Source organism: Serratia odorifera, from assembly GCF_041448735.1.
Lineage (GTDB): Bacteria > Pseudomonadota > Gammaproteobacteria > Enterobacterales > Enterobacteriaceae > Serratia_F > Serratia_F odorifera.
In genome coordinates, this window is the sequence record NZ_JBGMUT010000004.1 from 190,403 (window position 1) to 305,745 (window position 115,343).

Below are 115,343 nucleotides of genomic sequence, written 5' to 3' on the forward strand. Positions count from 1 at the left end.
GCCCGCGTTTACCCCGGTCAGGTACTTGATGTACGCTCCCGGGGTGCGCTTGGTTGCCGCCGGGAGGCAACGCCAACGAGTTAGGGTATAGCCGGGCGAGATACGGTTAGAAATCCGCCTCAACGCGGAAATGCATCGGCGTTTGGTATGCCGGGTGGGTGATGCGCAGTTCCTGTGCGTGCAGTTGCAGCCGCGCTGCCATGGCTTTGGCCTGTGGGTGTGCGTAGAAGCCGTCGCCAAGGATCGGGTGGCCCAACGCCAGCATATGCACGCGCAACTGATGCGAACGCCCGGTTATCGGCGTCAGCTTGACCCGCGTGCTGCCATCGGCGTCGCGCGATAACACCTGGTATTCCGTCTGCGCCGATTTACCGGTTTCAAAGCACACTTTCTGCAACGGTCGATTTGGCCAGTCGCAAATCAGCGGCAAATCCACCATCCCCTCGTCATGTTCCAGATGGCCCCAGACCCGGGCAATGTAGGATTTTTTGGGTTCACGTTCGCGAAACTGACGCTTTAGTTCACGCTCGGCGGCCTTGTTCAAGGCCACCACAATCACCCCGCTGGTGGCCATATCCAGCCGATGCACCGATTCGGCCGCTGGAAAGTCAACCTGAATGCGTGTCATCAGGCTGTCCTTGTTCTCCGGTGCGCGGCCGGGTACCGACAGCAAACCACTGGGTTTATTCACCACAATGATATGTTCATCCTGATACAGAATGTGCATCGCACCGGTAGGGGGATTGTAGGGTTGCATGACAGCTCCGCTAGAGGGCCTGACGGGGAGCCTCAGCCCCCCGTTGCGGCGAGTTACTGGTGAGTGACCACCACCAGGCGAATAGCGTCCAGACGCCATCCTGCTTCGTTCAGGTTTGCCAGTACCTGCCTGCGGTTGAACTCCAGCGCTTCGACTTCGTCGTCGCGGATGTTCGGGTTGACCGCTTTCAAGGCTTCCAGACGCGCCAGCTCGGTGCTTAGCCGATCGTCGGCTTCCTGTTTCGCCTGTTCAATCAGCGTGCGCGCTTCGGCTTCCACCAGCCCTTCAGCCTGTTGCAGCATGGCGTGCACGTCCTGCTGTACCGCGTTCACCAACTTGCTCGAGGTGTGGCGGTTAACCGCGTTCAATTGGCGGTTGAAGCTTTCAAACTCCACCTGCGCCGCCAGATTAGTGCCTTTGCGATCCATCAACATACGAATCGGCGTCGGTGGCAGGAAGCGGGTCAGCTGTAGGTGTTTCGGCGCCTGCGCCTCAACCACGTACACCAGTTCAACCAGCAGCGTGCCGACCGGCAGCGCTTTGTTCTTCAGCAGTGAAACCGCGCAGCTGCCGGTGTCGCCGGACAAAATCAGGTCGAGCCCGTTACGGATGATCGGGTGTTCCCAACTGACGAACTGGGCGTCCTCACGCGACAGTGCGCGATCGCGATCGAACGTCACGGTGCAGCCATCCTGCGGCAAGCCAGGGAAGTCCGGCACCAGCATGTGATCGGACGGGGTCAGCACGATCAGGTTATCGCTACGATCTTCCTGATTGATACCGACGATGTCGAACAGGTTAAGCGCGAAGCCCACCAGATTAACGTCGTTGTCCTGCTCGGCAATCGCATCGGCCAGCGCCTGCGCCTTGTCGCCGCCGTTGGAATGCATCTCCAGCAGGCGGTCGCGACCCTGCTCCAGCTGAATTTTCAACTGGTCATGCTGCTGACGGCAGGCGTGGATAAACTCATCCAGCCCCTCCTGTTCGGTCGGCGCTGCCAGATAACCGATCAGGCGTTCGTAGCTACTGTCATAAATGGTACGACCGGTTGGGCAGGTGTGTTCAAAGGCGTCCAGACCTTCGTGGAACCAGCGACCCAGCACCGCCTGCGCGGTGTTTTCCAGGTATGGCACCATGATCTGAATGTCGTGCAACTGACCGATGCGATCGAGACGGCCGATGCGCTGTTCCAGCAGATCGGGGTTGAACGGCAGGTCGAACATCACCAGGTGGCTGGCAAACTGGAAGTTGCGGCCTTCGGAGCCGATTTCGGAGCACAGCAGCACCTGCGCACCGTCCTCTTCCGAGGCGAAGTAGGCAGCGGCGCGGTCACGTTCGATAATTGACAGTCCTTCATGGAATACCGCAGCGCGGATCGCTTCACGTTCGCGCAAGACCTGTTCCAGTTGCAGCGCGGTGGCAGCCTTGGCGCAGATCACCAGCACTTTTTCGTGGCGATTGGCCAGCAGATAGTTCAGCAGCCATTCGACGCGTGGGTCAAAGTTCCACCAGGTGGCGTTCTCGCCTTCAAACTCCTGATAGATCTGCTCCGGGTACAGCATATCGCGTGCCCGTGCCTCAACGCTCTTTTTGGCGCCCATAATGCCAGACACCTTGATGGCGGTCTGATATTGGGTCGGCAGCGGCAGCTTGATCTGATGCAGGTGACGATGCGGGAAGCCTTTCACGCCGTTACGGGTATTACGGAACAGCACCCGGCTGGTACCGTGGCGATCCATCAGCATGGTGACCAGTTCCTGACGCGCCGACTCGGCTTGCTCACCATTGCCGTTGGCCGCTTTCAGCAGCGGTTCGATGTCTTGTTCGTCGATAAGCTCTCCCAGCAGGTTAAGCTTGTCGTCGGCCAGCCGTTCGCCGCTCAGCAGCAGAGTGACCGCATCGGCGACCGGGCGGTATTTCTGCTGTTCGGTGACAAATTCCTGATAGTCGTGGAAGCGGCTCGGATCGAGCAGGCGCAAACGGGCAAAGTGACTCTGCTGACCCAACTGCTCCGGCGTCGCGGTCAGCAGCAGCACGCCGGGAATATGCTCGGCCAGTTGTTCGATAACCTGATACTCACGGCTTGGTGCTTCTTCGCTCCAGGCCAGGTGGTGTGCTTCATCGACCACCAGCAAGTCCCACTGTGCGTCTGCCAGCTCTTCCAGGCGCTGCTTGTTGCGGCGCACAAAGTCCAGCGAGCAGATCACCAACTGTTCGGTTTCGAACGGGTTGCTGCTGTCGAGCTTGGCTTCGGCATAGCGGCTGTCGTCGAACAGCGAGAAGTACAGGTTGAAGCGGCGCATCATTTCGACCAGCCACTGGTGCTGCAAGGTTTCCGGCACCACGATCAGCACGCGTTCGGCGCGCCCGGCCAGCAGTTGCTGGTGAATAATCATGCCGGCCTCGATGGTTTTGCCCAGCCCGACTTCATCGGCCAGCAACACGCGCGGCGCATGACGCTGGCCGACTTCGTAGGCGATGTGCAGCTGGTGTGGGATCAGGCTGGCACGCATACCGCGCAGGCCGGCAAACGGCAGGCGATATTGCTCGCTCTGATATTTGCGGGCGCGAAAACGCAGCGCAAAACGGTCCATGCGATCGATCTGGCCGGCGAACAGACGGTCTTGTGGCTTGCTGAAGGTCAGTTTGCTGTCCAGCAGCACTTCGCGCATTGCCACGCCGCTTTCCTGGCTGTCCAGGCGCGTCCCGATGTAGGTCAGCAGTCCATTGTCTTCTTTTACTTCCTCAACCAGCAGTTGCCAACCTTCGTGGTTGCTGATGGTGTCTCCCGGGTTGAACATCACGCGGGTGATCGGCGAGTCATTTCTGGCATAGAGGCGGTTTTCGCCGGTGGCGGGGAAAAGCAGAGTAATCATGCGCGCGTCCAGCGCTACGACGGTTCCCAGACCTAACTCGCTTTCCGTATCGCTGATCCAGCGTTGACCAAGTGTAAAAGGCATATATTGTCGGCTCGATTCTTTAAGTAAGTCCTGTCGCTACGGTGCAGCGACCTGTATTAAACCCGATTTATTGTGATTTGGCGGGCAATAGCTATAGCTCCCATGTATACGTTCTACAACGCCACGGGTAATGATTCAGAATTTGGGAAGGGCGCTATGGTAATGGAAGGCAGCGCGTTCGTCACCTGCAAAACTTGAGGATTTTTTACTTCCCGCATTCGATGGCAATTCGGCAAAAAAAGTACGAATTTACTTGACCCACTGCCGTTTAGAACAAACCTATCTGCCCGGTGACCAGCGTGGCGAAATCATCGTGCAGGAAAGGAAGTATAGCGTCTGCCACCGGTTGCAGCTGGCGCTCAAGGTAATGATCGTAGTCGATGGCGGACCGTTGTGTTTCTAGCGGTTCCGGGCCGGCGACCGTCATGACATAGCTGATCCAGCCGCCGCTCTGGTATTGCAGCGGTCGTCCCTGCTGACGGTTATAGTCATCGGCGATGCGCGCGGCGCGTACGTGCGGCGGTACGTTGCGCTGGTACTCGTCCAGTCGTCGCCGCAGGCGCTTGCGGTATATCAAGCGATCGTCGAAGGTGCCATCAAGGGTTTTGGCCACGTAATCGAGCACGAACGTCCGATAGGGCTGACGCTTGAAAATCAGCTGGTACAGCTGTTGTTGAAACTGCTGCGCCAGCGGCGTCCAGTCGGTACGTACCGTTTCCAGCCCCTTGTAGATCATTTGTTCGCTGCCGTCGGGGTGGGCGATTAGCCCGGCATAGCGTTTTTTGCTGCCCTGTTCCGCGCCGCGAATGGTCGGCATCAGAAAACGGCAGTAATGGGTTTCAAACTCCAGTTCCAGCGCGCTGTCCAGGCGGTACTGCTGCTGTAAATGTTGTTGCCACCAGTTGTTGATGTATTCCACCAGTTGGCGACCGATCTGCGCCGCCTGCGCTTCACTGTGAGGCGTCTTCAGCCACACGAAGGTAGAATCGGTATCACCGTAGATGACCTGATAGCCGCGAGCTTCGATAAGCTCTCGGGTTTGTCGCATGATCTCATGGCCGCGCAACGTAATCGAGGAAGCCAGGCGCGGATCGAAGAACCGACAACCGCTGGCACCCAGTACGCCGTAGAAGGCATTCATGATGATTTTCAGCGCCTGTGACAACGGTTTGTTGTGCTGTTTTTTGGCGGTTTCGCGCCCTTGCCAGATCTGACTGACGATCGCCGGCAGGCAATGTTTGCTGCGTGAGAAGCGCGCATTGCGAAAGCCGGCAACCGAGTCGGCATCGCTTGGATGCTGCCCGCCTTCCACCAGCCCGACCGGATCGATCAGGAAAGTGCGGATGATCGACGGGTACAGGCTTTTGTAATCCAGCACCAGTACCGAGTCGTACAGGCCGGGCTGCGAGTCCATGACAAACCCGCCGGGGCTGTGCTCTTCCGGTAGCTCCCCCAGATTGGGCGCAACGTAACCCTGGCGATGCATGCGCGGCAGGTACAGATGGCTGAAAGCGGCCACGGAACCCCCGCTGCGGTCGGCCGCCAGTCCGGTGACGGTGGCGCGTTCCAGTAAAAAGGTCAGCAGCTCGGTTTTGGCGAAGATGCGCGTCACCAGCTCACAGTCCTTTAGGTTATAGCGGGCCAGCGCGGGTTTGTCTTCGGCAAAGCGACGGTCGATCTCGGCCATGCGCTGATACGGGTTATCGATCGACTTGCCTTCGCCCAACAGCGTTTGTGACACCGACTCCAGACTGAACGACGGGAAATTCCAGGTGGCGGATTTCAACGCCTCAATGCCATCGATAATCAGCCGACCGGCGGCGGAGCAGAAGAAGTGATTTTGCTTGAAACCGTGTTCGCGCCACTCCAGCAGGTTGCCGCCACGGCCAAAACGCAGCGGGATCTGATAGCGGTCGGCGTGTTTTTGCAGTACCCGCAGATCAAACTGGATCAGGTTCCAGCCGATGATAGCGTCGGGATCGTGCTGTTCCAGCCACTGATTCAGCCGTTCCAGCAACAGAGGGCGGCTGGCGCAGTAGTGCAGATCGAAATCCAGTGGCTGATTGCCGCCGTTGGGCGGACCCAGCATGTACACCTGCCGTTGGCCACAGCCTTCCAGCGCGATGGAATACAGCTCGCCATGGGCGGTGGTTTCAATGTCCAGCGACACCATTTTCAGCCGTGGGCGATATTGCGGCGCGGGTTTCAACTGCGCGTTCAGCAGCGGGCCGTTGCCATTAGGCTGGCCGCTGAACCAGACCGGCGCGGTGATGAAGCGTTCCATCAGATAGCGTTCCGGCGGGCGGATATCGGCCTCGTAGACGTTGACGCCGCCTTCTTTCAACAGTTTTTCCAACTTGATCAGCTGACGATGCTGACGGCAGTACAGACCCAGCACCGGCCGGGCGTGAAAGTCCTTCAACGGCAGCGTTTTCAGCTCGATCTGCCGTTCGCCGCGCAGCAGCAGTTCGGCGCGCTGACGCTGTTCGACGGGGATGAACGCCACCGAGGTTTGCGGCGGCAAGCGCAGCTGCTGCGGGCCGCTGTCGGTGGCCAGCCAGAACTCGATTTCGCTGCCGGCGGGGGTGTCGCGCCAGTGGCGGGTAAGCAGGAATCCCTGCATGGGGGAGGTGACGGTATTGTTCAACGGCTAGGCTTATCCGATGGAGACAGAGTTAATAGTATGGTTTTTTATACAGTGATTGTCCATCTTCTGGTGCGACTGCCAAAAACGCATACAATTCAGCGGTTGACTCATTGATACACTGACCGGACAATCCCCGACCCGGCGATGTTCAATTCACTAGAGGTTCAATGGAAGCCTATTTGCAGCATCTGATTACTCAGTCACTGGCCTTCACCCTGATGGTGATTGCGCTGGTGGCGTTCCTGGAGTCGTTGGCGCTGGTCGGGCTACTGCTGCCAGGCACGGTGATGATGGCCAGCATCGGTGCGCTGATTGGCAGCGGACAGATTGATTTTTATCTGGCGTGGGCGGCGGGTATGGTTGGCTGCCTGCTGGGAGACTGGATTTCCTATTTTATTGGCCGGGCGTTCAAGGGGCCGCTACACCGCTGGTCCTTCCTGAAAAAGCACAAGGCGATGCTCGACCGCACTGAACATGCGCTACACCAGCACAGCATTTTTACCGTGTTGCTGGGCCGGTTTGTCGGGCCGACGCGCCCGCTGGTGCCGATGGTGGCCGGCATGCTCGATCTGCCGCCGTACAAGTTTGCTCTGCCGAACATTATCGGCTGCCTGACCTGGCCGCCGGTCTACTTCTTCCCCGGTATCCTGGCCGGGGTGGCGCTGGATATTCCCGCTGGCAGCCACAGCGCACTGTTCAAATGGCTGCTGTTTGGCGTAGTGGTGCTGGTGTGGCTGGCGGCCTGGCTGAGCTGGCGCTGGTGGCGCGAAGGCAAGCGCGGCAATGACCGGTTAAGCGCCTGGCTGACGCCGCTACGCTTGCGCCTGGCCTGCGTGCTGGCCTGGTTGGCCGCCGTCGCCTGTTTTTACCTGATGCACCAACAGCCGCTGATGCCGGTTTACCGCCACCTGCTGTGGCAGGTGCTGGCGGGGTGAAGGGCGGGGCCGGATGACGGCCCCGCTGCGGCAGTTTACTGAAAGAAAGTGGCCAATTGCTCAAACACCCGTACGTCTTCGTTGTGGCGTTTTACCTGTAGTACATCCTCGAGTTTTTCTACCTGACTGATCATCTGCACCAGGCGCTGATCGTCGGCCACCAACAGCCAGATGCGGCTCTGCTGGCCATCTTTTAGCGGCATACACAAAATGCCTTCGACGTTGAACGCGCGGCGGGCAAACAGGCCGCAGACGTGCGACATCACGCCTGGATGGTTACGCACCGCCAATTCCAGAATCACCTGCGGGTTTTTTTGTACTGGTTGCATGTTCATTCTCCAATCATGTCGATGTTGGCGGCACCCGGCGGCACCATCGGGAATACTTTTTCATTGGTGTCGATCAGGGCGTGGATCAGGCACGGGCCAGGGCGTTGGATGGCATCCGCCAGCGCTGCCTGCGGATCGGCGGCGGCGTTTAAATCACAGGTGTCCAGGCCGAAACCGGCGGCGATTTTCAGGAAATCGGTACGCTTAGGATAGGCGGCGGCAAAAATGCGCTGCTGGTAAAACAGGGTTTGCTGCTGATGCACCAGCCCCAGCGCCTGATTGTTCATCAGGATAATTTTCACGTCCAGATCGTGTTCTACCGCGGTCGCCATTTCCTGAATGTTCATCATCAGGCTGCCGTCACCGGAAAAACATAAAACCTTGCGCCGTGGTTCGGCCAGCGCTGCACCGATCGCCGCCGGCAGGCCGAACCCCATGGTGCCGAGCCCGCCGGAGGTCAGCCACTGGCGCGGACGACGCAACGGGTAGGCCTGCGCCACCCACATCTGATGCTGGCCGACGTCGGTGGTAATAATTGCATCGTCGTCGACGCAGCGTGCCGCCGCCAGTACCAGCCCATAGTGACTCAGTGGATCGTCGGCGTTCGGCATGCTGAACGGGAATTCGCGCTTCAGGTCGTTGACGGTGTTCAGCCATGCGCTGCGTGGCTGTGCGTCGATCTGTGGCAACAGCTGTTGCAGCACCTGGCCGACGTCGCCGTGAATCGCCACCTGCGGCTGTTTTACCTTGCCCAGCTCGGCGCGGTCGATATCTACGTGAATGATTTGGGCATTGGGGCAAAACTGCTCGGTTTTACCGATGGCGCGATCGTCAAAGCGCGCGCCCAGCACGATCAGCAAGTCGGCTTCCTGCAAAATAAAGTTGGTGCTGCGCGCGGCGTGCATGCCCAGCATGCCCAGCGACAGCGGATGGTCGACCGGCATGGCGCCCAGCGCCATCAGCGTCATGGTGGTTGGCAGGTTGGCGCGCTCTGCCAGATCCAGTGCCGCCCGGTGCGCCTCGGCGCAGATGATGCCGCCGCCGAGATAGAGGATCGGCCGTTTGGCCTGGTTGATCATCACTGCCGCCTGGCTGACCTCGGCGGCGGCAAATGCCGGTGCTGCATCGGGTTCGGCGATCGGCGGCAACCGATCCAGGTCGATTTCGGCGGTTTGCACGTCTTTCGGGATATCGATCCACACCGGACCGGGGCGGCCGGATTCGGCAATGCGGAACGCATCGTAAATTACCTGCGGCAGTTCGCGGATGTCGCGTACCAGATGGTTATGCTTGGTGATCGGGATGGAAATACCGTAGGTATCGACCTCCTGAAATGCGTCGGTACCAATCATTGACGACGGCACCTGGCCGGTGATGCACACCAGTGGGATAGAGTCGAGTTTGGCATCGGCAATGGCGGTCACCAGGTTGGTGGCGCCGGGGCCACTGGAGGCGATGCACACCGCCGCTTTACCGTTGGTGCGCGCCATGCCCTGCGCCATAAAGCCCGCGCCCTGCTCATGGCGGGCCAGCACGTGCTGGATGGTGCGGCTCTGGCTCAGCGCGTCGTACAGCGGCAAGGCGGCTCCGCCGGGGATGCCGGCGACGGTAGTGATGCCCTGGCGTTCCAGCAGATGCACGATCAACTGCGCGCCGGTAAAGCGTTGCTTGGGATGAGGCGTGCCCGAAATTGCCATGTTTCTATCCTTTTCTCAGAGCCGGTGTGCTTCGCTGAGCAGGGTGTAGAAACAAGAAACCCCGCCCGGTTTGCGCCGGCGGGGTTTGGGAATCGATGCGTTGATTCGGACCCTACGGCGCACTGCCGACGACCACCACCACACGCACGACGACCACCGCGGCTGGTAGCGCGGTAACTAGTAGGGTCGAAGTCAGCGAGGATGCGATCATGGGGACCTTATCATCAATAATGAAAAACAGAATTTTATAAAACCACAGGCGTAAAATTCGCACAACAGGTTTATTGGCGCAGCATAAAAAACGCGCGTCAGATCACGATTTTGCCGAAATTCCCACCACCTGCGCTTCCGGCGCGCTGCCGTCGAGCAGCGCCTGCGTTGAACCGTCGTAATAAATCCGTCCGTCCACCACCAGCAGCGTTCGTGCGGCGATACGTGCGGCGTCATCCAGATTGTGCGACACCATCAGCAGCGTCAGATTGCGCTGGTGGCACACCGTGTCCAGCAGTTGCAGCATGTCGCTACGCAGTGCCGGATCGAGCGCTGAAAACGGTTCGTCGAGCAGTAAAATCGGCTGCTGGCGTATCAGGCAGCGGGCCAGTGCCGCGCGTTGCCGCTGGCCGCCAGACAGTTGCGCCGGCAAGCGGGACAGATGCTCCGCCAGTCCGACCTGCTCGGCGATCTGCGTCAGACGCTGCTGGCGATCGGCGTTGAGACGCAGGCCGGGATCCAGCCCCAGACCGATGTTCTGCCGTACCGTCAGATGGGCAAACAGGTTGTTTTCCTGAAACAGCATCGACACCGGCCGCTGCGCCGGCGGCGTGTGGGTATGATCGTGGCCGTCAAGCCGCAGCCTGCCGCTGGCGGCCGGCAGAAAACCGGCAACCAGGCTGAGCAGGGTGCTTTTGCCGGCACCGCTCGGGCCAAGCACCGCCACGCGTTCACCCGCCTGAAGATGCAGATCAAAGCGCATCGGCAGGTGTTCGTACAGATAGGTCAGGTTATCAAGCTCTAGCATAGATCCTTCATCTTTCACATTGCCGCACCGTTGGCTGGCGTCAGGTATTCCCGTCTCTTCAGCAAGCGGCTGCCGGGAGCGCACTTGGTTGCCGCCGTTGACGGCGTGACATCTAGCGGGTCGTACGGCCCGGTAAGCGTTCAATCAGGGTAAACAGCAGGAAGCACAGCAGCAGCAGTAACAGCGCGCTAACCGCGCCGTCGTTGCTGCGATAAGCGCCAATCTGCTGGTAAAGGTAGAAGGGCAGAGTACGGAACTGCTCATTGCCGAACAACGCCACCACGCCGAAATCGCCGATCGACAGTACGCAGGCGAAGGCCAGCGCCTGCGCCAGCGGTCGCCGCAGCGCGTGCAGTTCAACCCAGCGCAACCGTTGCCAGCCCTGCATGCCCAGCGACAGGCACAGGGGATTATAACGCTCCGCCAGATCGCGCATCGGCGTTTCCAGCACCTTCAGGGCGTACGGCACCGCCATCAGCGCATTGGTCAGGATCACCAGTGCATACGGTGACTGCGGCAGCCCGACGGTATCGCTCAGCAGCAGGAAGAAACCGGTAGCCAGCACGATACCCGGCATCGCCAGGATCACCATGCCGCTCAGTTCCAGCGTTTCCCCCCAGCGCATACGCTGTTGCAGTTTCAGCTCGCGGCTGCTCCACACCAGCATCATGGTCAGCAACACGCACAGTAGACCGGCGCCGACGGCGATGCGCAGTGAGGTCAGCAGTGCCTGCCACAGCACCGGTTGGCGTAGTACGCTGACCATTGCCTGATTGGCGCCATCGACGATCACCGCCAGCAGCGGCGGCAACAGCAACAGCAGGGCGGCGGCGATCAGCATAAAATCGGTTATGCGTTGCCGGTGGCTGTCCTGCGGATTACGCCAGTGCGCACCCTGGGTATGGCCGACCGGCAGCGCCTGGCCCAGCCGTTGGCTGAGCACCACCAGCCCCAGACAGCAGGCCAGCTGGATCAGCGCCAGCAGCGCCGCGCGACCAAGATCGTAGTCATAGCTCAGCGCCTGGTAGATGGCCAATTCGATGGTGGTCGCCTGCGGGCCGCCGCCTAGTGACAGCACGGTGGCAAAGCTGGCGAAGCACAGCATGAATATCAGCGCGCCGCTCGGCAATATTTGACGACGTAATGCCGGCCATTCGACAAAGCGAAACTGCTGCCAGCCGTTCATGCCCAACTGGGCAGCCAGTTGGCGTTGTTCCACCGGGACGTTTTCCAATGCCTGCAACAATAATCGCGTCGCCAACGGCAAGTTGAAGAACATGTGTGCCAGCAGAATGCCCTGCAGCCCATATGGCGAAAACTGGTAGTCGATCCCCAGCCAGCCGCACAGTGTCGCCAGCCATCCCTGCCGTCCGTAGACGCTGAGCAGCCCGAATACCGCCACCAGCACTGGCAGCACCAGCGTCATGGCGCACAGCCGCAGCAACAGCGCGCGGCCGGGAAAGCGCCGGCGATATAACGCCCGCGCCAGCGCAATGGCCGGCAGCACGGAAATCAGCGCGGACAATAGCGCTTGCCAGAAGGTGAAGCGCACCACGTGCCATAAATAGGCGTCATGCCAGACGCCCGTCCAGTCACTTTGCGGCGCGTGTCGCCATAGCGAACCAAACGCCAGCGCGGCGACCAGCAGGATCAGACCCGCGGCGATCAGTCCCGGCCACAGCCAGGCGGGGATCAGCGGCTGACGGCGGTTTGCCATGTACGGATCCAGTTGCTGCGCTGTTTGGCTACCTCTTGCGCGCTGTATTGTAACGCGGTCTGCGGTACCGGCATCGAATCAAAGCCCGCCGGCAGCGTGGTCTTGATTACCGGATACATCCAGTTGCCGGTAGGAATGGTGTTCTGGAATGCCGGCGTCAGCATAAATTGCATAAACCGCTCGGCCAGTTGCGGGTGCTTGCCGGCTTTCAGTCTGGCGGCCACTTCGATCTGTAAGTAGTGTCCTTCGCTGAAGTTGGCGGCGGCATACATGTCTTGCTTTTCTTCGATCAGATGATAGGCCGGCGAGGTGGTGTAGCTCAGCACCAGATCGCCTTCACCCTTAAGGAACAGGCCGTAGGCTTCACTCCAGCCCTTGGTCACGGTGACGGTTTTCTTTGCCAGCTGTTGCCACGCCTGCGGCGCGCGATCGCCATACACCTTCTGCATCCACAGCAGCAGGCCCAGACCAGGAGTGCTGGTACGCGGATCCTGATAAATGACTTTCCACGGCCGATCGCTGCTGACCAGTTCCTGTAGGCTCTTCGGCGGGTTTTTCAACTTCTGCTTGTTGTAGACGAAAGCAAAGTAGCCGTAATCGTAGGGTACGAAAGTACGGTCTTGCCAACCGCCCGGAACCGTCAGGCTGGCGGTGTCGACGCCGCTTGGCGCGAACAGCCCGGTTTGCTCGGCGGCCTGCAGCAGGTTGTTGTCCAGTCCCAGTACGACGTCGGCCGGGCTGTTTTTGCCCTCCATCCGCAGTCGGTTAAGCAGGGAAACACCATCCTCCAGCGCGACGAACTTCAGTTCGCAGTCGCAGTCGGCCTCGAAGGTTTTTTTGATCGCCGGGCCGGGGCCCCAATCGGCGGCAAAGGAGTCGTAGGTGTAAACCGTCAGCGTTTCTTTGGCCAGCGCCGGTGCGGCCAGCAGCATTAACAGACAGGGCAGGTATTTTTTGATCACGTTGCACTCCTGGAATAAGGGGGCAAGGTCTCTGAGAAAGCAAGCGGGTTATCCGTTGGCGATGCTCAAATCCCTCCGCCGGTATTAGCCGGTTCAGGTTCGACGGGTTTGCTCTCAGCGGAAACTGTCTTCCGCACCCCGTTGAGACGGCGCTATTGTAAAGAGTCTGCGTCTTCGGCGAAAGACGATTATGCCTCCGGCGGTGCGAACCAGGCGGATTTGAAATCGAACCAGCCGAGGGTATTCATGCGCACCCCGCGCATGCTGCGCTGGCCATGCAATTGCAGCCAGTGGTGAAACAGCGGGTGCAGGTGATGACGGCTGACCAGGCGTTGGCAAAACTCTGCCAGCGGCAGGGTATTGTCGCGCCATTGCGTCGCGTCCTGATTCAGGTCTTCGCTCATGCAGTGCTGCATCAGCGGTAATTCATACAGCGTAGCAAACAGCGAAAACTCCAGCGGCAAGTAGAAATTGGCGCTGCCGAGCCAGATATCGCTGTGCGCTGCGCCCTGATGCCAGCGATCGTAATCGACGATTTGTACCTTCAGCCTGATGCCGTGCTGTGCCAGCAGCGGCTCAATGGCTTCGCTGATGGCATAAAATTCGGAGTGCTCGCTGTAGTAGGTGAGCGTCAGTTCGGTCAGACCTGGCGGCTTGCTTTGTTGTGCCAATTGGCGGTTGTGGTGCCAGCGCGGCAAAATGCCGTAGGCGGGGGACCAGTAGCGCTGATATACCGGCCCGGCATTACTTAGCAACGCAATCGGGTTGATCAGCTCACACAGCCAGCTGCGGATTGTCGGGTCGGCGGCCAACGCCGAACGCTGGTCGAACAGCAAAAAATAACAGCCTTCTTCCAGCCGGCTCTCCAGTTCGTTTTTGCCGGTGTCATCGGCTTGCAGCTGTACGCCGGAGTGTACCAACTCTTCGGTGACCTCCGGCAGCACCCAGATATTGACCTCGTCAATCAGTGCGCGAAAACCGAAATAATCGTCAAAGGCATGAATTTTCAATTGATTCTGATGATTGCGCACCACGCTGTAGGGGCCGGTGCCAATCGGATGGCGGGCGAAGTCTGGCAAGCTACGCCATTCGCGCGGCACAATCATCGCATGGACGCTGCCCAGCAGCCATGGCAGCCAGTAGTCCGGGCTGTGCAGATGAAGGTCGATAACATACGGCGTTGGCGAGGTGACGCGATCGAGGTGGGAAAACAGCGGCAGCGGCATCAGGCGCGTCAGCGACTGGATCACGTCCTCCATATCCAGTTCGCGGCCATGGTGAAAGTGAATCGCCGGTCGTAGATAAAAACGCCAGTGCAACGGAGTTAACGCCTGCCAATGGTGGGCAAGATCGGATTCCAGTTCCCCGTTTTCCTCATTTATGCGCGTCAACCCGCTGAAAATTTGCCGTGCCAGATGGGTTTCCGAGCGGCGTAGCGCCGATCCGGGCAACAGGTTGGACAATTGGCGGTAATACAGCACGCGCAGTATGTGCTTGCCCTGGCGGAAGCTGCGCCCCAGTTGGGAAAGCAGCATCTGGCGTACCACGTTTTTGTCGCCGACCAGCTGCACCAACTGGTCGATGCGATCCTGCTCCAGTAACTCCTCCGCCCGTTGCTGCTGTAGCGCCAGGCCGGTGTAGTGGAAGGTCAGCTGCGAACGTTTGCCGCGCCCAGCCTCCGCATGCCAGGTCAGCCAACCGGCCTGCTGCATCGCGCCCAGCAATGAGCGCACGTGGCGACGAGAGCAGCTGAGCACCTCCGCCAGTTCCTGCAAGGTGGTTTCGGTGGTTTCGCCATGGCAGCGTTGCCAGAGGCGGATGAATTGTTGCTGCAGGCGTGAGGTGGACATAAAAGAGGAACACTCCGCGGTTAACTCGTCAATTTATCTTTCCCTATATTACGCCGATAATTTTGTCAGATGAAAGCGCGGAGGTGCGGCTTATGAACCTTTTATTGACCAGACAGTTTTATCAGCGCTATTTCGCCGCCGTTGGCCGCCAAAAAGCCGATTGGCTGACGCTGGTACCGCCGCAGGCGCGTATGGAGATGCTGGCTCATCTCACCCAGTGGGATCTGCCGACACTGTCGGACAAGGAATACCGTCAGCGCCTCTAGGGCTGGAATAACCGAATTTCTGAGTAATGGTGCACTTCACCAGCCAGTGGGGCGACCCACTGGTTTTTTTATCTTTCGCTGCCGCTTTCTTCTGCGAATTTCCTTCTGTAGCATAATGTTTTTACCTCTGGTCAGGGATGCAGGTATGAATTCCAAACGCTGGTTGCCACGCCGTTTTAACCCGATTTTCACCGCTTTCCTGATTGTTGCCTTTCTTGCCGGCATCGCCGGCGCGTTGCAGGCGCCGACGCTGAGTCTGTTTTTAACCACCGAAGTCAAAGTGCGGCCGTTGTGGGTCGGGCTGTTTTATACCGTTAATGCCGTGGCCGGCATTATTGTCAGTTTTTTGCTGGCCAAGCGTTCGGACACTCGCGGCGATCGGCGTAAGCTGATTTTACTGTGCTGTCTGATGGCGGTGGGGAACTGCGTACTGTTTGCCTTCAATCGTGACTATATGACACTGATTACCGCCGGGGTGTTGCTGGCGGCGATTGCCAATACCGCCATGCCGCAAATCTTTGCCCTGGCGCGTGAATATGCCGACAGTTCGGCACGCGAAGTGGTGATGTTCAGTTCGGTGATGCGCGCCCAACTGTCTCTGGCGTGGGTTATTGGCCCTCCGCTGTCGTTTACGCTGGCGCTGAATTACGGTTTTACCGTGATGTTTCTGATTGCCGCCGGTATTTTCGTGCTCTGCGCAATACTGGTGTGGTTTTGCCTGCCGTCGGTACCGCGCGCAGCGCAGACCGGTAGCCTCGACGCCTCGCCGATTGCGCCGCCGAGCGCCTGGCGCGACCGCGATGTGCGGCGGCTGTTTGTTGCATCGATGCTGATGTGGACCTGCAATACCATGTATATCATTGACATGCCACTGTATATTACCAGCGATCTCGGACTGCCGGAACGGCTGGCGGGGCTGTTGATGGGCACCGCCGCCGCGCTGGAGATCCCGGCGATGTTGTTGGCAGGTTATGTGGTCAAACACTTCGGCAAGCGCAGCATGATGCTGTTTGCCATCGTGGCCGGCATCGTATTCTACGCCGGTCTGGTGCTGTTCCAGTTCAAACTGGCGCTGATGGTGCTGCAACTGTTCAATGCGATTTTTATCGGTATCATCGCTGGCATTGGCATGCTGTACTTCCAGGATTTGATGCCGGGTCGGCCCGGTGCGGCCACCACCATGTTTACCAACAGCATATCGACCGGCGTCATCCTGGCGGGTATCCTGCAGGGCGCGCTGGTGGAGAACCTTGGCCATTACGCGGTGTACTGGCTGGCGACGGCGTTGGCCGCCCTGTCGCTATGGCTATGCAGCCGGGTACGCGAAGCATAACCGTGATCCTCCTTATCATTGACGTATGTCATTGAGAAACTTACGTCATACCCCCAAGCTGAACGGACTTCCCGCGCGTTGATTGCAGCGCGCCCAGCCATCTTGTTTGAGATGCCGATCCGTTGAAAAAGTGGGTATGTTATGGACAAACTGACACCGCTCAAGCCCGTTCCTACGTTGATTGCCGTCGCCGCTGCGCTGCTTATCTGGTTCGTTATTCCGGCCCCCGAGGGCGTTGAACCCAATGCCTGGCAGCTGCTGGCGCTGTTCATCGGTACTATCATTGCCATCATCGGCAAAGCGATGCCAATAGGCGCGGTATCGGTTATTGCCATTGCGCTGGTGGCGCTCACCGAAGTTACCCATCCTGGCCAGCCCGGGGCGGCGTTGAGTGATGCGCTGAGCGGATTTTCCAACCCCCTGATCTGGCTGATCGGCTTTTCGATCATGATCTCCCTCAGCCTGAACAAAACCGGCCTCGGTGGGCGCATCGGTTATTACTTTATCTCGCTGTTTGGCAAAAGAACGCTGGGTATCGCCTATGCGCTGACGATGGCGGAAACCACGTTGGCGCCGGTAACGCCAAGCAACACCGCACGCGGTGGCGGGATCATCCACCCGATCATGAAGTCGATTGCCGACAGCTTTGGCTCTAAAGCTGAACTGAACACCGCGGGAAAAATTGGCCGCTATCTGGCATTGGTAAATTACAACATCAATCCGGTGACCTCGGCGATGTTTATTACCGCCACCGCCCCTAACCCGCTGGTGGTCAGCCTGATAGCCAAAGGCACCCACGACAGCGTGGAGCTGACCTGGGGCATGTGGGCGCTGGCGGCGCTGGTACCAGGGGTCTGTTCACTGTTGGTGATGCCGTTGGTTATTTATCTTCTCTATCCGCCGGAAATCAAAAGCACGCCGAATGCACCGCATTTTGCTCAGGAAAAGCTACGCGAGCTGGGGCCGGTAACGCTGCCGGAGAAAATCACTCTGGCGGTGTTCGCGCTGTTGTTGGTGTTGTGGGCCGGCATCCCGGCGATGATATTCGGTCCGGCGCTGGCGGTGAACCCAACCACCGCGGCCCTGGTTGGTCTGGCGGTGCTATTGGCCAGCGGGGTGCTGAGCTGGGATGACATACTGAAACACAAGGGCGCCTGGGATACCGTGGTGTGGTTCTCGGCGCTGGTGATGATGGCGACCTATCTGGGCAAGCTCGGGTTGATTACCTGGCTGTCGCAGAGTGTAGGAGCCGCCATCGCCCATATGGGGATGAGCTGGGTGGGAGGCACGCTGTTACTGACGCTGGTTTATCTCTATTCCCATTACTTCTTTGCCAGCACCACCGCGCACGTCACCGCGATGTTTGCCGCCTTCTTCGCCGCCGGTATTGCTCTTGGTGCGCCGCCGGTACTGCTTGGCCTGATCCTGGCGTTTTCCTCTTCGCTGATGATGTCGCTAACCCACTATGCAACCGGCACCGCGCCGATCATCTTCGGTTCGGGTTATGTCACGCTGGGTGAATGGTGGAAAACCGGTCTGGTAATGAGTGTCGTCAACCTGGCGATCTGGCTGATAATTGGCAGTTTATGGTGGAAGTGGCTGGGATTCTGGTAATCCTCGCGATGGTTGACGCCGCCGGGCGGCGGCGTCAATGATTGCAGCTATTGACTGACGATCAGTTCAAAAATGCCGGCTGCTGCGCTTCGTAACGCGTGATATCCGTTTCGTGCTGTAGCGTCAGACCGATGCTGTCCAGGCCATTGATCATGCAGTGGCGGCGGAAGCTGTCGATGTCAAACGGGTAGCTGCGCCCGCCGGCGTTGACCGTCTGGTTTTCCAGATCGACGGTAAACTCGATACCTTCGGTGTCAGCAACCAGCCGGAACAGGGTATCGACATCCTGCTCGCTGAGCGTCACCGGCAACAGCTGGTTGTTGAACGAGTTACCGTAGAAAATGTCGGCAAAGCTCGGCGCAATCACCACCTTGAAACCGTAATCGGTCAGTGCCCAGGGCGCGTGTTCGCGCGAAGAGCCACAGCCGAAGTTTTCACGCGCCAGCAGTATGCTGGCCCCCTGGTAGCGCGGCTTGTTCAGCACGAATTCGGGGTTCGGCTGCTGGCCGGCGTCGTCGAGGAAACGCCAGTCATTGAACAGGTGCTGGCCGAAGCCGGTACGCGTCACCTTTTGCAAAAACTGTTTTGGAATAATGGCGTCGGTATCGACGTTGGCGGCATCCAAAGGCACGACGATGCCCGTATGTTGAGTAAATTTAGCCACGGTCGTGCTCCTTAGTGCAATTCACGGATATCGGCGAAATGGCCGCTGACGGCGGCTGCGGCCGCCATCGCCGGGCTGACCAGATGGGTGCGTCCGCCACGCCCCTGACGCCCTTCGAAGTTACGGTTGCTGGTGGATGCGCAGCGTTCGCCCGGATTCAGACGGTCGTTGTTCATCGCCAGACACATTGAACAGCCTGGCAGGCGCCATTCAAAACCGGCGTCGATAAAGATCTTGTCCAGGCCTTCCGCCTCCGCCTGAGCTTTGACCGGCCCGGAACCGGGCACCACGATCGCCTGTACGCCGTTGGCCACTTTACGCCCTTTGGCAATGGCTGCCGCTGCACGCAGGTCTTCGATGCGCGAATTGGTGCAAGAGCCGATAAATACTTTGTCGATCGGCACTTCGGTCAGTTTGATACCCGGCTTCAAATCCATATAGGCCAGGGCTTTTTCCGCTGAGGCGCGTTCAACCGGATCGCTGAACGACTCCGGCGCCGGGATCGCCTGATTGACCGCGATCACCTGGCCGGGGTTGGTACCCCAGGTTACCTGTGGCGCGATATCTTCCGCACGCAGCGTTACCACGCTGTCAAAGCGGGCGTCATCGTCGGACTTCAGCGTACGCCAGTAGGCGACTGCCTGCTGCCAGTTGTCGCCGGTTGGGGCGAACTGGCGGCCCTTCAGGTAATCGAAGGTAACGTCATCCGGTGCCACCAGGCCGGCTTTGGCGCCCATTTCGATCGCCATATTGCACAGCGTCATGCGGCCTTCCATGCTCAGTGCTTCAATGGCCTTGCCGCAGAATTCCACGACGTGGCCAGTACCGCCGGCGCTACCGGTCTTGCCAATCACCGCCAGCACGATGTCCTTGGCGGTGATGCCGTCGGCAGCGTCGCCGGTCACTTCGATTTTCATGGTCTTGGCGCGGCCCTGCTTCAGGGTCTGGGTGGCCAGCACGTGTTCCACTTCGGAGGTGCCGATACCGAACGCCAGCGAACCAAAGGCGCCATGGGTAGCGGTGTGCGAGTCGCCGCAGACGATGGTCATGCCCGGCAGTGTCATACCCTGTTCCGGACCGATCACGTGTACGATGCCCTGGAACGGGTGGTTCAGGTCATACAGCGATACGCCGAACTCAGCGCAGTTCTTGATCAGTTCCTGCATCTGGATGCGTGCCATTTCGCCGCTGGCATTGATGTCTTTGGTCTGGGTGGAGACGTTGTGATCCATGGTGGCAAAGGTTTTTCCCGGTTGGCGAACCTTGCGACCCATGGCACGCAGGCCGTCAAACGCCTGCGGAGAAGTGACTTCGTGCACCAGATGGCGATCGATGTACAGCAACGGTGTTTCGTTCGGCGCTTCGTACACCACGTGGGCATCATACAATTTTTGATATAACGTTTTGGCCATGTTAAGCCCCCTGTGCCACAAAGCGAGCGATGATGTCGCCCATTTCATCGGTGCTGATTGCCTTGCCGTCACCGGCCAGATCGGCAGTGCGGTACCCCTGTTCCAACGCCTGGTTGATGGCACGTTCGATCGCGTCGGCGGCCTCGTCGGCTCCCAGGCTGTAACGCAGCATCAGGGTGGCGGACAGGATCTGGGCGATCGGGTTGGCAATGCCCTTACCGGCGATGTCCGGCGCAGAACCGCCTGCCGGCTCATACAGGCCGAAACCGTCCTCGTTCAGGCTGGCAGAAGGCAGCATGCCCATCGAGCCGGTAATCATCGCGCACTCGTCAGACAGAATGTCGCCGAACAGGTTGGAGCACAGCAGTACGTCGAACTGCGACGGATCCTTGATCAACTGCATGGTGGCGTTGTCGATGTACATGTGCGACAGCGACACGTCCGGGTAATCCTTGGCAATGCCGTTCACCACTTCGCGCCACAGGATCGAGCTCTGCAACACGTTGGCCTTATCGATAGAGGTCACCTTGCCGCGACGCTTGCGGGCGGATTCAAAGGCGATGCGTGCGATACGTTCGATCTCGAAGCGATGATAAACCTCGGTGTCGAATGCACGTTCCTGCATGCCCTGGCCTTCGCGGCCTTTCGGCTGGCCGAAATAGATACCGCCGGTCAGCTCGCGTACGCACAGGATGTCAAAGCCGTTGGCGGCGATATCCGCGCGCAGCGGGCAGAAATCCTCCAGTCCCTGATACAGACGGGCAGGGCGCAGGTTGCTGAACAGCTTGAAATGCTTGCGCAGCGGCAGCAACGCGCCGCGCTCGGGTTGTTCCGCCGCAGGCAGATGCTCCCATTTGGGCCCGCCTACTGAACCGAACAGGATCGCATCCGCCTGTTCGCAGCCGGCAACGGTTGCCGCCGGCAGCGGACTGCCGTGGCGATCGATGGCGATGCCGCCAACGTCATATTCCGCTGCGCTAATGCGAATATCAAAGCGTTGGCGCACCGCGTCCAACACTTTGCGTGCCTGGGCCATTACTTCCGGGCCGATGCCATCTCCGGGCAAGATGGCAATGTGGTAGCTCTTCGTCATGTTCACACCGTTTCCTGATTATTTTGATGTTTATTTTGTTGCAGACGCTGTTTTTCTTTTTCTACCTGCTGGGAGCGCCAAATATTGTTCAATACGTGAATCATCGCCTTGGCGGAGGATTCGACAATGTCTGTTGCCAGTCCGACGCCATGGAAGCGGCGGCCGTTATAGGAAACCACGATATCGACCTGGCCCAGCGCATCTCGGCCCTGGCCCTTGGCGGTCAGTTGATACTTCACCAGTTCGATCGGGTAATCGGTAATACGGTTGATGGCCTGATAAACGGCATCAACCGGGCCATTGCCGGTCGCGGCTTCGGCTTTTTCTTCGCCGCCGCAGATCAGTTTGACCGATGCGGTTGCCATAATGCTGCTGCCTGACTGGACGCTGAAGTAGCCCAGGCTGTAATGCTCCGGCTCTTCCTGCTGCTTGTTAATGAACGCCAGCGCTTCCAGATCGTAGTCGAACACCTGACCCTTTTTGTCTGCCAGCTTCAGGAAGGCGCTGTACAGGTCATCCAGGTTGTAGTCCTGCTCCTTGTAACCCATCTCTTCCATGCGGTGCTTCACTGCCGCGCGACCGGAACGTGAGGTCAGGTTCAACTGCACGTCCTTCAGGCCGATGGTCTGCGGCGACATGATTTCGTAGTTTTCGCGGTTTTTCAGCACGCCGTCCTGATGGATGCCGGAGGAGTGGGCGAAGGCGTTGGAGCCGACGATGGCCTTGTTGGCCGGGATGGGCATATTGCACAACTGGCTGACCAACTGGCTGGTACGATAGATTTCCTGGTGGTTGATATTGGTGTGCACATTCATGATGTCCTGGCGCACCTTGATCGCCATAATCACCTCTTCCAGCGAGGTGTTGCCGGCACGTTCGCCAATGCCGTTCAGGGTGCCTTCGACCTGACGTGCCCCAGCCTGAACTGCGGCAATCGAGTTGCCGACCGCCATGCCCAGATCGTCGTGGCAGTGTACCGAGATAATGGCCTTATCGATGTTCGGCACGCGGTCGTACAGGGTGGTGATGATGCCGCCAAACTGGTTCGGCGTGGTGTAGCCGACGGTATCTGGAATATTAATGGTGGTGGCGCCGGCGTTGATCGCGGCTTCCACCACGCGACACAGGTTGTCGATCGGCGTGCGGCCGGCATCCTCGCAGGAAAACTCGACATCATCGGTATAGTTGCGCGCGCGCTTCACCGAGCGTACCGCCATTTCCAGCACTTCGTCGAAGGAACGTTTTAATTTTGATTCGATGTGCAGCGTCGAGGTGGCCAGAAACACGTGGATACGGAACGCGTCGGCGACGCGCAGCGCTTCGGCGGCGACGTCGATATCGTTGTCGACGCAGCGAGCCAGACCGCATACCCGGCTGTTTTTGATCTGACGAGCGATGGTTTGCACCGATTCAAAATCACCCGGCGAAGAGACCGGGAAGCCGACTTCCATTACGTCAACGCCCATGCGTTCCAGCGCCATGGCGATCTGGATCTTTTCTTTTACGCTCAGACTGGCTTGCAGCGCCTGTTCGCCATCACGCAGCGTGGTATCGAAAATAATGACTTGTTGGCTCATCTGATTGTTCCTTATCGTGTCTGTTTCACGCTAAGCGGGCAAAAAAAAACCCGCGCAGTAGCGCGGGTTTCTTATGGGTGAGTGGCTGAATCAGCCCCGAACTCTGCCCACTGGCATACCGCGCAAAGAAGATGCGTTAAGTAGTAGGCCTAGTAGTTGAGTAATTCGGATCATGTGATTCAACGTCTCTAAATGTGTGCGTTGTTTAATTTGATACGTTATTGGCCAGCCGATGTCAACTGCTGATTGAAAATGGCGCGAATCGGTCTCGCGATTATCGACAGAGAACATCGAACAGAAGATAGTTCTGTAAAAAACGGCAGTTTCAGTTAAACGAAAAATTCGGAATTGCGAGCCGCTTGGCATAAATCAGCTGAATAAAGTGATAACGCGTTGCTTATCCGTCTCGCTGGGTTAAAATTGCGACCTGACATGACAAGCAAATTGGTTGCAGCCAAGGATGATTGGCACTGCTCTAATTATTCTTTGCAATTAATGGTTTTTGATAGGTGCATATAAATTAATTCTACTTTTATATTCTGTTAACAATAATGCAATGCTTTGCTTTATTGGCGGCGCATCTGTATGTATTGTTGGCTGTCTATATCATGATTTTATTCACCGTGCAGCGATGCGGGCTGAAGATTGCCTGCGGATGATGTTTATCACTTTGCTGTTAACCGTCCAATAAATGCGCGATTTTCAGTCGGTGTAAACGCGTCTGGAGGCGATATCCCATCGGATCGCGCTCGATTGTCATGCCAGCCAGGTAGTAGTCGCGATAACGCATTTCGCTTAATGAACATACAACAGTGTGACGGCGATAATTCGCACTGTTCCGTGCATAGGTGATATTAATGACATAGGACGGAGTGGGGTTAGATATGTCTGAATATAATTCAGGAAATGTCTTAGAAAAGGACCATGCAGATATTCACTTACGTGGTGTTGATCTTAATTTACTCACCGTATTTGATGCGGTAATGCAAATGCAGAATATTACGCGTGCGGCAAACGTATTGGGCATGTCGCAGCCGGCAGTGAGCAATGCGGTGGCCCGGTTGAAAATCATGTTCAATGACGAACTGTTCGTGCGTTTTGGGCGTGGTATTCAACCAACCCTACGGGCTCGGCAGCTGTTCGGGCCGGTACGGCAGGCACTGCAATTGGTCAGAAACGAGCTGCCTGGCACCGGGTTCGACAGCCAGACCAGCGATCGGCTATTTTCGATTGCCATTTGCAGTCCGCTGGATTTGCGTTTGACGGCCAAAGTGCTGAACAATGTAAAATGCATGGCACCGCATATCCGCTTGCGGGTCAGTGGCTGCTTTAATGATTATATCGAGCACCAGTTACGTTTCCAGGAAGTGGGATTCGTCATCGGCTATAGCCCATTTACCCATCACGAGTTTCAAAACCAACCGCTATTTTCCGATCCATTAGTGCTGGTGGTGTCGCAGACGCACCCGCGCATCCACGACAGCATCACTCATGAGCAGCTATTGGCGGAACAACATGCCGTGGTGGCATTGGATAATTATTGTTCTTTCAGCAAGCCTTACTATCTGCAGGAAATCATGTTGCGCACGGTGATGCAGCAATGCACCGATCTTTATAGCGCGCTGCATATTGTGTCGCATACGGATAGGGTAGCAATGGTGCCGCGCTGGTTCGCCGAGCAATATGCCGACGCGCTGAATCTCAGGGTGCTGGCGTTACCCTCGGAGCAAAACCAGGCCACCTGTTACCTAACCTGGCATGAATCTGCCGAGCGGGACAAAGGGCATCAATGGATAAAATCTGTATTGAGTCAGGTAGATCTGTTGCGTTAAGTCAGCGTTTATTCTTCCGGGAGCCGGTAGCGGCTCCGGGTTAATAGGTTTTTGTGTTTTATAAATAAGAAAATACTTATTTATCTGGCAGTATTTTCTTATTTAATAATCTAATGTGTAGTTAGTAATTTATATTTTTATGTTGGTTGAGAAACGAATTTTTTATTAATATTAAACACCACTAATTTTTTGTATAACAGAGTTTTATTCTGCTGCGTTGGCTGGCTTTTGCTTTGGCACCGTGCCGGTAAATTCCCTGTCCGTTAAGCGGCTGTGCTGAGTCCGTCACTCGATGCTGGCGGTGTTTGGCGCACAGTCCTACGCTGAAAATCCTTTCCCCGTGGCGAGAGTGTAGGTAGACTGCGCGAAAAAAATAAACACCTGTAAGCTGAGATGCCGGGCTGTGGCCCTGGTAAAGGCTGACTTTTTGATTTATTTCAGGCTCGAGCTTTTATGATCAAAGACTTGCAACAATACCACCAGGTTAACCGGATACAGCACCAGATTTCCCAACGTGCCGATTGCGTGGCTTTCCGCCAATGGACGCCTGCGGGAGAGAGCCAACTGAGCTGGCAACAGGTTGGCACGCATATCAATCATATTGCCAGCGCGCTGCTGTCTATGAACGTCGAGGTTCAGGAGCGCGTGGCAATTTTCGCCAATAACAGCATGGCATGGTCGCTGGCCGACCTGGCGATTTTGCATCTCCGGGCGATCAGCGTGCCGCTGTATGCTACCCACACGCCAGCGCAGGCGGCATTTATCGTCAATGATGCCGATGTGCGCATTTTATTCGTTGGCGAGCAGGCGCAAATGGATGCGGCGCTTGCGCTGCGCGGCGTTTGTCCACGGTTGGCGCATATTGTGGTATTTGACGATGCCGTCGATTTGCGTGGTTGCGATATTGCCCGCTATCTGAGTCATATTGAGCGCGAAGCCGACGTTGAGCAGCACCACGCCTGCCTGACGGAGCGCATTGCTGGTCGGGATTTGCAGGATTTATTTACCCTGATCTACACCTCCGGCACCACCGGTGAGCCCAAGGGCGTGATGCTCGACTACCGCAATATGGCGGCGCAGCTGTATCTGCATGACCAGCGCCTGACCGTCGATGCCGACGACGTTTCACTCAGCTTCCTGCCGTTGTCGCACGTTTTCGAGCGCGCCTGGAGTTTCTTTATCATGCATTCCGGCGCGCAGAACGTCTTTTTGCCGAATACCGATTGGGTGCGTGACGCGATGGCGGCGGTGCGGCCGAGTGTGATGTGTGCGGTACCGCGCTTTTATGAAAAGATCTACAGTGCGGTTCACGAAAAGGTCGCGCGTGCGCCGTGGTGGCGCAGAAAGCTGTTCCATTGGGCGATCGGCTGTGGCGAACGAAAGTTCTTGCAGGAACGTGCCGCCAGACCGATAGGTAAAACGCTGGCGCTGGCGCACCGTTGGGCAGATAAACTGGTACTGAGCAAGCTGCGCGGCATTTTAGGCGGCCGGGTGCGCTTTTTGCCGGCGGCAGGCGCCAAACTGGATGACAACGTGATTTTGTTTTTCCAGGCGATGGGCGTGAACATTAAATACGGTTATGGCATGACGGAAACCTGCGCCACCGTATCGTGCTGGGAAGAGCAGGATTTCCGTTTCGGCTCGATCGGCAAACCGTTGCCGACGCTCGAGGTGCGTATCGCGGAAGAAAACGAAATCCAGGTTCGTGGGCCAATCGTCATGCGTGGCTATTTCAACAAGCCACTGGAAACCGCCGATGCCTTTACCGCCGACGGCTGGTTGAAAACCGGCGACGCCGGTACGGTGGACCCCCAGGGTAACCTGTTCATTACCGAGCGTCTGAAAGACCTGATGAAAACTTCTGGCGGCAAGTATATCGCTCCGCAAATGCTGGAGGGCAGGTTGGCACAGGATCGTTTCATTGAGCAGGTGGCGATCGTCGCCGATACGCGCAAGTTTGTCTCCGCGCTGATTGTGCCGTGTTTTGAGTCGCTGGAACTGTACGCCAAATCGATCAACCTGAAGTATCACGATCGCCTGGAACTGCTGCGCAACGGCCACATTATCGAGATGTTCGAGGCGCGTCTGCGTGAGATGCAAAACGAACTGGCGCGCTTTGAACAGGTGAAAAAGTTCACCCTGCTGCCGGCGGCATTCTCGATGGAACTGGGCGAGCTGACGCCGACGCTCAAGCTGCGCCGCAAAGTCATTCTTCAGCGTTATCAGCATGAAATTGAGGCCATGTACCAGTAACGGCTATTTTGGACTTTTTTTGAACGGATGTTGCCGAAAAAATCGACGCACCATTCACCCGATATAGTTCTGTAATTACCGTCCTTGCCAAAACAATGCCTAGCCGAACGGCCTACTGGCTAGTGCATTGTTTTAAGTCGTCGTCTGACGCCAGCCTGTTGCCCTTTCTGTGCGATTATTGCGCCATTTTGCCGTTTGCCTGCCTCATACTCTGACGTTATGTTAAGAGGTTATAAACAGACCATAAAAAACGTTGGGGCATTCCCCACTGTAGGCGCCACGTTCCGGTGCCAGACAAGAATAAGCAAGCCTGGAGGCAAACCCATGGAGATGTTATCAGGAGCCGAGATGGTCGTCCGATCGTTGATCGATCAGGGCGTAAAACATGTATTCGGCTACCCGGGCGGGGCGGTGCTCGATATTTATGATGCCCTGCACACGGTTGGCGGCATTGATCACGTGCTGGTTCGTCACGAGCAGGGCGCGGTGCACATGGCCGACGGCTACGCGCGCGCCACTGGCGAAGTCGGGGTGGTGCTGGTGACATCCGGCCCCGGTGCGACCAATGCCATTACCGGCATTGCTACCGCCTATATGGATTCGATTCCGATGGTGGTACTGTCGGGCCAGGTCCCTAGCTCGCTGATTGGCTACGATGCCTTCCAGGAATGCGATATGGTGGGTATTTCCCGTCCGGTGGTAAAGCACAGTTTCCTGGTGAAACGCACCGAAGACATCCCTTCCATTCTGAAAAAAGCCTTCTATCTGGCGGCCAGCGGTCGCCCTGGCCCGGTGGTCATCGACTTGCCAAAGGACATTGTCGGGCCGGCGGTAAGAATGCCTTATGCTTACCCGCAGGACGTCAGCATGCGCTCTTACAATCCGACGGTGCAGGGGCATCGTGGGCAAATAAAGCGGGCGTTGCAAACCGTATTGGCGGCCAAAAAGCCGGTGATGTATGTCGGCGGCGGCGCCATCAATGCCGCCTGCCATCAGGAACTGCGAGAACTGGCAGAAAAACTCAACCTGCCGGTAACCTGCACGCTGATGGGGTTGGGCGCATTCCCTGGTACGCATCGTCAGAGCGTAGGCATGCTGGGCATGCACGGGACCTATGAAGCCAACAAAACCATGCATCATTCCGATGTCATTTTTGCTGTTGGCGTGCGATTTGACGATCGCACCACCAACAATCTGGCCAAGTACTGCCCGGATGCCACGGTGCTGCACATCGATATCGATCCCACCTCGATTTCGAAAACGGTGGATGCCGATATCCCGATTGTCGGCGACGCCAAACAGGTGCTGACGCAGATGCTCGAACTGCTGGGACAAGGGGAAAAGCAGCAGGATCACGATGCGTTGCGCGACTGGTGGCAGGCGATCGAACAATGGCGCGCGCGCGATTGCCTGGGCTATGACAAAACCGGTCCGACCATCAAACCGCAGGCGGTAATCGAAACCCTGCACCGCCTGACCAAAGGCGATGCCTACGTCACCTCGGACGTCGGGCAGCACCAAATGTTCGCCGCGCTGTATTATCCGTTTGACCAGCCACGCCGCTGGATCAACTCCGGCGGGCTCGGCACCATGGGCTTTGGGCTGCCGGCGGCGCTGGGCGTGAAGCTGGCGCTACCCGATGAAACCGTGGTGTGCGTCACCGGCGACGGCAGCATTCAAATGAACATCCAGGAGTTGTCCACCGCGCTGCAATACAATCTGCCGGTGGTGGTGGTCAATCTCAATAACCGTTATCTGGGGATGGTGAAGCAGTGGCAGGACATGATCTACTCTGGCCGCCATTCTCAGTCCTATATGGAGTCTCTGCCCGACTTCGTCAAGCTGGCTGAAGCCTATGGCCATGTCGGTATTGCCATTCGCACGCCGGACGAGCTGGAAAGCAAGCTGGCGCAGGCGTTGGCAGAAAAGAACCGGCTGGTGTTTGTCGATGTGACCGTCGATGAAACCGAACATGTGTATCCAATGCAGATCCGCGGTGGAAGCATGGACGAAATGTGGTTAAGCAAAACGGAGAGGACCTGATCATGCGCCGTATCTTATCTGTACTGCTGGAAAACGAATCCGGCGCCCTGTCGCGGGTGGTTGGGCTGTTTTCGCAGCGTGGCTACAATATTGAAAGTCTGACGGTGGCGCCAACCGACGATCCGACCCTTTCGCGCATGACCATTCAGACCGTCGGTGACGAAAAGGTGCTCGAGCAGATCGAAAAGCAGCTGCACAAGCTGGTGGACGTGCTGCGCGTCAGCGAGCTGGCGCAGGGTGCACATGTTGAACGTGAAATCATGCTGGTGAAACTGCAAGCCAGCGGCTACGGACGTGAAGAGGTCAAACGCTGCGCGGATATCTTCCGTGGCCAGATCGTTGACGTCACGGCGACGCTGTATACCGTGCAACTGGCCGGCACCAGCGACAAGCTTGATGCGTTTATCAACGCGGTACGTGAAGTGGCGGAAATCGTTGAGGTGGCGCGTTCTGGCGTGGTTGGCGTGTCGCGCGGCGACAAAATCATGCGCTGAAAGATAAAACATGCTGATTATGTGGAGGGCGGCACGGCGCGCCCTTTGTTTTTGGTCAATATTTCCAGCAGAAATTGTCTGATTACCAACCGCTTTCGGCAAAAGCGGTTGCCCGATGGCGTTTTCTGCTGTTAGATCGCTGGGCCGGACGAGGGGAAGCCAGATCCGCCGACAGCCGTCACACTCTACATATCAGCTTCAGTAAGGGGTTAACGTGAAACTGGATGAAATCGCGCGTCTCGCAGGCGTTTCGCGCACCACGGCCAGTTATGTCATCAATGGAAAGGCGAAGCAGTATCGCGTTAGCGATAAAACCGTCGAGAAAGTGATGGCCGTGGTCAGGGAGCATAATTATCATCCGAACGCCGTCGCGGCCGGGCTGCGTGCCGGTCGGACCCGTTCTATCGGCCTGGTGATTCCCGATCTGGAAAACACCAGTTATACCCGCATTGCCAACTATCTCGAACGTCAGGCGCGTCAGCGTGGTTACCAACTGTTGATCGCCTGTTCGGAAGACCAGCCAGATAACGAAATGCGCTGCATCGAACATCTGTTGCAGCGTCAGGTGGACGCCATTATCGTCTCCACCGCCTTGCCGCCGGAGCACCCGTTCTATCAGCGTTGGGCCAACGATCCGCTGCCGATTATCGCGCTGGATCGCGCCTTGGATCGCGAACATTTCATTAGCGTGGTCGGCGCCGATCAGGAAGACGCCTTCGCCCTGGCGCAGGAATTGCGCACCTTCCCGGCAAAATCGGTGCTGTATCTTGGCGCATTGCCCGAACTGTCGGTCAGTTTCCTGCGTGAACAGGGATTCAGACAGGCCTGGCAGGACGACGAGCGGCACGTCGATTATCTCTATGCCAACAGCTATGAGCGTGAAGCCGCCGGTACGCTGTTTGCCAACTGGCTGAAAACCAACCCGATGCCGCAGGCATTATTCACCACCTCGTTTTCGTTGTTGCAGGGCGTGATGGATGTGACGCTCAAGCAACAGGGCCGTTTGCCGACCGATCTGGCCATTGCCACCTTTGGTGACAACGAGCTGTTGGACTTCCTTGAATGCCCGGTACTGGCGGTGGCGCAGCGGCACCGCGACGTCGCCGAGCGTGTGCTGGAGCTGGTGCTGGCCAGCCTGGACGAACCGCGCAAACCGAAACCGGGTTTGACGCGTATCCGTCGCAATCTGTTTCGGCGTGGCAGTCTGAGCCGCAAATAGCATTGGCTGACAGGGATTCGAGCGTTGAATCCCTGTTTAATGCTAACGGGGGCGGCAGCGCGTCGCGACCAAGGCGCAAAATCGGATTTTTTAATAAATTTATATAAAACAATGAGTTGAATTTTTTGGCTGTTTTTTCCGAATTAAAATGCAAAAATCGATAGGAATAAACATGTAAGAAAATGAAACTCCCTTCGTCATCGGTTATTTTGGGAATAATCTTAGCCGAATGATTTAAATCGAAATTTACCCACCTCGTAATATCCGAGCTATTTATTTTTTTCTCCCGCTCTGTATTGCTCGAATAATTGAAGTAATATAGCGACCTCGTTGTGGCGTTGCCGCGGCTGCGCGTTATTAACGCCGGCATCAGCGGTTGGCACCGCAGCGGGCAAACTCCCGGCGAGGCCTTATCGGCTGCGGCGGTGAGCGGGCTACAGGGCTGTGATTACCGAAGTGAAAAATGAGACCTCGATTGCAGAAGAAAGTATTGAGCCAATTAATAACCAAATTGTCAGGTTTTTAACCGCACGCTTTCCGTTATGAAAATTCTCCTCGTTTATCATGATGTTAATTTTTAATCGTCGAATAAAAACAGTTCCTTTCGCGAGCCAGCTCCCAAAATACCCAGAGAAATATTGCCAAAGCACTGCCGCTCTGGCTTGACAAGGTTTTCATACCCTCCGTAAACTCCTTTATGTGGGAATTTGTGGGGTAAAGTGGTGAAAAAGGTCATGAAGGGGTAGCTCGGGGATGTTCCGTGGCGCGACGATGGTCAATCTCGACAGCAAGGGCCGGCTGGCCGTACCTACCCGATATCGGGAAACGCTGATCGAAGAATCGCAAGGCCAAATGGTTTGCACCATTGACCTCCATCAGCCCTGCCTGCTGCTTTATCCATTGCCTGAATGGGAAATCATTGAACAAAAATTATCCCGTCTGTCGAGCATGAATCCCGCCGAGCGCCGCGTTCAGCGCTTGCTGTTGGGACATGCCAGTGAATGTCAGATGGATAACGCCGGTCGGTTGCTGATAGCCAGTACGCTACGTCAACACGCCGCGCTCACTAAAGAAGTGATGCTGGTCGGGCAGTTCAACAAGTTTGAGCTGTGGGATGAACAGACCTGGTATCAACAAGTCAAGGATGATATTGACGCTGAACAGTCGTCTCAGGAACCGTTGTCTGAGCGGCTACAGGACTTGTCGCTATAAGCATGTTGGAAAACTATAAACACACCACCGTGCTGTTGGATGAGGCGGTTAATGGCCTCAACATCCGCAGCAACGGCATATATATCGACGGTACTTTTGGTCGCGGTGGCCATTCTCGTCTGATTCTGTCCCAACTGGGGCCGGAAGGACGCTTGCTGGCAATTGACCGCGATCCGCAGGCGATTGCAGCCGCCAAATCTATTGAAGATCCACGTTTTACTATCGTACACGGCCCATTTTCCGATTTGTCACATTATGTGCGCGAACGCGAACTGGTCGGTAAAATCGACGGCGTACTGCTCGATCTGGGCGTTTCCTCCCCGCAGCTCGATGACGCAGAACGCGGTTTCTCGTTTATGCGCGACGGGCCACTGGATATGCGCATGGATCCCACGCGCGGACAGTCAGCGGCCGAATGGTTGCTGAAAGCTGAAGCAGACGATATCGCCTGGGTACTGAAAACCTTCGGCGAAGAACGTTTTGCCAAGCGTATCGCGCGTGCCATCGTCGAACGTAACAAGACCGAGCCAATGACGCGCACCAAAGAGCTGGCCGATCTGATCGCCGACGCCAGTCCTTTCCGTGAAAAGCACAAGCACCCGGCAACCCGCAGCTTCCAGGCGATCCGCATCTACATTAACAGCGAACTGGAAGAAATCGAACGTGCGCTGGACGGCGCACTGGAAGTGCTGGCACCGCAGGGGCGGCTGTCGATCATTAGCTTCCACTCGCTGGAAGATCGCATCGTCAAACGCTTTATGCGCCACCACAGCCGCGGTGCGCAGGTGCCGGCCGGCCTGCCATTGACCGAGGCGCAACTGCGTGAGTTGGGCGGTCGCAATCTGAAATCGCTGGGCAAAATGATGCCGTCGGAAGCGGAAGTGGCGGAAAACCCACGTGCGCGCAGTTCGGTACTGCGCATCGCCGAGAGGATGCCGGCGTGATTGGCAACGAGCGTCATGGATTGGTCGGGGTGATTGGCGGCGATTTGCTGCGCAACGCCAAGATCCCGCTGATTTTGCTGATCGCCGTACTGGTCTCCGCCATTTTGGTGGTGACCACGGCGCACCGCACCCGACTGCTGACCGCCGAGCGCGAGCAACTGGTGCTAGAGAAAGATGCGCTGGATATCGAATGGCGCAACCTGATTCTGGAAGAAAACGCCCTGGGCGATCATAGCCGGGTGGAACGTATCGCAACGGAAAAACTGCAACTGCAGCATGTGGATCCGGCGCAAGAAAATATCATCGTTAAACAATGAATGGTTTAACCGACCGCCTAACATGGAGCAAAAAGGGAACGCATGAAAGCAGCACGCCCCGGTAAGTTGAAACGCCAGGAAGATCAAGCCAGCTTTGTCAGCTGGCGTTTTGCGTTGCTGTGCGGCTGTATTTTGCTGGCGCTGGTCGGGTTGATGCTGCGTGTCGCCTATCTGCAGGTGATTAACCCCGATCGGCTGGTCAAAGAGGGCGATATGCGCTCTTTGCGCGTTCAGCAGGTGCCGACCGCCCGTGGGATGATCAGTGACCGGGCTGGACGTCCGCTGGCGGTCAGCGTACCGGTCAATGCCATCTGGGCCGACCCCAAGGAACTGAACGAACGCGGCGGCATCACGCTCGACAGCCGTTGGAAGGCGCTGTCTGATGCGTTGGAAATCCCGCTGGACAAACTGTCCAGCCGCATCAACGCCAACCCGAAAGGGCGCTTTGTGTATCTGGCGCGTCAGGTCAACCCGGCCATCGGCGATTACATCCACAAACTGAAGCTGCCGGGCATCTATCTGCGTCAGGAATCGCGCCGCTACTATCCGGCCGGTCAGGTAACGTCGCACATTATCGGCGTCACCAACATTGACGGTCAGGGCATTGAAGGGGTTGAAAAAAGCTTCGATCGCTGGCTGACCGGTCAGCCGGGCGAGCGTACGGTGCGCAAAGACCGTTATGGGCGGGTGATCGAGGATATCTCTTCGGTTGACAGCCAGGCGGCGCACAACCTGGTGTTGAGCGTTGACGAGCGCCTGCAGGCGCTGGTGTATCGCGAACTCAACAACGCGGTGGCGTTCAACAAGGCCGAGTCCGGTACGGCGGTGCTGATCGACGTCAACACCGGCGAAGTGCTGGCGATGGCCAACAGCCCGTCCTACAACCCGAACAATATGGCCGGTACGCCGAAGGACACCATGCGTAACCGTGCCATTACCGATATTTTTGAACCTGGTTCGACCGTAAAACCGATGGTGGTCATGACGGCCTTGCAGCACGGCGTAGTAAGAGAAAACAGCGTGCTCAATACCGTGCCTTACCGCATTAACGGCCATGAAATCAAAGATGTGGCGCGTTATCCGGAACTGTCGGTCACCGGGATCTTGCAGAAGTCGAGTAACGTCGGTGTTTCAAAGCTGGCGTTAGCGATGCCGTCCTCGGCGTTAGTAGATACTTACTCGCGTTTTGGACTGGGAAAAGCGACCAATTTGGGGCTGGTCGGAGAAAGCAGTGGCATATACCCAAAAAAACAACGGTGGTCTGACATAGAGAGGGCCACCTTCTCTTTCGGCTACGGGCTAATGGTAACACCGTTACAGTTGGCGCGAGTCTATGCAACGATCGGCAGTATGGGCGTCTATCGTCCGCTGTCGATTACCAAGGTTGACCCGCCGGTCGCCGGTGAGCGCGTTTTCCCTGAACCGTTGGTTCGCACCGTGGTGCACATGATGGAAAGCGTGGCCCTGCCGGGCGGCGGTGGCGTGAAGGCGGCCATCAAGGGCTACCGGATCGCCATTAAAACCGGTACTGCCAAGAAGGTTGGCCCGGACGGCAAATACGTCAACCGATACATCGCTTATACCGCCGGCGTTGCGCCGGCAAGTAACCCGCGTTTTGCCCTGGTGGTGGTCATCAACGACCCGCAGGGTGGCAAGTACTACGGTGGCGCAATCTCTGCGCCGGTGTTTGGCGCCATTATGGGCGGCGTACTGCGTACCATGAACGTCGAGCCGGACGCGTTGCCCACCGCGGATAAAAGCGAATTGGTAATCAATAAAAAAGAGGGTTCAGGTGGCAGATCGTAATTTGCGCGAATTACTCGCTCCATGGGTGCCGACGGCACCCGAGCGCGCGCTGCGGGAAATGACATTAGACAGCCGAATTGCGGCTGCCGGGGATCTGTTTGTCGCCGTCGTCGGCCATCAGACAGATGGACGCCGCTATATTCCGCAAGCCATCGCCCAGGGCGTTGCCGCCGTGATCGCCGAGGCCGAAGGTGAGGCCACCGACGGTGAAATCCGCGAAATGCACGGCGTACCGGTAATTTACCTGAGCCAGCTCAATCAGCGTCTGTCTGCGTTGGCCGGGCGTTTTTATCATCAGCCGGCCGAACGTTTGCGCCTGGTCGGCGTGACCGGCACCAACGGAAAAACCACCACTACCCAGCTGTTGGCGCAATGGAGCCAGCTGTTGGGGGAAACCGCTGCGGTGATGGGGACCGTCGGAAACGGCCTGCTGGGCCAGGTTTGTCCGAGCGAAAACACCACCGGTTCGGCGGTTGATGTGCAGCATGTTCTCAACGATTTGGCCGAGCGCGGTGCGACCTTTGCCGCGATGGAAGTCTCTTCCCACGGCCTGGTGCAGAACCGCGTGGCGGCGTTGCCGTTTGCCGCGGCGGTGTTCACTAACCTGAGCCGCGATCACCTCGATTATCACGGTGACATGGCCAGCTACGAAGCCGCCAAGTGGTCGCTGTTCGCCGGACACGAAGTGGGGCAGGCAATCATCAATGCCGATGATGACGTAGGGCAGCGCTGGCTGGCGCAGTTGCCGGATGCGGTGGCAGTGACCATGCAGGGCAACCTGCAACCGGGCTGCCGTGGTCGTTGGCTGAAAGCCACCGACGTCAATTATCACGATAACGGCGCGACCGTGCGTTTCAGCTCAAGCTGGGGCGACGGGGAAATCGAAAGCCGCTTGATGGGCGCCTTTAACGTCAGCAATCTGTTGCTGGCGCTGGCGACCTTGCTGTCGCTGGGTTACCCGCTGGCGGCATTGCTGAAGTCCGGCAGCCAGTTGCAGCCGGTCTGCGGCCGTATGGAAGTGTTCACTGCGCCGGGCAAGCCGACGGTAGTGGTGGATTATGCCCACACGCCGGATGCGCTGGAAAAAGCGCTGGCCGCGGCGCGCCTGCATTGCCAGGGGCAACTGTGGTGCGTGTTTGGCTGTGGCGGCGATCGCGACAAGGGCAAACGCCCGCTGATGGGCGGCATCGCCGAGCAGTTCGCCGATCGTGTGGTCGTGACGGACGACAATCCGCGTACCGAAGAACCGCAGGCGATTATCGCCGACATCCTGACCGGCCTGCTGGATCCGGGGCGTGCTCTGGTCATTCATGGCCGTGCCGAAGCGGTCACCAGCGCGGTGATGCAGGCGAAACAACAGGACGTGGTGCTGGTAGCAGGCAAGGGCCATGAAGATTACCAACTGGTGGGGAATCGTCGTCTGGATTACTCCGATCGCACCACCGTGGCACGTTTGCTGGGGGTAATCGCATGATTTCTGTCTCCCTTCAGGCCTTGGCCGATGTATTGAGCGCTGAATTGATCGGTGCCGATTGCCAAATCAATGAGGTGACGACGGATACCCGCCAGATTACCCCTGGCTGCCTGTTTGTGGCGCTGAAAGGCGAACGTTTTGACGCGCATGATTTTGCCGCCGATGCGCTGGCCGCCGGTGCCGGTGCATTACTGGTCAGCAAGCGCTTACCGCTGGGGGCTCCGCAGCTGGTGGTCAAGGACACCCGCCTGGCGCTGGGGCAACTGGCTGCCTGGGTACGACAGCAGGTGCCGGCTCGGGTGGTTGCCTTGACCGGTTCATCGGGCAAAACCTCGGTGAAGGAAATGACCGCTGCCATTTTGCGCCAATGCGGCGAGGTGCTGTATACCGCCGGCAATTTCAACAATGACATCGGCGTGCCGCTGACGCTGCTGCGTTTACAGCCACAGCATGATTTTGCGGTGATTGAACTGGGCGCCAACCATATCGGTGAAATCGCCTATACCACCGCGTTGACGCGTCCGCAGACTGCGCTGGTGAATAACCTGGCGGCGGCGCATCTGGAAGGCTTCGGTTCGTTGGCCGGTGTGGCGCAGGCGAAGGGCGAAATTTTCGCCGGTTTGCCGGCGGATGGCGTGGCGATCATTAACGCCGATAACAATGACTGGCCGCATTGGCAGACGCAGCTGGTGGGCAAAACCGTGTGGCGCTTCTCGCCGCAGGCCACCGACGGCGTGGATTTCTTCGCCAGCGAGATTAGCGTGAACGGCAAGGGGACGCAGTTTACGTTGCACAGCCCGTTTGGCGCGGTGGCAATCGAACTGCCGTTGCCGGGCCGCCACAACGTGGCGAACGCGCTGGCGGCTGCGGCACTGGCAACCTCGGTCGGTGCCTCGCTTGAGGCGGTACGCGTCGGATTGGGCCAATTGCAGGCAGTACCGGGGCGTTTATTCCCGATTCAGCTCAAACCCGGCCAGCTGTTGCTGGACGATAGCTATAACGCCAACGTCGGTTCAATGACCGCCGCCGCGCAGGTGCTGGCAGAGATGCCGGGTTACCGCGTGCTGGTAGCCGGTGATATGGCCGAACTGGGCGACGAAGCGGAAGAATGCCATCGTCAGGTGGGCGAAGCCGCCCGTCTGGCGGGTATCGACAAAGTATTGACCGTTGGCTCGCTGAGCCAGCTGTTAAGCGCTGCATCGGGCCAGGGCGAACATTTTCAAGACAAGGCAGCAGTGATCGCGCGCGTGGCGGAATTACTGACGGAACATACGGTAATTACCGTATTAATCAAAGGGTCACGTAGTGCCGCAATGGAGCAGGTAGTACGCGCGTTACAGGAGAAAGCACCATGTTAGTTTGGCTGGCCGAACATTTGGTCAAATATTATTCCGGCTTTAACGTCTTCTCGTATCTGACGTTCCGAGCCATTGTCAGCCTGCTGACCGCGCTGTTTATTTCCTTGTGGATGGGGCCACGACTGATTGCACATCTGCAGAAGATGTCCTTTGGCCAGGTGGTGCGTAACGACGGCCCTGAGTCGCACTTCAGCAAACGCGGAACGCCGACCATGGGCGGCATCATGATCCTGACCTCCATCACCGTTTCGGTGCTGATGTGGGCATACCCGTCCAACCCGTACGTCTGGTGCGTACTGTTTGTGCTGGTCGGTTATGGCATCGTCGGTTTCGTCGACGATTACCGCAAGGTGGTGCGCAAGGACACCAAAGGGCTGATTGCCCGCTGGAAATACTTCTGGCAGTCGGTGATTGCACTGATTGTCGCATTTGCCATGTATGCCGTAGGAAAAGACACGCCAGCCACCGAGCTGGTTGTGCCGTTCTTTAAGGACGTGATGCCGCAACTGGGGCTGCTGTATGTGCTGCTGGCCTATTTCGTGATTGTCGGCACCAGCAACGCGGTCAACCTGACCGACGGGCTGGACGGTCTGGCGATTATGCCGACGGTATTCGTCGCCGCCGGTTTTGCGCTGGTGGCCTGGGCGACCGGTAACATGAACTTCGCCAACTACCTGCATATTCCATATCTGCGACATGCCGGTGAGTTGGTGGTGGTGTGCACGGCCATCGTCGGTGCCGGGCTGGGGTTCCTGTGGTTCAACACCTACCCGGCACAGGTCTTTATGGGCGACGTCGGCTCGCTGGCGCTGGGCGGCGCGCTGGGTACCATCGCAGTACTGCTGCGTCAGGAATTTTTGCTGGTGATTATGGGCGGCGTGTTCGTGGTTGAAACGCTATCGGTGATCTTGCAGGTGGGGTCGTTCAAGCTGCGCGGACAACGCATTTTCCGCATGGCGCCGATTCACCACCACTATGAATTGAAAGGCTGGCCAGAACCACGGGTGATCGTGCGCTTCTGGATTATTTCGCTGATGCTGGTGCTGATTGGCCTGGCAACGCTGAAGGTACGTTAATCATGGCGGATTATCAGGGTAAAAAAGTCGTCATTATCGGGTTGGGCCTGACCGGTCTGTCCTGTGTTGATTTCTTTATGGCACGTGGCGTGACGCCGCGCGTCATGGATACCCGCATGTCTCCGCCAGGGTTGGACCAGTTGCCGGAAAGCGTAGAACGCCACCTCGGCGATCTGCAGGAAGACTGGCTGCTGGCAGCGGATCTGATCGTCGCCAGCCCAGGCGTGGCGTTGGCGTCACCGGCGTTGAGTGCCGCAGCGGATGCCGGGGTGGACATCGTCGGTGATGTGGAGCTGTTCTGTCGCGAAGCGCAGGCGCCGATCGTTGCCATTACCGGATCCAACGGCAAAAGCACCGTTACCACGCTGGTCGGTGAAATGGCGAAGGCCGCCGGCTGGGCGGTGGGCGTGGGTGGCAATATTGGTCTGCCGGTACTGGAATTGCTGCGGCAGGAATATCAGCTGTACGTGCTGGAGTTGTCGAGTTTCCAACTGGAAACCACCTACAGCCTGCATGCCGCTGCGGCGACGATTCTCAATGTGACCGAAGATCATATGGATCGCTATCCCTTCGGTTTACAGCAATACCGGGCGGCCAAGCTGCGCATTTACGAGAACGCCAAGGTGTGTGTGGTGAATGCCGATGACGCGCTGACCATGCCGGTTCGCGGCGCCGACCCGCGTTGCATCAGCTTTGGTGCGGACGTGGGCGATTACCACCTGAATCGCCAACTGGGTGAAACCTGGCTGCGTGTGCACGGTGAAAAAGTGCTGAACACCCGAGAAATGAAACTGAGCGGCCGCCACAACTACACCAACGCGTTGGCGGCGCTGGCATTGGCCGACGCGGTGAATATCCCGCGAGCCTCCAGCCTGACGGCATTGACTACCTATGCCGGCTTGGCGCACCGCTTCCAACGGGTGTTAGACCACAACGGCGTCTGCTGGATTAACGACTCCAAGGCGACCAACGTCGGCAGTACCGAAGCGGCGCTGAACGGCCTGCAAGTGGACGGCACGCTGCACCTGCTGCTGGGCGGTGACGGCAAATCCGCCGATTTCTCGCCGCTGACGCGTTATCTGCAGGGCGACCATATTCGTTTGTACTGTTTCGGTCGCGACGGTGCTCAACTGGCGCAGCTGCGCCCGGATGTGGCAACGCAAACCGACACCATGGAACAGGCGATGCGGGCGATTGCTGCCGTTGTGCAGCCGGGCGATATGGTGCTGTTGTCACCGGCCTGCGCCAGCCTCGATCAGTTCCGTAATTTTGAAGTACGTGGCAATGAGTTTGCCCGTCTGGCACAGGAGCTTGGCGGATGAAACTACGGGTGCCGAACTTCGGTTTGACCGACAGACTGAAAGACTGGGTGATGGGATCGCGTGAAAGCGATGCCGCTACCATGGTGCTGTATGACCGCACCTTGCTGTGGCTGACCTTCGGCCTGGCGATTATCGGCTTTGTCATGGTGACCTCGGCCTCGATGCCGATCGGTCAGCGTCTGGCGGAAGATCCGTTCCTGTTCGCCAAACGTGATGCGCTGTATCTGGGGCTGGCGTTCGGTCTGTCGCTGGTCACGCTGCGTATCCCGATGGCGGTATGGCAGCGTTACAGCAACGTGATGCTGTTGGCGTCAATCGTACTGTTACTGATCGTGTTGGTGGTCGGCAGCTCGGTCAACGGGGCATCGCGCTGGATTTCGCTTGGGCCGTTGCGTATTCAGCCGGCAGAGCTGTCGAAACTGTCGCTGTTCTGCTACCTGGCCAGCTATCTGGTGCGCAAGGTAGAAGAAGTGCGCAGCAACTTCTGGGGTTTTTGCAAACCGATGGGCGTGATGGTGGTGTTGGCGGTACTGCTGCTGGCACAGCCGGACCTCGGTACTGTGGTGGTGCTGTTCATTACTACGCTGGCGATGCTGTTCCTGGCCGGCGCCAAAATGTGGCAGTTCCTGGCGATCATCGGCTCCGGCGTATTTGCCGTGGTGCTGCTGATCATTGCCGAACCGTATCGTATGCGCCGTGTGACGTCGTTCTGGAACCCGTGGGCGGATCCATTCGGCAGCGGTTACCAGCTGACCCAATCGCTGATGGCGTTTGGTCGCGGTGAATTCTGGGGGCAAGGCCTGGGGAACTCGGTGCAGAAGCTGGAGTATTTACCAGAAGCGCATACCGATTTCATCTTCTCGATCCTTGGGGAAGAGCTGGGCTATATCGGTGTGGTTTTTGCCCTGTTAATGGTATTCTTCGTCGCTTTTCGCGCGATGTCGATTGGCCGCCGGGCATTAGAGCTCGACCAGCGTTTCTCCGGCTTTCTGGCCTGTTCGATCGGCGTGTGGTTCAGCTTCCAGGCGCTGGTTAACGTGGGTGCCGCGGCGGGTATGTTGCCGACCAAAGGTCTGACGCTGCCGCTGATCAGTTACGGTGGTTCCAGCCTGCTGATCATGTCGACGGCCATTGTGCTGTTGTTGCGTATTGATTTTGAAACGCGTCTGGCGAAAGCCCAGGCGTTTGTGAAGAGGTAAGGGATGAGCGGGAAAGCTAAGCGTTTAATGGTGATGGCAGGCGGTACCGGTGGACACGTGTTCCCGGGGCTGGCGGTCGCGCATCATCTGATGGCGCAGGGCTGGCAGGTACGCTGGCTTGGAACCGCAGACCGAATGGAAGCCGATCTGGTGCCAAAGCACGGGATCGAGATTGATTTTATCCGCATCTCCGGCCTGCGTGGCAAAGGATTAATGGCTCAGTTGAGCGCGCCGCTGCGCATCTGGCGCGCGGTGCGCCAGGCGAAGGCGATTATGCGCAGCTACCAGCCGGATGTGGTGCTGGGCATGGGCGGTTACGTGTCCGGCCCTGGCGGCCTGGCCGCCTGGCAGTGCGGCGTGCCGGTGGTGCTGCATGAACAGAACGGCATTGCCGGGTTAACCAACCGCTGGCTGGCGCGCATCGCCAAAACGGTATTGCAGGCGTTTCCCGGCGCGTTCCCGAATGCCGCCGTGGTGGGCAATCCGGTGCGTACCGACGTATTGGCGCTGCCGTTGCCGGCAGAACGTCTGGCCGGGCGAGAAGGGCCGATCCGCGTGCTGGTTATTGGCGGAAGTCAGGGGGCCCGCGTGCTGAATCAGACAGTTCCTGAAGTCGCGGCGCGTTTGGACGATAGAATTACGCTCTGGCATCAGGTTGGCAAAGGTGCGTTGGCATCGGTTCAGCGTGAATATGAAAGGGTAGGGCAGACCGGGCACAAGGTGACCGAGTTTATCGATGATATGGCGGCCGCCTACGCCTGGGCCGATGTGGTGGTGTGCCGTTCCGGCGCCTTGACCGTCAGCGAAATTGCGGCGGCGGGCCTGCCGGCGATATTTGTACCGTTCCAGCACAAGGATCGTCAGCAGTATTGGAACGCGCGTCCGCTGGAAGAAGCCGGCGCCGCGAAAATCATTGAACAGCCGCAGTTCAACGCCGATGCGGTGGCCGAACTGCTGGCCGGCTGGGATCGTCCAACGTTACTGGCGATGGCCGACAAGGCGCGCGCGGTGGCGATCCCCGATGCGACCGAACGCGTCGCGGCGGAACTGATTCGCGTCGCCAAATAAAACATGCAGGGTCTGGTTCGCCGGGCCTGTAAATACAGCAACGTCATGTAAGGGCTCGGTGCGCCGAACCTGGATTAGAGAGAGTGATGAATACACAGCAACTGGCGAAACTACGTACTTTCGTGCCCGAGATGCGACGCGTCCGGCACATTCACTTTGTCGGCATCGGTGGTGCCGGCATGGGTGGTATCGCCGAAGTGTTGGCTAATGAAGGGTATCAGATCAGCGGTTCGGATCTGGCACCGAACCCGGTGACCCAGCAGTTGAGCGCACTGGGCGCGACAATTTACTTCCATCACCGGCCGGAAAACGTGCTGGATGCCAGCGTGGTGGTGGTGTCGACGGCGATCCCGTCCGACAATCCGGAAATCGTCGCCGCGCGCGAGGCGCGTATCCCGGTGATCCGTCGCGCAGAAATGCTGGCCGAATTGATGCGCTTTCGTCACGGTATCGCCGTGGCGGGAACGCACGGCAAAACTACCACCACGGCGATGGTTTCCAGCATTTATGCGGAAGCCGGCCTGGATCCGACGTTCGTCAACGGCGGGCTGGTAAAGGCGGCAGGCACCCATGCGCGTCTGGGGTCGAGCCGTTACCTGATTGCGGAAGCCGATGAGAGCGATGCGTCGTTCCTGCATCTGCAACCGATGGTGGCGATTGTCACCAACATCGAAGCCGACCACATGGACACTTACCATGGCGACTTCGAGAACCTGAAACAGACGTTTATCAATTTCTTGCACAACCTGCCGTTCTACGGCCGTGCGGTGATGTGTATTGACGATCCGGTGGTGCGTGAACTGCTGCCACGCGTTGGTCGCCACGTCACTACCTACGGCTTTAGCGACGATGCCGACGTGCGTATTGAGAGCTATAGCCAGCGTGGTCCGCAAGGGCACTTTACCCTGAGCCGTCAGGACAAGCCGCTGATGACGGTGACCCTGAACGCACCGGGCCGCCATAATGCGCTGAACGCGGCGGCGGCGGTGGCGGTAGCCACCGAAGAAGGCATTGACGACGACGATATTCTGCGCGCGCTGGCAGGCTTCCAGGGCACCGGCCGTCGCTTCGACTTTCTTGGCGAGTATCCGTTGACGCCGGTTAACGGCAAGGCGGGCAGTGCGATGCTGGTGGATGACTATGGCCATCACCCGACGGAAGTGGACGCCACCATCAAAGCGGCGCGCGCCGGCTGGCCGGACAAGCGTCTGGTGATGATTTTCCAGCCGCACCGTTACACGCGTACGCGCGATCTGTACGACGATTTTGCCAACGTGCTGTCTCAGGTTGACGTATTGCTGATGCTGGACGTGTACCCGGCGGGGGAAGCGCCGATCCCGGGTGCCGACAGCCGTTCGCTGTGCCGTACTATTCGCAACCGCGGCAAGTTGGATCCGATCCTGGTGTCCGACGCGGATACGGTGCCGGAAACCTTGGCGCAGCTGTTGCAAAATGACGATCTGGTGTTGGTGCAGGGCGCCGGCAACGTCGGCAAAATCGCCCGTAAACTAGCTGAATTGAAACTGCAGTCGCCGAACAACGAGGAGGAACAGCATGGCTGACAAAGTCGCCGTCCTGATGGGTGGCACCTCCGCTGAACGTGAGGTTTCTCTGCAATCCGGCGCAGCGGTGCTGGCCGGGTTGCGCGAAGCCGGTATCGACGCCCACGGCATTGATACACGTGACTTCCCGCTGGCCCAGTTGAAGGCGCAGGGTTTCAGCAAAGTATTTATCGCGCTGCACGGCCGCGGCGGTGAAGACGGTACGCTGCAGGGGATGCTGGAATTCCTCGACCTGCCGTATACCGGCAGCGGCGTGATGGCATCGGCGCTGACCATGGACAAATGGCGCACCAAAATGGTGTGGCAGTCGATGGGGCTGCCGATAGCACCCTACGTGGCATTGCACCGTGCGGAGTTTGTCGGTGAGGCGAAAAGCCAGTTGCTGGCAAGCGTGGAGGCACTGGGCCTGCCGCTGATCGTCAAGCCGAGCCGTGAAGGTTCCAGCGTCGGTATGAGCAAGGTCAGCGAATTCGGCGAACTCGTCGCGGCGCTGGACGAGGCGTTCCGTCATGACGACGACGTGCTGGTCGAAAAGTGGCTGAGTGGCCCGGAATATACCGTGGCATTTTTGGGTGACCAATTGATGCCGTCAATCCGCATTCAGCCGGCCGGCGTGTTTTACGACTATCAGGCCAAATACATCTCGGACGATACCCAGTACTTCTGTCCGAGCGGCTTGAGCGCCGAGCAGGAAAGCGAGCTGGCTGCGCTGGCGGCTCGGGCCTATCGTGGCCTTGATTGCAGCGGCTGGGGTCGGGTTGACGTAATGCAGGATAACGATGGCAGCTTCTATCTGCTTGAGGTGAACACCTCGCCAGGCATGACCAGTCATAGCCTGGTGCCGATGGCAGCGCGCCAGTTTGGATTGGATTTCTCGCAGCTGGTGGCGAGAATTTTGGAATTGGCCGACTGATATGTCGCAAGCTGCCCTGAATGCGCGCGAACGCGAGGTTGAAAATAACCCGCGTCGCAGCAACGGAAGCCAATTGGCAGGGATCGTTTTCCTGCTGATGGTGTTGGGAACGGTCCTGTGGAGCGGCTGGGCGGTGATTGGCTGGATGAAAGACGCCAGTCGCCTGCCGCTCTCAAGGCTGGTGGTAACCGGCGAACGCCATTACACCACCAACGATGATATTCGCCAGGCTATTCTGGCACTGGGATCGCCAGGCACGTTCATGACGCAGGATGTCGATGTCATCCAGCAGCAGATTGAGCGGTTGCCGTGGATTAAGCAGGCCAGCGTGCGCAAGCAATGGCCGGATGAGCTGAAAATCCATTTGGTGGAATATGTCCCGGTGGCGCGTTGGAATGATTTGCACATGGTGGATGCCGAGGGCAAATCGTTCAGCGTGCCGGCAGCACGTGTCGGCAAGCAGAAATTGCCGTTGCTCTATGGTCCGGAAGGGAGCGAACAAGACGTCCTGGAAGGGTATCGGACCATGAGCAATGCGTTGGCGACCGGCAAGTTTACGCTGAAGATGGCGTCGATGACGGCGCGTCACTCTTGGCAACTGGCGTTGGATAACGATGTCCGGCTGGAACTGGGGCGTGACGACCGCGCGGGGCGCCTGCAACGCTTTATCGAGCTGTATCCGGTACTGGAGCAACAGGGCCAGGCGGAAGGCAAGCGTGTCAGTTATGTCGACCTGCGTTATGACGCAGGTGCATCGGTGGGTTGGTCCCCGTTGCCGATAGACTCGCAGGCAGGCGATGCGGCGGCACGTCAACAGCAAAACAGTAATCAGCAACAAAATCAGGCACAGGCAAAACAACAATGATCAAGTCGACGGACAGAAAACTGGTAGTTGGACTGGAGATCGGTACGGCGAAAGTCGCCGCATTGGTAGGGGAAGTTCTGCCCGATGGCATGGTCAACATTATCGGGGTGGGCAGCTGTCCGTCCCGGGGTATGGATAAGGGCGGCGTTAACGACCTGGAGTCGGTAGTGAAGTGCGTACAGCGCGCTATCGATCAGGCCGAGCTGATGGCTGACTGCCAGATTTCTTCGGTCTACCTCGCATTATCGGGCAAACATATCAGTTGCCAGAACGAAATAGGGATGGTTCCTATTTCAGAAGAGGAAGTGACCCAGGAGGATGTGGAGAACGTCGTCCATACCGCCAAGTCGGTGCGTGTGCGCGATGAGCATCGCGTTCTGCATGTGATTCCTCAGGAATATGCCATCGACTATCAGGAAGGCATCAAAAACCCGGTGGGGTTGTCCGGCGTGCGTATGCAAGCCAAGGTGCACCTGATTACCTGCCATAACGACATGGCAAAAAACATTGTCAAAGCGGTTGAACGTTGCGGTCTGAAAGTTGACCAACTCATTTTCGCCGGTCTGGCCGCCAGCTATGCGGTACTGACCGAAGATGAACGCGAACTCGGCGTTTGCGTGGTGGATATCGGTGGCGGCACCATGGACATGGCGGTGTATACCGGTGGCGCACTGCGCCATACCAAGGTTATCCCGTATGCCGGCAACGTGGTCACCAGCGATATCGCCTACGCCTTCGGCACGCCGCCGACGGATGCAGAAGCAATTAAAGTTCGACACGGTTGTGCGCTTGGGTCGATTGTTAGCAAGGATGAGAGTGTAGAGGTGCCTAGCGTCGGGGGACGTCCTCCGCGTAGTCTGCAAAGACAGACACTGGCTGAAGTCATTGAGCCACGCTACGCCGAACTGTTGAATCTGGTTAACGATGAAATTTTGCAATTGCAGGAGCAACTGCGTCAGCAAGGGGTGAAGCACCATCTGGCAGCGGGTATTGTGCTGACCGGCGGTGCCGCCCAGATTGATGGCCTGGCAGCCTGTGCGCAACGGGTGTTCCACACCCAGGTACGCATCGGCCAACCCTTGAACATCACGGGTCTGACGGATTATGCGCAGGAGCCTTACTACTCAACGGCGGTAGGTCTGCTGCACTATGGAAAAGAGTCTCACCTCAGCGGTGAGTCAGAAGTAGAAAAACGCGCCTCGGTGGGCAATTGGTTTAAACGTATCAATAGCTGGCTGAGAAAAGAGTTTTAATGTTTCAACTAAGAGATCATGCTGAGTAATCTTTTTATGATCTCGCAGCGACAGGCACAAAACGGAGAGAAACTATGTTTGAACCAATGGAACTAACCAATGACGCGGTGATTAAAGTCATCGGCGTCGGCGGTGGCGGCGGTAACGCCGTTGAACACATGGTGCGTGAGCGCATCGAAGGTGTTGAATTCTTTGCCGTTAATACAGACGCTCAGGCGCTTCGTAAAACGGCAGTTGGCCAAACCATCCAGATTGGTAGCGGTATTACCAAAGGTCTGGGTGCAGGCGCGAACCCCGAAGTGGGTCGCAATTCGGCGGAAGAAGACCGTGAAGCCCTGCGCGCCGCTCTGGAAGGTGCAGACATGGTCTTCATCGCAGCCGGTATGGGCGGCGGTACCGGTACCGGTGCTGCACCTGTGGTGGCCGAAGTTGCCAAGGATCTGGGGATCCTGACAGTAGCCGTGGTTACCAAGCCTTTCAATTTTGAAGGCAAGAAACGCATGGCGTTCGCTGAGCAGGGTATCGCCGAACTGTCCAAGCACGTGGACTCACTGATCACCATCCCGAACGACAAGCTGTTGAAAGTACTGGGACGCGGTATTTCTCTGCTGGACGCCTTTGGTGCGGCCAACGACGTGCTGAAAGGCGCGGTGCAGGGCATTGCCGAACTGATCACCCGTCCGGGCCTGATGAACGTCGACTTCGCCGACGTGCGCACCGTGATGTCCGAAATGGGCTACGCGATGATGGGTTCTGGCGTTGCCTGCGGTGAAGACCGTGCTGAAGAAGCCGCTGAAATGGCCATCTCCAGCCCGCTGCTGGAAGATATCGATCTGTCCGGCGCGCGCGGCGTTCTGGTTAACATTACCGCCGGCTTCGACCTGCGTCTGGATGAGTTCGAAACCGTGGGTAACACCATCCGTGCGTTTGCTTCCGACAATGCGACCGTAGTAATCGGTACCTCACTGGATCCGGAAATGAACGACGAACTGCGTGTCACCGTAGTGGCTACCGGTATTGGCATGGACAAACGTCCTGAAATCACCCTGGTGACCAACAAGCAGGTCAGCCAGCCAGTGATGGATCACCGTTACCAGCAGCACGGTATGGCTCCGCTGCAACAGGAAGTGAAGCCTGCTGCCAAGGTGGTTAACGATCAGAACGCGCAACCGAATAAAGAGCCTGACTATCTGGATATCCCGGCCTTCCTGCGCAAGCAGGCAGACTAAGAATTTCCTGATAATTTGGAATCTCCGCTCTTTGTGCTAAACTGTCCCGCCGGCCTTGCTGTATGCTTGGCTGGTAGGATGGATAACATTGCGAGATAAAACGATGATCAAACAAAGGACATTAAAACGTATTGTTCAGGCGACTGGTGTCGGTTTGCATACCGGCAAGAAAGTCACGCTGACCATGCGCCCAGCGCCGGCTAATACCGGGGTCATCTATCGTCGCACTGACTTGAATCCACCGGTTGATTTTCCGGCTGATGCAAAATCCGTGCGTGATACCATGCTCTGTACTTGTCTGGTGAACGAGCATGACGTGCGTATTTCTACCGTTGAGCATCTTAATGCCGCACTGGCTGGGCTTGGCATCGACAACATCATTATTGAAGTTGACGCCGCCGAAATCCCAATCATGGACGGTAGCGCCAGTCCGTTCGTCTTCCTGTTGCTGGATGCCGGCATCGAAGAACTGAACTCAGCGAAGAAATTCCTGCGTCTGAAAGACACAGTGCGTGTTGAAGATGGCGATAAATGGGCCGAGCTGTCCCCGCATAACGGGTTCCGCCTGGACTTTACCATTGATTTCAACCACCCGGCGATTGATGCCAGCACCCAGCGCTACCGCCTGGATTTTTCTGCCGACTCGTTCGTGCGTCAAATCAGCCGTGCGCGTACCTTCGGGTTTATGCGTGATATCGAATATCTGCAATCCCGTGGCCTGGCCCTGGGCGGCAGCTTCGATTGCGCCATCGTGGTCGACGATTACCGTGTGCTGAACGAAGACGGTCTGCGTTTTGAAGACGAATTCGTGCGCCACAAAATGCTGGACGCCATCGGCGACCTGTTTATGTGCGGTCATAACATCATTGGCGCGTTTACCGCGTACAAGTCTGGCCACGCATTGAATAACAAATTGCTGCAGGCCGTCTTGGCCAAACAGGAAGCGTGGGAATTCGTCACCTTCCAGGACGAAGCCGAAATGCCATTGGCATTCAAGGCACCGTCCACCGTATTGGCATAAGCCTGTACCCGAGAACGTCGAGCGCATCACGGCGGCGCAGCGCGGTCAACAGGCCGAGCTAAACGCAAGCTCACCCTCCCGAGTCATCTGCTCAGGCAAACGACCGGGATGGGCTGAACCGCGCGCCTGCGATGCGGCTTGAAGCGTAACGGGTAGATATCGCTGGTTATTTGTCACGACTGGTAGCGTTGGCACCCTCTCCGGCCATCGATGCCAGTCGTTCCAGCGTCTTGCGCAATTTTTCCGGGCTGCGACTGGCCAATCCCCTCAGTTGTTCCGCACTTTCCACGCTTAGCGTGCGCATTGGCGCATCTGTCTGACCGTTCGCCGGCGTTTTATCCGTCTTCTGCTGCAGATTAGCGCTTTTCGCCATCAACGCAGGATTAATCCTGATGTCGATCGATGACAATGATGGTAGAATTTGCGCTCTTAGTGCTGATAACAAGTTAGGCTGTTCGTAGCGCAAGCGCATCATCCAACTGGCATTTGCCGTTTCCAGCACTAAAATACCCTGTCTGAAGTTCGCGACGCGGCACCAGGGGTGCAGTTGAGCAGGCAATAAGCCCTTGACCGCACGATTCAGCTTCAGCAGCGCTACGGCGCGCTGTTGTACATTGTGCAACGGCCCCTTATCTGCTGCGGACGCTTCGTCGAACAGGACATCTAATAATTGTGGACGGCTATCGCGCATAATGGGCTCCGGCGGATTATAAACTTGTGATCGGTATTCTAAATCGTTGGCGACAATTTGGCAGACGTTATTTTTGGCCTCATCTCCTGCTAGGGATGGTAGCGGCCACGCTTGGCGTACCGCAAAATCTGTCGGGCAACGCCGAACAGGCCGCCTTGCCGAGTACCTCGTCCAGCCTTAACCGGCAAAATTCCGCAGCCAACGCCTTTAACAGTCTGGCTTTGTTGCAAGATGCGCCCCGTCGCCCGACCTTTAGCGTCGACTATTGGCAGCAGCATGCGCTACGTACCGTCATTCGTCACCTCTCTTTTGCCCTGGCACCGCAGGTAGTTTATGCCCGGGTACAGGAAAGCGAGGTTGAAGCCGCCGAACCGCCACTGCAGGTGGAACGACTGGCGCTGCTGTCAACGCTGAACGCGTTGCTGACGCATGAGCCGAAGCCGCCGACCATCATTCGTGATACCCATCATTCTGTCCATCCTTCTTTGGCGCAGCATCAGGCGGGGCTATGGCTCGCGCAGGTGCAGGGCATTCGCGCCGGGCCGACGCTTCGCAGCTGATTCTCGCCCTCTGGGCACCGATACCAACAAAATAACAGCAAGTCGATCGCCTGTCTGGGCGGTCATGACAGAGATATCAAATATTATGTTAGCTAAATTATTGACCAAAGTTTTTGGTAGCCGTAACGATCGTACACTGCGCCGTATGCGCAAAGTGGTTGAGCAAATCAACCGTCTGGAACCGGACATGGAAAAACTGTCCGATGACGAGCTGAAAGCCAAAACCAACGAATTCCGCGAACGCCTGAAGAAAGGCGAAGTATTGGAGTCGCTGATCCCTGAAGCCTTCGCCGTAGTGCGTGAAGCGAGCAAGCGCGTATTCGGCATGCGTCACTTCGACGTCCAGCTGCTGGGCGGTATCGTCCTGAACGACCGCTGCATCGCCGAGATGCGGACCGGTGAAGGTAAAACCCTGACTGCAACACTGCCTGCCTACCTGAATGCCCTGAGCGGCCGCGGCGTGCACGTGGTAACCGTTAACGACTATCTGGCGCAGCGCGATGCCGAAAACAACCGTCCGCTGTTCGAGTTCCTCGGTCTGAGCATCGGTATCAACCTGCCGGGCATGCCGGCGCCGGCCAAGCGTGAAGCCTACGCCGCAGACATCACCTACGGCACCAACAACGAATACGGCTTCGACTATCTGCGTGACAACATGGCGTTCAGCCCTGAAGAACGTGTACAGCGCAAGCTGCATTATGCGCTGGTGGATGAGGTTGACTCGATCCTGATCGACGAAGCGCGTACGCCGCTGATCATCTCCGGCCCGGCGGAAGACAGCTCGGAAATGTACATCAAGGTTAACAAGCTGATTCCAAAACTTATTCGCCAGGAAAAAGAAGACTCTGACAGCTTCCAGGGCGAAGGCCACTTTTCGGTGGACGAAAAGGCGCGCCAGGTTCACCTGACCGAGCGTGGACTGATCCTGATCGAAGAAATGCTGGTCGACGCCGGCATTATGGAAGAGGGTGAATCCCTGTATTCACCGACCAACATCATGCTGATGCACCACGTCACCGCCGCCCTGCGTGCCCACGTGCTGTTTACCCGTGACGTTGACTACATCGTGAAAGACGGCGAAGTGATTATCGTCGATGAGCACACCGGTCGTACCATGCAGGGACGTCGCTGGTCGGACGGCTTGCACCAGGCGGTCGAGGCGAAAGAAGGCGTAGAGATTCAGAACGAAAACCAGACCCTGGCTTCGATCACCTTCCAGAACTATTTCCGCCTGTATGAAAAACTGGCCGGCATGACCGGTACCGCCGATACCGAAGCGTTTGAATTCAGCTCGATTTACAAGCTGGATACCATCGTGGTGCCGACCAACCGTCCAATGCTGCGCAAGGACATGCCGGATCTGGTGTACATGACCGAGCTCGAGAAAATCGGTGCAATCATTGAAGATATCCGTGAACGCACGGCGAATGGTCAGCCGGTGCTGGTGGGGACCATCTCGATCGAAAAGTCGGAAGTGATTTCCCGCGAGCTGGCGAAGGCTAACATTGACCACAAGGTATTGAACGCCAAATTCCACGCCATGGAAGCGGACATCGTGGCACAGGCTGGTCAGCCTGGCGCGGTAACCATCGCTACCAACATGGCCGGTCGCGGTACCGACATCGTGCTGGGCGGCAGCTGGCAGACAGAAATTGCCAAGCTGGAAGCGCCAACCGAAGAGCAGATTGCCGCTATCAAACAGGAATGGCAACTGCGTCACGACGCGGTGCTGGCATCCGGCGGTCTGCACATCATCGGTACCGAGCGCCACGAATCTCGCCGTATCGATAACCAGCTGCGCGGTCGTTCCGGCCGTCAGGGTGATGCCGGTTCATCACGCTTCTATCTGTCGATGGAAGATGCGTTGATGCGTATTTTTGCCTCCGATCGCGTTTCCAACATGATGCGCAAACTGGGGATGAAAGAGGGCGAAGCGATTGAACACCCGTGGGTGACCAAGGCCATCGCCAACGCACAGCGTAAAGTGGAAAGCCGTAACTTCGACATCCGTAAGCAATTGTTGGAATACGATGATGTGGCTAACGATCAGCGCCGCGCGATTTACAGCCAGCGTAATGAACTGCTTGACGTGTCCGACGTCAGCGAAACCATTGCCAGCATCCGTGAAGACGTGTTTAAGGCCACCATCGATAACTACATTCCGCCGCAGTCGCTGGAAGAAATGTGGGACGTACAGGGCCTTGAAGAGCGCCTGAAAAACGATTTCGATCTGGATATGCCGATTGCGGAATGGCTGGACAAAGAACCGCAGCTGCACGAAGAAACGCTGCGCGAGCGCATTCTGGACAACGCCAAAGAAGAGTATCAGCGCAAAGAAGAGGTTGTGGGCAGCGAGATGATGCGCAACTTCGAAAAAGGCGTGATGCTGCAAACGCTGGATTCCCTGTGGAAAGAGCATTTGGCAGCGATGGATTACCTGCGTCAGGGCATCCACCTGCGCGGCTATGCGCAAAAGGATCCGAAGCAGGAATACAAGCGTGAATCGTTCGCCATGTTTGCCGCAATGCTTGAGTCGCTGAAGTATGAAGTGATTAGCGTGCTGAGCAAGGTTCAGGTACGGATGCCGGAAGAAGTGGAAGCGCTGGAGCAACAGCGCCGTGAAGAAGCGGAACGTCTGGCGCAGCAGCAACAGCTGAGCCATAAAGATGAGAATTCGCTGGTAACGGAAGATCCGAACGCGCCGGCCAGCGCCGAGCGCAAGGTAGGACGTAACGATCCTTGCCCGTGCGGTTCAGGTAAGAAATACAAGCAGTGTCACGGCCGTTTGCAAAAGTAAGCTGCGGTGCAGCTTGATTAAACCCGTTGGGGCCGGCATGTCCGGCCCCAGCTGTATCCGGCGCTGCCGTCAGATGGGCTGCAATATCACGCCGCTATCAAGGAGTTTGCGATGAAACATGTCAACATCGCCGTGGGCATCATCCGTAATGCTCAACAGGAAATCTTTATCACCCGCCGTGCGGCAGATGCGCACATGGCCGGATTCTGGGAGTTCCCAGGCGGTAAAATTGAACAGGGGGAAACGCCGCAGCAGGCGTTGACCCGAGAATTGCTGGAAGAGACCGGAATCAAGACCGAAGGCGCCGAACTGCTGGAGGTGCTGGAGCACCAATTTACCGATCGTATCGTGACGCTGAATTTCTATCTGGTGGAAAGCTGGCAGGGCGAACCGTTTGGTCGAGAGGGGCAACCGATGCGCTGGGTCAGGCAGGCAGATTTGCAGGCGGACGAGTTTCCGCCGGCCAACCTCACCATCGTACAACGGCTGGTAGCACTGGCCAACGCGGCACAATAATCATTACGGCCTGCATCAGCAGGCCGTTTAAACAATGTTAGCAGCGCTTCCACTGGACTGGGTGCCCGCCAGTGGTGCTGTTGTTGGTGCACGCGTCGTTAATCCCGATCGCGCTGTTCTTCAGACCATTCATCACTTTCGTTCAAATCACCGTTGCTGGGAATGCGCTTTTCTTCATCGGCCCATTCGCCAAGATCGATCAGCTGGCAGCGTTTGCTGCAAAACGGACGATACGGGCTGACTTCGCCCCATACCACGCCTTTGCCACAGGTTGGGCATTTTACTACGGTAGTCATCTTGCTTCCTTAGCCTTGGTTAATGCCAAAGGCCTTTTTATTCAAAAACTAACAACACGCCAAATCAAATGTCAGACGCTCGGGAACCTGGCCGTGCTCACTGTCCAGCGGTAAAAAACGGATCGCATAACGCGTCTTGTGGCCGGAGATCTGCGGATACAGCTGATGCACCAGATCGATGCGCAAACGCAGCAGATCGGCACCTTCGGCATTATCCTGATAGAAGCCGTTCAGGCTGATCTGGTTGCGGAACGGCTCGGTCTGACGGATCAGGCTCAGGATCATGGTCAGTGCCTGATGCAACGGCTCCAGGGTTTGCAGCCACTGTGCGACGTCGTCATCACGCTCATGTTGCGCGGCGTGCATCCACATATGCAGCGTCGGCAAATCAAAGCTGCAACAGCCGCCAGGAATACTCAGCCGTTGCCGCACCAGGGCGATCAGGCGGTCTTCGCGTAATGCCTGACCCATGCGCGGCGCGGACATCAACTGGCTTGAGCGTTGTTTCAACTGATTGCGCAGTTGATCGACCCGCGTCATGTCGACGCCCGGTACGTCGGCCCATTGCAGCAGTTTCTGCTGCTGGCGCTCCAGTTCTTTCAACAGTTCGGTACGAATTTCTCCGCGCTCCAGCACGTCCAGCAGATCGGAAATCGTGCGAAAGAAAGTCAGGGCGATAGCGGTTTCGCTCAGCGCTCGCTGACCGTGCAACTGCTGTAATAAAAATTCAATGCGCAGCCAGGTACGCATTTTTTCGTTCAACGGGTGTTCAAAGAGAACGGTTGGAGAAGCGTCACTCATTCAGTTTAATCCTGTTGGGGCGCCGATGCTGCCAGTTCGAGGTAGCGGCGATGCAAGGCGGCGACGTGTGGCTCTATCCCTTGAGCGGTGCCGCTATTGTCAATAACGTCATCCGCCGCGGCCAGGCGCTGCTCGCGCGTTGCCTGGGCAGATAAAATGTTGTGCGCCTGCTGGCGGCTGATGCCGTCGCGGGCGATGGTCCTGGCCAACTGTGTTTCGCGATCGACATCGACCACCAGCACGCGGTCGGCGCGCGACTGGAGATGATTCTCGACCAGCAGCGGCACCACCCACAACGCGTACGGGTGGGTAGTCTGAGCCAGTTGCCGTTGAGTTTCCTGCTGGATCAGCGGATGCAGCAGTTGATTAAGCCAGGCCTTTTCGTCCGGCTGGCTAAAGATGCGTTCACGCAGCGTCGCGCGGTCAAGCGTGCCGTCCGGCTGCAATATTTCCTTACCAAAATGCGCGGCGATGGCGGCCAATGCCGGCGTATCGGGCTGTACTACCTGGCGGGCGATCACGTCGGCATCAACGATTGGCGCGCCATGGCGCGCGAAGGCGTCAGCCACGGTGGACTTACCGCTGCCAATACCGCCGGTCAACGCAACTATGTAGGTCATGGTCTGTGGATGCACCCGAAATTCATAAAAAAATAATAGACGAATCATAAAGCGATCGCACAGAAGTGCAAGTTGACGCACGCACTCTGTTGTCACGGTCACGCAAGACCGGGAGTTTTGCTTACGGCAGGAAAAGTGAGCGCAGCATCACACTGCATTTGCATGGGTAAATTTCTGTGATTGTAGCGTAAATAAAGATGAAATCGCAGTCTTGCCGCGTGTTTATTCCGGCGTATGATAACTCCACTGGAACTGGCACTAAAAGATTCGATCACCACCCTGCGATCCGTCGCCATAAACCAGGAAATCAGTTGTCATGCGTATTGAAGAAGATTTGAAGTTGGGTTTTAAAGATGTACTGATCCGCCCTAAGCGCTCCACGCTGAAAAGCCGCTCTGAGGTTGAACTGGCCCGCCAGTTCGCATTCAAACACTCCGGTTGTAAATGGTCAGGCGTACCGATCATCGCCGCCAATATGGACACGGTGGGCACCTTCCGCATGGCTGAAGCCCTGGCTTCTTTTGACGTCCTCACCGCGGTGCATAAACACTATTCCGTTGAACAATGGGCTGAATTTGTTCAGCGCGTTCCCGAAGCCACATTGCGCCATGTGATGGTATCTACCGGCACTTCTGACGCCGACTTTGTGAAAATGAAGCAGATCCTGGCACTGTCTCCGGCGTTGAAATTCATCTGCATCGACGTAGCCAATGGCTACTCCGAGCATTTTGTCGCCTTCCTGCAAAAAGCGCGCGAAGCCTGCCCGCAACACGTCATCTGTGCCGGCAACGTGGTTACCGGTGAAATGGTCGAAGAGCTGATCCTGTCTGGTGCGGATATCGTCAAGGTTGGCATCGGTCCTGGCTCCGTCTGTACCACGCGGGTGAAAACCGGCGTCGGCTATCCACAGCTGTCGGCGGTGATTGAATGCGCGGATGCTGCGCACGGTCTGGGCGGACAAATCGTTAGCGACGGTGGCTGTTCGGTGCCGGGAGATGTGGCAAAAGCCTTTGGCGGCGGTGCCGATTTCGTCATGTTGGGCGGTATGTTGGCCGGTCATGACGAATGCGAAGGTAGCGTGGTGGAAGAAAACGGCGAGAAATTCATGCTGTTCTACGGCATGAGCTCAGAATCGGCAATGAAGCGCCACGTGGGCGGCGTCGCCGAGTACCGCGCGGCGGAAGGAAAGACGGTCAAGCTGCCGTTGCGCGGCGAGGTGGAGTTCACCATTCGCGACATCCTTGGCGGGTTGCGCTCGGCCTGTACCTACGTAGGGGCAGAACGCCTGAAAGAGCTGACCAAGCGCACTACCTTTATTCGCGTGGCGGAGCAGGAAAACCGCGTTTTCGGCGCCAAGTAACCGATGTGCCTCACCCCCGCAGCCGCGGGGGTTTTGCCAGTTAACCCAGCACGTTTCCCAACTGAAAGATCGGCAGATACATGGCGATCACCAAGCCGCCGACAATAGCGCCCACCGTCAGCATCAATACCGGCTCCAGCGTTTGCGCCAAAGTATCCGCCAGCTCGTGTGTCTGTTGTTCATGCCACTGTGCCAATTTTCCCAACAGGGTGTCCAGCGTGCCGGACGCTTCACCAACCCGAACCAATTGTTGGCAAAGAGCCGGGAACAGCGGCTGCTCCCCCAGTGCGCGGTGGAAAGACACCCCCTGCGCCAGTTGCTGCTGGATGCTCTCCAACGCCTGGCGAAAAAACGGATTGTCTACCGCCAACCGTGCCGCATTCAGCCCGTCAACCAGCGTTAATCCTGCCAACTGGGTCATATTCAGCGTGCGGAATATCTGGCTCAGGCAGCCGCCAGCGATCAGACGTGCAATCAGCGGTAACCGCAGCAGCAGCCGTTGCTCTCGCCGCTGCCAGTCAGAGCGGGGATGCAAATAGCGCCAGTAGCCCGCGACTACGCCGGCGGTTATCGTCAACAGATAAGGCCCGACATCAATCAATAGGCTGGACAACGCCAGTAACCCCTGGGTAAACCACGGCAGCGGGGCATCAAACGATTGGTAAACCTTGGCAAATTCGGGGAGCACCATCACCAGCATCACGATGCTGACCAGCAATGCCACCGTGCAGACAAATAGCGGGTAGCGCAGCGCGGCGACCACTTTTTTCTGCAATTTTTGCTGTTGATCCTGCTGCTGCGCCAATTGCCAACAACAGCGATCGAGGTTGCCGGTCAGTTCGCCAATGGCAATCAGCTGTCGGTATACCTGCGGAAAAATCTGTGGGTAATCGGCGATCGCTTCGGAAAATGGCTGACCTTGCGCGACCAGCGCGCCGAGATCGGCCAACAGGCAGCGCCACGCGGCGCACGGATGCTCCTGAGCCAGTAATTGCAGCGTATTGACCAGCGGGAGTCCGGCCTGTAGCAGGGTGGCCAACTGCCGGGTGAACTGGATTAACGCCTCACCACGCCATTGGCGAGCGCCGATCCGTTTACCTCCGCCGACGCGACAGGGTTGCAAGCCCTGTTCAATCAGCCAGAGATAAACCTGTGGCTTTGCCTCGACCAGTACGGCGCCCTGGCGAAGCTCACCTTGTGCATCAACGGCTTGCCAACGGAATAGCCGCCGGGCCTTCATCGCTGTCGCTCCTGGTTGCTGCCAATTACCCGGTACACTTCTTCCAGCGAGGTCACTCCCTGCGTCGCCAGCGCCAGGCCGGCTTGCAGCAGCGAATGCTGCCCCTGTTGACGGGCAATGGCAGCCAACTGGCTGGCGGCCAGATTTTGCAGCAGCCCTTGTTGCACCTCCGGCGTGATATACAGCAGTTCATAAATGCCGATCCGGCCGTAGTAGCCGCCAAAGCAGTGTTCGCAGCCCTCCGCGCGCCAGGGGACTAGCGGTTCGGGCCAGATGTCCGGCGGGAAGCGTTGCGGCTCGGCGAGCAGATAGCGGCAATGTACGCACAGCCGGCGCACCAGCCGCTGTGCGATGACCAACTTGAGGCTGGCGGCCAGCAGGTAGCCGGCCACCCCCATGTGAGTCAAGCGCGTCAAGGTTTCGCTGGTGGAGTTGGTATGCAGCGTCGACAGCACCAGATGTCCAGTCTGTGCCGCCTTGACGGCGATCTCTGCCGTTTCCGCGTCGCGGATCTCGCCGATCATGATCACGTCCGGATCCTGCCGCAGCAATGCGCGCAATACCCGCGCAAAGCCTAGATCGGTTTTCGCGTTGATCTGGGTCTGGTTGATGCCGAATACCGGGATCTCGATTGGATCTTCGACGCTGCACAAATTGCTCTGTTGATCGTTCAACTGCCGCAGGCCGCTGTACAGCGTGACGGTTTTGCCGCTGCCGGTCGGGCCGGTGACCAGGATCAGACCCTGAGGGTTGGCAAGCGCGCCGGCAAAGCGATCGCGATCGGCCGGACTCATGCCCAACTGTTCCAGCGACAGCTCCTGCCGGTCGGTTTGCAAGATGCGTAAAACCACTTTTTCGCCGTACAGCGTCGGCAGAGTGGAAATGCGCATCGAATAGCTGGCGTGATCCAACTGTACGCCGAGCTGCCCGTCCTGTGGCAAGCGGCGTTCTGCGATATCCAGTTGTCCCATGATCTTCAGCCGTGCGATCACCCGTGTTGCCAGCGCGAAGGGCGGCGAAACCACGGCCTGCAGCACGCCGTCGATGCGCAGGCGTACGCGCAGTTGGTGTTGATAAGGTTCAAAGTGCACATCGGAGGCCCGGCGCTGGATCGCGCTGCGCAATGTCAGATTGATAAAGCGCACCGCTGGCGCATCGCTGTCATCATTTAGCGAGGGCGTGGCGTCATCGCTGGCGATGCGTTGCGTTGACGATGCCACATTCTGCTGTTGATTGCGCGCCTGCTCCAGACGCGCCAGCGGCCATTGCTCGACCACCACCTGCTTGCCACTGGCCAGGCGCAGCGCCTGCAACAGCAAGGTCGGTAGATCGCCATTCAAGGCGATGGTCAGCCGCGTTTCATCCTGGCTCAGCGCCAGCGCCTGGTAGCGTTGACACAGCACCTGGATTTCATCGCTGATGTCGCGGCCCGTCATGCCTCTTGAGCCGTATCATCGAAGCGGAACACGTCCTGGCATATCTGTTTCAACGCGTCGCTGTCGCCGCTGCACCGGCGGGTCCAGCGCGTCAGTCCGACGCTATTTTGCTCTGGCGTCAGCGCCACCGTCAGGCCTTGCAGCGTTTGGCTGCCGGTAAGGACGATCGCACCTTGCTGTACCTGAACATTGCTGACATAGCGGGATGCCGCGCCTTCTGGAATACCTTTGCTGCCGGCATTGCAGCTGCTCGGGTTGCCGTGGTCCAGCAGGCAAAGCTCGACCGCCATTTTATACGGGGCCATCGCTTGCAACATGTCGGTCATGGCGGCCTTCTGGACATAACGCTGATAGGCGGGGACGCCGATAGCGCTGAGAATGGCGATGATGGCGATCACGACCATCAGTTCGATCAGGGTAAATCCACGTTGGCTGTCCATTGATTGCTTGCTCCTTATGAATAAGGCAGCAACGGTAATACCTGGAATGACGTCGGGCGAGGGGCGGTTGGTCAGGTTGCGCGCCGTTTTGACAAAAAGACTGGCTGTTGCAGCGAGCGGCATGATTTATGCGGCATGCAGCGCAATCTGACTTGGTAGACCTGTCTCCCGCCTGATGCGGGAGACGGTAAGATGAGGGCGTTAATTAAAGCGCATGGACAGATCGAGTGCGGTAACATGCTTGGTGAGCGCGCCAACCGAAATATAGTCGACGCCGGTTTCAGCATATTCACGCAGAGTTTCATGGGTGACATTACCGGAGACTTCCAATTGGGCACGCTGCTGGGTCAGGGCAACCGCCTGGCGCATCATGTCGACGCTGAAATTGTCCAGCATGACGATATCGGCCCCGGCTTCCAACGCCTGCTGCAGTTCGTCCAGCGATTCCACTTCCACCTCTACCGGCACATCGTCGTGTAGCCAGAAGGCTTGCTCCACCGCGTTTTTGATCGAGCCGGCGGCGATGATATGGTTTTCCTTGATCAGAAACGCATCGGACAGCCCCAAACGGTGATTGCCGCCGCCGCCGCACAGCACCGCATATTTCAAGGCGGTACGCAGGCCTGGCAGCGTCTTGCGGGTATCCAGCAGACGGGTGCGGGTGCCAGCCAGCAGAGCGACATAACGGCTGACTTCACTGGCGACGCCGGACAGGGTCTGCACAAAGTTCAGCGCGGTGCGTTCGCCGGTCAGCAAAATGCGGGCCGGGCCGTGCAAACGGCACAGCGGCTGGTTGGGGATCAGCGCATCGCCGTCGGCGACCAGCCATTCAACCTGGATCTGATTGCCCAATTGGATAAAGACTTCGTTCAGCCAGCGTTGCCCGCAAAAAACGCCGGCTTCGCGAGTGATGATAGTGGCCTGCGCCTGTTTGTCGGCCGGCAGCAACTGGGCGGTAATATCACGATCCGCATTCACTTCACCTCCCAGATCTTCCCGCAGCGCCTGGGCTACGGCATAGGGAATGTCATGCTCAATTCGTGTAAGAAGCTCGCTGCGGCGGCTGTCGGCACTGTAGCGACGTGTCGGCATAGGTGACTCCGAAAAGGGGACTTAGGAAGAAGTTGAAACATGCTACTCTGTTGCAAAGATAAGTACCACCGGCAGAGCGGGTCGCTGTTACTGAAATATGAATCAGGTATTATCCGATATCGGCAGCAAGAATTATCTGGCATCTGTGGAGCAACGCAGTTTAGCCCTGGCACCCGGCTGGGCGTGATAATAAGGGAGAAACATAGCTAATGACGCTGTTTACGCTGTTACTGGTTCTGGCATGGGAACGCCTGTTCAAACTGGGCGAACACTGGCAGTTGGATCACCGGCTGGAGGTGGTGTTTCATCGACTGCAGCGCTTCTCGCTGGTGCAAACGCTGGCTCTGGTGCTCGGCTGGATGGTGGTGGTCGGCGCACTTTTGTGGCTGTCGCAGGGGCTGTTCTTCGGCGTGCTTACGCTGGCACTGTGGGTGATTATCAGCCTGCTGTGCGTAGGGGCCGGTATCAAACGCAAGCACTACCGTGCCTATCTGAAGGCGGCGCGGCAGGGCGACGCCCATGCCAGCGATCAACTGGCGGAAGAGCTGGCGCTGATCCACGGGCTACCGGTGGATTGCAGTGAAGCAGATCGGTTGCGCGAATTGCAGAATGCGCTGCTGTGGATCAACTACCGTTATTACCTGGCGCCGTTGTTCTGGTTTGTGGTCAGCGGGCCTTATGGGCCGATTGCGTTGGCCGGTTATGCCTTTCTGCGTGCCTATCAGACCTGGCTGGCGCGTCACAATACACCGCTGGAACGTTCGCGCTCCGGCATCGACAGCGTGCTGCATTGGCTGGACTGGATCCCGGTACGCCTGGTGGGCGTGGCGTATGCGCTGATCGGCCATGGTGAAAAGGCGCTGCCGGCCTGGTTTGCCTCGTTGGGCGATCGCCGCACCTCGCAGTATCAGGTGCTGACTCGTCTGGCGCAGTTCTCTTTGGCGCGCGAGCCACATACCGATCCGGTACAAACGCCACGTGCTGCGGTGACGCTGGCGCGTAAAGTTACCATGGTAGTGGTGGTGGTGGTGGCGCTGCTGACGATTTACGGCACCTTGCTGTAAACAAAAAACGGGCGCATAAGGCGCCCGTTATCCTTTTTAGCTGACGCGCTTACAGTTTGGCGAAGCAGCGGCGTGCCGCATCGATGGTGCGCTGAATATCTTCCTTGCTGTGTGCCACCGACATAAAACCGGCTTCGAAGGCCGACGGCGCCAGATAAATCCCTTCATCCAGCATGAGGTGGAAGAAACGCTTAAAGCGTTCCACATCGCACTGCATCACGTCCTGATAGCAGGTCACCGTGGTGGCGTCGGTAAAGAACAGGCCGAACATGCCGCCGACGTTGTTGACTACCAGCGGGATATTCTCCTCTTTGGCGGCGTGCAGCAGGCCCGTTGCCAGCATTTCTGTCAGCTCGGTCAGCGTCTGGTGTACGCCCGGCTGGGCAACCAGATTCAGGCAGGCAAAGCCGGCGGCCATGGCGATCGGATTACCGGACAGCGTACCGGCCTGATAGACCGGGCCGGTCGGCGCCAGCGCCGCCATCACTTCGCGACGGCCGCCGAACGCCCCTACCGGCATACCGCCACCGATGATTTTGCCCAGGCAGGTCAGATCCGGTTCCACCTGATAGTAGGCCTGTGCCCCGGCCAGCGCCACGCGGAAACCGGTCATCACTTCGTCGATGATCAGCAGTGCGCCGTATTTGTCACACAGCGCGCGCAGGCCGGGCAGGAATTCGGGCAGCGGCGGCACGCAGTTCATGTTGCCGGCAACCGGTTCAACGATGATGCAGGCGATCTCTGACGGGTACTGTTCGAACGCGCTGCGCACCGAATCCAGATCGTTATAGGTGCAGGTCAGGGTGTGCTTGGCGAAATCTGCCGGCACGCCCGGAGAGTTGGGCTGACCCAGCGTCAGAGCGCCGGAACCGGCTTTTACCAGCAGGCAGTCGGCGTGGCCGTGGTAACAGCCTTCAAACTTGACGATCTTGTCACGGTTGGTATAGCCACGAGCCAGGCGAATGGCACTCATGGTGGCTTCGGTGCCGGAGTTCACCATGCGCACCATATCCATGGTCGGTACCAGTTCGGTCACCAGTTCGGCCATTTTGACTTCCATCTCGGTCGGTGCGCCGAAGCTCAGACCGCGTTCGGCCGCTTCGATAACCGCGTTGCGGATGGCCGGGTGATTATGTCCCAGCACCATCGGGCCCCAGGAACCGACATAATCGATATAGGCTTTGCCATCGGCATCAAACAGATAAGCGCCGTCGGCACGCTCGATAAACAGCGGTACACCGCCTACACCGGTGAATGCACGCACCGGAGAGTTAACCCCACCCGGGATCAACTGTTGCGCCTGTGCATACAGACTTTCGGACTTGCTGTGCAAGCTCATAAATCGGCTCCTGGAAGTTTCATTAAATTAATTTGACCGGCATATTCTAGAGAAGTGTGCGCCGTTATGAAACGATCACAGTCAGATACCTATTTCGCCGGGCGGCAAGCGTCAGTCTGCGCTAGAATGACCCGCTCGCTATTTGTATTACTTATCTTGCCAATAATAAATAACTCATGATGACTGATTTACAAAAGCAACCTCCGCGGGTGCGTTTTGCGCACCTGAAGCCCAGCGACCGGGTGCGCCAATTTATGCGTCGCGACAAAACGCCGGTGGCGATACTGGTGATGGCGGCGCTGGTGGGCACCCTGGCCGGTCTGCTGGGCGTCGCGTTTGAGAAAGCCGTGGATTGGGTTCAGCAGCAACGGCTCTCCGGTCTGGCCTATGTTGCCAATTACTGGTTTCTGGTCTGGCCGCTGGCGTTTCTTTTCTCCGCAGCGCTGGCGGTGCTTGGCTATTACCTGGTGCGACGCTTTGCACCGGAAGCCGGCGGATCCGGCATTCCTGAAATCGAAGGTGCGCTGGAAGAGTTACGGCCGGTGCGCTGGTGGCGAGTGATTCCGGTGAAATTCATCGGCGGCATGGGCACGCTGGGGGCTGGCATGGTGCTCGGGCGCGAAGGGCCAACGGTACAGATGGGCGGCAACGTCGGGCGCATGGTGCTGGATATTTTCCGCATTCGCGGCGCGGAAGCGCGCCATTCTCTGTTGGCCACCGGCGCGGCTGCCGGGCTTTCCGCCGCGTTCAACGCGCCATTGGCCGGCATTCTGTTCATTATCGAAGAGATGCGACCGCAGTTTCGTTATAACCTGATTTCGATAAAAGCGGTGTTTATCGGCGTGATCATGTCGGCGGTGGTGTTCCAGATTTTCAATGGGCAACACTCGGTGATTGAGGTGGGCAAATTGTCTTCGGCACCCACCAATACCCTGTGGCTGTATCTGGTGCTCGGCGCGGTATTCGGTGCGGTTGGCGTGATGTTTAACCGCTTGATATTTCGCACTCAGGATATGTTTGCACGTATTCACGGCGGCAACATGCGCAAGATCCTGCTGATCGGCGGTCTACTCGGCGGCATGTGCGGCATTCTCGGCCTGATCCAGCCGCAGGCGGCGGGCGGCGGTTTTGGCCTGATACCGATTGCTGCGGCGGGCAATTACACCGTCGGCATGCTGATGTTCATTTTTATTGCGCGCGTTGTAACCACCCTGTTGTGCTTTGCCTCCGGCGCGCCTGGCGGCATTTTTGCGCCGATGCTGGCGTTGGGCACCTTGTTCGGTACCGCATTTGGCTTGGCCAGCGGGCATTTATTTCCGCAGTACGGCCTTGAAGCCGGTACCTTCGCCATTGCCGGAATGGGCGCGCTGTTTGCCGCCACGGTACGTGCACCGCTGACCGGCATCGTGCTGGTGCTGGAAATGACCGACAATTATCAGTTGATATTACCAATGATTATAACCTGCCTCGGCGCGACGCTGGTGGCGCAATTACTCGGTGGTAAGCCCTTGTATTCTTCACTGTTGGCCCGCACGTTAGAAAAGCAGGAAGCGCAGCAGACCCAGGCCACGGCCGATAAAACAGGTAAAGAAGATGCAACAAATGCGGCGAATACTTGAACGCAACACTCAGGTATTGGATAATCGTTAATATTAATCAGGCTGCCATCGTCGCGACCTGAGGCTGAACAATGTTGGGAGTAACGAGTATGAGCGATGAAACGGCACTGCCCCTGCAATTTACCGAGGCGGCAGCAAAGAAGGTGAAATTCCTGATTGCTGATGAAGAAAACCCGGACCTGAAGTTGCGGGTTTACATTACCGGCGGTGGGTGCAGCGGATTCCAATACGGCTTCACTTTCGACGACAAGATCAACGAAGGCGACATGACCATTGAGAAACAGGGCGTAGCGCTGGTGGTTGATCCAATGAGTCTGCAATATCTGGTCGGCGGGTCGGTGGACTATACCGAAGGGCTGGAAGGTTCACGTTTTGTGGTCACCAACCCGAATGCCAAAACCACCTGCGGTTGCGGTTCTTCATTCAGCATCTGATGCACTGCATGGCCAAAACCCGCTAACGGAGCACCGTTGGCGGGTTTTTTATTGCCTATTGTTCGAGGATAAAGGCCGGCAGTTTCAGGTGCCAGCGAATCGCCGCCAGCCGGATTATCAGCGTAATGGCCATACCGAGCATCATTGCCTGCTGGAGTGGCATGCCAAAGCTGTAATAGGCGGTTGCATGGATGATGCCGCCGATAATGCAGGCGGTGGCGTAAATTTCGGTGCGCAGGATCATCGGAATTTCCCGAGCCAGCACATCGCGAATGATACCGCCGCCAACGCCGGTAATCACCCCCATGCAGATGGCCACCAGTGGTCCACTACCGGCGGCAAAGGCTTTATTGACGCCGATGCCGACAAACACCGCCAGTCCGACGGCGTCCAGCACCGGCAGGATCCATTTCGGCAAACGGCGCGGCTGTCGCACCAGCAGCAGCGTCAGTACGCAGGTGACCATCGCCACCACCAGATCGGTGGGATCCTGCACCCAGAACACCGGCCCGTTGGCCAGCGCCATATCGCGGATAGTGCCGCCACCGACCGCGGTGACCACCCCCAGCACCAGAACGCCGAACGGATCCATGCGTAATTTGCCCGCCAGCAGTACGCCTGAAATGGCAAATACCGCGGTGCCCAGAATATCCAGCCAGAACACCAACATCAGCGGATCTCCGCCAGTTGGCTACACAGCTGCTGCGCCGCCAGCATAATGCGCGGCCCGGCGCGGTTGAACCAGTCCTCGTTCAGCGCAATCACCGGCACCTGCAGTTGCGGAGCCCAAAACGCCTTGACGCTGGCGACCTGTCTGGCGCCGCCGGTTATGACGACCGCCTGCGGTTTGCGCGCCAGTACCTGTTCGCGACTGATTTGCGGCCAGGGCATGCGGCTGTCGGCGAACAGATTTTCAGCGCCGCACAGCGACAGTACCTGGCTTTGCAGCGTAGCGCCCGAACTGGTGAACAGCGGTTGAGTGCCGAACTGCAACAGGACGCGGCGCGGCTGGTTGCTGGCATAACGGGCTTTCAGTTGTGCGGTTTGCCGACGAATCAGTTCTGCCGCCTGGTGTGCCTGCAGCGGATGTGGGCTGTAACGAGCCAGGTCGTCCAGCGACTGGGCTATGTCGTCGATATTTTTCGCATCGGCATAAAAAATCGGGATGCCGAAAGACGCCAACTGATCCAGAACCCGCTGCGGGTTGCCGCCGCGCCAGGCCAGGATCAGATCCGGCTTCAATGCCAACACCCGCTCGAGATTGATCCCCTGCCAGGAGGCTACCTGTTCCAGCTTTTTGGCCTGTGGGGGATAATCGGAAAAGGCACTGACTGCCAGCAGGCTATCCCCCATGCCTGCGGCGTAGGCCAGCTCGGTGGTATTCGGCGCCAGACTGATGACGCGTTGCGCCGCCGATGCCGGCAATACCAGTGCCAGCGCCAGCAGCCACGGAAAGAAAGAGCCGCGTCGCTTCACATTAACCGCGTTTGGCCAGCGTCTGCAGCATCGCATTGACCATCAGCGAGGACTGCTTGGCCGCGACCACCAGAAACTCGTCGAAGCTCATGTGCGATTCGCTGTCAGCGACGTCGGAAATGGCGCGAACGACGACGAACGGCGTGTTGAACTGGTGGCAAACATGGCCAATGGCCGCCGCTTCCATCTCCACCGCCGCTACATTTGGGAAGGTGGCGCGAATGCGCGCCAGCGGCTCTGCGCCGTTGATAAAGGCGTCACCGCTGCAAATCAGGCCACGTACCGCATTGAGTTCCAGCTGTTTGATGCAGTTCTCTGCCAGCGCAATCAGCGCATCATTGGCAACGAAGGCCGCCGGGCAGCCGGCCATTTGGCCTGGTTGATAGCCAAAGGCAGTCACGTCGGCATCGTGATAGCGCACTTCTTCCGACACCACGATATCGCCTACTTTCAGCGTCGAGGCCAGGCCGCCGGCGGATCCGGTGTTGATCACCACGTCCGGTTGGCAATGTTCCAGCAGCAAAGTGGTACCCAGCGCCGCCGCAACTTTACCGATGCCAGACTTCAGGAGCGCCACCTCGACGCCGCCGATCTGGCCGGTATAGATTTCACAGCCCGCGCGTTGAATCGTCTGGCGGTTTTCAATTTGTTCGCGCAGCAGGGTCACTTCTTGTTCCATGGCGCCGATGATGCCTACTTTCATAAATAATACTCGCTGATTGGGTGTGAGAATTGCGCATAGTCTATCATGGCTCTGAAAGAGAGATAATCCGTTGCATCCGCCGTTGGGAATTGTTATCACGGGGGTAATGCGCCAAGGGGAGAGAACCAGATGTCCGGGATCGACTTTAAACAGAAAATCAGCTTCCAGCGGCCGTTCAGTAAACCGATCGAAGCCGAGGAAGAATACGATATCATTCGTCAATTCGAGAGCGATCGCGGGCGGATCGTCAATTCGGCAGCGATCCGCCGATTGCAGCAAAAAACCCAGGTTTTCCCGCTGGAGCGCAATGCCGCGGTGCGCAGTCGTCTGACCCATTCGATGGAGGTGCAGCAGGTTGGGCGACATATTGCCAAAGAGATCCTCAACCGTTTCAAGCAGGAGCAACGCATCGATCGGCTCGGCCTGACCCGCCTGCTCGATCCGTTTGAAAGCATCGTGGAAATGGCCTGCCTGATGCATGACATCGGCAATCCGCCGTTTGGCCATTTTGGCGAGTCGGCGATTAACGACTGGTTCAGCCAGCGCCTGGATCCTGCCAGCTGCGGCAGCCAGCCGAGCAGTCAGGATCGCTGCTCGGTTGAGGTATTGCGTCTGCATGAGGGGGAAAGCGATCTTAACCGCCTGCGCAGCCGCATTCGTCACGATCTCAGTCATTTCGAGGGTAATGCCCAGGCTATTCGACTGGTGTATACCCTGCTGAAATTGAACCTGACCTACGCGCAGGTGGGCTGTATATTAAAATATACCCGTCCGGCATATTGGGCGGATGATATTCCAGCCAGTCACAGTTATTTGATGAAGAAGCCCGGTTTTTATCTGGCGGAAGAGGCCTTTGTCGATCGGCTGCGTCGAGAATTGAATATGGGGGAGTTCGATCGTTTCCCATTGACCTATATTATGGAAGCCGCCGACGATATTTCTTATTGCGTTGCCGACCTGGAAGACGCGGTAGAAAAAAATATCTTTACCGTTGAGCAACTTTATCTGCATCTGACCCAGGAATGGGGCGTGGTCACCCCGGGCGATCTGTTTGATAAAACCGTTGCCAGCGCCTTCCGTAAAATCGACCGCGGTGGCGCGCGGCGTAGCGCCGAAGATCAGTTCTTCATGTATTTGCGAGTATTTACCGTGGCGCGCCTGGTGCCGCATGCTGCGCAACGCTTTATCGACAACCTGGAGGCGGTCTATCAGGGCAATTTCAATCAGGCGTTACTGGAGGATTCCAGCCCGGCATACCAGCTGTTGAAGATTTTCAAGAACGTGGCGTTCAAGCACGTGTTCAATCACCCGGAAGTGGAACAGCTGGAACTGCAGGGCTACCGCGTCATCAGCGGCCTGCTGGATATCTACAGTCCGTTGCTGGCGATGCCGTTGGCGGACTTCAGCCGTCTGGTGCAAGATGACAGCCACCGTGATTACCCGATTGAAACGCGGCTGTTTCACAAATTGTCGACCAAACACCGACTGGCCTATCAGGAAGCGGTGGAAGGGCTGCAGCATTTATCGCAGGAACAGTTGGCGATCCGCGAGTATTATTTCCGCGCGCGTTTAGTGCAGGATTATATCAGTGGCATGACCGATCTTTATGCCTATGACGAATACCGTCGGTTAATGGCAGCGGAATAATTCTGCAGGTTGACGACTCTATTTCCCGCCGGGCGAAATTCGGCGGGCATGCTGTTTGGAGTTTTGTAAAGATGCCCAATATTTATTTACCATTATCAACAAACTACGCTGGAACTTCGCGCTATTAATAGGTTCTCATTAAACACAACAAAAAGTTATCCCAATAATTTTAAAGAGACACACAGATGAAAAAAACAGCATTAGTTCTGAGCGCTTTGGCATTCAGCATTGGTATGGCGATGGGCCCGGTAACGGCCAGCGCCGCAGAGACCGCATCGGCAAGCACGCCTTCGCAGCAATTGCCGAGCCTGGCGCCGATGTTGGAAAAGGTCATGCCGTCGGTGGTGAGCATTAACGTTGAAGGCAGCACTGCCGTTAATACGCCGCGCATGCCACAGCAGTTCCAGCAATTCTTCGGTGAAGATTCGCCGTTCTGTCAGGACGGTTCGCCGTTCCAGGGTTCGCCGATGTGTCAGGGCGGGCAAGGTGGGCCGGGCGATCAGGGCGCCAAACAGAAGTTCCAGGCGCTGGGCGCCGGCGTGGTGATTGATGCGGCTAAAGGCTACGTCGTTACCAATAACCACGTGGTGGATAACGCCAGCAAGATCCAGGTGCAGTTAAGCGATGGCCGACGTTTCGACGCCAAGATGATCGGTAAGGATCCGCGTTCCGACATCGCGCTGATTCAATTGAAAGACTTCAAGAATCTGACTGCGATCAAAATGGCGGATTCCGACAAGCTGCGGGTGGGCGATTATACCGTGGCGATCGGTAACCCGTACGGGCTGGGTGAAACCGCCACTTCCGGTATCGTGTCGGCGTTGGGTCGTAGCGGCCTCAACATTGAAAATTACGAAAACTTTATTCAGACCGATGCGGCGATCAACCGCGGCAACTCCGGCGGTGCGTTGGTCAACCTGAACGGCGAACTGATCGGCATCAATACCGCGATCCTGGCGCCGGACGGCGGGAATATCGGCATCGGCTTTGCCATCCCCAGTAACATGGTTAAAAACCTGACGGCGCAAATGGTGGAATATGGCCAGGTGAAACGCGGCGAGCTGGGTATCATGGGCACGGAACTGAATTCTGAGCTGGCGAAAGCGATGAAGGTCGACGCCCAGCGCGGCGCCTTTATCAGTCAGGTATTGCCAAAATCTGCCGCCGCGAAGGCGGGTATCAAAGCCGGCGACGTGATTGTTACGCTTAACGGCAAGGCGATTTCCAGTTTTGCCTCCTTCCGTGCCGAAGTCGGTACGCTGCCGGTTGGCAGCAAACTGGCGCTGGGTCTGATCCGCGACGGCAAACCGGTAACGGTGGACGTGACGCTGGAACAGAGCAAACAGACGCAGGTCGATTCCGGCAACATCTATACCGGCATTGAAGGGGCCGAACTGAGCAATACCCAGGCGGGCAGTCAGAAAGGCGTTAAAGTGGACAGCGTCAAGCCTGGCAGCGCCGCGGCGCGTATCGGTCTGAAAAAAGGTGATGTGATCCTCGGGGTTAACCAACAACCGATCCAGAACCTGGGCGAGCTGCGTAAAATTCTCGACAGCAAGCCGCCAGTGTTGGCGCTGAACGTTCAGCGCGGTGATAGTACGCTGTATCTGCTGATGCAGTAATCACCACGGTTTATGCTGATAAAGGCACGCATTCTGCGTGCCTTTTTTATGCCTTAAAATTGTGAAGCTCACCACAACTCCCGCTGCTGCCAAAACGCTTTGGGCATATGCACAATGTGCAGGCCGTATGGCGTCGGTATGCTGGGCGCTTATCTAAATTGGCTTGGGGCAGAACTGAATGGCGGAATACCATCTTGACGGCAAGCTGGCGCAGGAAATCGTTGCCCGCACCATGCAAATCATTGACGGTAACGTCAATGTGATGGATGCGCGCGGCCGAATTATCGGTAGTGGCGATCGTGAGCGTGTCGGCGAGTTGCATGAAGGTGCACTGCTGGTGCTGTCGCAGGCCAGGGTGGTTGACATCGATGAGGCGGTCGCCCGTCATCTGCACGGTGTGCGACCGGGAATCAATCTCCCGTTGCGCATCGACGGGAAAATTGTCGGCGTTATCGGCCTGACCGGCAATCCGGCGCAACTGCGGCAATATGGCGAACTGGTGTGCATGACCGCCGAAATGATGCTCGAACAGGCGCGTCTGATGCATATGCTGGCGCAGGACAGCCGCTTTCGCGAAGAGCTGGTACTCAACCTGATCCGCACCGAAGAGCTGTCGCCGGCGCTGATGGAGTGGGCGCAGCGGTTAGGCATCGATCCTAACCAGCCGCGGGTTGTGGCGGTGGTGGAAGTGGACAGCGGGCAGCTCGGGGTTGACAGCGCGATGGCGGAATTGCAGCAGCTGCAAGCGTTGCTGACCTTGCCGGAGCGCGACAACCTGATCGCCATCGTTTCACTGAGCGAAATGGTGGTGCTGAAGCCGGCGCTTAACGCGCATGGCCGCTGGGACGCCGAAGACCATCGACGGCGGGTGGAAAACCTGCTGTCGCGCATGAATGAAAGCAGCCGTCTGCGGGTGCGGGTGGCGCTGGGCAATTTCTTTACCGGACCGGGCAGCATCGCCCGTTCTTATCGCACCGCGCGCACCACCATGGCGGTTGGCAAACAGCGGATGTTCGATCAACGCGCCTATTACTACCAGGATCTGATGCTGCCGGTGCTGCTGGACAGCCTGCGCGGCGGTTGGCAGGCCGATGAATTGGTCAGGCCGCTGGCGCGGCTCAAGGCGATGGACGGTAACGGTTTGCTACGCCGTACGCTGAATGCCTGGTTTCTCAATAACGTCCAGCCGAGCGCTACCGCCAAGGCGCTGTATATTCACCGCAATACGCTGGAATACCGTCTCAACCGCATTTCTGAACTGACCGGGTTAAATCTGTCCAGTTTCGACGATCGCCTGTTGCTGTACGTCGGGCTGCAACTGGATGAGGTATAACGCGCTGTTTTCGGCTCCAGGCATATCGTCGTGTGGCCAGGCGGCAACAGGTTAAATCCCCGGGAGCTGACATTGGTCAGTGACCGGGGTGCCGCCGCGTAGCCAACAACGCTAGGCGGCGAAAGGCGAAGGAGATGGGAATTTAGGTGACGGGCGCAGGATTAAACACTGCCAACGCGTTATACAACCCCCATTGATCCGACCAGGTTTTCTGACGGCCGCTGGCGATCGCCAGAATCAGCTCAAACAGCTGCCAACCGACTTGCTCAATCGTTGCCTCGCCGGTGGCGATGGTGCCGGCGTTGATGTCCATCAGATCGTGCCAACGTTCGGCCAGCGCGCTGCGGGTGGCCATTTTGATCACCGGTACCGCCGTCAGGCCATACGGCGTGCCGCGGCCGGTGGTGAACACCTGCAGGGTGATGCCGGAGGCCAGCTGCTGGGTGCCGCAGACAAAGTCGCTGGCCGGCGTGGCAGCAAAGATCAGGCCGCGTTTGGTGGGACGCTGGCCAGGGGACAGTACCTCTACAATCGCGCTGGTGCCGGATTTGGCGATCGAACCCAACGCTTTTTCCACCACGTTGGCCAGGCCTCCTTTTTTATTGCCGGGAGAGGGATTGGCGCTGCGATCGGTTTGGCCCTGGCTCAGGTAATCATCGTACCAGCTCATCTCCTCCAGTAAGCGCTTGCCAACCTGTTGGTTCGCTACACGCGGTGTCAGCAGGTGAATGGCATCGCGTACTTCGGTTACCTCGGAAAACATCACCGTGGCGCCGCAGCGCACCAGCAAATCCGAGGCGTAGCCCACCGCCGGATTGGCGGTCACGCCGGAAAAGGCATCGCTGCCGCCGCATTGCATGCCGACCACCAGCTCGGAAACCGGGCAGGGTTCGCGTCGGCGCTGATTAAGGCGTTGCAGATGGCGTTCGGCCAGCGCCAGAATATCATCGACCATCGATTTGAAGCCGACATGCTTTTCATCCTGCAGGCGCACGATGTCACCGGCGTCGAGCGAGATCGGTTGCACATCGTCAGTGCCTTGCAGCAGGCGTTCCGGCTGCAATTTTTCACAGCCCAGCCCGACCACCATCACTTCGCCGCCAAAATTGGGGTTGAGCGCCAGATTGTGAATAGTGCGGATCGGCACTACCGCCGCAGGGGCATTGATTGCCACACCGCAGCCGTACAGGTGGTTTAATGCCACCACGCCATCGACGTTGGGATACTTTGGCAGCAGATCGCGTTCGATGATTTTCACCACGAAGTCCACCACGCCGGCCACGCAGTGCACGCTGGTGGTGATACCCAGCAGATTCTTGGTGCCGACGCTGCCGTCGGCATTGCGATAACCGTCAAAGGTGTAGCCCGTCAACGGCGCTAACGGCGCCGGTACTCGGTTGGCCAGCGGCAGGCTGTGCAACTCGGGCGCTTCCGGCAGTACCACCAGCGACTCGTCAATCCAGCTGCCGCGGGCGATGTTGCGCAGCGCGTAGCCGATGATCTCGCCATAGCGAATAATATTGCCGCCGCTGGCAATATCGTCCAGCGCCACCTTATGCCCTTGCGGTATATGTTCCATTAATTGCAAGCCGCAGGGAAATAGCGTTCCTTTTGGCAGGCCGTCATTATTAACCACGATGGCGACATTATCTTGCGCATGAACTTTTATATACAGCGGTGCGTCATGATTGTTATTTGCTTCAGACATTAAAACCTCACTTGCCATATTTATTATTGTTATTCGCTACGGGATATCACCGGCGGGCTGCTCAGGGAACAGTATATGTGGGGGGGGCTGGTGGCGGCATTATGCAAATGACCGGTATTACGCGAATAGGAGACTCAATTGTTTGGCATCGGTCCAATAGGCTGTGAGCCGGCTCACGGCGCGGCCGGGTTTCGTGAGCTGTACAGCGCAGCATAGGGCAGATGCCATAAACAAACGGCAATATTGCGCCGATCCTTGGGGTATTGCCCGATGAGTCTGCCTGGACGGGCACATATACTTTTTGCCGTAGAGAAATTTATTGAGTTTGGTATTGCCGCTGCCGGATTAATCGCACTGCTCAACAACGGCTGACATTCAATTCAATCAATTTCGTTCTGAGAAATTTATGTAGTTCAGGATGAATATAGCAACGGCTAGATTCAGGAGAACACCATGTCTACTATCAGTTCCGCGACCAGTGTAATAAAAAGGACCAATACGCGTTACTGGATTGTGGTGATGTTATTTATCGTCACCTCATTCAACTACGGCGACCGCGCAACGCTGTCGATTGCCGGTTCATCGATGGCGAAAGATATCGGCCTCGATCCGGTCGGAATGGGCTACATTTTTTCCGCATTTTCCTGGGCGTACGTTATCGGCCAGATCCCTGGCGGCTGGCTGCTCGATCGCTTCGGCTCCAAGCGCGTCTACTTCTGGAGTATTTTCATCTGGTCGCTGTTTACCTTGCTGCAAGGCTTCGTGGACATCTTCAGCGGCTTTGGCATCGTCGTTTCCCTGTTCGCCCTGCGTTTTCTGGTCGGGCTGGCTGAAGCGCCTTCCTTCCCTGGCAATAGCCGCATTGTTGCAGCCTGGTTCCCGGCGCATGAACGTGGCACTGCGGTGTCAATCTTCAACTCGGCGCAGTACTTCGCCACGGTGATTTTTGCGCCGATCATGGGGTGGTTGACTCATGCGGTCGGCTGGGCGCACGTGTTCTTCTTTATGGGCGGGCTGGGCATCATTCTGAGCTTTGTCTGGCTGAAGGTGCTGCACAATCCCAAGGATCATCCCGGAATCAACCAGGCCGAACTGGACTATATCGAGGCCGGCGGTGCGCTGATCAACATGGATCAGAAGCAGGAAAAAACGCAAAAAATCAAAGGCGAAAAGTGGTTCCAGATCAAGCAACTGCTGCAATCGCGCATGATGATTGGCGTCTATATCGGCCAATATTGCATTAATGCGCTGACCTATTTCTTCATCACCTGGTTCCCGGTGTATCTGGTGCAGGCGCGCGGCATGTCGATCCTCAAGGCCGGTTTCGTGGCCTCGGTTCCGGCAATCTGCGGCTTTGTCGGCGGGGTGCTCGGCGGGGTGATTTCCGACTATCTGATGCGCCGTACCCAGTCGCTGACCTTTTCGCGCAAGGCTCCCATCGTGCTTGGCATGCTGTTATCGATGTCGATGGTGTTCTGCAACTACGTCGATACCGAATGGATGGTGGTCGGCATCATGGCGATGGCGTTCTTCGGCAAAGGGGTTGGGGCGCTGGGCTGGGCGGTGATGGCGGATACCGCGCCAAAAGAGATCAGCGGGCTGAGCGGCGGCCTGTTCAACATGTTCGGCAATGTATCCGGCATCGTCACGCCGATCGCCATCGGCTACATCATCGGCACCACCGGTTCATTCAACGGCGCCCTGATTTACGTTGGTATCCATGCGCTGCTGGCGGTAGCCAGTTATCTGTTCATCGTCGGTGAAATCAAACGTATCGAACTGAAGCCGATGGCAAGGAGTGCCGCATGAGCCACACGCAAGCGACGCCGGTGATTACCGCCATGCGCGTCATTCCGGTCGCCGGCCATGACAGCATGCTGCTGAACATCGGCGGTGCGCACGGCGCCTACTTCACTCGCAACATCGTGGTGCTGACCGACAGCGCCGGGCATACCGGCGTTGGCGAAGCGCCGGGCGGCGAGGTGATCTATCAGACCTTGCTGGCGGCGATCCCGCAGGTGGAAGGCCAGCAAATCGCCTGCATGAACAAGCTGGTGCACGCCATTCATAGCGGTAACCAGTCATCGGATTTCGCCGCCTTTGGCAACGGCGCATGGACCTTTGAACTGCGGGTCAACGCGGTGGCGGCGCTTGAAGCGGCGCTGCTCGATCTGCTGGGGCAGTTTCTCGGCGTGCCGGTGGCGGAACTGCTAGGCCCCGGTAAACAGCGTGATGAGGTTACGGTGCTCGGCTATTTGTTTTACATCGGTGATCGGCAACAGACCGATTTGCCGTATCTGGCCGGTGAAAGCGGGCGGCATCCGTGGTACCAGTTGCGCCACCGGCCTGCGATGGATAGCGCGGCGATCGTCGAGCTGGCGGCGGCGGCGCAAGATCGCTACGGCTTCAAGGATTTCAAGCTGAAGGGCGGGGTTCTGCCGGGCGAACAGGAGATTGACGCAGTTTGCCAACTGGCAAAACGCTTTCCCGAAGCGCGCATCACCGTCGATCCGAATGGCGCATGGCTGTTGGACGAGGCCATCGCGCTATGTAAAGGCATGCAGGGCGTTCTGGCCTATGCCGAGGATCCGTGCGGGGCGCAGCAGGGCTATTCCGGTCGTGAGGTGATGGCCGAGTTTCGCCGCGCCACCGGTTTGCCGGTTGCCACCAATATGATCGCCACCAACTGGCGTGAGCTGAACCATGCGGTGATGCTACAGGCGGTGGACATCCCGCTGGCGGATCCGCACTTCTGGACCATGCACGGCGCAGTGCGCGTGGCGCAGCTGTGTGACGAGTGGGGGCTGACCTGGGGGTGCCACTCCAATAATCATTTCGACATTTCACTGGCGATGTTTACCCACGTCGGCGCGGCGGCGCCGGGCAATCCTACCGCCATTGATACCCACTGGATCTGGCAGGAAGGTCAACACCTGACTCACAACCCGCTGCAGATTGTCGACGGCAAAATTGCCCTGCCGGATCGGCCGGGGCTGGGCGTCGAGCTTGACTGGGCGGCGCTGGAACAGGCGCACCGGCTGCACCAGGCGCTGCCAAGCGGCGCACGCAACGATGCGTTGGCAATGCAATATCTGATTCCCGGCTGGCAGTTCGATCGCAAGCGCCCGGCGTTTGGCCGCTGAACTTAACGAAAAGGACAGGAACATGACAACGACTCAGGCAGCTCCAAAAATTACCGCCATGCAAGTGGTGCCGGTTGCCGGCCACGACAGCATGTTGCTCAACCTGAGCGGCGCGCATGCGCCGTTCTTCACGCGCAATATCGTTATCTTGCAGGATAACGCCGGCAACACCGGCGTGGGGGAGATCCCCGGGGGGGAGAAAATCCGCCAGACGCTGGAGGACGCGCAACCGCTGGTGATCGGCAAGACGCTCGGTGAATACAAAAATGTCATGGCGGCGGTGCGCCAGCGTTTCGCCGATCGCGATGCGTCGGGGCGTGGCCAGCAAACCTTCGATCTGCGCACCACCATTCACGTGGTGACCGGCATTGAGGCAGCGATGCTCGATCTGCTTGGCCAGTTCCTGCAGGTGCCGGTGGCCGCGCTGCTGGGGGATGGGCAGCAGCGCGATTCGGTCGACATGCTTGGCTATCTGTTCTACGTCGGCGATCGCCGTAAAACGCCGTTGTCGTACCAGAGTCAGCCTGACGACGCCTGCGACTGGTATCGGCTGCGTCACGAAGCCGCGCTGACGCCGCAGGCGGTGGTGAGGCTGGCGGAGGCCGCCTATGAAAAATACGGCTTTAACGATTTTAAACTGAAGGGCGGCGTGTTGGCCGGCAGTGAGGAAGCTGAGGCGGTCACGGCGCTGGCGGCGCGTTTTCCGCAGGCGCGCATTACCCTCGATCCCAACGGCGCCTGGTCGCTGGAGGAAGCGATTGGCCTCGGCAAACAGCTGCGCCACGTGCTGGCCTACGCGGAAGATCCGTGCGGGGCAGAACAGGGTTTTTCCGGCCGCGAGGTGATGGCGGAATTCCGCCGCGCCACCGGCCTGCCGACCGCCACCAACATGATCGCCACCGACTGGCGGCAGATGGGCCACACGCTGCAATTGCAGTCGGTGGATATCCCGCTGGCGGATCCGCATTTCTGGACCATGAGCGGTTCGGTGCGAGTGGCGCAGATGTGCCACGAATTCGGTCTCACCTGGGGCTCTCACTCCAATAATCATTTTGATATTTCACTGGCGATGTTTACTCACGTAGCCGCCGCGGCGCCGGGCAATATCACCGCCATCGACACGCACTGGATCTGGCAGGAGGGTAACCAGCGCCTGACGCGTGAACCGCTGAGCATTGCCGACGGCCGCGTGGCGGTGCCGCAGAAACCGGGGCTGGGGATCGAGCTCGATCGCGATCGGCTGATGCAGGCCCATGAGTTGTACAAAACCCACGGCCTCGGTGCGCGCGATGACGCCATGGGCATGCAGTACCTGATCCCCAATTGGACCTTTGACCCTAAACGCCCATGCCTGGTGCGTTAATCGCCGATGCATTTCTTCCCCAACGCAAAATACAAGGAAACGCCATGAAAAGTTGCCACAACCGCTTCCGCCAGTCATTGCAGCAGGGGGAAACCCTTATCGGCTGCTGGTCGGCGCTGGGCAATCCGATTTCCACCGAAGTACTGGGGCTGGCCGGTTTTGACTGGCTGGTGCTGGACGGCGAACATGCCCCCAACGACATTACCACCTTCGTACCGCAACTGATGGCATTGAAAGGCAGCGACAGTGCCGCAGTGGTGCGTCCGCCGTGCAACGAGCCGGTGATCATCAAACGGCTGCTGGATATCGGCTTTCACAACTTTCTGATCCCGTTCGTCGAAAGCGAACAGCAGGCACTGCAGGCGGTGGCCTCGACGCGCTACCCGCCGGCCGGCATTCGCGGCGTGTCGGTTTCGCACCGCAGCAACGGCTACGGTACGGTGGCGGATTACTTTGCCACCATCAATGACAACGTCAGCGTACTGGTGCAGATCGAAACCCAGGCTGGGGTCGATAACCTGGATGCGATCGCCGCAGTGGACGGCGTGGACGGTATTTTTGTCGGGCCAGGCGATCTGTCGGCGGCGCTGGGATATCTCGGCCAGCCGAATCACCCGGAAGTGCAGGCGGTGATCCGCCATATTTTCGACCGAGCCAAAACCGCCGGTAAACCGAGCGGCATCTTGGCGCCGGCGGAGGCCGATGCGCGTCGCTACCTGCAATGGGGCGCGCAGTTTGTCGCCGTCGGCAGCGATCTGGGGGTGTTGCGCAATGCCACCCAGGCACTGTGCGACCGTTTTAAAACTAGCGAGAAATAAGGGGAATACGATGAAAGTTGGATTTATTGGTCTGGGGATCATGGGCAAGCCGATGAGCAAAAACCTGCTGAAAGCCGGGTATTCACTGGTGGTGCTCAATTATCACGCCGACACCACCGCCGAGCTGCTGGCGCTGGGCGCCGAGTCGGCCGAGACGCCGCAAGCGGTAGCGGCGCAGAGCGACATCGTGATCACCATGCTGCCCAATTCCCCGCAGGTACAGCAGGTAGTGTTAGGTGAACACGGCGTTATCGACGGCGCCAAGCCGGGCAGCGTGCTGATCGACATGAGCTCGATCGCGCCGTTGGCCAGCCGTGAAATCAGCGCCAGACTGGCGGACAAGCAGATTGCGATGCTGGATGCGCCGGTCAGCGGTGGCGAGCCGAAGGCGATTGACGGTAGCCTGTCGGTGATGGTTGGCGGCGATAAAGAGGTGTTTGAGCGTTGCTACGAAGTGATGAAAGCGATGGCCGGTTCGGTGGTGCACACCGGGGAAATCGGCGCCGGCAACGTCACCAAACTGGCTAATCAGGTGATTGTGGCGCTGAATATTGCCGCGATGTCCGAAGCGTTGGTATTGGCCACCAAGGCCGGCGTCAACCCGGATCTGGTGTACCAGGCAATCCGTGGCGGGCTGGCGGGTAGCACGGTGCTGGATGCCAAGGCGCCGATGGTGATGGATCGCAACTTCAAGCCGGGATTCCGTATCGACTTGCATATCAAGGATCTGGCCAATGCGCTGGATACCTCGCATGGCATTGGCGCGCAGCTGCCGCTCACCGCCGCGGTGATGGAAATGATGCAGGCGCTGCGCGTTGACGATCTCGGCAATGCCGATCACAGTGCGTTGGCCTGCTATTACGAAAAATTGGCCCAGGTTGAAGTCACTCGTCAGAGGTAACGCAGGCTGCTTATGAAAATAGTGATTGCGCCGGATTCATACAAAGAAAGTTTATCTGCCCTGGCGGTAGCTACCGGTATTGAAGCCGGATTCCGGGAGATTTTCCCCGATGCGGAATACGTTAAATTACCGCTGGCCGACGGTGGCGAGGGCACGGTTGAGGCGATGGTGGCCGCAACCGGTGGCAAGACAATCGAGGTGGAGGTGACCGGGCCATTGGGAGAAAAAACGCGGGCATTTTTTGGCCTGTCCGGTGATGAACAAAGCGCATTTATTGAAATGGCCGCGGCCAGCGGGCTGGAGCGGCTGCCGGCCGAACGGCGCAATCCGCTGAACACCACCTCGTACGGCACCGGCGAACTGATCCGCTGTGCGCTCGATCACGGGGTGAAGCACTGCATTATCGGCATTGGCGGCAGCGCCACCAATGACGGCGGTGCGGGCATGGTGCAGGCGTTGGGCGCACGCTTGCTGGATGAGCAGGGCAACGACATCGCGTTTGGCGGTGCGGCGTTGGCGACGCTGGCCGATATAGACCTTAGCGGCCTGGATGCGCGCATCGGTCAGTGCAAATTCGAAGTCGCCTGCGACGTCAGCAATCCATTGACCGGCGCCGATGGCGCCTCCGCCATTTTTGGCCCGCAGAAGGGCGCGACGCCGCAAATGGTGGCCGAGCTGGACCGTGCCTTGCAGCACTATGCGCAGGTGATTGAGCGCACGCTGGGTATCGACGTTGAACGGGTGCCTGGCGCCGGAGCGGCAGGGGGCATGGGGGCCGGGCTGTTGGCGTTCTGTCAGGCCGAACTGCGGCAGGGTATCGAAATCGTTACCGAAGCCCTGGGTCTTGATGCTCTGGTGCGCGATGCCACCTTGGTGATCACCGGCGAGGGGCGTATCGATAGCCAGAGCATCAACGGCAAAGTGCCGATTGGCGTTGCTCGGGTGGCCAAACGTCACAACAAGCCGGTGATCGGCATTGCCGGTAGCCTGAGCACCGACGTCGGCGTGGTGCATCAACACGGTCTGGATGCGGTATTTAGCGTGCTTTACAGCGTTTGTACCCTGGAGGAGGCGCTGAACGGCGCGGCCGACAACGTGCGCATGGCGGCGCGCAATATTGCGGCGACGTTGCGACTGGCGCAGCAAGGGTAGCGTCTGGCCCCTGCCTGAGTTACAGGGGCCGCTCTGTAACGCGAGATATTGGCCAGGGGGGCCTCAGCGTCTGGCGGTATGCGCCGGTCTGCATGTCTAGCGTAAATGTTGGCGCGCCGCCTGGCTGACCAGTTCTATCTCATCCAGCAGTTCCAGCCATTCCGGCTCCAGATCGCTGCGGCTGACGCCCAGACGCAGCTGTTGCTCAAGATAAAAACACAGCTGCTTCAGGCGTGGAACGCCGCTATAGCTGCAACTGCCGTGCAGCTTGTGAATGATATCGATAATTTCCACCTCCAGCGTGCCGTCCAGCAGGGCCTGCACCTGCTTTTTAACCTGCGGCAGGAAGTCGAGCAGCATGTGCAACAGATCGCGCGCCAAATCCTCTTTATTGGCTGCCTGGCGTAGCGCCAATGGCCAATCGAGTGAGAGCTGCGCATCGCCGGCATGCGGTAGCGCCGCTGACTGTGGGTCACCGTCGCTGTGATAACGCGACAGCACGCGTGTCAGCATCGCCTCGTCGATCGGTTTTGCCAGATAGTCATCCATGCCGGATTGCAACAGGTGCTCGCGTTCGCCGCTAACGGCATGGGCGGTGACCGCCACGATCGGCGTGGAATTGTGATGTGGCATTTGGCGGATCAGCTCGGCAGTGCGTATGCCGTCGATGTTCGGCATCTGAATGTCCATCAGGATCATGTCGAGCACGTTATCGCGTGCCAGCGCGATCGCTTCCTCGCCGCTTTCGCATAGCAAGGTCTGTTCCACCTGCTCGTTCAGCAGCGTGCCGATAAGCTTCAGATTGGCCGGATTATCGTCCACTGCCAGCACCGTCAGTGGTAAACGTCGGCGTTCCGGCAATGCGTTCTGCCGAGCCGGGTTTTCCATGCGCAGCAGCGGGTACAGGCGATTGGCGGTAATCGGCTTGGTCAGGCAACCCACGGCGCCAAGCTGCTTAAGCTGTTCGGCATCGATCTGTGACTGGCAGGGCAGTGCCAGGATCACCCGTTTGGCCAGTTGCAACGCTTCTTGCAGTTTTTCCTTATGCTGGCCAATGGTGTCGCGGAACGGGATCGGTATGCCGACCAGCAGAAAATCGTAGTCGTTTTTCGCCAATTGGGCGAAGGTCGGCGAATGGGTAACGATCAGCTGCGTTACGCTGAGCATATTCAGCGTCGCCTGTGCTGCCGTTGGGTTGGCTTCAATGTAGGCCAGCGTTTTCCCCTGCAGCTCAGGTAAGCGTGACGGCAACGTCAGCATGCCTTCGTTCAGATCGAGGGTGATATGGAACCAGAAGGTCGAACCGCGGTTCAACTGGCTGTGGAAGCAGATATCGCCGCCCATTTCCTTTACCAGCTTCTGGGTGATCACCAGCCCAAGGCCGGTGCCACCATGACGGCGGGAAATGCTGGCATCAGCCTGGCGGAAGGCCTGGAACAGCTGCGATTGCTGGCGCTCGGAAATACCGATGCCGGTGTCGTGGATCTGTACTTCCAGTTCAACCTGACGTTCAAAGCGGTTGCGCAATTCGACGCGAATATCAATATTGCCGGTTTCGGTAAATTTCACCGCGTTGCCCAACAGGTTGGTGATCACCTGCTGCAAGCGCAGCGAATCGCCGATCACCTGCTCCGGGACGTCGTTATGTACATCCAGCGTCAGCTCCAGCCCTTTTTCATGCGCGCTGGGTGCCAGCAGCACGATGACTTCGTCCAGCGTTTCGCGCAGTGCGAACGGAATGTGCTCCAGCACCAGTTTGCCGGCTTCCAGTTTGGAGAAGTCCAGCACATCGTTAATGATGGTCAGCAGATTATTCGCCGAGCGCTCGATGGTTTGCAGATAGTCGGTTTGCGTGGCGCTCAGATCGGTTTTCAGCGTCTGGCGGGTAAAGCCGATCACCCCGTTGAGCGGGGTACGCAGCTCGTGCGACATGTTGGCCAGAAACTCGGACTTGATGCGCGCCGCTTCTTGCGCCCGTTTCTTCGCCAGATCCAGCTCGACGTTTTGGATCTCCATCTGCTCCAGCGTTTCGCGCAAATCGGAGGTGGCCTGATCGATGTTCTGCTGCATCTCTTCGTGATAGGCGGTCAACGACATCGCCATTGAGTTGATGCCATTCTTTAGCATATGCAGTTCGCCGAGCATAAAGCCTTCGACCCGACTGTCGAGCTGGCCGCGGCGGATGCGGTCGACGGTATTGACCATGTTGCGGATCGGGCCGGTGACGTCGCGCATCAGGCGGTAGGCAAACAGAATGGCAATGCACATGCACAGCAGCAACAGCAGGGTGGAAACAAACACTTCCTTATACTGCTGCAGGCGTACCGATTGCAGATCCAGCTCAATCGCCACGTAGCCGAGATTATTATTCGGTTGCACGTCGGCACTGGCGGTTTCGTCGGGGTATTGGCTTTCCGACAGGATCGGGGTCCGCAGGATCAGCGAATCACCACGCCGTGTCAGCATCAGTTCTGTGGGCATTGGCACACCCTTCGGTAACTGCAACTGGCCAAAATTATGGTGATAATTGGAGGTGACAAACAGGTTGTTCTGCGCGTCAAACACCGTGATGGAGCGCACAATGTCCGAATGGCGGCGATGCAGCAGGCTGACCAACTGGCGTACCGACTCGCGGCTGCGGAATGTCATGCCGTATTCGCTGGCCACTGCCAGCGGTTCAATGATGCTGGCGCCGGCATCAACCAGTTGTTCTTGCAGCTCATTGTAACGGTGCACCACAAAGAAGGTACTGAGCAGCAGGCCGATCAATAACGTCGGGGCCAGAATCAGTACCATCATGCGTGCGCGCAGACTGTATTTGGTCATGGGAATCCAATGTGGGAGAATTGCGCTCATCCTAGCTTAATGAACCAGCAATCGACAATTTTATGGCGCAATTCTACTCTCCCAAACGCCGCGTGACGACCCGGCAAAGTCCACAAATATTGACCGTTACCGTGGACGATCTCGATCCCTTTGGCCAGGGCGTGGCGCGTCACAACGGCAAGGCGGTATTTGTCGCCGGGGTACTGCCGGGCGAACAGGCGGAAATTCAGCTGACGGAAGATAAGCGTCAGTTCGCCAAAGGCAAGCTGAAACGCCTGCTGACGCGCAGCCCGCAGCGGGTTGAGCCGCAGTGTCCGCATTTTGGCGTGTGCGGCGGTTGCCAGCAGCAGCACGCCGATGCGGCGTTGCAGCAGCAGAGCAAGGCGGCGGCGCTGGGGCGGATGATCGAACGGGAAACCGGCGTCAGAGTGCCGCCGGAACCGGTGATTGCCGGGCCGCAGTATGGTTATCGGCGCCGTGCACGTCTGGGGCTGGCCTGGCAACCCCGGCGACAGTCGTTGACGATGGGGTTCCGCCAGGCGGCATCCAACGATCTGGTGCCCATCAGCCACTGTCCGGTGCTGGCACCAGCGCTGGAGCGGCTGCTGCAACCGCTGCACGCCTGCCTGAGCAGCCTGCAAGCCGCCAATCGCCTGGGCCATGCGGAGCTGGTGCTGGCGGACAACGGCCCGCTTCTGGTGCTGCGCCATCTTGACGCGCTGAAACCGGCCGATCGCCAGGCGCTGCTGGCGTTTGCCGAGCAGCATACGCTAGCAGTTTTTCTGGCGGCCAACAGCGAACGGCTGGAAAAACTGTGCGGTGAAACGCCGTATTATCAGGTTGACGGACTACGCTTAGACTTCAGTCCGCGTGACTTCATTCAGGTCAATGACGCGGTAAACCAGCAAATGGTGGCTCAGGCCCTTGAATGGCTCGAGCTACAACCCAATGATCGTGTATTGGATCTGTTCTGCGGCATGGGCAACTTTACCCTGCCGCTGGCCCGGCGCGCCAAAGCGGTGGTGGGCATCGAAGGTGTTGCCACGCTGGTAGCGAATGGGCAATATAATGCACATAAGAATTTGCTGAATAATGCGTCTTTCTTCCATGAGAATCTGGAAGATGACGTTGAGCGGCAGCCTTGGGCAGCACAGGGATTTGATAAAGTGATGCTGGATCCTGCCCGCGCGGGTGCGGCTGGTGTGATGTCACATATTGTAAAACTGGCGCCAGAGCGAGTGGTTTACGTTTCCTGTAATCCCAGCACGCTGGCACGCGACAGCAAGGTATTGCTGGCCGCCGGTTATCGTCTTGCGCGTGTGCGAATGTTGGATATGTTCCCGCACACGGGGCATCTTGAATCAATGGCGCTGTTTATAAACGACACGGCGTCAGGGGCCGCTGCAAAGTAGGGAGAAGGTATGGTTGCGGTAAGAAGTGCACATCTGAACACGGCGGGCGAATTCGCGCTCGATGCGTGGATCGAAAGCCTTGGGCTACCTAACCCGCAGTCATGTGAGCGTTTAGCCGCAACCTGGCGCTACTGTGAGCAGCAAACTCAGCATCATCCCGATGCGCCGATCCTGTTATGGCGCGGTCTGGAAATGGTGGAAATCCTGTCGACGCTCAGCATGGACAACGACAGCATGCGCGCCGCGCTGCTGTTCCCGCTGGTTGATGCCAACGTGGTGGCGGAAGATACCCTGAGCGAGACCTTCGGCAAGGGCATCGTCGCCCTGGTGCACGGCGTGCGCGACATGGACGCCATTCGTCAATTGAAGGCGACGCACAACGATTCGATGGGCTCTGAGCAGGTCGATAACGTGCGCCGCATGTTGCTGGCGATGGTGGAAGATTTCCGCTGCGTGGTGATCAAGCTGGCGGAGCGTATCGCCCATTTGCGAGAGGTCAAGGACGCGCCGGAAGACGAACGTGTACTGGCGGCCAAAGAGTGTTCCAACATTTATGCGCCGCTGGCTAACCGGCTGGGTATCGGCCAGTTGAAATGGGAGCTGGAGGATTTCTGCTTCCGTTATCTGCACCCGGAAGAATACAAGCGCATTGCCAAGCTGTTGCATGAACGACGCATCGATCGCGAGCAGTTTATCGACGACTTCGTCTCCTCGTTGCGCAAGGCGATGGTCGACGAAGGCATCAAGGTCGATATTTATGGCCGGCCAAAACACATCTACAGCATCTGGCGCAAAATGCAGAAGAAGGCGCTGGCGTTCGATGAGCTGTTCGACGTGCGCGCGGTGCGTATCGTGGCCGAACGTCTGCAAGACTGCTACGCGGCGCTGGGCATCGTGCATACCCATTTCCGCCACCTGCCTGACGAGTTCGACGACTATGTCGCCAACCCGAAACCGAACGGCTATCAGTCAATCCATACCGTGGTGCTCGGGCCGCGCGGCAAAACGGTTGAAATCCAGATCCGTACCCGGCAGATGCATGAAGACGCCGAGCTGGGCGTGGCGGCACACTGGAAATACAAAGAGGGCGCCATCGCCACGGTGCGCTCCGGCTATGAAGAACGTATTGCCTGGCTACGCAAGCTGATTGCCTGGCAGGAAGAAATGGCCGACTCCGGCGAAATGCTCGACGAAGTACGCAGCCAGGTGTTCGACGACCGGGTGTACGTATTTACGCCGAAGGGCGACGTGGTGGATCTGCCGGCCGGCTCTACGCCGCTGGATTTCGCCTACCACATTCACAGCGATGTCGGTCACCGCTGTATTGGCGCCAAGATTGGCGGGCGCATCGTGCCGTTTACCTATCAGTTGCAGATGGGCGATCAGATCGAAATCATCACCCAGAAGCAGCCGAACCCCAGCCGTGACTGGCTGAACCCGAACCTGGGCTACGTGACCACCAGCCGCGGCCGTTCTAAGATACACAACTGGTTCCGCAAGCAGGATCGTGACAAGAATATACTGGCCGGACGGCAAATGCTCGACAATGAGTTGGAGCATCTTGGCATCAGCCTGAAGGACGCGGAAAAGCTGCTGATCCCGCGTTACAACATGAACTCGCTGGATGAAGTGCTGGCGGCGATCGGCGGCGGCGATATTCGCCTCAATCAGATGGTCAACTTCCTGCAAGGCAAGTTCAACAAACCGAGCGCCGAGGAGCAGGATCGCGAAGCCCTGCGTCAACTGGTGCAGCACAAGGCGCCGCCGACTACGCGTCGCAAGGACGACGGTCGGGTGGTGGTGGAGGGCGTTGGCAACCTGATGCATCACATCGCGCGTTGCTGCCAACCGATCCCGGGCGATGACATCATTGGCTTTATCACCCAGGGGCGTGGGATCTCGATCCACCGCGCCGATTGCGATCAACTGGCCGAACTGCAATCCCATGCTCCGGAGCGTATCGTCGACGCGGTGTGGGGCGAAAGCTATTCCAGCGGCTATTCGCTGGTGGTGCGCGTAACGGCCAACGATCGCAGTGGTCTGCTACGCGATATCACCACCATCCTGGCCAATGAAAAGGTCAACGTGCTGGGCGTGGCCAGCAGGAGCGATACCAAAAAGCAGGTGGCAACCATCGATATGGATATCGAAATCTACAACCAGCAGGTGCTGGGGCGGGTGTTGGCCAAGCTGAACCAGTTGCCGGACGTGATCGATGCCAAGCGGCTGCACGGCAGCTGAATCCCCGGCGTGTTTCGTGCCGTCTGGTTGCCGGGGGGAGATCCCTCCGGCATCACCCCCTATGGGCCGTAACCGGCCCTTTCTTTTGCCAGAGATGTTTACATGACTCAACCTATTGCCTTGCAGCGTCTGCTTACCATCATGAAAACGCTGCGCGACCCCGACAGCGGTTGCCCGTGGGATCGCCAACAGACCTTTGCCAGCATTGCGCCCTACACGCTGGAAGAAACCTACGAAGTGCTGGACGCCATCGCGCGTCGCGACTATGCCGATCTGCGCGACGAGCTGGGGGATCTGCTGTTCCAGGTAGTGTTCTATGCCCAGATGGGGCAAGAGCAGGGGCTGTTCGATTTCAACGACCTGTGTAATGCCATCAGCGATAAGCTGGAGCGGCGTCACCCGCACATCTTTGGTGATGCCGTGGCGCGCGATGTCGGTGCGGTGGCTGCCCGCTGGGAACAGCTGAAGGCCGGGGAGCGCGCGGAGAAGGCGTTGCATTCGGTGCTGGACGACATTCCCACGGCGCTGCCGGCGCTGATGAAGGCGCACAAAATTCAAAAGCGCTGTGCCTCGGTGGGGTTTGACTGGCATACCCTTGGTCCGGTGCTCGACAAAGTGTACGAAGAAATCGACGAAGTGATGCACGAAGCGCAGCAGGCGGTGGTCGACCCACAGAAGTTGGAAGAGGAAATCGGCGACCTGCTGTTCGCCACGGTGAATCTGTCACGCCATCTGGGCCATAAGGCGGAAACCGCGCTCCAGGCCGCCAATCGCAAGTTCGAGCGACGCTTCCGTCAGGTGGAAAGCCTGATCGCGCAGCAGGGCCTGACGACGGAGGAGGCCACGCTGGAACAGATGGAGCAGGCCTGGCAACAGGTGAAGAAAGCCGAAAACTAAACGGCCTTTTTGTTGTCTCATCAGCGGTAGGGTAATCCTGCCGCTTGTTTGATCGGTGACAAGGTTCGTCCAAGCTGAAACGGTTAAGCTGGAAATGGTTTCGCCGCCGTGCATCGGGGCGAGGGGAAAAGGCCAACAAACTGAAATGTAAGACGTTTTAGCGCGGCAGAATGGCATTAAACAAAAACTTTTCCCACTAACTCATTGTTTTGAAAAGAGTGAGTCGACGGCGCTGACAGGCTAAACCTCGAGGAACATACGGTGACGACAGAGATGATGGCGAGTAAAACGATCGTTTGTAGGTCAAGAGAGGTTCGGGTATACTACTTTCCCGTCTTGGTTCTTCCATCGTCTTTAAACCTAAACTCTCAGGTTCAGCATGACAACTAATTATATTTTTGTGACCGGCGGGGTCGTATCCTCTCTGGGTAAAGGCATTGCCGCAGCCTCTCTGGCGGCTATTCTTGAAGCCCGTGGCCTCAACGTTACCATCATGAAACTGGACCCGTACATCAACGTGGATCCGGGCACCATGAGCCCGATCCAGCATGGGGAAGTTTTCGTCACCGAAGACGGCGCTGAAACCGATCTGGACTTGGGTCACTACGAGCGCTTCATCCGCACCAAAATGACGCGCCGTAACAACTTCACCACTGGCCGTATCTATTCCGACGTACTGCGTAAAGAGCGCCGTGGCGATTACCTGGGCGCGACCGTACAGGTTATCCCGCACATCACCAACGCTATCAAGGAACGCATCATCGAAGGTGGCGAAGGCCACGATGTGGTGCTGGTGGAAATCGGCGGTACCGTCGGCGACATCGAATCGCTGCCGTTCCTCGAAGCCATCCGCCAGATGGCGGTTGAAGTGGGCCGCGAGCATACGCTGTACATGCACCTGACGCTGGTGCCGTACATGGCCGCTGCCGGTGAAGTAAAAACCAAGCCTACCCAGCATTCCGTAAAAGAGCTGCTTTCCATCGGTATCCAGCCGGATGTGCTGATTTGCCGTTCCGATCGCGTGGTTCCTGCTAACGAACGCGCCAAAATCGCACTTTTCTGCAACGTGCCGGAAAAAGCGGTTATCTCGCTGAAAGACGTTGATTCTATTTATAAAATTCCAGGCCTATTGAAATCTCAGGGGCTTGATGATTATATTTGTAAACGATTCAGCCTGAACGTGCCGGAAGCCAATCTGGCCGAATGGGAACAGGTGATTTACGAAGAAGCGAACCCAGGCGGCGAAGTAACCATCGGCATGGTCGGCAAGTACGTCGAACTGCCGGATGCCTACAAGTCGGTGATCGAGGCGTTGAAGCACGGTGGCCTGAAGAACCGTCTGACGGTCAACATCAAGCTGATCGATTCGCAGGACGTTGAAACCCGCGGTGTCGACGTGCTGAAAGGTCTGGATGCGATCCTGATCCCTGGCGGCTTCGGTTACCGTGGCGTTGAAGGTAAGGTGATGACCGCGCAGTACGCGCGTGAAAACAATATTCCGTATCTGGGCATCTGCCTGGGTATGCAGGTTGCGCTGATGGAGTTCGCCCGTAACGTAGCGGGTATGGAACACGCCAACTCGACCGAATTTGTGCCAGACTGTAAATATCCTGTGGTGGCGTTGATCACCGAATGGCGCGACGAAGACGGCAACGTTGAAGTGCGTACCGAAGAAAGCGATTTGGGCGGCACGATGCGCGTCGGTGGTCAGCAATGTCACCTGACCGACAACAGCCTGGTGCGCCAGATGTACGGCGAAGCCACCATCGTTGAGCGTCACCGTCACCGTTATGAAGTCAACAACATGCTGTTGAAGCAGATCGAAGCTGCCGGGTTGCGTGTGGCAGGCCGTTCCGCAGACAACAAGCTGGTAGAAATTATCGAGCTGCCGAACCACCCATGGTTTGTTGCTTGTCAGTTCCACCCTGAGTTTACTTCGACGCCGCGTGATGGGCATCCGTTATTCGCTGGCTTTGTCAAGGCGGCGGGTGAGCACCAGAAGCGTCAAGTGAAATAAGAGTTTTGGTAGGCAACGCGCGGCATAAACCGCGCGTTGTTTGTCTGGGATTTGTTACCCAACGGATTTCGAGCTGCATTCAGTCGGCAAGGATGTGCATCCTCGACAGCCTGGACCACCAGGTGACTGGGGCGAGCAGCCGCAGCCAACAACGATGCGGCTTGAAAAACCAAGGGTATATTCAACTTGTGACTGAGGAAAACCTATATGTCCAAAATCGTTAAAGTCATCGGCCGTGAAATCATCGATTCACGCGGCAACCCAACCGTTGAAGCCGAAGTGCATCTGGAAGGCGGTTTCGTTGGTCTGGCTGCTGCGCCGTCAGGTGCTTCTACCGGTTCCCGTGAAGCACTGGAACTGCGCGACGGTGACAAGTCTCGTTTCCTGGGTAAAGGCGTACTGAAAGCCGTTGCAGCAGTAAATGGGCCAATCGCTCAGGCCGTGCTGGGCAAAGATGCCAAAGACCAGGCGAACATCGACAAGATCATGATCGAGCTGGACGGCACCGAGAACAAATCCCAGTTCGGCGCCAACGCCATTCTGGCGGTTTCCCTGGCTGCGGCCAAGGCGGCTGCGGCCTCTAAAGGCATGCCGCTGTACGAGCACATCGCTGAACTGAACGGCACCCCAGGCAAATTCTCCATGCCTCTGCCGATGATGAACATCATCAACGGCGGCGAGCACGCCGACAACAACGTCGACATTCAGGAGTTCATGATTCAGCCGGTTGGCGCCAAGACGCTGAAAGACGCGGTACGTATCGGTTCCGAAGTGTTCCACCACCTGGCGAAAGTGCTGAAGGCCAAAGGCCTGAACACCGCCGTTGGCGACGAAGGCGGCTACGCGCCTAACCTGGGTTCCAACGCCGAAGCGCTGGCAGTTATCGCCGAAGCGGTGAAAGCGGCCGGTTACGAGCTGGGCAAAGACGTGACCCTGGCGATGGACTGTGCAGCATCCGAATTCTACAAAGATGGCAAATATGTGCTGGCTGGCGAAGGCAACAAAGCCTTCACTTCTGAAGAGTTCACCCACTTCCTGGAAGAGCTGACCAAGCAGTACCCGATCGTGTCTATCGAAGACGGTCTGGACGAATCTGACTGGGACGGTTTTGCTTACCAGACCAAAGTGCTGGGCGACAAAATCCAGCTGGTTGGCGACGATCTGTTCGTTACCAACACCAAAATCCTGAAAGAAGGCATCGAGAAAGGCATCGCCAACTCCATCCTGATCAAATTCAACCAGATCGGTTCTCTGACCGAAACCCTGGCTGCAATCAAGATGGCTAAAGATGCTGGCTACACCGCGGTGATCTCTCACCGTTCAGGTGAAACCGAAGACGCGACCATCGCCGATCTGGCGGTAGGCACTGCGGCTGGCCAAATCAAGACCGGTTCCATGAGCCGTTCTGACCGCGTCGCCAAATACAACCAGCTGATTCGTATCGAAGAAGCGCTGGGCGACCGCGCGCCATTCAATGGCCTCAAAGAAGTTAAAGGTCAGTAATCACGCTTTTCCCGGTGATTAATTTAAAACCCGCTACGGCGGGTTTTTTTATGGCTGTCGATCGTATAGGCAATAATAACGGTGAGTGCGGTTATAAATAGTTTGATAGTAGTTCCTGTATTATTAATTCATTTAAACAATATTCTTATCCCTTTGGTTTTATTTAACTAATAAAAATAAATATTTATTTATTCCATTTGGTTTTGCGTTATATTCATCTGTTACTAGACTCAATTCTGGCAAATAAACTTCATACTGTGGCCAAGGTGATAAAAATTGGCAGAGTGGGGAACCATGCGCAAAAGAATTGTGATCGTTGGTGGCGGTACGGGGGGCACCATGCTGGCTAACCTTCTTGCCGCCAAGCTGCATCGTGAAATTATTAATAATAAAGTCGAGTTATTAATGATATCGCAAACGGCGCTGCATTATTACAAGCCAGCATTTATGTATGTGGCGTTTAATGCATTTTTTAAACAGGAATTAATGCGCTCGCAGCAAAGTCTGTTGCGGCCAGAAATTAAATTTGTCGTCGATAAGGCGGAACGTTTTGATTTCCAGCAGCGCCAGGTTGTAACGCATAGCGGAAATAAATACGGCTACGATTTTTTGGTATTCGCTACCGGCTGCGTTCCCTGGCCGGATAAAATAACCGGCCTGGCGCAGGCCGGCGATCATTTCTATCAATATACGGCAGCACGGCAACTGGCGCACAAGCTGGCGACCATTGAAAAAGGCCGCATCTTTATTACCGTTTCCTTCCCACAGACTCCCAACGTCCCACATCAGTGCGGCATCGCACCGATTGAAACCACGCTGATGCTGGATGATTATCTGCGGCGGCGTGGGGTGCGCAAGGCGGTCGAGATTGTTTACACCTATCCGACGATTTCACAGCTGTTGCGCAACTGCCTGTTTTTACAACGCCCCACCGGTGAAGCGTTGCCGGCGATATTTGAAGCGCGCGGCATCAGGCACCAGCGGGGATTCACTCTCGATCGGGTGGATACCGAACGGCGCGTGGCCTATTCCTCCGAGGGGGAAGAGCAACCGTTCGATATTCTGATGGCAACGCCACCGATCCGAGCGGTGGAGGCGGTACGCAATACCGGTTTGAGCGACATTGATAACGGTGAGGGCTGGCTGCCGACCGATCCGCAAACGTTGCAGGTTTATGGCCAGCAAGGAGTGTATGTGATTGGCGATACGGTGGATCTGCCGATCAGCAAGGCTGGAGGGTCTTGCCATAATCAGGCGCCGGTGATTGCCGACAATATCGTAGCGGAAATGCGGCTTGGACAACCGATCTGTCATTACGACGGCAAGGTGCAGGCGGTGGCGCAAATGGGGCTGCAGGCGGGTATGCCGCTGGTTTATGACTACCGTCACGACGTGGTGCCGACTCCGGCCACCAAGCTGGGCGGCATGCTACGCAACGGATTTAACCGCGGTCTGTATTGGGCCACGGTACGCGGGTTGATTTAAGGAGGCGCCATGGAAGCAACGCAGAACGAAGCGCTGACGGCGCTGATGGATAAATTATCTCCGCTGTTGGCGAGCGGCAGGTTGGACAACGTTGTCGACCTGCTGTCGCTGCTGTCGGATCTGACCGATATCGCCGACAACGCGCTGGTGGAGAAACTGGCAGGGCTGTTTGAGGATCTCACCGCATTGGGTTGGGAAGGCGGCATGGCACTAAAAATGGCGCACAGCGAACTGCAACGCGATGCGCCGACCGCCAGTTTGCGTGCGTTATATGGGGTGCTGCGCCAACCGGATACCCTGCTGGGGTTGATGCTGGTATTGCGCACGTTGCAAATCATCGGGCAGCGTATGCGTAGCAGCCGCTTACCGGCGGAATCCCCCGAAGAGTAATTCTTCCACTGTTCATCGTACAGGACGCGTCTATGTCTACTCATCCAGTCAAACAGGCTTTTGCCACTCGTGCGATTCATTACGGTTATGATCCGCAGCAGTATCACGGCGCGCTTTGCCCACCGGTATTTATGAGTTCGACCTTTACCTTTCCCTCGGCGGAGTATGGCGGTGCCTGCTTTGCCGGCACTGAGCACGGCTATTTTTATTCACGCATTGCCAACCCGACCCTGCACCTGCTGGAGCAGCGTATTGCCAATCTGGAGGGCGGCGAGGCGGCGGTGGCCTTTTCCTCCGGCATGGGGGCGGTGACCGCCTGTTGCTGGACGCTGCTGGCGCCGGGCGATGAACTGATCGTTGATGAAACCATTTATGGTTGCACGTTCAGTTATTTTCATCATGGTCTGGCACGTTTTGGCGTCAAGGTGACGCACGTTGACATGACGCAGCCAGAGAAGCTGGCGTCGGCCATTGGCCCGCGTACCCGTCTGGTGTACTGCGAAACGCCCGCCAATCCGAACATGCGTCTGGTGGATATTCAGGCGGTGGCGGAGATTACGCATCGCCAGCGCGCGCTGCTGCTGGTCGACAACACCTATTGCACGCCGTATCTGCAACAGCCGCTGGCGCTGGGGGCGGATATCGTGGTGCATTCTGCCACCAAATACCTTGGTGGTCATGGCGATCTGCTGGCCGGCTTGGTGATTACCACCTCGGAACTGGCGCAACAGATCCGCCTTATCGGCCTCAAGGACATGAACGGTGCGGTGCTGTCGGCGCAAGATGCGGCGCTGTTGCTACGTGGCTTGAAGACGCTGCCGCTGCGTATGCAACGACACTGCGATACCGCTCAGCGGCTGGCGGAAATGCTTGCCCGCCATCCGGCGGTGGCGCAGGTATATTATCCGGGCCTGGACACCTTTCCGCAGTACGCGCTGGCACAGCGGCAGATGGCGCGTCCCGGCGGCATGATCGCCTGTGAACTGAAAGGTGGAATGGCGGCAGGCATCGCTTTCCTCAACGCGTTGCAATTGATCTTGCGGGCGGTCAGCCTGGGGGATTGCGAAACGCTGGCGCAGCACCCGGCGAGCATGACTCACTCGGCCTACAGCGAGCAAGAGCGCCAACGTCACCACATCAGTGACGGATTGATCCGTCTGTCTGCCGGTCTGGAAGACGTGGAGGATCTGCGCGCCGATATCGAACAGGCGCTGGCAAAGGTGAAGTGATTCCAGGGGAGACGCGGCCCTTTGATCGACGAAAGGGCCGCAGCGGTTTAAGCGAGATACGGGGTGATGTCGGCCAGGACACCGTCATCGGCAATCAGGGCGGCGCTGGCGGCAATATCCGGCGCCAGCCAGCGATCCTGGTGATACGGCGCAACGCTCTGTCGCAGCCGTTGCCAGGCACGCCCGGTGCCGACGCCGAAGCGGGTAGGCGTCAGGAACTCAAACGCCTGGGCGGCCAGCAGGTATTCAATCGCCAGAATCTGTCGGCAGTTGGCCACCGCCTTATGCAAGCGCAGCGCCGCACCGGTGCCGAGGCTGAGGTGATCTTCCTGCAATGCCGAGGTGACGTAGTTGTCCACCACGCACGGCTGCGCCAACTGGCGGTTTTCCGCACACAGCGCGGCGGCGACGTATTGAGCGATCATCATGCCGGAGTTGACCCCCGGCTCGCTGACCAGAAACGCCGGCAGGCCGCTGACCAGTGGGTTGATCAGGCGATCGATGCGGCGTTCGGCGATCCCCCCCAGTTCTGCCAGGGCAATCGCCAGCAGATCGGCGGCCATTGCTACCGATTCGCCGTGAGGATTGGCCTGCGATACCACACGGTAGCGTTGCGGTGTGCCCAGTAGCAGTGGGTTATCGCTGGCACCGTTCAGCTCGTTTTCAATCTGCCGTGCGGCATGCGCCCACTGATCGCGGCAGGCGCCGTGCACCTGTGGTATGGAACGAATGCTCAATGCATCCTGGGTGCGGATGCCTTCTGCGGCGGCAATCACTTCGCTGCCGCTCAGCAAGGCGCGCAAATTATGCCCCACCTGTTGCATGCCGGGATGCGGCTTCAAGGCCAGGATCTCCTGGTCGAAGGCCGCCTGCTGACCGCGTAACGCTTCAAAACTCATCGCACCCAGTACATCGCCCCAACGCAGCAGACTCCAGGCATCGGCCAGTGCCAGGCAGGCCAGACCGGTCATGCACGGCGTACCGTTCACCAGGCACAGACCGTCCTTGGCGCCGAGCGGTGGCAGCACAATCTGTTCCTCGGCCAGTGCCTGGCTGGCGGCGACAATCTGTCCGCGATAGCTGACCTGACCGAGGCCAAGCAGCGCCACGCCAACGTGCGCCATATGCGTCAGATAGCCGACCGAACCCTGCGCAGGTACCTGTGGCGTAATGCCACGGTTGAGCAACGCCAGCAGCGCTTCCACCAGCGGACGCTGGATGCCGGATTTGCCGTGGCTGTAATTGATCACGGCGCAGCAGACGATCGCCCGCGTCTGGCTATCGCTGAGCGGCGCACCGACACCGCAGGCATGGCTCAGCAGGGTATTGCGTGACAGTTGCGCCAACTGTTCACCGTGCAGCGCCTGATTGCACAGCGCGCCGAGTCCGGTATTAACGCCGTAAGCGCGCTGTTCGCCGTCGACAATCTGCCTGACGATGCCGTGCGCATTGTCGATACGCGCCCAGGCGGCAGGGGACAGGCTGAGCGGCGCACCGTCGCGCGCTACTGCCACCACGTCCTGCCAGCGCAGCGGCTGGCGATCAATCTCCACGCCGGAAACGGAATGCATCATGGTTCTCCTCAGGCGCTGGCCATCATCATTGGACGCGGTTTTTGCATGTTTTCATCCAGCGCCAATCGGCGCTGTACAAAACGGTTGACGTATTCATCTGCCGGATTATTCAGGATCTCCTGCGGGGTGCCGACCTGGATCAGCTTGCCGTCCTTCAAGATGGCGATACGGTTACCGATGCGTACCGCTTCATCCAGATCGTGAGTGATGAATACCAGCGTCTTATGCAGCTCTTTTTGCAGTGCCAGCAGTTGATCCTGCATCTCGGCGCGGATCAGCGGATCGAGGGCGCTGAACGCTTCATCCAGCAGAATGATATCGGTGTCGGTGGCCAGGGCGCGCGCCAGTCCGACGCGTTGGCGCATACCGCCGGAAAGTTGATGCGGATAGGATTTCTCATAGCCTTTCAGGCCAACGGTGTCGATCCAGTGTTGCGCTCGCGCCTGAAAAACTTCTCTGGTTTCACCGCGCACCTTCAGGCCGTAGCCGACGTTCTCCAGCACCGTCTTATGCGGCAGCAGGCCGAAGCTCTGGAACACCATACTGATTTTGTGCCGGCGAAAATGTTCGAGCTGTTTTTCGTCGTAGCGCAGAATGTCTTCGCCGTCGACCAGGATCTCGCCGCTGGTCGGCTCGATCAGGCGGTTGAAGTGGCGCACCAGGGTGGATTTTCCCGATCCGGACAACCCCATAATGACAAAAATCTCACCGGCAGCGATGCTCATCGACAGATCGTGTACGCCGATCACGCAGCCGGTTGCTGACTGCACCTCTGGCTTGGTTTTCCCTTGCTGGCTCAGCGCCAGCGCCTCGGTGGTGCGTTGGCCGAAGATCTTGTAAACGTTTTTGATTTCGATTTTATTCATCAGGATTCCCTCGCAACAACCGCAGAGCGGCCATAGGCCTGAGTGATGCGGTCAATGACCACGGCGAGAATGACAATGGCCAGGCCGGCTTCCAGCCCCAGCCCGACGTTCAGCGTCTGGATGCCCACCAGTACGTCCTCGCCCAGCCCGCGTGCGCCGATCATCGACGCCACCACCACCATTGACAGCGACATCATGGTGGTTTGGTTGATACCGGCCATAATGCTCGGCAGTGCCAGCGGCAGCTGGACGCCGAACAGTTTTTGCCACCGGTTGGCACCAAATGCGGTGACCGACTCCATCACTTCCTTATCGACCTGGCGAATACCCAGATCGGTCAGGCGGATCAGCGGCGGCGTGGCGTAAATCACCGTCGCCAGGATCGCTGGCACCTTGCCCAGGCCGAACAGCATCAGCACCGGGATCAGATAGACAAAGCTTGGCATGGTCTGCATTACGTCCATCAGCGGCATCATCACCGCCCGCACGCGATCGCTGCGCGCGGCCAAAATACCCTGTGGGATGCCGATGATCACCGCCAGCAGCGTAGCAACCAGCACCAGCGCCAGCGTTTGCATCAGTTTGTCCCACATGCCGGCGGCGCCAACCAGCAGCAGCAGCCCGACCATCACCGCTGTCGGCAGCCAGCGGCGGGTCGCATGCCAGGCCAGCAAGCCGACGACCGCCAGCATTAGCCACCACGGCGTAGCACGCAGCAGGCCTTCCAGTTGAATCACCGCCCACAGCAGGCTGTCGGAAATGTTGCGAAACATATCGCCGTAGTTGTTGACCAGGATATCGACCCAGCCATTAATCCAATCGGCAATCGAGAAGGTAAAGCGTTCTGGAAACATAGATATAGCCCCTGTCTGGACCGGGGTTCAGCCGGCCCCGGTAGTTATCTAACGTCAGTCGCCTTACAGGGACGCCTGGATTTTCTTCGCTGCGTCTTCGCTCACCCAGCTTTGCCAGATTTCCGGGTGCTGCTTGAAGAACTCCAGCGCCAGCTTGTCTGAACGGATGCGCTCTTTGCTCATCCGTGCCAGATTCTGGTTCAGCAGATCGAGCGGCAGATTGATCTTGCCCAGCACCGCCACCAGTTCTGGCGCCTGCTGATTGAAGACGCTGGAAAGACCGACTTTGATCTGAATGTTTTTATCCACGCCGGGTTCTTCCAGTTTGACCAAATCGAGCTGACCCATCAGCGGCGTAGGCGACCAGTAGTAGAACAGGATCGGTTCGCCGCGGCGGTAGCTGGAGAGAATGGCGGTATCCAGCGCCGGTCCGGTGCCGGGGCGGAAATTGGTCAGCTTGTCGTCCAGTTTGAATTTTTTCAGGATGGCGGTGTTGTCCAGCTCGCAGGTCCAGCCCGCCGGACAGTTATAGAAGCGGCCTTTGTTCGGCTCTTCCTGATCCTTGAATACCTGCGCGTACTTCGCCAGATCCGGAATGCTTTTCAGATCGGGCGCCGACGGCTTGATGTTACGTTTGGCGTCGCCTTCGACCACATAGCGTGGCACATACCAGCCTTCCACCGCACCAACGATTGGCGCGCCGACGCTGACCGCCTTGCCGGCTTTTTCGGCCTTGTTCCACACTTCACTGCGGCCAATCCACTCTTCGGCAAACACCTGGATATCGTTGGTGCCGACCGCCTGCTCCATGGTGATAGAGTTACCCGGCAGCGCATCGGTTTTGCAGTCATAACCCTTTTGCAGCACGTATTGCATGATGTCGGTCAGCAACATGCCGCTTTCCCAGTTCAGTCCGGCAAACTTGACCGGTTTGCCGGACTCGCACCAGCCGGCCGCCTTGGCAGAACTGCTGGCAAACGTTAATCCGAGTGCAATAAGCGGTACCCATAGTGTTTTAAAAATAACTGACGTTGTGGTTTGCATGATTATCTTTCCCCATTATGTGTTTGGGAGAATGTAAGGGCCCGGGAACGGCGGGCCCCGTCACTACAGACCCTGGGGTGAGGTGGCGACAGGTGATCCCCCGCCTTTTTTGCGCACCCACATCCAGTAAGCCAGGGTGAGCAATGCCACCCAGACCAGTCCGACATACAGTGCGATCCGGCTTTCCTCGAAGTAACCGAGCAGGCCAATCACAAAGAACATAAACGCCGTCGCCAGCAAGGGGGCCAGCGGCCACCACGGTACCGGGAAGCTCAGGCTGGCAATCTCCGCCTTGCTCAGCGTGCGGCGCATGGCGATCTGCGACAGCAGGATCATCAGCCACACCCAGACGGTGGCGAAGGTAGCGATAGAGGCGATGATCATAAATACCTGTTTCGGTATCAGGTAGTTGAGCACCACCCCCAGCAGCAGCGCCAGCGACATCACCAGCACCGTCATCCACGGCACGCCGTTGCCGGTCAGCCGGGTAAAGCTCTTCGGCGCCTGACCTTCCTGCGCCATGCCGTACATCATGCGGCCGGCGCCGAAAATATCGCTGTTGATGGCGGAAATGGCGGCGGTGATCACCACCAGGTTAAGCAGGTGAGCGGCAGAGCTGATGCCCAGACTGCTGAAGATCTCGACAAACGGGCTGCCGTTCTGGCCGATGCTGTTCCACGGGTATATCGCCATCAGTACCAGCAGCGTCAGCACGTAAAACAGCAGGATGCGCAACGGTACCGCATTGATCGCCCGCGGTAGCATTTTGGCCGGATCCTTTGCTTCACTGGCGGTGATGCCAATGATTTCGATACCGCCAAAGGCGAACATCACCACCGCCAGCGAGGCCACCACGCCGCCGATGCCGTTCGGCATAAAACCGCCGTGTTGCCACAGGTTGTCAAAGCCGGTGGCGGCCTGGGTCTGGCCGAAGCCAAACAGCATGACCGCCGCGCCGCCGACGATCATCGCCACGATCGCGGCGACCTTGATCAGCGACAGCCAGAATTCCATTTCGCCAAACACCTTGACGTTGCACAGGTTGAGCGCGCCAATGAAGAAGATAATGCTCAATACCCACACCCACTGGGCGACATCCGGGAACCACAGCCCCATGTAAATGCCGAAGGCGGTGACGTCCGCCAGTGCGACGATCACCATTTCGAAGGTATAGGTCCAGCCGGTCAGAAAACCGGCCAGCGGGCCGAGGTAGTGACTGGCATAGTGGCCGAACGAACCGGAAACCGGCTGGTGTACCGCCATTTCTCCCAGTGCACGCATCACCATGAACACCGCCGCGCCGCCGACCAGGTAGGCCAGCAGTACCGCCGGCCCGGCCAGTTGGATAGCGCCGGCCGAACCGTAAAACAGCCCGGTACCAATGGCTGAACCGAGCGCCATAAAACGAATGTGCCGCGCGTTCAGGCCGCGCCGCAACTGAGAAGGTTGTGTTTCGTCGTTACGCATGTTGCTCTCCGTATTTTGCGTTGTTATCGGACGGGCAGCGCTATCCCGCCAGGGTTGTCCCGGCGGGATAGGTACGAACTTGATGTAGGGTAGCGGCGGTTATGCCTGGCTTGGCAACAACGCCGCAGGGACTAACGCCGTCAGATGACCGGCCGCCAACAGCAGGCTGGCGGCTTCAATGTCGGGGGCGAAGAAACGATCCTTGTCGTAATAACTGACGTGTTCGCGCAGCAGGCGGCGTGCCTGTTCCAGCCCTTCGGTGCTGTGCAGCCCTTTGCGCAGATCCAGCCCCTGGCAGGCGGCCAGCCATTCCACGGCGATAATGCCGCGTACGTTGTCGGCCATTTCCCACAGTCGCCGACCGGCGGCTGGCGCCATCGACACATGATCTTCCTGATTGGCCGAGGTCGGGATGCTGTCGACGCTGGCCGGGTGCGCCAGCGCCTTGTTTTCACTGGTCAGCGCCGCGGCAGTCACCTGGGCTATCATAAAGCCGGAGTTCACCCCGCCGTTGTCCACCAGGAACGGTGGCAGTTGCGACATGTGTTTGTCCATCATCAGTGAAATGCGGCGTTCGGCCAACGAGCCGATTTCCGCCAGCGCCAGCGCCAGATTGTCTGCGGCCATCGCTACCGGCTCGGCGTGGAAGTTGCCACCGGACAGTACGTCGCCCTGTTCGGCGAACACCAGCGGGTTGTCTGACACCGCGTTGGCTTCAACTTCCAGCACTTCGCTGGCCTGGCGGATCTGCGTCAGGCAGGCGCCCATCACCTGCGGCTGGCAGCGCAGGGAGTAGGGATCCTGCACCTTGTCGCAGTTGCGATGCGAATCGGAGACCTCGCTGCGTTCACCCAGCAGGTGACGGTAAGCGGCGGCGGCGTCGATCTGACCGCGCTGGCCGCGTACGTCATGAATACGTGCATCAAACGGGCTGCGCGAGCCCAGCGCCGCTTCCACCGTCAGGCTGCCACACACCGTGGCGGCGGCGTACAGATCTTCGGCATCAAACAGGCCGCGCAGCGCAAAGGCGGTAGACACCTGGGTGCCATTCAGCAGCGCCAGGCCTTCTTTGGCCGCCAGCGTCAATGGCTTCAGCCCGGCCTTCGCCAGTGCGGCGTCGGCGCTCAGCCATTCACCCTGATGGCGCGCCTTGCCTTCGCCCAGCAGCAGCAGGCTCATGTGCGCCAGCGGCGCCAGATCGCCCGATGCGCCGACCGAGCCCTTCAACGGAATGTGTGGATAGACCTCGGCGTTGACCAATGCCATCAACGCTTCGATCACTTCACGACGAATGCCGGAAAAGCCGCGGGACAGGCTATTGATCTTCAGCACCATGATCAGCCGTACCAGATTGTCGTCGGTTGGTGCACCGACGCCGGCGGCGTGCGACAGCACGATCGAACGTTGCAGGTTTTCCAGATCCTCGCGCGCAATACGCGTCGAGGCCAGCAGACCAAAGCCGGTATTGATGCCGTAGGTCGTGCGGTTCTCTTCGACAATGCGTTCAACGCAGGCCACGCTGCGATCGATCGCCGCATAGGCGCTGTCCGGAAGCTGGAGTTTTACCGGCTGTTGATACACTTCGCGCAGTTGCGATAGCTGAAGTTTGCCTGGGCGGATAATCAAGGTTTTCATGCTTTGTTCCCCTGAGTCGCAGCGATCATCGGCAGGTTCAGGCCCTGTTCGCGCGCGCAGTCGATGGCGATGTCGTAACCGGCATCGGCATGACGCATTACGCCGGTAGCTGGATCGTTATGCAGTACGCGGGCGATGCGTTCGGCGGCTTCGTCGCTACCGTCGCAGACGATCACCATGCCGGAATGCTGTGAAAAGCCCATGCCGACGCCGCCGCCGTGGTGCAGTGAAACCCAGGTTGCGCCGCTGGCGGTATTCAGCAGGGCGTTGAGCAGCGGCCAGTCGGAAACGGCGTCGGAGCCGTCCTGCATGGCTTCGGTTTCACGGTTCGGGCTGGCGACCGAGCCGGAGTCGAGGTGGTCACGGCCGATAACGATCGGTGCGGAAAGTTCGCCGCGGCGCACCATCTCATTGAACGCCAGGCCCAGCTTGGCGCGTTGACCAAGGCCAACCCAGCAGATACGTGCCGGCAGCCCCTGGAAGCTGATGCGCTCGCGGGCCATGTCCAGCCAGTGGTGCAGGTGCGCGTCGTCCGGGATCAGCTCTTTGACCATGGCGTCGGTTTTGTAGATGTCCTGCGGATCGCCAGACAGCGCAGCCCAGCGGAACGGGCCGACGCCACGACAGAACAGCGGGCGGATATACGCCGGTACGAAGCCCGGGAAGTCAAAGGCATTGTCGACGCCCATTTCTTTGGCCATTTGACGGATGTTGTTGCCGTAATCGAAGGTCGGAATGCCCATTTGCTGGAACGCCAGCATCGCCTGTACGTGCTCGGCCATCGATTGCTTGGCGGCCTGTACGACCCGCGCCGGTTCGCGCTGCGCGCGTTCACGGTATTCTTCCCAACTCCAGCCTTTTGGCAGATAGCCGTTCAGCGGATCGTGGGCGCTGGTTTGGTCGGTCACCATGTCCGGGCGTACGCCGCGTTTCACCAGCTCCGGCAGAATGTCTGCCGCGTTGCCGCACAGAGCAATGGACACCGCTTTACCGTCGGCGGTATAGCGTTTGATGCGCGCCAGCGCGTCGTCCAGATCGTTAGCCTGTTCGTCGACGTAGCGGGTCTTCAGGCGGAAATCGATGCGGCTTTGCTGGCATTCGATGTTCAGCGAACAGGCGCCGGCCAGCGTGGCGGCCAGCGGTTGCGCACCGCCCATGCCGCCCAGACCGGCGGTCAGAACCCAGCGGCCCTGCAGCTTGCCGTCGTAATGCTGACGGCCGGCTTCGACGAAGGTTTCATAGGTGCCCTGTACGATGCCCTGGCTGCCGATGTAAATCCAGCTGCCGGCGGTCATCTGGCCGTACATTGCCAGGCCTTTGGCATCCAGTTCGTTGAAGTGTTCCCAGGTGGCCCAGTGGGGCACCAGGTTGGAGTTGGCGATCAGCACGCGCGGCGCGTTGCTGTGGGTCTTGAACACGCCGACCGGTTTGCCGGATTGCACCAGCAGCGTTTCGTCGTCTTCCAGCGTTTTCAGGGTAGCGACAATTTTGTCGTAGCAGTCCCAGTCGCGGGCAGCTCGGCCGATACCGCCGTATACCACCAGTTCGTGCGGGTTTTCCGCGACCTCCGGATCGAGGTTGTTCATCAGCATGCGCAGCGGTGCTTCGGTCAGCCAGCTTTTTGCGTTTAGTGTTGTGCCGCGAGGCGCGCGTACATCGACGTTGCGAACTTTGTTATTTGCAGTCACAGCTTTTTCCTCAAACAGTATCGGTACAGATTGCATGACGCGGCTGGGTTAGTGCCTCGTCGTAATGGTGCGTAGGGTTTATTAACATATACTTGTATGTACAAGCATATGCAACATCAAGGGCGAAATACCGAAAAATAGCATAAGAAAAAATTATTAATGTTTAAAATCAGTGGGTTGTTTTTGTTTTTTCCACCGTTGGCTGCGGGGGAGCCGCCAGGAATAGTGAGCTATTCAACAAAATCGAATTAAAATCGCGTCATTTCTGAGCGTTAAGTCACAATAATTTTACATATGCATTACAGATTGTGGCGGGATATCAGTAAAGCGTATCGCTGGCGGTAACGGGCGCACCCTCTGCGCCCGTTCGCGGCTTAGCTGGCTGGTTGCAACAGCGGGCGACGCGTCATCTTGAACACGGTGGCGATGGCGGCGACCAGCGCCGGCACGCACAGGAACATCAGGATGCTTTGCACCTCCCATTGCAGTGCCAGCAGTTGCGCGCCGGTTAAGGTACCGGCTACGCCGCCAAAGCGCCCAATGCCCTGCATCCAGGCGATACCGGTAGCGCGGCTATGGGTAGGGTAATAGGTGGCCGCCAGCGTTTGCAGCCCGGACTGCGCGCCGTTCATCGCGATGCCCATCAGGAAGATCAACGCCCCCAGCAGTACGATATGACGGTCTTCCATCGCCATGGCCGCGATCAGCAGCGCGGTGACGACAAAGCCGCTCGACACCACCTTATGCGCATTCCAGCGATCCATCAGCCAGCCGGCGATCAAAATGCCTAGCGTACCGCCAAAGGTGAACAGCGAAGTCAGCAGCGCGGATTGTTCCAACTGGTAACCCAGACCCTGCATCAGGATCGGCATCCAGCTGAGCAGTACGTAGTAGATCACCAGCCCCATAAAGTAGGTGATCCATAGCATCAGGGTACCGACCAGGTACGGGCCGCTGAACAACAACCCAACGCTGGTTTTCGAGGTGGCCAGTTTTTCTTCGTACAGCAGGAAGTGGGTGACATGACTGATGTTCTGGCTGACAAAGCGCTGGGCGATGCGCTTGATTTTTTGCGCATCATGGCCGCGATTGACCATATATTTGACCGATTCCGGCAAAAACAGCACCAGCAACACCGTTAGCACCAGTGGAGCAATGGCGCCCAGCAGCAGCACGCTGTGCCAGCCGTACGCCGGAATCAACCAGGACGAGATGGCACCGCCCCCCGCCGCGCCCAGCGGAAAGCCGCAGTACATGGTGTTGATCGCCAGCGACCGACAGCGCTGCGGCGCGTATTCAGAAATCAGCGTGATGGCATTGGGCATCGCCGCACCCAGGCCCAGGCCGGTAAGGAAACGCCACAGCGTCAGGCTGTTCAGCGAACCGGCATAGGCGGTGGCCAGGCTGGACAGCCCGAAGAACAGACAGGAAAACACCAGCACCCGCTTGCGGCCGATGCGGTCAGACATTGGCCCGGCCACCAGGGCGCCGAGCGACAGACCTAACAGCGCGGCGCTCAGCACCGGCCCGAGATCCTGTTTGACGATACCCCAGTCTTTTGCCACCGACGGCGCAATGTAACCCATTGCTGCGGTGTCGAAGCCGTCAATTGCCAGGATCAGAAAGCCGAGGATAATCAGGGTCCAGTGGAATAACGAAAACCTGCTGTCGTCAATTGCCTGCTGGATATTCAACTCGCTGGAAAATGCCATAGTCCCTCCCGGCCCGCCATGCCGTTAGTTGCAGGGGAATTGCCTGCAAGCCGCTTGATGTGGGCCTGTTTCACGGTTGTTGTTGTTACCGGAACGCACGCCCGGCTTGTGTTTGCATGTCTATACATCTGGGCGTCGGCGAGCAAAAATGTCAAATACATTTATCTTATCTGTTGCTTGTTTGTTAGATTTTGCGAGGCGGTCGATCTTCTGCTGCGCGATTTGGTCGCCGCCGTGGAATCTGCGATAATCACGCTTTATCCTTCCGAATTGAGAAACCGATGCAGTACCCGATTAATGAAATGTTCCAGACCTTGCAGGGTGAAGGTTACTTCACCGGCGTTCCGGCTATTTTTATCCGCCTGCAGGGCTGCCCGGTGGGATGCAGCTGGTGCGACACCAAACACACCTGGGAAAAGGAAGCCAATCGGGAAGTGGACATGCAGCGGATCCTGGTCAAAACCGAAGAAAGCGACGCCTGGGGCAGCGCCACGGCAGAACAGCTGCTCGAGGTGGTGCAACGGCAGGGTTACACCGCGCGCCATATCGTCATCACTGGCGGCGAACCCTGCATTTATGATTTGATCCCGTTGACCAAACTGTTCGAACTTAACGGCTACGCCTGTCAGATCGAAACCAGCGGCACCCATGAGATTTTGTGCACGCCAAGCACCTGGGTGACGGTTTCACCCAAAGTGAACATGCGTGGTGGCATGAAGGTATTGGAGCAGGCGCTGATGCGCGCCGATGAAATCAAGCACCCGGTGGGGCGTCAGCGTGATATCGAAGCGCTGGATGCGCTGCTGGATACGTTGAACGATGAGAAGCGGCGGATTATCGCCTTGCAACCGATCAGTCAGAAAGACGAGGCCACCCGACTGTGCATTGAAACCTGCATCGCCCGCAACTGGCGGTTATCGATGCAAACCCATAAGTATTTGAATATTGCTTAACAGTGCAGGGCGTCGAGCCCAAAAATAATGGCCGTGGCATCGGTGCGGGCGGCGCTCACCGATGCCACGTCAAGTAGCAAGGGATCAGCCTTTATACACGCAGCCAGCGGTACAGGTTTCCTTGACCATCACGGCACTCAGTTCCGGCAATTGCGGTTTCAACTGCTGCCAAATCCAGGCGGCGAGCACTTCGCTGGTGGGATTTTCCAACCCTGGAATATCGTTCAGATAATGGTGATCCAACCGTTCCCAGACGGGAGTAAACACCGCTTTAAGTTCGGCAAAATCCATTACCCAACCGGTATAGGCATCGACCTCACCGGTCACTTCCAGACGCACCATAAACGAATGCCCATGCAGACGGCCACATTTATGCCCTTCCGGCACGTGCGGCAAACGGTGTGCGGCTTCAAACTGAAAATCTTTAAACAGCGTGGTTGCCATTATTACGGCCTCATTGACTCAAAAACCGGCGAAGTCTACCGGAAATGTACGCCGGGGGCTATCAGCTTGCCGTTTTATTCAAAGGTTCCTCGTACCAGCGGCTCGCCGTGATGCAGCATCAAACGCCCCTTTGCCCACAGCGAACAGGGCTGCAAGGCGTCATCCAGCAGCAGCAGGTCGGCATCTTTACCGACGCCGATCTCGCCCTTGTCTTGCAGTTTCAAGCGCCGAGCGACGTTGGATGCCACCAACGTCCAACATTGTTCGAGCGGCAGATCGCCGCTGAGATCGCGAATTTCGTCCAGCAGGCTGCCGAAACCGGCGACCGCCATGCCACAAACATTGCCGGCGTGGTCAAAGGCCGGAATGCTGCCGTTGCCATCGGAGCTGAGCGTCAGTTGCCCCAGTGGGATCCCCTCGTCCAGCGCCTCCAGTACCGCCTCGCTGGGTTTTACTGCGCCACGGGCGCCCAGATGCGGGCTGATCCCCGAGGTTAGATCGAGATTGACACCGTCCTGCCTGGCCAGGCGCATGGCATGCCGCCACAGGTGCTGCTGCCGATTGACGTGGGTAGGCAAGAAATGCCCGAGCGGCACCTCGCAGCGGTCGCGAATTTCTTCCAACGGCGTCAGGGCGGCCTGCGCGTTGCCCATATGCATCACCACCAGCCCCGGTTTCTGCGTCAACAAGGCTGCCGCGCGAGCCTGGGTCGCGATATGGATCAGCGCCTCGCAACTGGGTTGTGAAGAACGATGATCGGAAATCGCCGTTTTCACCCCCAATATCGGCTCGATAAAGGTGATGTCATCGCGTATCGACCCGGTGACGGTAATGGTCGGCACCTGATAGGAGCCGGTCAGCATCCAGGCGGAAATGCCTTCGTTACGCAGCCCCATCACTTTGGCGAACAGCGACTGTACGTGGCGCGTTACGCCGTCGGTGCCGAGCAGCCCCATCACGCTGGTAATACCACAACGCAACAGCTGTGACAGTTGCACTTCCGGCGTGCGGGTGTGGAACCCGGCTTCGCCGCCGCCGCCAATCAGATGGACATGCTGGTCGATCAACCCCGGCGCCAGCAGACGATCGCCGGCGTCAAAGCGTTGGCAAGGTTGCAGCGCCGGCGCTGACAAATCCGCACCGATGGCCAGAATCCGGCCCATGCCGATCAACAGCTGCTGGCGTTGAATACCGTGTTCGGTCAGCAGCCGGGCGTTTTCGATCAGGCTGTAGCTCATTACATCCACCCCCGTTCCAGCAGTTGGCAGGTTTCCTCAAGGCCGGTCTGCCAGATGCGCTGCATATCGTCGTCGCTGCGTTGATATTCGCCGCCATAGTTGCCATCGCCGATATACGCCTTCACCGCGCTGGCCGGCAGCTGCGCCAGTCTGGCAACCTCGATGGCCGGTTTTTCCTGCTGCGGCATGGCGACGCCGGCTAGACGCGTCCAGGGGAAATTCTCCATCCACGAGGCGTGGGAGGCATTGGCGGAAAAGCTTTTCACCAATCCCATCACTTTTGGCGCAGCCCACCAGTTGTGCAGCTGCACGCGCGCGTCGTCATGCTGGTTGAGCCAGTTATGGATCTGTACCTGTACCGGGCTGTTGCCGCCGTGGCCATTGAGCAGAAATATACGGCGAAAACCGCTCTGGTACAGGCTGGAGAGCAGATCCTCCAGCAGCGCGTTATAGGTTGCCGGTCGTAAATTGATGGTGCCGGGGAATTGGCTGAAATAGGGGGCCATACCGAACGGCAAGCCGGGATACACCGCAATGCCCAGTCGTTCGCCGGCCTGTTCAGCCAGCCGGGAAGCCAGCAGGTGGTCGGTGCACAGGCTGAGATAGGCGTGTTGTTCGGTGCTGCCGAGCGACAGAATAACCCGATCGTCACGAGCGAGGTATTCCTGTACTTGAAACCAGTTCATTTCACTGATTTTCATTATTATCTCCTTGAAGAGCCAGGTGCTGGCAATAGTGATGCCAGGCGGGACGCAAGATTTCCCGCAGATAGCGGGGTTCCGGGGTATGGCGATATTCAAATACGCTGCTGGACGCCGGCAGCAGCGGTTGCAAATGGCTGTGACAACCGGTGCTGTAAATGATGGTTTTGTGGCTTGCCAGCGCCGCCGTCAGACCTTCATCTTCCAGCGCGGCGATGGCTATCTGGCCAAGATGCGGCGCAAAGGTTTTTACCCCTTCCAGCATGGCAGGCAGGAAGGCCTGATAGCGTGAAACCAGCAGCACCGAGCTATCGGCGCTGAGCTGAGCCAGCCGGGTACGGGTATCTTCGGCAGGGATCAGGTACGGGGCAAATACCGGCGTCTGTGGATCAATGCGCTGGCGCAAGCGCGGGATACAGTGTGGAATGGTCAGCCAGAACTGATAGCTGGCCAGTTTGTCCGCTGCCAGTTCGGCGAATTCGCGGAAGGTATAGGTATCGACCTGCTGCTGGTTGCCCAGAACGTCGCAGATGCTGGCGATATAACTGCGATTGATACGGTTGGAATTCCCCACCATCGCCATGCGCAGCGCGACGGGGGGAGCGGTGGCCGCCTGCATCTGATTCAACGCACCGATAAAGAACGACTCCGACAAGCCTAGCCGCGCGGCATCCTGCAACAGTTGTTGAAAGCGCTGGTGTAGCTGGCTGACCTGATCTTCATGGACCATCTCCTGCCGGTTGCGCACGACATAGGTTCCTTTGCCGGCGATGGTTTCGATCAGCCCCATGCTCTTCAGGGTTTGATAGGCATGGCTGACCGTCAGTTGCGCTACCCCCAGTTGTTTACTGAGCGCGCGCACCGACGGCAGCGCGACATCATGGCGATAGGTACCGGCCATGATGCCGTATTCGATGGCCCCGACGATCTGCGTTTGCAGCGCAATGGGCAAGTTCTTGTCGATGTTGATAATGCAGGCCTCGGTTATTCGGTTGGGGTTACGGTTGCCGGTGCGCTCCGTCGGGCGCGTGCGGCACACAATGCTGTCAGATCGTCAAAGTGACGCCTGAGAGTAGCATCGCTGCTTGGGCGGGTGAACAGGCTGACCAGCACCATCACCAGCATGGTAAAACTCCAGCAGACAATCAGCGGATCAAAGCCGAACGCCAACTGCGGGAACCACAGTTTCATCGCCACGTAGGCCAGCTCGCCAAGGATCACCGAACTGATGGCTGCCGCGAGCGTGGCGCGCTTCCAGTACATGCCGAGGATCACCGGCGCCACCCAGATCCCAAGGCCGCCGAAGGCAAAACGGATCAGAGCGAAGATCCCTGCCGGTTTGATAATGCCGATGGCGATGGCGGCGATGCCCAGCAGCACCGTTATCCAGCGTGACAGACGCAGGATCTGATCCGCAGAGGCCCGCGGCCGGAAAACGTTCTGATAGATGTCGCGAGTAATACCGCCGGTGGCGACCACCAGCAGCGCTGAAATGGTCGACATCCCTGCAGAAACGATGCCGGTGATCAACAGTGCGGCGATCCATGGCGACAGATTCTGTTGCAGGATCACCGGCACGATAAAATCGGTTTCCTGCCCGCTCAGACCGCTGATAAAGGTGGCGGCATTGACGCCGGACCATTCAATCATGGTCGCCGAGAACAACATGCCCAGGGTGCCGAGGATCACCGCTTTAAACATGGTTCGGTAGCTGTTCATGGTGAAGAACTTGGTAAACAGCGTCGGCTGGCCGATGGTGAAGAAGCTCCACATTACGATCATCGACACATAGGTTTGCCAGGGGAAGTCGCCCTTGGCTCCGGGATGGGTCAGATGGCTGGGCATCTCGGCCGCCAGTTTGCCGGTGATCGCTTCCATGCCGCCGCCAGCATGGACCGACACCACAAAGGTGACCACGGCGGTGGCGATCATCAGCCCTCCCTGCAACACGTCGGTCATCATGGCGCCGGTCATACCGCCGGTCATACAGTACAGCACCACCACCACGCCCATCACCACCACGCCGATCCACTCCGGCAAGCCGGTAAAGGTATTGAGGATCACCCCGGCACCGACCGTTTGGGCACCCATCATGGCGATCAGAAAGATCACCATCATTACCGCGTGTACACCGCGAATGGCGGTGGAGTCGTAGCGGTCGGACAGGTAGTCGCTCATGGTCATCATGTTGTAGCGACGGCCCATCAGCATCAGTTTGCGGCCGACGAACAGCACTGGCACGATCATGGAAAATGCCAACCCCGGTACGGATACGCTCATGCCGGCAAAGCCGGTGCTGTAGGTCATCGCCGGCACCCCCATAAAGGTACTCATGCTGTACTGGCTGGCGAAGTAGGCAAAACCGCCGACCAGCGCGCCGGCTTTGCCGCCCATCACCAAAAAATCACTCAGCGATTTGGTGGCACGCGCGGCGTACCAACCGATGCCGCCAAGTAGCAGCAGAAACAGGATCAGCGTGGTGTAAAACGGTATCGGCTCCGGTTGCAACAGGGTCGCGAGATGACTGTTCATGGCTGCTCCTCGTCGATGTTGCCCTGATATTCCGGGCGTTTCAGGCACTGCCAGGCGAACAGAATAATCAGCGCCGATACTGTTATGCCATGTATTAGCCAACCGAAGATGAATGTTGGAATCCCTAGCCAGCCTGGTTGGTATTGCGTGTTAAAGAAAAATGGCAACGGCAGCATGATCAGCAGATACATAAACATGAAGATATAAAACCATTTTCTTTCAAAACAGTTGCTTATTATGTCCATTACTTTCCCTTATCGTTGTGTTTGCGTATAAGAAAATCAGGTCGTGGAATAATTTATTGTTGTATTGAGTGTTATATTTTTTTATAACGGCAGTGCAAAATAACAACACTTTTTTTGGCAAGTCAAGGAGCCGCGATGACTTTTCCACCCTTTGCGCGCCGGGTGCCGTTGTTAAACGCCACGCTGACTGAACAAGAGGACCTCTGTGCTCGCCGTTGGTTGGCACCGGCGGATGATAGGGCGATGGCACCCGCAGCACAGGTGCAGGCGCTGCATCGGCAGATTGGCGAGATCTGGCAAACTGACGGCGTAGCCAGCTTTATGGCCGGGCGTGCGGCGTTGTATGCGGTGATCCGCACGCTTGGCTTGCAGCCGGGCGATCGCGTGCTGATCCCGGCGTTTACCTGTCAGTGTGTGACCAATGCCTTTAGTTATAACGGTATCGAAATAGCGTTTGTCGATATCGAGGCTGACACTTTTGGCATCAGTGCGGCGGCGATGGCACAGGCGATCACGCCCAATACCAAAGCGGTCATGATTCAGTACAGTTTTGGTCTGGTGTGCCGCGATCTTGATGCGTTGCTGGCGCTGGCGCGTGCGCATCGGCTATGGGTGATAGAAGATTGTGCGCATGCCACCGGCGCGCGCTACCGCGGGCAATTGCTCGGCAGCTTGGGTGATATCGCCTTTTTCAGCAGTGAACGTTCCAAGGTGGTCAATACCATCCACGGTGGCTGGGTAATTACGCATTCGCCGGCGTTGCAACAACGACTGCAACAGGTGTATGCCGCCAGCGCCGACGCCGAGCCTGTCTTTATACGGCGTCTGTTGCACACGTTGCGCCATGCGGTGGCGATAGCGCGGGACGGCCAGGCGGCGGCGGACGCCGGTTGGCCGCTGGAGCAACGTGTACCGCAAATGCAGATTGCCGAATTAAGCGGTCTGTTCAGCCCGCAATACCGCTGGCGGATGGCCGAACCGGTCGCCGAGCTGCTGCGTCTGCAATTGAACCGGTTGCCGACGTTACTTGAGCGACGCCGGCGCGGTGCGGCCTTTTGGCAACGCTGGGCTGCGGCCCATGGTTACCGGCTGCCGCTCCACATTGCGGGAGCAGAAAACAGCTGGCTGCGGTTCCCGTTACTGCTATCAGCGCAACAAAAACAGCGGCGTGACAGTCTGGAACGGCAGTTGAATGTGGAAGTTGGCGTGTGGTTTACCACGCCGATGCATCCGCAGCCGCTGGTGTTGGCTGACTGTCCAGTGGCGATGAGCGCGGCGGCAAGTTGCGTTAATTTTCCCACCTGGCTGCCGGAATAACCGGCGCCTGTTACCGGTCGTCTAACGCGTCGGCGGCCGGCCGTAGTGGTTAAATTCTTATCTTTCATATTGTTATATCCATCTTATGATTACCACTTTTAGCGATAAACAATACCCGCAAAAGCACTTAGCTCATTTGGTTATTAATTATTTCCATCACTTCTTTAATTGTTATGATTCCACTCGGTAACCTTACCTTCCTACCTTTTAAATGAACTATTTTTGCCCGGTTGCAGCGGGTATATATAACGGAATTCGTGACGCAATGACCACTCAGGCTCCTCCTACATCCTTGCTCCCGCTGACGCCCGATCAGCTGGCGAGCCTGCAAGCTGCCATCGGTGATTATTCGCCGACGCAGCTGGCGTGGCTGTCCGGCTACTTCTGGGGAATGGTGAATCAACAACCTGGCACCGTGGCGCTGCCGGCCGCACCTGCCGCAACGGCGGCCAGCATTACGCTGATTTCCGCTTCGCAGACCGGCAATGCGCGTCGCCTGGCGGAACAGCTGCGCGACGATCTGCTGGCGGCCAAGCTCAGCGTCAACCTGGTCAATGCCGGCGATTACAAATTCAAGCAGATCGCCCAGGAGCGACTGCTGATCGTCGTGGCTTCCACCCAGGGTGAAGGCGAACCGGCGGAAGAGGCGGTGGCACTGCACAAGTTCCTTCACTCCAAGAAAGCGCCCAAACTGACCGATACTGCGTTTGCGGTGTTTGGCCTGGGCGATACCTCGTATGAAAACTTCTGTCAGTCGGGCAAGGACTTCGATGCCAAACTGGCGGAGCTGGGGGCGGAACGTCTGGTGGAGCGCGTCGACGCCGACGTGGAATATCAAGAGTTGGCCGTTGCCTGGCGCAAGCAGGTGGTATCGGTATTGAAAGCGCGCGCGCCGGCGGAAAATGCCGCGCCTGGCACGCTGGCCAGCGGTGCGGTCGATGTGATCGACAGCAGTCCGTACAGCAAAGAACAGCCTCTGACGGCGCAGCTGGCGGTCAACCAAAAGATCACCGGTCGCCATTCGGATAAAGATGTGCGGCACATCGAGATCGATCTCTCTGACTCCGGGCTACGCTACCAGCCGGGCGATGCGCTTGGCGTATGGTTTGACAACGATCCGGCGCTGGTGGACGAACTGGTGCAACTGCTGTGGCTGAAAGGCGACGAGCCGGTGGCGGTGGAAGGCAAAAACCTGCCGCTGGCCGACGCGTTGCGCAGCCATTTCGAGCTGACGCAGAACACTACGCCGATCGTCGAAAAATATGCCGCCCTGTCGCGCGACGAAAAATTGATCGCGTTGCTGGCCGACAAGGCCAAATTGCAACATTTTGCGCACAACACGCCGATTGTCGACATGGTGCGCCAGGCGCCGGCCGATCTTTCTGCCGAGCAACTGATTGGCCTGCTGCGCCCGCTGACGCCGCGTTTGTATTCCATCGCCTCTTCGCAGGCGGAAAACGAAAGCGAAGTCCACATCACCGTAGGCGTGGTGCGTTATGACATCGACGGCCGCGCGCGTGCTGGCGGCGCGTCCAGCTTCCTGGCGGATCGGCTGGAAGAAGACGGCGACCTGCGGGTGTTTATTGAACACAACGATAATTTCCGTTTGCC

General features: G+C 57.9%; 94 protein-coding genes and 1 riboswitch (1 of these 95 cut by a window edge). Of the genes, 52 read left to right on the plus strand and 42 right to left on the minus strand.

What is annotated here, in order from left to right; all coding sequences use genetic code 11:
* Window positions 1-106 precede the first annotated feature (106 nt).
* The 3 genes from rluA to ACCC84_RS13405 all read right to left on the minus strand — a co-directional run bounded on the left by rluA (window position 107) and on the right by ACCC84_RS13405 (window position 6,340).
* On the minus strand, window positions 107-757 hold the full coding sequence (rluA, locus tag ACCC84_RS13395) for a bifunctional tRNA pseudouridine(32) synthase/23S rRNA pseudouridine(746) synthase RluA (protein ID WP_004955427.1): 651 nt from the start codon (window positions 755-757) through the stop codon (window positions 107-109).
* Window positions 758-810: 53 nt separating this feature from the next.
* Window positions 811-3,717, minus strand: a complete 2,907-nt coding sequence (gene rapA, locus ACCC84_RS13400) for an RNA polymerase-associated protein RapA (protein WP_273871144.1) — start codon at window positions 3,715-3,717, stop codon at window positions 811-813.
* Window positions 3,718-3,985: 268 nt separating this feature from the next.
* Window positions 3,986-6,340: a DNA polymerase II gene (locus tag ACCC84_RS13405; protein ID WP_371902003.1), complete on the minus strand. Its 2,355-nt coding sequence runs from the start codon at window positions 6,338-6,340 to the stop codon at window positions 3,986-3,988.
* A 191-nt stretch (window positions 6,341-6,531) separates the two neighbouring features.
* Here ACCC84_RS13405 and ACCC84_RS13410 point away from each other — a divergent pair, with 191 nt between their 5' ends.
* Window positions 6,532-7,299: a DedA family protein gene (locus ACCC84_RS13410; RefSeq protein WP_004955423.1), complete on the plus strand. Its 768-nt coding sequence runs from the start codon at window positions 6,532-6,534 to the stop codon at window positions 7,297-7,299.
* Window positions 7,300-7,334: 35 nt separating this feature from the next.
* Here the strand turns inward: ACCC84_RS13410 and ilvN (ACCC84_RS13415) are convergent, their stop codons facing one another.
* The 7 genes from ilvN (ACCC84_RS13415) to sgrR all read right to left on the minus strand — a co-directional run bounded on the left by ilvN (ACCC84_RS13415) (window position 7,335) and on the right by sgrR (window position 14,872).
* Window positions 7,335-7,628, minus strand: a complete 294-nt coding sequence (ilvN, locus tag ACCC84_RS13415; protein ID WP_102991057.1) for an acetolactate synthase small subunit — start codon at window positions 7,626-7,628, stop codon at window positions 7,335-7,337.
* Window positions 7,629-7,630: 2 nt separating this feature from the next.
* Window positions 7,631-9,325 (minus strand): acetolactate synthase large subunit, encoded by a 1,695-nt coding sequence (gene ilvB, locus ACCC84_RS13420; RefSeq protein ID WP_004955421.1) that lies wholly within the window; start codon window positions 9,323-9,325, stop codon window positions 7,631-7,633.
* A gap of 112 nt (window positions 9,326-9,437) precedes the next feature.
* Window positions 9,438-9,536 carry an ilvB operon leader peptide IvbL gene (gene ivbL, locus ACCC84_RS13425; RefSeq protein WP_071586693.1) on the minus strand — a complete coding sequence of 33 codons (99 nt, stop codon included), beginning with the start codon at window positions 9,534-9,536 and terminating at the stop codon, window positions 9,438-9,440.
* 102 nt (window positions 9,537-9,638) lie between these two features.
* Entirely contained in the window at window positions 9,639-10,343 is a 705-nt protein-coding gene (thiQ, locus tag ACCC84_RS13430) for a thiamine ABC transporter ATP-binding protein ThiQ (RefSeq protein WP_198773271.1), read from the minus strand.
* A 112-nt stretch (window positions 10,344-10,455) separates the two neighbouring features.
* On the minus strand, window positions 10,456-12,060 hold the full coding sequence (gene thiP, locus ACCC84_RS13435) for a thiamine/thiamine pyrophosphate ABC transporter permease ThiP (RefSeq protein ID WP_004955417.1): 1,605 nt from the start codon (window positions 12,058-12,060) through the stop codon (window positions 10,456-10,458).
* The gene (thiB, locus tag ACCC84_RS13440; protein WP_233092318.1) at window positions 12,036-12,992 is read right to left on the minus strand and encodes a thiamine ABC transporter substrate binding subunit; all 957 of its coding nucleotides are present in this window, start codon (window positions 12,990-12,992) and stop codon (window positions 12,036-12,038) included. Before thiB ends, thiP begins: the two co-directional genes overlap by 25 nt.
* 82 nt (window positions 12,993-13,074) lie before the next feature.
* Window positions 13,075-13,173, minus strand: a riboswitch (TPP riboswitch).
* A 37-nt stretch (window positions 13,174-13,210) separates the two neighbouring features.
* Window positions 13,211-14,872 carry an HTH-type transcriptional regulator SgrR gene (gene sgrR / locus ACCC84_RS13445; protein ID WP_273871132.1) on the minus strand — a complete coding sequence of 554 codons (1,662 nt, stop codon included), beginning with the start codon at window positions 14,870-14,872 and terminating at the stop codon, window positions 13,211-13,213.
* Between the two features lie 92 nt (window positions 14,873-14,964).
* On the opposite strand from sgrR, the gene sgrT reads away from it, so the two are divergent.
* The 3 genes from sgrT (at window position 14,965) to ACCC84_RS13460 (ending at window position 18,085) form a co-directional block, all read left to right on the plus strand.
* Entirely contained in the window at window positions 14,965-15,138 is a 174-nt protein-coding gene (sgrT, locus tag ACCC84_RS13450; protein ID WP_004955412.1) for a glucose uptake inhibitor SgrT, read from the plus strand.
* Window positions 15,139-15,283: 145 nt separating this feature from the next.
* Window positions 15,284-16,471, plus strand: coding sequence for a sugar efflux transporter (locus ACCC84_RS13455; protein WP_088499868.1), 1,188 nt, complete (start codon window positions 15,284-15,286; stop codon window positions 16,469-16,471).
* Window positions 16,472-16,612: 141 nt separating this feature from the next.
* Entirely contained in the window at window positions 16,613-18,085 is a 1,473-nt protein-coding gene (locus ACCC84_RS13460) for a DASS family sodium-coupled anion symporter (RefSeq protein ID WP_198773274.1), read from the plus strand.
* Between the two features lie 61 nt (window positions 18,086-18,146).
* On the opposite strand, the gene leuD is transcribed toward ACCC84_RS13460, so the two are convergent.
* From leuD to leuA, 4 genes are read right to left on the minus strand one after another with little or no spacing between them, the layout of a single operon-like run.
* Window positions 18,147-18,749: a 3-isopropylmalate dehydratase small subunit gene (gene leuD / locus ACCC84_RS13465; protein ID WP_371901991.1), complete on the minus strand. Its 603-nt coding sequence runs from the start codon at window positions 18,747-18,749 to the stop codon at window positions 18,147-18,149.
* Window positions 18,750-18,760: 11 nt separating this feature from the next.
* Complete coding sequence (leuC, locus tag ACCC84_RS13470; RefSeq protein WP_198773275.1) at window positions 18,761-20,161, minus strand: 3-isopropylmalate dehydratase large subunit; 1,401 nt, start codon at window positions 20,159-20,161, stop codon at window positions 18,761-18,763.
* 1 nt (window position 20,162) lies between these two features.
* Entirely contained in the window at window positions 20,163-21,254 is a 1,092-nt protein-coding gene (gene leuB / locus ACCC84_RS13475; protein WP_371902004.1) for a 3-isopropylmalate dehydrogenase, read from the minus strand.
* 2 nt (window positions 21,255-21,256) lie between these two features.
* Window positions 21,257-22,831, minus strand: coding sequence for a 2-isopropylmalate synthase (gene leuA / locus ACCC84_RS13480; protein ID WP_004955402.1), 1,575 nt, complete (start codon window positions 22,829-22,831; stop codon window positions 21,257-21,259).
* Between the two features lie 884 nt (window positions 22,832-23,715).
* Here leuA and leuO point away from each other — a divergent pair.
* The 21 genes from leuO (at window position 23,716) to lpxC (ending at window position 49,291) form a co-directional block, all read left to right on the plus strand.
* The gene (gene leuO / locus ACCC84_RS13485) at window positions 23,716-24,663 is read left to right on the plus strand and encodes a transcriptional regulator LeuO (protein ID WP_004955401.1); all 948 of its coding nucleotides are present in this window, start codon (window positions 23,716-23,718) and stop codon (window positions 24,661-24,663) included.
* Window positions 24,664-25,116: 453 nt separating this feature from the next.
* Window positions 25,117-26,916, plus strand: coding sequence for an AMP-dependent synthetase/ligase (locus ACCC84_RS13490; RefSeq protein WP_273871118.1), 1,800 nt, complete (start codon window positions 25,117-25,119; stop codon window positions 26,914-26,916).
* A 324-nt stretch (window positions 26,917-27,240) separates the two neighbouring features.
* A complete protein-coding gene (gene ilvI, locus ACCC84_RS13495; RefSeq protein ID WP_039991164.1) occupies window positions 27,241-28,959 on the plus strand; it encodes an acetolactate synthase 3 large subunit in 1,719 nt (572 codons plus the stop codon).
* Between the two features lie 2 nt (window positions 28,960-28,961).
* Window positions 28,962-29,453, plus strand: coding sequence for an acetolactate synthase small subunit (gene ilvN, locus ACCC84_RS13500; RefSeq protein WP_039991162.1), 492 nt, complete (start codon window positions 28,962-28,964; stop codon window positions 29,451-29,453).
* 214 nt (window positions 29,454-29,667) lie between these two features.
* Window positions 29,668-30,672 carry a catabolite repressor/activator gene (cra, locus tag ACCC84_RS13505; RefSeq protein ID WP_198773277.1) on the plus strand — a complete coding sequence of 335 codons (1,005 nt, stop codon included), beginning with the start codon at window positions 29,668-29,670 and terminating at the stop codon, window positions 30,670-30,672.
* A gap of 753 nt (window positions 30,673-31,425) precedes the next feature.
* Window positions 31,426-31,884: a division/cell wall cluster transcriptional repressor MraZ gene (gene mraZ, locus ACCC84_RS13510; RefSeq protein ID WP_004955387.1), complete on the plus strand. Its 459-nt coding sequence runs from the start codon at window positions 31,426-31,428 to the stop codon at window positions 31,882-31,884.
* A 2-nt stretch (window positions 31,885-31,886) separates the two neighbouring features.
* Window positions 31,887-32,828: a 16S rRNA (cytosine(1402)-N(4))-methyltransferase RsmH gene (rsmH, locus tag ACCC84_RS13515; protein ID WP_004955385.1), complete on the plus strand. Its 942-nt coding sequence runs from the start codon at window positions 31,887-31,889 to the stop codon at window positions 32,826-32,828.
* Window positions 32,825-33,145 carry a cell division protein FtsL gene (gene ftsL, locus ACCC84_RS13520; RefSeq protein WP_004955384.1) on the plus strand — a complete coding sequence of 107 codons (321 nt, stop codon included), beginning with the start codon at window positions 32,825-32,827 and terminating at the stop codon, window positions 33,143-33,145. The genes rsmH and ftsL overlap by 4 nt, the downstream gene beginning before the upstream one ends.
* A gap of 42 nt (window positions 33,146-33,187) precedes the next feature.
* A complete protein-coding gene (gene ftsI / locus ACCC84_RS13525) occupies window positions 33,188-34,951 on the plus strand; it encodes a peptidoglycan DD-transpeptidase PBP3 (RefSeq protein ID WP_088499869.1) in 1,764 nt (587 codons plus the stop codon).
* Window positions 34,938-36,425: a UDP-N-acetylmuramoyl-L-alanyl-D-glutamate--2,6-diaminopimelate ligase gene (gene murE, locus ACCC84_RS13530; RefSeq protein ID WP_198773278.1), complete on the plus strand. Its 1,488-nt coding sequence runs from the start codon at window positions 34,938-34,940 to the stop codon at window positions 36,423-36,425. Before ftsI ends, murE begins: the two co-directional genes overlap by 14 nt.
* Entirely contained in the window at window positions 36,422-37,783 is a 1,362-nt protein-coding gene (gene murF / locus ACCC84_RS13535; protein ID WP_004955380.1) for a UDP-N-acetylmuramoyl-tripeptide--D-alanyl-D-alanine ligase, read from the plus strand. Before murE ends, murF begins: the two co-directional genes overlap by 4 nt.
* Entirely contained in the window at window positions 37,777-38,859 is a 1,083-nt protein-coding gene (gene mraY / locus ACCC84_RS13540; RefSeq protein WP_004955379.1) for a phospho-N-acetylmuramoyl-pentapeptide-transferase, read from the plus strand. The genes murF and mraY overlap by 7 nt, the downstream gene beginning before the upstream one ends.
* A 2-nt stretch (window positions 38,860-38,861) precedes the next feature.
* Window positions 38,862-40,181: a UDP-N-acetylmuramoyl-L-alanine--D-glutamate ligase gene (murD, locus tag ACCC84_RS13545; RefSeq protein ID WP_004955378.1), complete on the plus strand. Its 1,320-nt coding sequence runs from the start codon at window positions 38,862-38,864 to the stop codon at window positions 40,179-40,181.
* Window positions 40,178-41,380 carry a cell division protein FtsW gene (ftsW, locus tag ACCC84_RS13550; protein WP_004955376.1) on the plus strand — a complete coding sequence of 401 codons (1,203 nt, stop codon included), beginning with the start codon at window positions 40,178-40,180 and terminating at the stop codon, window positions 41,378-41,380. The genes murD and ftsW overlap by 4 nt, the downstream gene beginning before the upstream one ends.
* A gap of 3 nt (window positions 41,381-41,383) precedes the next feature.
* On the plus strand, window positions 41,384-42,448 hold the full coding sequence (gene murG / locus ACCC84_RS13555) for an undecaprenyldiphospho-muramoylpentapeptide beta-N-acetylglucosaminyltransferase (protein WP_004955375.1): 1,065 nt from the start codon (window positions 41,384-41,386) through the stop codon (window positions 42,446-42,448).
* Between the two features lie 86 nt (window positions 42,449-42,534).
* Window positions 42,535-44,010, plus strand: coding sequence for a UDP-N-acetylmuramate--L-alanine ligase (murC, locus tag ACCC84_RS13560; protein WP_004955373.1), 1,476 nt, complete (start codon window positions 42,535-42,537; stop codon window positions 44,008-44,010).
* Window positions 44,003-44,923, plus strand: coding sequence for a D-alanine--D-alanine ligase (locus ACCC84_RS13565; protein WP_004955372.1), 921 nt, complete (start codon window positions 44,003-44,005; stop codon window positions 44,921-44,923). The genes murC and ACCC84_RS13565 overlap by 8 nt, the downstream gene beginning before the upstream one ends.
* A 1-nt stretch (window position 44,924) precedes the next feature.
* Window positions 44,925-45,788 (plus strand): cell division protein FtsQ, encoded by an 864-nt coding sequence (gene ftsQ, locus ACCC84_RS13570; protein ID WP_004955370.1) that lies wholly within the window; start codon window positions 44,925-44,927, stop codon window positions 45,786-45,788.
* Entirely contained in the window at window positions 45,785-47,041 is a 1,257-nt protein-coding gene (gene ftsA / locus ACCC84_RS13575; protein ID WP_004955369.1) for a cell division protein FtsA, read from the plus strand. The genes ftsQ and ftsA overlap by 4 nt, the downstream gene beginning before the upstream one ends.
* A gap of 74 nt (window positions 47,042-47,115) precedes the next feature.
* Window positions 47,116-48,270: a cell division protein FtsZ gene (gene ftsZ / locus ACCC84_RS13580; protein ID WP_004955368.1), complete on the plus strand. Its 1,155-nt coding sequence runs from the start codon at window positions 47,116-47,118 to the stop codon at window positions 48,268-48,270.
* Window positions 48,271-48,373: 103 nt separating this feature from the next.
* The gene (gene lpxC, locus ACCC84_RS13585; RefSeq protein ID WP_004955367.1) at window positions 48,374-49,291 is read left to right on the plus strand and encodes a UDP-3-O-acyl-N-acetylglucosamine deacetylase; all 918 of its coding nucleotides are present in this window, start codon (window positions 48,374-48,376) and stop codon (window positions 49,289-49,291) included.
* A gap of 166 nt (window positions 49,292-49,457) precedes the next feature.
* On the opposite strand, the gene ACCC84_RS13590 is transcribed toward lpxC, so the two are convergent.
* Window positions 49,458-49,982, minus strand: coding sequence for a DUF721 domain-containing protein (locus tag ACCC84_RS13590; protein ID WP_004955366.1), 525 nt, complete (start codon window positions 49,980-49,982; stop codon window positions 49,458-49,460).
* A gap of 26 nt (window positions 49,983-50,008) precedes the next feature.
* Between ACCC84_RS13590 and secM the strand changes: the two genes are divergently transcribed.
* From secM to mutT, 3 genes are all read left to right on the plus strand, one after another.
* Window positions 50,009-50,542, plus strand: a complete 534-nt coding sequence (gene secM / locus ACCC84_RS13595) for a secA translation cis-regulator SecM (RefSeq protein ID WP_039991158.1) — start codon at window positions 50,009-50,011, stop codon at window positions 50,540-50,542.
* A gap of 85 nt (window positions 50,543-50,627) precedes the next feature.
* Entirely contained in the window at window positions 50,628-53,339 is a 2,712-nt protein-coding gene (gene secA, locus ACCC84_RS13600; RefSeq protein WP_039991157.1) for a preprotein translocase subunit SecA, read from the plus strand.
* A gap of 111 nt (window positions 53,340-53,450) precedes the next feature.
* Complete coding sequence (mutT, locus tag ACCC84_RS13605; protein WP_004955363.1) at window positions 53,451-53,855, plus strand: 8-oxo-dGTP diphosphatase MutT; 405 nt, start codon at window positions 53,451-53,453, stop codon at window positions 53,853-53,855.
* A gap of 98 nt (window positions 53,856-53,953) precedes the next feature.
* Here the strand turns inward: mutT and yacG are convergent, their stop codons facing one another.
* From yacG to coaE, 3 genes are read right to left on the minus strand one after another with little or no spacing between them, the layout of a single operon-like run.
* Window positions 53,954-54,151, minus strand: coding sequence for a DNA gyrase inhibitor YacG (gene yacG, locus ACCC84_RS13610; protein ID WP_004955361.1), 198 nt, complete (start codon window positions 54,149-54,151; stop codon window positions 53,954-53,956).
* 48 nt (window positions 54,152-54,199) lie between these two features.
* Window positions 54,200-54,952 carry a cell division protein ZapD gene (zapD, locus tag ACCC84_RS13615; RefSeq protein ID WP_004955359.1) on the minus strand — a complete coding sequence of 251 codons (753 nt, stop codon included), beginning with the start codon at window positions 54,950-54,952 and terminating at the stop codon, window positions 54,200-54,202.
* Window positions 54,953-54,957: 5 nt separating this feature from the next.
* The gene (coaE, locus tag ACCC84_RS13620) at window positions 54,958-55,572 is read right to left on the minus strand and encodes a dephospho-CoA kinase (RefSeq protein WP_039992424.1); all 615 of its coding nucleotides are present in this window, start codon (window positions 55,570-55,572) and stop codon (window positions 54,958-54,960) included.
* A gap of 316 nt (window positions 55,573-55,888) precedes the next feature.
* Between coaE and ACCC84_RS13625 the strand changes: the two genes are divergently transcribed.
* On the plus strand, window positions 55,889-56,932 hold the full coding sequence (locus ACCC84_RS13625; RefSeq protein WP_004955353.1) for a GMP reductase: 1,044 nt from the start codon (window positions 55,889-55,891) through the stop codon (window positions 56,930-56,932).
* 40 nt (window positions 56,933-56,972) lie between these two features.
* On the opposite strand, the gene hofC is transcribed toward ACCC84_RS13625, so the two are convergent.
* The 4 genes from hofC to nadC form a co-directional block, all read right to left on the minus strand.
* Window positions 56,973-58,172 carry a protein transport protein HofC gene (gene hofC, locus ACCC84_RS13630; protein WP_371901992.1) on the minus strand — a complete coding sequence of 400 codons (1,200 nt, stop codon included), beginning with the start codon at window positions 58,170-58,172 and terminating at the stop codon, window positions 56,973-56,975.
* Window positions 58,169-59,608 (minus strand): type II secretion system protein GspE, encoded by a 1,440-nt coding sequence (gene gspE / locus ACCC84_RS13635; protein WP_371901993.1) that lies wholly within the window; start codon window positions 59,606-59,608, stop codon window positions 58,169-58,171. Before gspE ends, hofC begins: the two co-directional genes overlap by 4 nt.
* The gene (gene ppdD, locus ACCC84_RS13640; protein ID WP_039991155.1) at window positions 59,605-60,048 is read right to left on the minus strand and encodes a prepilin peptidase-dependent pilin; all 444 of its coding nucleotides are present in this window, start codon (window positions 60,046-60,048) and stop codon (window positions 59,605-59,607) included. The genes gspE and ppdD overlap by 4 nt, the downstream gene beginning before the upstream one ends.
* Window positions 60,049-60,249: 201 nt before the next feature.
* Window positions 60,250-61,140 (minus strand): carboxylating nicotinate-nucleotide diphosphorylase, encoded by an 891-nt coding sequence (gene nadC / locus ACCC84_RS13645; protein WP_273871075.1) that lies wholly within the window; start codon window positions 61,138-61,140, stop codon window positions 60,250-60,252.
* A 209-nt stretch (window positions 61,141-61,349) separates the two neighbouring features.
* On the opposite strand from nadC, the gene ampE reads away from it, so the two are divergent.
* Window positions 61,350-62,204: a beta-lactamase regulator AmpE gene (gene ampE / locus ACCC84_RS13650; RefSeq protein WP_004955346.1), complete on the plus strand. Its 855-nt coding sequence runs from the start codon at window positions 61,350-61,352 to the stop codon at window positions 62,202-62,204.
* 49 nt (window positions 62,205-62,253) lie between these two features.
* Here ampE and hemL read toward each other — a convergent pair whose 3' ends face one another.
* Entirely contained in the window at window positions 62,254-63,543 is a 1,290-nt protein-coding gene (gene hemL, locus ACCC84_RS13655; protein ID WP_004955345.1) for a glutamate-1-semialdehyde 2,1-aminomutase, read from the minus strand.
* A gap of 179 nt (window positions 63,544-63,722) precedes the next feature.
* On the opposite strand from hemL, the gene clcA reads away from it, so the two are divergent.
* On the plus strand, window positions 63,723-65,162 hold the full coding sequence (clcA, locus tag ACCC84_RS13660) for a H(+)/Cl(-) exchange transporter ClcA (protein WP_039992422.1): 1,440 nt from the start codon (window positions 63,723-63,725) through the stop codon (window positions 65,160-65,162).
* A gap of 89 nt (window positions 65,163-65,251) precedes the next feature.
* A complete protein-coding gene (gene erpA / locus ACCC84_RS13665) occupies window positions 65,252-65,596 on the plus strand; it encodes an iron-sulfur cluster insertion protein ErpA (RefSeq protein WP_039991152.1) in 345 nt (114 codons plus the stop codon).
* A 55-nt stretch (window positions 65,597-65,651) separates the two neighbouring features.
* Here erpA and ACCC84_RS13670 read toward each other — a convergent pair whose 3' ends face one another.
* The 3 genes from ACCC84_RS13670 to mtnN are packed head-to-tail and all read right to left on the minus strand — an operon-like array spanning window position 65,652 to window position 67,775.
* A complete protein-coding gene (locus ACCC84_RS13670; RefSeq protein ID WP_004955340.1) occupies window positions 65,652-66,266 on the minus strand; it encodes a TRIC cation channel family protein in 615 nt (204 codons plus the stop codon).
* Complete coding sequence (gene btuF, locus ACCC84_RS13675) at window positions 66,266-67,072, minus strand: vitamin B12 ABC transporter substrate-binding protein BtuF (protein ID WP_273871067.1); 807 nt, start codon at window positions 67,070-67,072, stop codon at window positions 66,266-66,268. The genes ACCC84_RS13670 and btuF overlap by 1 nt, the downstream gene beginning before the upstream one ends.
* A 1-nt stretch (window position 67,073) precedes the next feature.
* Window positions 67,074-67,775 carry a 5'-methylthioadenosine/S-adenosylhomocysteine nucleosidase gene (gene mtnN / locus ACCC84_RS13680; RefSeq protein WP_039991149.1) on the minus strand — a complete coding sequence of 234 codons (702 nt, stop codon included), beginning with the start codon at window positions 67,773-67,775 and terminating at the stop codon, window positions 67,074-67,076.
* A gap of 129 nt (window positions 67,776-67,904) precedes the next feature.
* Here mtnN and dgt point away from each other — a divergent pair, with 129 nt between their 5' ends.
* The 3 genes from dgt to ACCC84_RS13695 all read left to right on the plus strand — a co-directional run bounded on the left by dgt (window position 67,905) and on the right by ACCC84_RS13695 (window position 72,377).
* Window positions 67,905-69,422 carry a dGTPase gene (gene dgt / locus ACCC84_RS13685; RefSeq protein WP_039991148.1) on the plus strand — a complete coding sequence of 506 codons (1,518 nt, stop codon included), beginning with the start codon at window positions 67,905-67,907 and terminating at the stop codon, window positions 69,420-69,422.
* A gap of 185 nt (window positions 69,423-69,607) precedes the next feature.
* Complete coding sequence (gene degP, locus ACCC84_RS13690) at window positions 69,608-71,044, plus strand: serine endoprotease DegP (RefSeq protein ID WP_004955336.1); 1,437 nt, start codon at window positions 69,608-69,610, stop codon at window positions 71,042-71,044.
* A 178-nt stretch (window positions 71,045-71,222) separates the two neighbouring features.
* Window positions 71,223-72,377, plus strand: a complete 1,155-nt coding sequence (locus ACCC84_RS13695; protein ID WP_004955335.1) for a CdaR family transcriptional regulator — start codon at window positions 71,223-71,225, stop codon at window positions 72,375-72,377.
* Window positions 72,378-72,519: 142 nt separating this feature from the next.
* Here the strand turns inward: ACCC84_RS13695 and garD are convergent, their stop codons facing one another.
* Window positions 72,520-74,085, minus strand: coding sequence for a galactarate dehydratase (gene garD / locus ACCC84_RS13700; RefSeq protein WP_039991147.1), 1,566 nt, complete (start codon window positions 74,083-74,085; stop codon window positions 72,520-72,522).
* 453 nt (window positions 74,086-74,538) lie between these two features.
* On the opposite strand from garD, the gene ACCC84_RS13705 reads away from it, so the two are divergent.
* Genes ACCC84_RS13705 through ACCC84_RS13730 form a run of 6 tightly spaced genes read left to right on the plus strand, consistent with a single transcriptional unit; the run spans window position 74,539 to window position 81,462 of the window.
* Window positions 74,539-75,894 carry an MFS transporter gene (locus ACCC84_RS13705; protein WP_004955332.1) on the plus strand — a complete coding sequence of 452 codons (1,356 nt, stop codon included), beginning with the start codon at window positions 74,539-74,541 and terminating at the stop codon, window positions 75,892-75,894.
* Window positions 75,891-77,228 (plus strand): enolase C-terminal domain-like protein, encoded by a 1,338-nt coding sequence (locus tag ACCC84_RS13710; RefSeq protein ID WP_004955330.1) that lies wholly within the window; start codon window positions 75,891-75,893, stop codon window positions 77,226-77,228. Before ACCC84_RS13705 ends, ACCC84_RS13710 begins: the two co-directional genes overlap by 4 nt.
* 22 nt (window positions 77,229-77,250) lie before the next feature.
* Window positions 77,251-78,591, plus strand: a complete 1,341-nt coding sequence (gene gudD, locus ACCC84_RS13715) for a glucarate dehydratase (RefSeq protein ID WP_039991146.1) — start codon at window positions 77,251-77,253, stop codon at window positions 78,589-78,591.
* Window positions 78,592-78,635: 44 nt separating this feature from the next.
* Complete coding sequence (gene garL, locus ACCC84_RS13720; protein WP_039991144.1) at window positions 78,636-79,409, plus strand: 2-dehydro-3-deoxyglucarate aldolase; 774 nt, start codon at window positions 78,636-78,638, stop codon at window positions 79,407-79,409.
* A gap of 10 nt (window positions 79,410-79,419) precedes the next feature.
* Window positions 79,420-80,310, plus strand: coding sequence for a 2-hydroxy-3-oxopropionate reductase (gene garR / locus ACCC84_RS13725; protein ID WP_004955324.1), 891 nt, complete (start codon window positions 79,420-79,422; stop codon window positions 80,308-80,310).
* A 12-nt stretch (window positions 80,311-80,322) separates the two neighbouring features.
* Complete coding sequence (locus ACCC84_RS13730; RefSeq protein ID WP_004955322.1) at window positions 80,323-81,462, plus strand: glycerate kinase; 1,140 nt, start codon at window positions 80,323-80,325, stop codon at window positions 81,460-81,462.
* 96 nt (window positions 81,463-81,558) lie between these two features.
* Here ACCC84_RS13730 and barA read toward each other — a convergent pair whose 3' ends face one another.
* Entirely contained in the window at window positions 81,559-84,288 is a 2,730-nt protein-coding gene (barA, locus tag ACCC84_RS13735; protein ID WP_004955320.1) for a two-component sensor histidine kinase BarA, read from the minus strand.
* Window positions 84,289-84,350: 62 nt separating this feature from the next.
* Here barA and rlmD point away from each other — a divergent pair, with 62 nt between their 5' ends.
* From rlmD to ACCC84_RS13775, 8 genes are all read left to right on the plus strand, one after another.
* Window positions 84,351-85,700: a 23S rRNA (uracil(1939)-C(5))-methyltransferase RlmD gene (gene rlmD, locus ACCC84_RS13740; protein WP_198773289.1), complete on the plus strand. Its 1,350-nt coding sequence runs from the start codon at window positions 84,351-84,353 to the stop codon at window positions 85,698-85,700.
* 9 nt (window positions 85,701-85,709) lie between these two features.
* A complete protein-coding gene (gene relA, locus ACCC84_RS13745; protein WP_004955316.1) occupies window positions 85,710-87,941 on the plus strand; it encodes a GTP diphosphokinase in 2,232 nt (743 codons plus the stop codon).
* A gap of 102 nt (window positions 87,942-88,043) precedes the next feature.
* Complete coding sequence (gene mazG, locus ACCC84_RS13750; protein WP_004955315.1) at window positions 88,044-88,838, plus strand: nucleoside triphosphate pyrophosphohydrolase; 795 nt, start codon at window positions 88,044-88,046, stop codon at window positions 88,836-88,838.
* Window positions 88,839-89,217: 379 nt separating this feature from the next.
* The gene (gene pyrG, locus ACCC84_RS13755) at window positions 89,218-90,855 is read left to right on the plus strand and encodes a glutamine hydrolyzing CTP synthase (RefSeq protein WP_198773292.1); all 1,638 of its coding nucleotides are present in this window, start codon (window positions 89,218-89,220) and stop codon (window positions 90,853-90,855) included.
* Between the two features lie 207 nt (window positions 90,856-91,062).
* Window positions 91,063-92,358 (plus strand): phosphopyruvate hydratase, encoded by a 1,296-nt coding sequence (gene eno / locus ACCC84_RS13760; protein ID WP_004955312.1) that lies wholly within the window; start codon window positions 91,063-91,065, stop codon window positions 92,356-92,358.
* Window positions 92,359-92,652: 294 nt separating this feature from the next.
* The gene (locus ACCC84_RS13765) at window positions 92,653-93,843 is read left to right on the plus strand and encodes an NAD(P)/FAD-dependent oxidoreductase (protein ID WP_371901995.1); all 1,191 of its coding nucleotides are present in this window, start codon (window positions 92,653-92,655) and stop codon (window positions 93,841-93,843) included.
* A 9-nt stretch (window positions 93,844-93,852) separates the two neighbouring features.
* Window positions 93,853-94,233 carry a hypothetical protein gene (locus tag ACCC84_RS13770; RefSeq protein ID WP_198773293.1) on the plus strand — a complete coding sequence of 127 codons (381 nt, stop codon included), beginning with the start codon at window positions 93,853-93,855 and terminating at the stop codon, window positions 94,231-94,233.
* Between the two features lie 32 nt (window positions 94,234-94,265).
* Window positions 94,266-95,462: a methionine gamma-lyase gene (locus tag ACCC84_RS13775; RefSeq protein WP_039991139.1), complete on the plus strand. Its 1,197-nt coding sequence runs from the start codon at window positions 94,266-94,268 to the stop codon at window positions 95,460-95,462.
* A gap of 47 nt (window positions 95,463-95,509) precedes the next feature.
* Here the strand turns inward: ACCC84_RS13775 and ACCC84_RS13780 are convergent, their stop codons facing one another.
* The 8 genes from ACCC84_RS13780 to ACCC84_RS13815 all read right to left on the minus strand — a co-directional run bounded on the left by ACCC84_RS13780 (window position 95,510) and on the right by ACCC84_RS13815 (window position 106,302).
* Window positions 95,510-97,036 (minus strand): HAL/PAL/TAL family ammonia-lyase, encoded by a 1,527-nt coding sequence (locus ACCC84_RS13780; RefSeq protein ID WP_371901996.1) that lies wholly within the window; start codon window positions 97,034-97,036, stop codon window positions 95,510-95,512.
* Window positions 97,037-97,044: 8 nt separating this feature from the next.
* Window positions 97,045-97,902: a quaternary amine ABC transporter ATP-binding protein gene (locus ACCC84_RS13785; RefSeq protein ID WP_004955299.1), complete on the minus strand. Its 858-nt coding sequence runs from the start codon at window positions 97,900-97,902 to the stop codon at window positions 97,045-97,047.
* Entirely contained in the window at window positions 97,902-98,756 is an 855-nt protein-coding gene (locus tag ACCC84_RS13790; RefSeq protein ID WP_004955295.1) for an ABC transporter permease, read from the minus strand. The genes ACCC84_RS13785 and ACCC84_RS13790 overlap by 1 nt, the downstream gene beginning before the upstream one ends.
* A gap of 63 nt (window positions 98,757-98,819) precedes the next feature.
* Window positions 98,820-99,800: an ABC transporter substrate-binding protein gene (locus tag ACCC84_RS13795; RefSeq protein ID WP_004955292.1), complete on the minus strand. Its 981-nt coding sequence runs from the start codon at window positions 99,798-99,800 to the stop codon at window positions 98,820-98,822.
* A 63-nt stretch (window positions 99,801-99,863) separates the two neighbouring features.
* Window positions 99,864-101,267, minus strand: coding sequence for an L-histidine transporter HutT (locus tag ACCC84_RS13800; protein ID WP_004955290.1), 1,404 nt, complete (start codon window positions 101,265-101,267; stop codon window positions 99,864-99,866).
* 99 nt (window positions 101,268-101,366) lie between these two features.
* Window positions 101,367-102,902, minus strand: a complete 1,536-nt coding sequence (hutH, locus tag ACCC84_RS13805) for a histidine ammonia-lyase (protein WP_004955288.1) — start codon at window positions 102,900-102,902, stop codon at window positions 101,367-101,369.
* A complete protein-coding gene (gene hutU, locus ACCC84_RS13810) occupies window positions 102,899-104,590 on the minus strand; it encodes a urocanate hydratase (protein ID WP_039991137.1) in 1,692 nt (563 codons plus the stop codon). Before hutU ends, hutH begins: the two co-directional genes overlap by 4 nt.
* A 374-nt stretch (window positions 104,591-104,964) precedes the next feature.
* Complete coding sequence (locus tag ACCC84_RS13815; RefSeq protein WP_004955282.1) at window positions 104,965-106,302, minus strand: MFS transporter; 1,338 nt, start codon at window positions 106,300-106,302, stop codon at window positions 104,965-104,967.
* Between the two features lie 281 nt (window positions 106,303-106,583).
* On the opposite strand from ACCC84_RS13815, the gene queE reads away from it, so the two are divergent.
* On the plus strand, window positions 106,584-107,255 hold the full coding sequence (gene queE / locus ACCC84_RS13820; RefSeq protein ID WP_004955279.1) for a 7-carboxy-7-deazaguanine synthase QueE: 672 nt from the start codon (window positions 106,584-106,586) through the stop codon (window positions 107,253-107,255).
* An 84-nt stretch (window positions 107,256-107,339) separates the two neighbouring features.
* On the opposite strand, the gene queD is transcribed toward queE, so the two are convergent.
* The 6 genes from queD to ACCC84_RS13850 form a co-directional block, all read right to left on the minus strand.
* Window positions 107,340-107,699 carry a 6-carboxytetrahydropterin synthase QueD gene (queD, locus tag ACCC84_RS13825; RefSeq protein WP_004955276.1) on the minus strand — a complete coding sequence of 120 codons (360 nt, stop codon included), beginning with the start codon at window positions 107,697-107,699 and terminating at the stop codon, window positions 107,340-107,342.
* 74 nt (window positions 107,700-107,773) lie between these two features.
* Window positions 107,774-108,937, minus strand: coding sequence for a beta-aspartyl-peptidase (iadA, locus tag ACCC84_RS13830; protein WP_004955273.1), 1,164 nt, complete (start codon window positions 108,935-108,937; stop codon window positions 107,774-107,776).
* Window positions 108,937-109,638, minus strand: a complete 702-nt coding sequence (locus tag ACCC84_RS13835) for a creatininase family protein (RefSeq protein ID WP_004955270.1) — start codon at window positions 109,636-109,638, stop codon at window positions 108,937-108,939. The genes iadA and ACCC84_RS13835 overlap by 1 nt, the downstream gene beginning before the upstream one ends.
* Window positions 109,625-110,677, minus strand: coding sequence for a GntR family transcriptional regulator (locus ACCC84_RS13840; protein ID WP_004955269.1), 1,053 nt, complete (start codon window positions 110,675-110,677; stop codon window positions 109,625-109,627). Before ACCC84_RS13840 ends, ACCC84_RS13835 begins: the two co-directional genes overlap by 14 nt.
* Window positions 110,623-112,170, minus strand: a complete 1,548-nt coding sequence (locus ACCC84_RS13845) for a sodium:solute symporter family protein (protein WP_198773298.1) — start codon at window positions 112,168-112,170, stop codon at window positions 110,623-110,625. Before ACCC84_RS13845 ends, ACCC84_RS13840 begins: the two co-directional genes overlap by 55 nt.
* Window positions 112,167-112,367, minus strand: coding sequence for a hypothetical protein (locus ACCC84_RS13850; RefSeq protein ID WP_273871015.1), 201 nt, complete (start codon window positions 112,365-112,367; stop codon window positions 112,167-112,169). The genes ACCC84_RS13845 and ACCC84_RS13850 overlap by 4 nt, the downstream gene beginning before the upstream one ends.
* Before the next feature lie 183 nt (window positions 112,368-112,550).
* On the opposite strand from ACCC84_RS13850, the gene ACCC84_RS13855 reads away from it, so the two are divergent.
* Both ACCC84_RS13855 and cysJ read left to right on the plus strand, forming a co-directional pair.
* Window positions 112,551-113,732, plus strand: coding sequence for an aminotransferase class I/II-fold pyridoxal phosphate-dependent enzyme (locus ACCC84_RS13855; RefSeq protein ID WP_004955263.1), 1,182 nt, complete (start codon window positions 112,551-112,553; stop codon window positions 113,730-113,732).
* Between the two features lie 265 nt (window positions 113,733-113,997).
* Window positions 113,998-115,343 carry the 5' portion of an NADPH-dependent assimilatory sulfite reductase flavoprotein subunit gene (gene cysJ, locus ACCC84_RS13860; protein ID WP_039991134.1) on the plus strand. The gene runs 457 nt beyond the window's last position, so only the first 1,346 of its 1,803 coding nucleotides appear in the window; it begins with the start codon at window positions 113,998-114,000; its stop codon lies off the right edge, out of view.

What these genes read in the sequence shown, in the direction of transcription:
- rluA (WP_004955427.1), bottom strand. Translation starts at nt 757, where the DNA reads ATGCAACCCTACAATCCCCCTACCGGTGCGATGCACATTCTGTATCAG.
- rapA (WP_273871144.1), bottom strand. Translation starts at nt 3,717, where the DNA reads ATGCCTTTTACACTTGGTCAACGCTGGATCAGCGATACGGAAAGCGAG.
- ACCC84_RS13405 (WP_371902003.1), bottom strand. Translation starts at nt 6,340, where the DNA reads ATGCAGGGATTCCTGCTTACCCGCCACTGGCGCGACACCCCCGCCGGC.
- ACCC84_RS13410 (WP_004955423.1), top strand. Translation starts at nt 6,532, where the DNA reads ATGGAAGCCTATTTGCAGCATCTGATTACTCAGTCACTGGCCTTCACC.
- ilvN (WP_102991057.1), bottom strand. Translation starts at nt 7,628, where the DNA reads ATGCAACCAGTACAAAAAAACCCGCAGGTGATTCTGGAATTGGCGGTG.
- ilvB (WP_004955421.1), bottom strand. Translation starts at nt 9,325, where the DNA reads ATGGCAATTTCGGGCACGCCTCATCCCAAGCAACGCTTTACCGGCGCG.
- ivbL (WP_071586693.1), bottom strand. Translation starts at nt 9,536, where the DNA reads ATGATCGCATCCTCGCTGACTTCGACCCTACTAGTTACCGCGCTACCA.
- thiQ (WP_198773271.1), bottom strand. Translation starts at nt 10,343, where the DNA reads ATGCTAGAGCTTGATAACCTGACCTATCTGTACGAACACCTGCCGATG.
- thiP (WP_004955417.1), bottom strand. Translation starts at nt 12,060, where the DNA reads ATGGCAAACCGCCGTCAGCCGCTGATCCCCGCCTGGCTGTGGCCGGGA.
- thiB (WP_233092318.1), bottom strand. Translation starts at nt 12,992, where the DNA reads ATGCTGCTGGCCGCACCGGCGCTGGCCAAAGAAACGCTGACGGTTTAC.
- sgrR (WP_273871132.1), bottom strand. Translation starts at nt 14,872, where the DNA reads ATGTCCACCTCACGCCTGCAGCAACAATTCATCCGCCTCTGGCAACGC.
- sgrT (WP_004955412.1), top strand. Translation starts at nt 14,965, where the DNA reads ATGAACCTTTTATTGACCAGACAGTTTTATCAGCGCTATTTCGCCGCC.
- ACCC84_RS13455 (WP_088499868.1), top strand. Translation starts at nt 15,284, where the DNA reads ATGAATTCCAAACGCTGGTTGCCACGCCGTTTTAACCCGATTTTCACC.
- ACCC84_RS13460 (WP_198773274.1), top strand. Translation starts at nt 16,613, where the DNA reads ATGGACAAACTGACACCGCTCAAGCCCGTTCCTACGTTGATTGCCGTC.
- leuC (WP_198773275.1), bottom strand. Translation starts at nt 20,161, where the DNA reads ATGGCCAAAACGTTATATCAAAAATTGTATGATGCCCACGTGGTGTAC.
- leuB (WP_371902004.1), bottom strand. Translation starts at nt 21,254, where the DNA reads ATGACGAAGAGCTACCACATTGCCATCTTGCCCGGAGATGGCATCGGC.
- leuA (WP_004955402.1), bottom strand. Translation starts at nt 22,831, where the DNA reads ATGAGCCAACAAGTCATTATTTTCGATACCACGCTGCGTGATGGCGAA.
- leuO (WP_004955401.1), top strand. Translation starts at nt 23,716, where the DNA reads ATGTCTGAATATAATTCAGGAAATGTCTTAGAAAAGGACCATGCAGAT.
- ACCC84_RS13490 (WP_273871118.1), top strand. Translation starts at nt 25,117, where the DNA reads ATGATCAAAGACTTGCAACAATACCACCAGGTTAACCGGATACAGCAC.
- ilvI (WP_039991164.1), top strand. Translation starts at nt 27,241, where the DNA reads ATGGAGATGTTATCAGGAGCCGAGATGGTCGTCCGATCGTTGATCGAT.
- ilvN (WP_039991162.1), top strand. Translation starts at nt 28,962, where the DNA reads ATGCGCCGTATCTTATCTGTACTGCTGGAAAACGAATCCGGCGCCCTG.
- mraZ (WP_004955387.1), top strand. Translation starts at nt 31,426, where the DNA reads ATGTTCCGTGGCGCGACGATGGTCAATCTCGACAGCAAGGGCCGGCTG.
- rsmH (WP_004955385.1), top strand. Translation starts at nt 31,887, where the DNA reads ATGTTGGAAAACTATAAACACACCACCGTGCTGTTGGATGAGGCGGTT.
- ftsI (WP_088499869.1), top strand. Translation starts at nt 33,188, where the DNA reads ATGAAAGCAGCACGCCCCGGTAAGTTGAAACGCCAGGAAGATCAAGCC.
- murF (WP_004955380.1), top strand. Translation starts at nt 36,422, where the DNA reads ATGATTTCTGTCTCCCTTCAGGCCTTGGCCGATGTATTGAGCGCTGAA.
- mraY (WP_004955379.1), top strand. Translation starts at nt 37,777, where the DNA reads ATGTTAGTTTGGCTGGCCGAACATTTGGTCAAATATTATTCCGGCTTT.
- murD (WP_004955378.1), top strand. Translation starts at nt 38,862, where the DNA reads ATGGCGGATTATCAGGGTAAAAAAGTCGTCATTATCGGGTTGGGCCTG.
- ftsW (WP_004955376.1), top strand. Translation starts at nt 40,178, where the DNA reads ATGAAACTACGGGTGCCGAACTTCGGTTTGACCGACAGACTGAAAGAC.
- murG (WP_004955375.1), top strand. Translation starts at nt 41,384, where the DNA reads ATGAGCGGGAAAGCTAAGCGTTTAATGGTGATGGCAGGCGGTACCGGT.
- murC (WP_004955373.1), top strand. Translation starts at nt 42,535, where the DNA reads ATGAATACACAGCAACTGGCGAAACTACGTACTTTCGTGCCCGAGATG.
- ACCC84_RS13565 (WP_004955372.1), top strand. Translation starts at nt 44,003, where the DNA reads ATGGCTGACAAAGTCGCCGTCCTGATGGGTGGCACCTCCGCTGAACGT.
- ftsQ (WP_004955370.1), top strand. Translation starts at nt 44,925, where the DNA reads ATGTCGCAAGCTGCCCTGAATGCGCGCGAACGCGAGGTTGAAAATAAC.
- ftsA (WP_004955369.1), top strand. Translation starts at nt 45,785, where the DNA reads ATGATCAAGTCGACGGACAGAAAACTGGTAGTTGGACTGGAGATCGGT.
- ftsZ (WP_004955368.1), top strand. Translation starts at nt 47,116, where the DNA reads ATGTTTGAACCAATGGAACTAACCAATGACGCGGTGATTAAAGTCATC.
- lpxC (WP_004955367.1), top strand. Translation starts at nt 48,374, where the DNA reads ATGATCAAACAAAGGACATTAAAACGTATTGTTCAGGCGACTGGTGTC.
- ACCC84_RS13590 (WP_004955366.1), bottom strand. Translation starts at nt 49,982, where the DNA reads ATGCGCGATAGCCGTCCACAATTATTAGATGTCCTGTTCGACGAAGCG.
- secA (WP_039991157.1), top strand. Translation starts at nt 50,628, where the DNA reads ATGTTAGCTAAATTATTGACCAAAGTTTTTGGTAGCCGTAACGATCGT.
- mutT (WP_004955363.1), top strand. Translation starts at nt 53,451, where the DNA reads ATGAAACATGTCAACATCGCCGTGGGCATCATCCGTAATGCTCAACAG.
- yacG (WP_004955361.1), bottom strand. Translation starts at nt 54,151, where the DNA reads ATGACTACCGTAGTAAAATGCCCAACCTGTGGCAAAGGCGTGGTATGG.
- zapD (WP_004955359.1), bottom strand. Translation starts at nt 54,952, where the DNA reads ATGAGTGACGCTTCTCCAACCGTTCTCTTTGAACACCCGTTGAACGAA.
- coaE (WP_039992424.1), bottom strand. Translation starts at nt 55,572, where the DNA reads ATGACCTACATAGTTGCGTTGACCGGCGGTATTGGCAGCGGTAAGTCC.
- ACCC84_RS13625 (WP_004955353.1), top strand. Translation starts at nt 55,889, where the DNA reads ATGCGTATTGAAGAAGATTTGAAGTTGGGTTTTAAAGATGTACTGATC.
- hofC (WP_371901992.1), bottom strand. Translation starts at nt 58,172, where the DNA reads ATGAAGGCCCGGCGGCTATTCCGTTGGCAAGCCGTTGATGCACAAGGT.
- gspE (WP_371901993.1), bottom strand. Translation starts at nt 59,608, where the DNA reads ATGACGGGCCGCGACATCAGCGATGAAATCCAGGTGCTGTGTCAACGC.
- ppdD (WP_039991155.1), bottom strand. Translation starts at nt 60,048, where the DNA reads ATGGACAGCCAACGTGGATTTACCCTGATCGAACTGATGGTCGTGATC.
- nadC (WP_273871075.1), bottom strand. Translation starts at nt 61,140, where the DNA reads ATGCCGACACGTCGCTACAGTGCCGACAGCCGCCGCAGCGAGCTTCTT.
- ampE (WP_004955346.1), top strand. Translation starts at nt 61,350, where the DNA reads ATGACGCTGTTTACGCTGTTACTGGTTCTGGCATGGGAACGCCTGTTC.
- hemL (WP_004955345.1), bottom strand. Translation starts at nt 63,543, where the DNA reads ATGAGCTTGCACAGCAAGTCCGAAAGTCTGTATGCACAGGCGCAACAG.
- clcA (WP_039992422.1), top strand. Translation starts at nt 63,723, where the DNA reads ATGACTGATTTACAAAAGCAACCTCCGCGGGTGCGTTTTGCGCACCTG.
- erpA (WP_039991152.1), top strand. Translation starts at nt 65,252, where the DNA reads ATGAGCGATGAAACGGCACTGCCCCTGCAATTTACCGAGGCGGCAGCA.
- ACCC84_RS13670 (WP_004955340.1), bottom strand. Translation starts at nt 66,266, where the DNA reads ATGTTGGTGTTCTGGCTGGATATTCTGGGCACCGCGGTATTTGCCATT.
- mtnN (WP_039991149.1), bottom strand. Translation starts at nt 67,775, where the DNA reads ATGAAAGTAGGCATCATCGGCGCCATGGAACAAGAAGTGACCCTGCTG.
- dgt (WP_039991148.1), top strand. Translation starts at nt 67,905, where the DNA reads ATGTCCGGGATCGACTTTAAACAGAAAATCAGCTTCCAGCGGCCGTTC.
- degP (WP_004955336.1), top strand. Translation starts at nt 69,608, where the DNA reads ATGAAAAAAACAGCATTAGTTCTGAGCGCTTTGGCATTCAGCATTGGT.
- ACCC84_RS13695 (WP_004955335.1), top strand. Translation starts at nt 71,223, where the DNA reads ATGGCGGAATACCATCTTGACGGCAAGCTGGCGCAGGAAATCGTTGCC.
- garD (WP_039991147.1), bottom strand. Translation starts at nt 74,085, where the DNA reads ATGTCTGAAGCAAATAACAATCATGACGCACCGCTGTATATAAAAGTT.
- ACCC84_RS13705 (WP_004955332.1), top strand. Translation starts at nt 74,539, where the DNA reads ATGTCTACTATCAGTTCCGCGACCAGTGTAATAAAAAGGACCAATACG.
- ACCC84_RS13710 (WP_004955330.1), top strand. Translation starts at nt 75,891, where the DNA reads ATGAGCCACACGCAAGCGACGCCGGTGATTACCGCCATGCGCGTCATT.
- gudD (WP_039991146.1), top strand. Translation starts at nt 77,251, where the DNA reads ATGACAACGACTCAGGCAGCTCCAAAAATTACCGCCATGCAAGTGGTG.
- garL (WP_039991144.1), top strand. Translation starts at nt 78,636, where the DNA reads ATGAAAAGTTGCCACAACCGCTTCCGCCAGTCATTGCAGCAGGGGGAA.
- garR (WP_004955324.1), top strand. Translation starts at nt 79,420, where the DNA reads ATGAAAGTTGGATTTATTGGTCTGGGGATCATGGGCAAGCCGATGAGC.
- ACCC84_RS13730 (WP_004955322.1), top strand. Translation starts at nt 80,323, where the DNA reads ATGAAAATAGTGATTGCGCCGGATTCATACAAAGAAAGTTTATCTGCC.
- barA (WP_004955320.1), bottom strand. Translation starts at nt 84,288, where the DNA reads ATGACCAAATACAGTCTGCGCGCACGCATGATGGTACTGATTCTGGCC.
- rlmD (WP_198773289.1), top strand. Translation starts at nt 84,351, where the DNA reads ATGGCGCAATTCTACTCTCCCAAACGCCGCGTGACGACCCGGCAAAGT.
- relA (WP_004955316.1), top strand. Translation starts at nt 85,710, where the DNA reads ATGGTTGCGGTAAGAAGTGCACATCTGAACACGGCGGGCGAATTCGCG.
- mazG (WP_004955315.1), top strand. Translation starts at nt 88,044, where the DNA reads ATGACTCAACCTATTGCCTTGCAGCGTCTGCTTACCATCATGAAAACG.
- pyrG (WP_198773292.1), top strand. Translation starts at nt 89,218, where the DNA reads ATGACAACTAATTATATTTTTGTGACCGGCGGGGTCGTATCCTCTCTG.
- eno (WP_004955312.1), top strand. Translation starts at nt 91,063, where the DNA reads ATGTCCAAAATCGTTAAAGTCATCGGCCGTGAAATCATCGATTCACGC.
- ACCC84_RS13765 (WP_371901995.1), top strand. Translation starts at nt 92,653, where the DNA reads ATGCGCAAAAGAATTGTGATCGTTGGTGGCGGTACGGGGGGCACCATG.
- ACCC84_RS13770 (WP_198773293.1), top strand. Translation starts at nt 93,853, where the DNA reads ATGGAAGCAACGCAGAACGAAGCGCTGACGGCGCTGATGGATAAATTA.
- ACCC84_RS13775 (WP_039991139.1), top strand. Translation starts at nt 94,266, where the DNA reads ATGTCTACTCATCCAGTCAAACAGGCTTTTGCCACTCGTGCGATTCAT.
- ACCC84_RS13780 (WP_371901996.1), bottom strand. Translation starts at nt 97,036, where the DNA reads ATGATGCATTCCGTTTCCGGCGTGGAGATTGATCGCCAGCCGCTGCGC.
- ACCC84_RS13785 (WP_004955299.1), bottom strand. Translation starts at nt 97,902, where the DNA reads ATGAATAAAATCGAAATCAAAAACGTTTACAAGATCTTCGGCCAACGC.
- ACCC84_RS13790 (WP_004955295.1), bottom strand. Translation starts at nt 98,756, where the DNA reads ATGTTTCCAGAACGCTTTACCTTCTCGATTGCCGATTGGATTAATGGC.
- ACCC84_RS13795 (WP_004955292.1), bottom strand. Translation starts at nt 99,800, where the DNA reads ATGCAAACCACAACGTCAGTTATTTTTAAAACACTATGGGTACCGCTT.
- ACCC84_RS13800 (WP_004955290.1), bottom strand. Translation starts at nt 101,267, where the DNA reads ATGCGTAACGACGAAACACAACCTTCTCAGTTGCGGCGCGGCCTGAAC.
- hutH (WP_004955288.1), bottom strand. Translation starts at nt 102,902, where the DNA reads ATGAAAACCTTGATTATCCGCCCAGGCAAACTTCAGCTATCGCAACTG.
- ACCC84_RS13815 (WP_004955282.1), bottom strand. Translation starts at nt 106,302, where the DNA reads ATGGCATTTTCCAGCGAGTTGAATATCCAGCAGGCAATTGACGACAGC.
- queE (WP_004955279.1), top strand. Translation starts at nt 106,584, where the DNA reads ATGCAGTACCCGATTAATGAAATGTTCCAGACCTTGCAGGGTGAAGGT.
- queD (WP_004955276.1), bottom strand. Translation starts at nt 107,699, where the DNA reads ATGGCAACCACGCTGTTTAAAGATTTTCAGTTTGAAGCCGCACACCGT.
- iadA (WP_004955273.1), bottom strand. Translation starts at nt 108,937, where the DNA reads ATGAGCTACAGCCTGATCGAAAACGCCCGGCTGCTGACCGAACACGGT.
- ACCC84_RS13835 (WP_004955270.1), bottom strand. Translation starts at nt 109,638, where the DNA reads ATGAAAATCAGTGAAATGAACTGGTTTCAAGTACAGGAATACCTCGCT.
- ACCC84_RS13845 (WP_198773298.1), bottom strand. Translation starts at nt 112,170, where the DNA reads ATGAACAGTCATCTCGCGACCCTGTTGCAACCGGAGCCGATACCGTTT.
- ACCC84_RS13850 (WP_273871015.1), bottom strand. Translation starts at nt 112,367, where the DNA reads ATGTTTATGTATCTGCTGATCATGCTGCCGTTGCCATTTTTCTTTAAC.
- ACCC84_RS13855 (WP_004955263.1), top strand. Translation starts at nt 112,551, where the DNA reads ATGACTTTTCCACCCTTTGCGCGCCGGGTGCCGTTGTTAAACGCCACG.